This is a genomic window from Asticcacaulis benevestitus DSM 16100 = ATCC BAA-896, from assembly GCF_000376105.1.
GTDB lineage: Bacteria > Pseudomonadota > Alphaproteobacteria > Caulobacterales > Caulobacteraceae > Asticcacaulis > Asticcacaulis benevestitus.
The window spans coordinates 458,618-573,960 of the sequence record NZ_AQWM01000001.1 but is presented as its reverse complement, the minus strand read 5'-3'; the positions used below and the strand labels follow the sequence as shown (position 1 = coordinate 573,960).

General features: G+C 58.7%; 107 protein-coding genes and 5 tRNA genes (2 of these 112 running past the window's edge). 57 read left to right on the top strand and 55 right to left on the bottom strand.

Going from position 1 to position 115,343, the window contains the following annotated elements; genetic code table 11:
- From proS to lpxB, 19 genes are all read left to right on the top strand, one after another.
- Positions 1–600, top strand: partial view of a proline--tRNA ligase gene (proS, locus tag B060_RS0102830; protein WP_018080233.1) — the 3' end only. It extends 714 nt beyond the left edge of the window; 600 of the gene's 1,314 nt are visible here — the last part of the coding sequence; its start codon lies beyond the left edge, outside the window; the stop codon is at positions 598–600.
- Between the two features lie 5 nt (positions 601–605).
- Positions 606–1,889, top strand: coding sequence for a lipoprotein-releasing ABC transporter permease subunit (locus tag B060_RS0102825; protein ID WP_018080232.1), 1,284 nt, complete (start codon positions 606–608; stop codon positions 1,887–1,889).
- Complete coding sequence (locus B060_RS0102820; RefSeq protein ID WP_018080231.1) at positions 1,882–2,583, top strand: ABC transporter ATP-binding protein; 702 nt, start codon at positions 1,882–1,884, stop codon at positions 2,581–2,583. Before B060_RS0102825 ends, B060_RS0102820 begins: the two co-directional genes overlap by 8 nt.
- 291 nt (positions 2,584–2,874) lie before the next feature.
- Positions 2,875–6,324 (top strand): DNA polymerase III subunit alpha, encoded by a 3,450-nt coding sequence (dnaE, locus tag B060_RS0102810; RefSeq protein ID WP_018080229.1) that lies wholly within the window; start codon positions 2,875–2,877, stop codon positions 6,322–6,324.
- A 223-nt stretch (positions 6,325–6,547) separates the two neighbouring features.
- Positions 6,548–7,330 carry a 30S ribosomal protein S2 gene (rpsB, locus tag B060_RS0102805; RefSeq protein WP_018080228.1) on the top strand — a complete coding sequence of 261 codons (783 nt, stop codon included), beginning with the start codon at positions 6,548–6,550 and terminating at the stop codon, positions 7,328–7,330.
- 161 nt (positions 7,331–7,491) lie between these two features.
- A complete protein-coding gene (gene tsf, locus B060_RS0102800; RefSeq protein ID WP_018080227.1) occupies positions 7,492–8,406 on the top strand; it encodes a translation elongation factor Ts in 915 nt (304 codons plus the stop codon).
- Between the two features lie 131 nt (positions 8,407–8,537).
- The gene (pyrH, locus tag B060_RS0102795) at positions 8,538–9,278 is read left to right on the top strand and encodes a UMP kinase (protein ID WP_018080226.1); all 741 of its coding nucleotides are present in this window, start codon (positions 8,538–8,540) and stop codon (positions 9,276–9,278) included.
- Between the two features lie 13 nt (positions 9,279–9,291).
- Positions 9,292–9,849 (top strand): ribosome recycling factor, encoded by a 558-nt coding sequence (gene frr / locus B060_RS0102790; RefSeq protein ID WP_018080225.1) that lies wholly within the window; start codon positions 9,292–9,294, stop codon positions 9,847–9,849.
- Between the two features lie 51 nt (positions 9,850–9,900).
- Positions 9,901–10,704: a polyprenyl diphosphate synthase gene (uppS, locus tag B060_RS0102785; protein ID WP_018080224.1), complete on the top strand. Its 804-nt coding sequence runs from the start codon at positions 9,901–9,903 to the stop codon at positions 10,702–10,704.
- The gene (locus B060_RS0102780; protein WP_023447291.1) at positions 10,685–11,551 is read left to right on the top strand and encodes a phosphatidate cytidylyltransferase; all 867 of its coding nucleotides are present in this window, start codon (positions 10,685–10,687) and stop codon (positions 11,549–11,551) included. Before uppS ends, B060_RS0102780 begins: the two co-directional genes overlap by 20 nt.
- Positions 11,548–12,771, top strand: coding sequence for a 1-deoxy-D-xylulose-5-phosphate reductoisomerase (gene dxr / locus B060_RS0102775; RefSeq protein WP_018080222.1), 1,224 nt, complete (start codon positions 11,548–11,550; stop codon positions 12,769–12,771). The genes B060_RS0102780 and dxr overlap by 4 nt, the downstream gene beginning before the upstream one ends.
- 28 nt (positions 12,772–12,799) lie before the next feature.
- Positions 12,800–14,002 (top strand): M50 family metallopeptidase, encoded by a 1,203-nt coding sequence (locus B060_RS0102770; RefSeq protein ID WP_018080221.1) that lies wholly within the window; start codon positions 12,800–12,802, stop codon positions 14,000–14,002.
- Positions 14,003–14,076: 74 nt separating this feature from the next.
- Positions 14,077–16,464, top strand: a complete 2,388-nt coding sequence (bamA, locus tag B060_RS0102765) for an outer membrane protein assembly factor BamA (protein WP_018080220.1) — start codon at positions 14,077–14,079, stop codon at positions 16,462–16,464.
- A gap of 32 nt (positions 16,465–16,496) precedes the next feature.
- Positions 16,497–17,210 (top strand): OmpH family outer membrane protein, encoded by a 714-nt coding sequence (locus B060_RS0102760; protein WP_157405617.1) that lies wholly within the window; start codon positions 16,497–16,499, stop codon positions 17,208–17,210.
- A 17-nt stretch (positions 17,211–17,227) separates the two neighbouring features.
- Complete coding sequence (lpxD, locus tag B060_RS0102755) at positions 17,228–18,244, top strand: UDP-3-O-(3-hydroxymyristoyl)glucosamine N-acyltransferase (RefSeq protein WP_018080218.1); 1,017 nt, start codon at positions 17,228–17,230, stop codon at positions 18,242–18,244.
- 8 nt (positions 18,245–18,252) lie between these two features.
- Positions 18,253–18,753 carry a 3-hydroxyacyl-ACP dehydratase FabZ gene (gene fabZ / locus B060_RS0102750; protein WP_018080217.1) on the top strand — a complete coding sequence of 167 codons (501 nt, stop codon included), beginning with the start codon at positions 18,253–18,255 and terminating at the stop codon, positions 18,751–18,753.
- On the top strand, positions 18,750–19,544 hold the full coding sequence (gene lpxA, locus B060_RS0102745) for an acyl-ACP--UDP-N-acetylglucosamine O-acyltransferase (protein WP_018080216.1): 795 nt from the start codon (positions 18,750–18,752) through the stop codon (positions 19,542–19,544). The genes fabZ and lpxA overlap by 4 nt, the downstream gene beginning before the upstream one ends.
- A gap of 137 nt (positions 19,545–19,681) precedes the next feature.
- The gene (locus tag B060_RS0102740; RefSeq protein WP_018080215.1) at positions 19,682–20,518 is read left to right on the top strand and encodes an LpxI family protein; all 837 of its coding nucleotides are present in this window, start codon (positions 19,682–19,684) and stop codon (positions 20,516–20,518) included.
- Positions 20,499–21,668: a lipid-A-disaccharide synthase gene (gene lpxB / locus B060_RS0102735; RefSeq protein ID WP_018080214.1), complete on the top strand. Its 1,170-nt coding sequence runs from the start codon at positions 20,499–20,501 to the stop codon at positions 21,666–21,668. Before B060_RS0102740 ends, lpxB begins: the two co-directional genes overlap by 20 nt.
- Before the next feature lie 120 nt (positions 21,669–21,788).
- On the opposite strand, the gene gltA is transcribed toward lpxB, so the two are convergent.
- Positions 21,789–23,078, bottom strand: a complete 1,290-nt coding sequence (gene gltA / locus B060_RS0102730) for a citrate synthase (protein ID WP_018080213.1) — start codon at positions 23,076–23,078, stop codon at positions 21,789–21,791.
- A 93-nt stretch (positions 23,079–23,171) separates the two neighbouring features.
- The gene (gene gltX, locus B060_RS0102725) at positions 23,172–24,581 is read right to left on the bottom strand and encodes a glutamate--tRNA ligase (protein ID WP_035422852.1); all 1,410 of its coding nucleotides are present in this window, start codon (positions 24,579–24,581) and stop codon (positions 23,172–23,174) included.
- 206 nt (positions 24,582–24,787) lie between these two features.
- On the opposite strand from gltX, the gene B060_RS0102720 reads away from it, so the two are divergent.
- Positions 24,788–25,435: a hypothetical protein gene (locus B060_RS0102720; RefSeq protein ID WP_155847529.1), complete on the top strand. Its 648-nt coding sequence runs from the start codon at positions 24,788–24,790 to the stop codon at positions 25,433–25,435.
- On the opposite strand, the gene lexA is transcribed toward B060_RS0102720, so the two are convergent.
- From lexA to B060_RS0102700, 4 genes are all read right to left on the bottom strand, one after another.
- Entirely contained in the window at positions 25,432–26,130 is a 699-nt protein-coding gene (lexA, locus tag B060_RS0102715) for a transcriptional repressor LexA (protein ID WP_018080210.1), read from the bottom strand. The genes B060_RS0102720 and lexA overlap by 4 nt on opposite strands.
- 123 nt (positions 26,131–26,253) lie before the next feature.
- Positions 26,254–27,045: an indole-3-glycerol phosphate synthase TrpC gene (trpC, locus tag B060_RS0102710; protein ID WP_018080209.1), complete on the bottom strand. Its 792-nt coding sequence runs from the start codon at positions 27,043–27,045 to the stop codon at positions 26,254–26,256.
- Positions 27,046–27,127: 82 nt separating this feature from the next.
- Positions 27,128–28,144 (bottom strand): anthranilate phosphoribosyltransferase, encoded by a 1,017-nt coding sequence (gene trpD, locus B060_RS0102705; RefSeq protein WP_018080208.1) that lies wholly within the window; start codon positions 28,142–28,144, stop codon positions 27,128–27,130.
- Positions 28,137–28,730: an anthranilate synthase component II gene (locus B060_RS0102700; RefSeq protein WP_018080207.1), complete on the bottom strand. Its 594-nt coding sequence runs from the start codon at positions 28,728–28,730 to the stop codon at positions 28,137–28,139. Before B060_RS0102700 ends, trpD begins: the two co-directional genes overlap by 8 nt.
- Before the next feature lie 157 nt (positions 28,731–28,887).
- On the opposite strand from B060_RS0102700, the gene B060_RS0102695 reads away from it, so the two are divergent.
- Positions 28,888–29,322, top strand: coding sequence for a hypothetical protein (locus tag B060_RS0102695; protein WP_155847530.1), 435 nt, complete (start codon positions 28,888–28,890; stop codon positions 29,320–29,322).
- A 13-nt stretch (positions 29,323–29,335) separates the two neighbouring features.
- Here B060_RS0102695 and trpE read toward each other — a convergent pair whose 3' ends face one another.
- Both trpE and B060_RS0102685 read right to left on the bottom strand, forming a co-directional pair.
- The gene (trpE, locus tag B060_RS0102690) at positions 29,336–30,853 is read right to left on the bottom strand and encodes an anthranilate synthase component I (RefSeq protein WP_018080205.1); all 1,518 of its coding nucleotides are present in this window, start codon (positions 30,851–30,853) and stop codon (positions 29,336–29,338) included.
- Positions 30,850–32,793, bottom strand: a complete 1,944-nt coding sequence (locus tag B060_RS0102685) for a peptidylprolyl isomerase (RefSeq protein ID WP_018080204.1) — start codon at positions 32,791–32,793, stop codon at positions 30,850–30,852. The genes trpE and B060_RS0102685 overlap by 4 nt, the downstream gene beginning before the upstream one ends.
- A gap of 273 nt (positions 32,794–33,066) precedes the next feature.
- Between B060_RS0102685 and tpiA the strand changes: the two genes are divergently transcribed.
- From tpiA to B060_RS0102650, 7 genes are all read left to right on the top strand, one after another.
- The gene (tpiA, locus tag B060_RS0102680; protein WP_018080203.1) at positions 33,067–33,816 is read left to right on the top strand and encodes a triose-phosphate isomerase; all 750 of its coding nucleotides are present in this window, start codon (positions 33,067–33,069) and stop codon (positions 33,814–33,816) included.
- 236 nt (positions 33,817–34,052) lie between these two features.
- On the top strand, positions 34,053–34,604 hold the full coding sequence (gene secG, locus B060_RS23760) for a preprotein translocase subunit SecG (RefSeq protein WP_018080202.1): 552 nt from the start codon (positions 34,053–34,055) through the stop codon (positions 34,602–34,604).
- 101 nt (positions 34,605–34,705) lie between these two features.
- The gene (locus B060_RS0102670) at positions 34,706–36,340 is read left to right on the top strand and encodes a CTP synthase (protein WP_018080201.1); all 1,635 of its coding nucleotides are present in this window, start codon (positions 34,706–34,708) and stop codon (positions 36,338–36,340) included.
- A gap of 15 nt (positions 36,341–36,355) precedes the next feature.
- Positions 36,356–36,742 (top strand): RidA family protein, encoded by a 387-nt coding sequence (locus B060_RS0102665; RefSeq protein ID WP_018080200.1) that lies wholly within the window; start codon positions 36,356–36,358, stop codon positions 36,740–36,742.
- A 50-nt stretch (positions 36,743–36,792) separates the two neighbouring features.
- A complete protein-coding gene (locus tag B060_RS0102660) occupies positions 36,793–37,317 on the top strand; it encodes a hypothetical protein (protein ID WP_155847531.1) in 525 nt (174 codons plus the stop codon).
- A 153-nt stretch (positions 37,318–37,470) separates the two neighbouring features.
- Positions 37,471–37,653 (top strand): 50S ribosomal protein L32, encoded by a 183-nt coding sequence (rpmF, locus tag B060_RS0102655; protein ID WP_018080198.1) that lies wholly within the window; start codon positions 37,471–37,473, stop codon positions 37,651–37,653.
- A 238-nt stretch (positions 37,654–37,891) separates the two neighbouring features.
- Positions 37,892–38,404 (top strand): hypothetical protein, encoded by a 513-nt coding sequence (locus B060_RS0102650; RefSeq protein ID WP_018080197.1) that lies wholly within the window; start codon positions 37,892–37,894, stop codon positions 38,402–38,404.
- A 73-nt stretch (positions 38,405–38,477) separates the two neighbouring features.
- Here the strand turns inward: B060_RS0102650 and B060_RS0102645 are convergent, their stop codons facing one another.
- Positions 38,478–38,726 carry a hypothetical protein gene (locus B060_RS0102645; protein ID WP_155847532.1) on the bottom strand — a complete coding sequence of 83 codons (249 nt, stop codon included), beginning with the start codon at positions 38,724–38,726 and terminating at the stop codon, positions 38,478–38,480.
- Positions 38,727–38,890: 164 nt separating this feature from the next.
- Between B060_RS0102645 and eno the strand changes: the two genes are divergently transcribed.
- A complete protein-coding gene (eno, locus tag B060_RS0102640; protein WP_018080195.1) occupies positions 38,891–40,168 on the top strand; it encodes a phosphopyruvate hydratase in 1,278 nt (425 codons plus the stop codon).
- A gap of 129 nt (positions 40,169–40,297) precedes the next feature.
- Here eno and B060_RS0102635 read toward each other — a convergent pair whose 3' ends face one another.
- Positions 40,298–41,455: an acyltransferase family protein gene (locus tag B060_RS0102635; RefSeq protein ID WP_018080194.1), complete on the bottom strand. Its 1,158-nt coding sequence runs from the start codon at positions 41,453–41,455 to the stop codon at positions 40,298–40,300.
- Between the two features lie 396 nt (positions 41,456–41,851).
- Here B060_RS0102635 and B060_RS0102630 point away from each other — a divergent pair, with 396 nt between their 5' ends.
- From B060_RS0102630 to lpdA, 5 genes are all read left to right on the top strand, one after another.
- Positions 41,852–42,142, top strand: coding sequence for an FtsB family cell division protein (locus B060_RS0102630; protein WP_018080193.1), 291 nt, complete (start codon positions 41,852–41,854; stop codon positions 42,140–42,142).
- 178 nt (positions 42,143–42,320) lie between these two features.
- Positions 42,321–43,337, top strand: a complete 1,017-nt coding sequence (gene pdhA, locus B060_RS0102620; RefSeq protein ID WP_026172535.1) for a pyruvate dehydrogenase (acetyl-transferring) E1 component subunit alpha — start codon at positions 42,321–42,323, stop codon at positions 43,335–43,337.
- 3 nt (positions 43,338–43,340) lie between these two features.
- Positions 43,341–44,678, top strand: a complete 1,338-nt coding sequence (locus B060_RS0102615; RefSeq protein ID WP_018080190.1) for a pyruvate dehydrogenase complex E1 component subunit beta — start codon at positions 43,341–43,343, stop codon at positions 44,676–44,678.
- 12 nt (positions 44,679–44,690) lie between these two features.
- Entirely contained in the window at positions 44,691–45,977 is a 1,287-nt protein-coding gene (locus tag B060_RS0102610) for a pyruvate dehydrogenase complex dihydrolipoamide acetyltransferase (RefSeq protein WP_018080189.1), read from the top strand.
- A 13-nt stretch (positions 45,978–45,990) separates the two neighbouring features.
- Positions 45,991–47,391, top strand: a complete 1,401-nt coding sequence (gene lpdA, locus B060_RS0102605; RefSeq protein ID WP_018080188.1) for a dihydrolipoyl dehydrogenase — start codon at positions 45,991–45,993, stop codon at positions 47,389–47,391.
- Between the two features lie 72 nt (positions 47,392–47,463).
- Here the strand turns inward: lpdA and B060_RS23755 are convergent, their stop codons facing one another.
- Positions 47,464–48,609 carry an acyltransferase family protein gene (locus tag B060_RS23755; protein ID WP_018080187.1) on the bottom strand — a complete coding sequence of 382 codons (1,146 nt, stop codon included), beginning with the start codon at positions 48,607–48,609 and terminating at the stop codon, positions 47,464–47,466.
- Positions 48,610–48,703: 94 nt separating this feature from the next.
- Between B060_RS23755 and B060_RS27070 the strand changes: the two genes are divergently transcribed.
- Positions 48,704–48,874 carry a DUF6496 domain-containing protein gene (locus B060_RS27070; RefSeq protein ID WP_018080186.1) on the top strand — a complete coding sequence of 57 codons (171 nt, stop codon included), beginning with the start codon at positions 48,704–48,706 and terminating at the stop codon, positions 48,872–48,874.
- A 3-nt stretch (positions 48,875–48,877) separates the two neighbouring features.
- Here the strand turns inward: B060_RS27070 and B060_RS0102590 are convergent, their stop codons facing one another.
- The 8 genes from B060_RS0102590 to B060_RS0102555 all read right to left on the bottom strand — a co-directional run bounded on the left by B060_RS0102590 (position 48,878) and on the right by B060_RS0102555 (position 58,536).
- Entirely contained in the window at positions 48,878–50,221 is a 1,344-nt protein-coding gene (locus B060_RS0102590) for a PepSY-associated TM helix domain-containing protein (RefSeq protein WP_018080185.1), read from the bottom strand.
- A 3-nt stretch (positions 50,222–50,224) separates the two neighbouring features.
- A complete protein-coding gene (locus B060_RS0102585; protein WP_018080184.1) occupies positions 50,225–52,495 on the bottom strand; it encodes a TonB-dependent receptor in 2,271 nt (756 codons plus the stop codon).
- A gap of 68 nt (positions 52,496–52,563) precedes the next feature.
- The gene (locus B060_RS0102580) at positions 52,564–52,983 is read right to left on the bottom strand and encodes a hypothetical protein (RefSeq protein ID WP_018080183.1); all 420 of its coding nucleotides are present in this window, start codon (positions 52,981–52,983) and stop codon (positions 52,564–52,566) included.
- Positions 52,984–53,026: 43 nt separating this feature from the next.
- Entirely contained in the window at positions 53,027–53,353 is a 327-nt protein-coding gene (locus tag B060_RS23750; protein ID WP_018080182.1) for an ArsR/SmtB family transcription factor, read from the bottom strand.
- Between the two features lie 183 nt (positions 53,354–53,536).
- Positions 53,537–55,084: an AMP-binding protein gene (locus tag B060_RS23745; RefSeq protein ID WP_018080181.1), complete on the bottom strand. Its 1,548-nt coding sequence runs from the start codon at positions 55,082–55,084 to the stop codon at positions 53,537–53,539.
- Positions 55,085–55,260: 176 nt separating this feature from the next.
- The gene (locus B060_RS25940) at positions 55,261–57,135 is read right to left on the bottom strand and encodes a M56 family metallopeptidase (RefSeq protein ID WP_023447251.1); all 1,875 of its coding nucleotides are present in this window, start codon (positions 57,133–57,135) and stop codon (positions 55,261–55,263) included.
- On the bottom strand, positions 57,135–57,527 hold the full coding sequence (locus B060_RS0102560) for a BlaI/MecI/CopY family transcriptional regulator (protein ID WP_018080180.1): 393 nt from the start codon (positions 57,525–57,527) through the stop codon (positions 57,135–57,137). Before B060_RS0102560 ends, B060_RS25940 begins: the two co-directional genes overlap by 1 nt.
- 55 nt (positions 57,528–57,582) lie before the next feature.
- The gene (locus B060_RS0102555) at positions 57,583–58,536 is read right to left on the bottom strand and encodes an alpha/beta fold hydrolase domain-containing protein (protein WP_023447252.1); all 954 of its coding nucleotides are present in this window, start codon (positions 58,534–58,536) and stop codon (positions 57,583–57,585) included.
- Positions 58,537–58,685: 149 nt separating this feature from the next.
- Between B060_RS0102555 and lipA the strand changes: the two genes are divergently transcribed.
- Genes lipA through B060_RS0102540 form a run of 3 tightly spaced genes read left to right on the top strand, consistent with a single transcriptional unit; the run spans position 58,686 to position 60,307 of the window.
- A complete protein-coding gene (gene lipA / locus B060_RS0102550; RefSeq protein WP_018080179.1) occupies positions 58,686–59,642 on the top strand; it encodes a lipoyl synthase in 957 nt (318 codons plus the stop codon).
- Between the two features lie 3 nt (positions 59,643–59,645).
- Positions 59,646–60,098 carry a type II toxin-antitoxin system RatA family toxin gene (locus B060_RS0102545; protein ID WP_018080178.1) on the top strand — a complete coding sequence of 151 codons (453 nt, stop codon included), beginning with the start codon at positions 59,646–59,648 and terminating at the stop codon, positions 60,096–60,098.
- Entirely contained in the window at positions 60,095–60,307 is a 213-nt protein-coding gene (locus B060_RS0102540) for a DUF6434 domain-containing protein (RefSeq protein WP_018080177.1), read from the top strand. Before B060_RS0102545 ends, B060_RS0102540 begins: the two co-directional genes overlap by 4 nt.
- Here B060_RS0102540 and B060_RS0102535 read toward each other — a convergent pair whose 3' ends face one another.
- From B060_RS0102535 to B060_RS0102525, 3 genes are all read right to left on the bottom strand, one after another.
- Positions 60,308–60,805, bottom strand: a complete 498-nt coding sequence (locus B060_RS0102535) for a CinA family protein (RefSeq protein ID WP_018080176.1) — start codon at positions 60,803–60,805, stop codon at positions 60,308–60,310.
- A 65-nt stretch (positions 60,806–60,870) separates the two neighbouring features.
- Complete coding sequence (locus tag B060_RS0102530; protein ID WP_018080175.1) at positions 60,871–61,482, bottom strand: superoxide dismutase; 612 nt, start codon at positions 61,480–61,482, stop codon at positions 60,871–60,873.
- A 154-nt stretch (positions 61,483–61,636) separates the two neighbouring features.
- Complete coding sequence (locus B060_RS0102525) at positions 61,637–62,776, bottom strand: bifunctional 2-C-methyl-D-erythritol 4-phosphate cytidylyltransferase/2-C-methyl-D-erythritol 2,4-cyclodiphosphate synthase (RefSeq protein WP_018080174.1); 1,140 nt, start codon at positions 62,774–62,776, stop codon at positions 61,637–61,639.
- A gap of 61 nt (positions 62,777–62,837) precedes the next feature.
- On the opposite strand from B060_RS0102525, the gene dusB reads away from it, so the two are divergent.
- The 8 genes from dusB (at position 62,838) to B060_RS0102485 (ending at position 72,351) form a co-directional block, all read left to right on the top strand.
- Positions 62,838–63,827 (top strand): tRNA dihydrouridine synthase DusB, encoded by a 990-nt coding sequence (dusB, locus tag B060_RS0102520; RefSeq protein ID WP_018080173.1) that lies wholly within the window; start codon positions 62,838–62,840, stop codon positions 63,825–63,827.
- A 96-nt stretch (positions 63,828–63,923) separates the two neighbouring features.
- Positions 63,924–66,233 (top strand): sensor histidine kinase NtrY-like, encoded by a 2,310-nt coding sequence (locus B060_RS0102515; protein ID WP_236621537.1) that lies wholly within the window; start codon positions 63,924–63,926, stop codon positions 66,231–66,233.
- A gap of 7 nt (positions 66,234–66,240) precedes the next feature.
- The gene (gene ntrX / locus B060_RS0102510) at positions 66,241–67,641 is read left to right on the top strand and encodes a nitrogen assimilation response regulator NtrX (protein WP_018080171.1); all 1,401 of its coding nucleotides are present in this window, start codon (positions 66,241–66,243) and stop codon (positions 67,639–67,641) included.
- A 57-nt stretch (positions 67,642–67,698) separates the two neighbouring features.
- A complete protein-coding gene (locus B060_RS0102505) occupies positions 67,699–68,562 on the top strand; it encodes a D-amino-acid transaminase (RefSeq protein WP_018080170.1) in 864 nt (287 codons plus the stop codon).
- 113 nt (positions 68,563–68,675) lie between these two features.
- Positions 68,676–68,924, top strand: a complete 249-nt coding sequence (hfq, locus tag B060_RS0102500; protein WP_018080169.1) for an RNA chaperone Hfq — start codon at positions 68,676–68,678, stop codon at positions 68,922–68,924.
- Between the two features lie 21 nt (positions 68,925–68,945).
- Positions 68,946–70,286, top strand: coding sequence for a GTPase HflX (gene hflX, locus B060_RS0102495; protein ID WP_018080168.1), 1,341 nt, complete (start codon positions 68,946–68,948; stop codon positions 70,284–70,286).
- An 83-nt stretch (positions 70,287–70,369) separates the two neighbouring features.
- Positions 70,370–70,798, top strand: a complete 429-nt coding sequence (locus tag B060_RS0102490; protein WP_018080167.1) for a MarR family winged helix-turn-helix transcriptional regulator — start codon at positions 70,370–70,372, stop codon at positions 70,796–70,798.
- Positions 70,798–72,351 carry a DHA2 family efflux MFS transporter permease subunit gene (locus B060_RS0102485; protein ID WP_018080166.1) on the top strand — a complete coding sequence of 518 codons (1,554 nt, stop codon included), beginning with the start codon at positions 70,798–70,800 and terminating at the stop codon, positions 72,349–72,351. The genes B060_RS0102490 and B060_RS0102485 overlap by 1 nt, the downstream gene beginning before the upstream one ends.
- On the opposite strand, the gene B060_RS0102480 is transcribed toward B060_RS0102485, so the two are convergent.
- From B060_RS0102480 to B060_RS0102460, 5 genes are all read right to left on the bottom strand, one after another.
- The gene (locus B060_RS0102480; protein WP_018080165.1) at positions 72,352–72,906 is read right to left on the bottom strand and encodes a winged helix-turn-helix transcriptional regulator; all 555 of its coding nucleotides are present in this window, start codon (positions 72,904–72,906) and stop codon (positions 72,352–72,354) included.
- Positions 72,907–73,103: 197 nt separating this feature from the next.
- A complete protein-coding gene (locus B060_RS0102475) occupies positions 73,104–73,550 on the bottom strand; it encodes a hypothetical protein (protein ID WP_155847533.1) in 447 nt (148 codons plus the stop codon).
- A gap of 46 nt (positions 73,551–73,596) precedes the next feature.
- The gene (gene mazG, locus B060_RS0102470) at positions 73,597–74,394 is read right to left on the bottom strand and encodes a nucleoside triphosphate pyrophosphohydrolase (protein WP_018080163.1); all 798 of its coding nucleotides are present in this window, start codon (positions 74,392–74,394) and stop codon (positions 73,597–73,599) included.
- On the bottom strand, positions 74,391–75,743 hold the full coding sequence (locus tag B060_RS0102465) for an MFS transporter (RefSeq protein WP_018080162.1): 1,353 nt from the start codon (positions 75,741–75,743) through the stop codon (positions 74,391–74,393). The genes mazG and B060_RS0102465 overlap by 4 nt, the downstream gene beginning before the upstream one ends.
- 69 nt (positions 75,744–75,812) lie before the next feature.
- Entirely contained in the window at positions 75,813–76,556 is a 744-nt protein-coding gene (locus tag B060_RS0102460; protein WP_018080161.1) for a hypothetical protein, read from the bottom strand.
- Positions 76,557–76,834: 278 nt separating this feature from the next.
- Between B060_RS0102460 and B060_RS0102455 the strand changes: the two genes are divergently transcribed.
- A complete protein-coding gene (locus B060_RS0102455) occupies positions 76,835–77,068 on the top strand; it encodes a hypothetical protein (RefSeq protein ID WP_018080160.1) in 234 nt (77 codons plus the stop codon).
- 52 nt (positions 77,069–77,120) lie between these two features.
- Here the strand turns inward: B060_RS0102455 and B060_RS0102450 are convergent, their stop codons facing one another.
- Genes B060_RS0102450 through B060_RS0102430 form a run of 5 tightly spaced genes read right to left on the bottom strand, consistent with a single transcriptional unit; the run spans position 77,121 to position 81,169 of the window.
- Positions 77,121–77,933: an MBL fold metallo-hydrolase gene (locus tag B060_RS0102450; RefSeq protein ID WP_018080159.1), complete on the bottom strand. Its 813-nt coding sequence runs from the start codon at positions 77,931–77,933 to the stop codon at positions 77,121–77,123.
- Positions 77,933–78,721: a TatD family hydrolase gene (locus B060_RS0102445; protein WP_018080158.1), complete on the bottom strand. Its 789-nt coding sequence runs from the start codon at positions 78,719–78,721 to the stop codon at positions 77,933–77,935. The genes B060_RS0102450 and B060_RS0102445 overlap by 1 nt, the downstream gene beginning before the upstream one ends.
- 18 nt (positions 78,722–78,739) lie before the next feature.
- The gene (locus tag B060_RS0102440) at positions 78,740–79,735 is read right to left on the bottom strand and encodes a DNA polymerase III subunit delta' (RefSeq protein ID WP_026172532.1); all 996 of its coding nucleotides are present in this window, start codon (positions 79,733–79,735) and stop codon (positions 78,740–78,742) included.
- The gene (gene tmk, locus B060_RS0102435) at positions 79,732–80,397 is read right to left on the bottom strand and encodes a dTMP kinase (protein WP_018080156.1); all 666 of its coding nucleotides are present in this window, start codon (positions 80,395–80,397) and stop codon (positions 79,732–79,734) included. Before tmk ends, B060_RS0102440 begins: the two co-directional genes overlap by 4 nt.
- Positions 80,398–80,452: 55 nt before the next feature.
- Positions 80,453–81,169 carry a septal ring lytic transglycosylase RlpA family protein gene (locus B060_RS0102430; RefSeq protein WP_018080155.1) on the bottom strand — a complete coding sequence of 239 codons (717 nt, stop codon included), beginning with the start codon at positions 81,167–81,169 and terminating at the stop codon, positions 80,453–80,455.
- Between the two features lie 250 nt (positions 81,170–81,419).
- Here B060_RS0102430 and B060_RS0102425 point away from each other — a divergent pair.
- Positions 81,420–81,509, top strand: a tRNA-Ser gene (locus B060_RS0102425).
- Positions 81,510–82,279: 770 nt separating this feature from the next.
- Here B060_RS0102425 and B060_RS0102415 read toward each other — a convergent pair.
- Positions 82,280–82,735 carry an META domain-containing protein gene (locus tag B060_RS0102415; RefSeq protein ID WP_018080153.1) on the bottom strand — a complete coding sequence of 152 codons (456 nt, stop codon included), beginning with the start codon at positions 82,733–82,735 and terminating at the stop codon, positions 82,280–82,282.
- A gap of 42 nt (positions 82,736–82,777) precedes the next feature.
- Between B060_RS0102415 and B060_RS0102410 the strand changes: the two genes are divergently transcribed.
- The 3 genes from B060_RS0102410 to B060_RS0102400 all read left to right on the top strand — a co-directional run bounded on the left by B060_RS0102410 (position 82,778) and on the right by B060_RS0102400 (position 86,422).
- Positions 82,778–83,668, top strand: coding sequence for a class I SAM-dependent methyltransferase (locus tag B060_RS0102410; protein WP_018080152.1), 891 nt, complete (start codon positions 82,778–82,780; stop codon positions 83,666–83,668).
- 323 nt (positions 83,669–83,991) lie between these two features.
- Positions 83,992–85,347 carry a glycoside hydrolase 5 family protein gene (locus tag B060_RS0102405; RefSeq protein WP_018080151.1) on the top strand — a complete coding sequence of 452 codons (1,356 nt, stop codon included), beginning with the start codon at positions 83,992–83,994 and terminating at the stop codon, positions 85,345–85,347.
- A gap of 169 nt (positions 85,348–85,516) precedes the next feature.
- Complete coding sequence (locus tag B060_RS0102400) at positions 85,517–86,422, top strand: LysR family transcriptional regulator (protein ID WP_018080150.1); 906 nt, start codon at positions 85,517–85,519, stop codon at positions 86,420–86,422.
- Positions 86,423–86,497: 75 nt separating this feature from the next.
- Here B060_RS0102400 and B060_RS0102395 read toward each other — a convergent pair whose 3' ends face one another.
- Positions 86,498–87,199, bottom strand: coding sequence for a hypothetical protein (locus B060_RS0102395; protein WP_155847536.1), 702 nt, complete (start codon positions 87,197–87,199; stop codon positions 86,498–86,500).
- Positions 87,200–87,243: 44 nt separating this feature from the next.
- On the opposite strand from B060_RS0102395, the gene B060_RS0102390 reads away from it, so the two are divergent.
- Together B060_RS0102390 and B060_RS0102385 are read left to right on the top strand one after the other, a co-directional pair.
- The gene (locus B060_RS0102390) at positions 87,244–87,498 is read left to right on the top strand and encodes a sulfurtransferase TusA family protein (protein WP_018080148.1); all 255 of its coding nucleotides are present in this window, start codon (positions 87,244–87,246) and stop codon (positions 87,496–87,498) included.
- Positions 87,499–87,606: 108 nt separating this feature from the next.
- On the top strand, positions 87,607–88,935 hold the full coding sequence (locus B060_RS0102385) for a diguanylate cyclase domain-containing protein (RefSeq protein ID WP_031220180.1): 1,329 nt from the start codon (positions 87,607–87,609) through the stop codon (positions 88,933–88,935).
- Here B060_RS0102385 and mfd read toward each other — a convergent pair.
- Positions 88,932–92,423, bottom strand: coding sequence for a transcription-repair coupling factor (gene mfd / locus B060_RS0102380; RefSeq protein ID WP_018080146.1), 3,492 nt, complete (start codon positions 92,421–92,423; stop codon positions 88,932–88,934). The genes B060_RS0102385 and mfd overlap by 4 nt on opposite strands.
- A 6-nt stretch (positions 92,424–92,429) precedes the next feature.
- A complete protein-coding gene (locus B060_RS0102375) occupies positions 92,430–92,756 on the bottom strand; it encodes an FAD assembly factor SdhE (RefSeq protein WP_018080145.1) in 327 nt (108 codons plus the stop codon).
- Between the two features lie 20 nt (positions 92,757–92,776).
- Here B060_RS0102375 and recG point away from each other — a divergent pair, with 20 nt between their 5' ends.
- Entirely contained in the window at positions 92,777–94,843 is a 2,067-nt protein-coding gene (recG, locus tag B060_RS0102370) for an ATP-dependent DNA helicase RecG (RefSeq protein ID WP_018080144.1), read from the top strand.
- Here the strand turns inward: recG and B060_RS0102365 are convergent.
- From B060_RS0102365 to B060_RS0102355, 3 genes are all read right to left on the bottom strand, one after another.
- Positions 94,840–95,955, bottom strand: coding sequence for a DUF3089 domain-containing protein (locus tag B060_RS0102365; protein ID WP_018080143.1), 1,116 nt, complete (start codon positions 95,953–95,955; stop codon positions 94,840–94,842). The genes recG and B060_RS0102365 overlap by 4 nt on opposite strands.
- 96 nt (positions 95,956–96,051) lie before the next feature.
- Positions 96,052–96,972 carry a lysophospholipid acyltransferase family protein gene (locus B060_RS0102360; protein WP_018080142.1) on the bottom strand — a complete coding sequence of 307 codons (921 nt, stop codon included), beginning with the start codon at positions 96,970–96,972 and terminating at the stop codon, positions 96,052–96,054.
- Positions 96,972–97,754, bottom strand: a complete 783-nt coding sequence (locus B060_RS0102355) for a glycosyltransferase family 2 protein (protein ID WP_081606781.1) — start codon at positions 97,752–97,754, stop codon at positions 96,972–96,974. Before B060_RS0102355 ends, B060_RS0102360 begins: the two co-directional genes overlap by 1 nt.
- Before the next feature lie 53 nt (positions 97,755–97,807).
- Here B060_RS0102355 and B060_RS0102350 point away from each other — a divergent pair, with 53 nt between their 5' ends.
- Both B060_RS0102350 and sseA read left to right on the top strand, forming a co-directional pair.
- On the top strand, positions 97,808–99,298 hold the full coding sequence (locus B060_RS0102350; protein WP_026172528.1) for a cryptochrome/photolyase family protein: 1,491 nt from the start codon (positions 97,808–97,810) through the stop codon (positions 99,296–99,298).
- Positions 99,282–100,133, top strand: a complete 852-nt coding sequence (gene sseA / locus B060_RS0102345) for a 3-mercaptopyruvate sulfurtransferase (protein ID WP_018080139.1) — start codon at positions 99,282–99,284, stop codon at positions 100,131–100,133. The genes B060_RS0102350 and sseA overlap by 17 nt, the downstream gene beginning before the upstream one ends.
- A 49-nt stretch (positions 100,134–100,182) precedes the next feature.
- Here sseA and B060_RS0102340 read toward each other — a convergent pair.
- From B060_RS0102340 to B060_RS0102295, 10 genes are all read right to left on the bottom strand, one after another.
- Positions 100,183–100,259 (bottom strand) — tRNA-Arg (locus B060_RS0102340).
- Between the two features lie 12 nt (positions 100,260–100,271).
- Positions 100,272–100,577 (bottom strand): ETC complex I subunit, encoded by a 306-nt coding sequence (locus B060_RS0102335; protein WP_026172527.1) that lies wholly within the window; start codon positions 100,575–100,577, stop codon positions 100,272–100,274.
- A 166-nt stretch (positions 100,578–100,743) separates the two neighbouring features.
- Positions 100,744–100,820, bottom strand: a tRNA-Pro gene (locus B060_RS0102330).
- Positions 100,821–100,882: 62 nt separating this feature from the next.
- Positions 100,883–100,959: transfer RNA gene (locus B060_RS0102325), tRNA-Pro, on the bottom strand.
- Positions 100,960–101,083: 124 nt separating this feature from the next.
- Positions 101,084–101,626, bottom strand: coding sequence for a DUF192 domain-containing protein (locus B060_RS0102320; protein WP_018080137.1), 543 nt, complete (start codon positions 101,624–101,626; stop codon positions 101,084–101,086).
- Between the two features lie 124 nt (positions 101,627–101,750).
- Positions 101,751–102,317, bottom strand: a complete 567-nt coding sequence (locus B060_RS0102315) for a cold-shock protein (RefSeq protein WP_018080136.1) — start codon at positions 102,315–102,317, stop codon at positions 101,751–101,753.
- 259 nt (positions 102,318–102,576) lie between these two features.
- Positions 102,577–102,651 (bottom strand) — tRNA-Glu (locus tag B060_RS0102310).
- A gap of 125 nt (positions 102,652–102,776) precedes the next feature.
- The gene (gene recJ, locus B060_RS0102305; protein WP_018080135.1) at positions 102,777–104,645 is read right to left on the bottom strand and encodes a single-stranded-DNA-specific exonuclease RecJ; all 1,869 of its coding nucleotides are present in this window, start codon (positions 104,643–104,645) and stop codon (positions 102,777–102,779) included.
- The gene (gene glpX, locus B060_RS0102300) at positions 104,645–105,655 is read right to left on the bottom strand and encodes a class II fructose-bisphosphatase (RefSeq protein WP_018080134.1); all 1,011 of its coding nucleotides are present in this window, start codon (positions 105,653–105,655) and stop codon (positions 104,645–104,647) included. The genes recJ and glpX overlap by 1 nt, the downstream gene beginning before the upstream one ends.
- A gap of 142 nt (positions 105,656–105,797) precedes the next feature.
- Entirely contained in the window at positions 105,798–106,178 is a 381-nt protein-coding gene (locus tag B060_RS0102295; protein WP_018080133.1) for a hypothetical protein, read from the bottom strand.
- A gap of 204 nt (positions 106,179–106,382) precedes the next feature.
- On the opposite strand from B060_RS0102295, the gene phaC reads away from it, so the two are divergent.
- Entirely contained in the window at positions 106,383–108,356 is a 1,974-nt protein-coding gene (gene phaC / locus B060_RS0102290; protein WP_155847538.1) for a class I poly(R)-hydroxyalkanoic acid synthase, read from the top strand.
- A 123-nt stretch (positions 108,357–108,479) separates the two neighbouring features.
- Here the strand turns inward: phaC and B060_RS0102285 are convergent, their stop codons facing one another.
- The 6 genes in view from B060_RS0102285 to nuoL are tightly spaced (at most 23 nt apart) and all read right to left on the bottom strand, a layout consistent with a single transcriptional unit that may run on beyond the window.
- Positions 108,480–110,141 carry a ribonuclease J gene (locus tag B060_RS0102285; RefSeq protein ID WP_018080131.1) on the bottom strand — a complete coding sequence of 554 codons (1,662 nt, stop codon included), beginning with the start codon at positions 110,139–110,141 and terminating at the stop codon, positions 108,480–108,482.
- Between the two features lie 23 nt (positions 110,142–110,164).
- Complete coding sequence (locus B060_RS0102280) at positions 110,165–110,950, bottom strand: type III pantothenate kinase (RefSeq protein WP_035422840.1); 786 nt, start codon at positions 110,948–110,950, stop codon at positions 110,165–110,167.
- Positions 110,931–111,692 (bottom strand): biotin--[acetyl-CoA-carboxylase] ligase, encoded by a 762-nt coding sequence (locus B060_RS0102275; protein WP_155847550.1) that lies wholly within the window; start codon positions 111,690–111,692, stop codon positions 110,931–110,933. The genes B060_RS0102280 and B060_RS0102275 overlap by 20 nt, the downstream gene beginning before the upstream one ends.
- A 6-nt stretch (positions 111,693–111,698) precedes the next feature.
- Complete coding sequence (gene nuoN / locus B060_RS0102270) at positions 111,699–113,126, bottom strand: NADH-quinone oxidoreductase subunit NuoN (protein ID WP_018080128.1); 1,428 nt, start codon at positions 113,124–113,126, stop codon at positions 111,699–111,701.
- 16 nt (positions 113,127–113,142) lie between these two features.
- A complete protein-coding gene (locus tag B060_RS0102265; RefSeq protein WP_031220185.1) occupies positions 113,143–114,645 on the bottom strand; it encodes an NADH-quinone oxidoreductase subunit M in 1,503 nt (500 codons plus the stop codon).
- An 18-nt stretch (positions 114,646–114,663) separates the two neighbouring features.
- Positions 114,664–115,343, bottom strand: partial view of an NADH-quinone oxidoreductase subunit L gene (gene nuoL, locus B060_RS0102260; protein ID WP_026172524.1) — the 3' end only. The gene runs 1,396 nt beyond the window's last position; only the last 680 of its 2,076 coding nucleotides appear in the window; its start codon lies off the right edge, out of view — the gene reads right to left on this strand; it ends in the stop codon at positions 114,664–114,666.

Here is a 115,343-nt window from a genome sequence, read left to right as displayed (position 1 = left end):
TGGGACAATCTCGAAGGCGTGTTTGAAGCGCGCACCTCGCTCTACGCCGCCACCGAAGAAATGCACGATGAGGCGGCCTTCGCTCAGGTGCCCGCCGACAAGCAGCTTTCGGCGCGCGGTATCGAGGTCGGGCACATCTTCTATTTCGGCGAGAAATATTCCAAGCCGATGAAGGCTGTGGTCAACGGCCCCGATGGCGAGATCACCGTCCATATGGGCTCTTACGGCGTCGGTGTTTCGCGTCTGCTGGGCGCCATCATCGAGGCCTCGCATGACGAAGCCGGCATCATCTGGCCGGAAAGCGTCGCACCGTTCGATGTGGCCATCGTCAACCTGCGCCAGGGCGATGAGGCCTGCGATGCCGCCTGCGAAAAGGCCTACAAGGCCCTGACAGCCGCCGGCCGCGATGTGCTCTATCATGACACCGACGAACGCGCCGGCGCCAAGTTCGCCGCCATGGACCTGATCGGTATTCCTGTGCAACTGATCATCGGGCCCAAGGGCCTGGCCGATGGCAATGTCGAGATCAAACACCGCGCCACCGGCGAGCGCCACACCGCCGCCTTTGACGATGTTCTGAACCAACTGACGAAAGCTTAAAACCCATGGGGGCTGTGCTGTCGCTGTTCCGTTTCAAGGCCTGGGAATTTGACCTCGCCATGAAGTATCTGCGTACCAAGCGCAAGGATGGCGGCATCGCCGTTATCGCCATCATCTCGTTTGTCGGGATCATGCTGGCGGTGACGGCGCTGATCAGCGTGCTGTCGGTCATGAACGGTTTCCGCGACGAGATGGTGTCGCGCCTGCTGGCTTTCGGGGGGCATGAATATGTCTCCGGCGCCCCGCTCAATGATTTTGCGCATCGTGACGAAACCCTGAAGCGCCTGCGGGCGGTGCCGGGCGTTACCGAGGTCAGTCCGCATATCGATCAATACGGACTGGTGCAAAGCACGCACGGTGACACCCAGCCTGCCATCATGCGCGGCGTGGCGCCGGATGTGCTCAAGGGGACGACGATTGTCGCCGAGAATATCAAGGCGGGCTCGCTCGACAGTTTCGGCGTAGGTGAGTATGGGGGGGATAATGTGCTGGTCGGCGATGCTTTGGCGCAAAATCTCGGCATCAATACCGGCGATGAAATCACCCTGATGACGCCGGGCGGCTCGACCGCCTTTGGCGCCGCGCCGCGCCGTAAGGCCTATACGGTCGGCGGTATTTTCAGCAGCGGTGTCAGCGATATCGACAAGAATTTTATCTTTATGCCGATCACTCAGGCCCAGCTTTTCTTCGATCGTGAAGACGAATGGGATGTCATCGAACTCAAGGTGAAGAAGCCTTTCGAGATCGAAAAATATCACGATGGCATCGCCGCTGCCGCCGGTCCGGGCGCAGTTGTCTATACCTGGAAAGAGATAAATGCCTCGCTGTGGAGCGCGCTCAAGATCGAGCGCACGGCTATGCGCTTCATTCTGTTCTTCATCGTCATCATCGCCATGCTCAACATCATTTCGGGCATCGTCATGCTGGTGAAAAACAAGACGCGCGACGTCGCCATCCTGCGCACCATGGGCGCGGATCGTTCATCCATCCTGCGCATCTTCTTCATCGCCGGCACCACCATCGGCGCGGCCAGCACCGCCTCTGGCCTGTTGCTCGGCGTGTTGTTCTGCACCTTTATCGGGCCGATCCAGCATTTCCTGGAGTGGGTGTTCCACACCAAGCTGTTCGATCCGAGCGTCTATTTTCTCGATGCTGTGCCGGCCAAGATGGAGCCGACCGAGGTGGCCTTCGTGGTGATCGCGTCCTTCCTGGCGGCTAGTATCTCGACCTTCTTCCCGGCCTTGTGGGCCTCCAAGCTCGAACCCGTGGAGGCGCTGCGCTATGAGTAATTTGCCCCTCAGCCTTAAGGGCTTGCACCGCGATTATACCATCGGTGATGGTCGCAAACTGGCCGTGCTCAAGGGCGTTGACCTTGAGGTGCAACCGGGTGAACTGGTCGGTCTGCTCGGGCCATCCGGCTCCGGCAAGTCGTCTTTGCTCCACGCGGTCGGGCTGCTCGAAGCGGCGCCGAACACGCGCCTGATCATCGATGGCGAGGATTTCGCCGGTGCCAATGACCGTCAGCGCACGGCGGCGCGTCTGAAAAAGATCGGCTTCGTCTATCAGTTCCATCACCTGTTGCCGGAATATACGGCGGTTGGTAATGTGGCTGTGCCGTTGCGTATTCTCGGTCGTCCGCGCAAAGAATCCGAGGCGCGCGCCCGGGAATTGCTGACGGCGCTGGGACTGGGCGAACGTCTCGATCACCAGCCGGCGCAACTTTCGGGTGGCGAACAGCAGCGCGTCGCCATTGCGCGCGCCCTGGCCAACAAGCCGCGCCTGTTGCTGGCCGATGAACCGACCGGCAACCTGGATCCGGAAACCTCTACGCAGGTGTTTGGCGCGTTGAAAACCATCGTCAAGGCGCAAGGGGTAGGGGCGCTGATCGCCACCCATAACCTCGAACTGGCCCGGCATATGGACCGCGTGGTCAAGCTGGTAGATGGCGTGCTTGTGCCTCTGGACGTTCACGCTACCGTTTAATTCACTATCTTATCAACAGCTTGTCATTTTGTTCTCATAGGAGAACAGAATCCGGCTTGCATGTGGAACAAAAGGCGAATATAGAACAAAGCAAGAATTGAGAACATAAGAGAAACAAGCGGTCCCGGAAGGGACATCAAGATAGGATTGTGGAAAAATGGTCAGCGCCCTGCATAACATGTTGTCATTTGTCGCCGTAACGGGTTTTGTCTTCGTTCTATGCCATGTGATGTCGCTGGCGGCGTGAGTCGCGCGGATACCGGGCAGTAAGCCATCCACAGGAGCTGGGCCATGAGCGAAGCCGACATGAGCCGACAGTTTGTCCATCTGCGTGTCAAATCGGCCTATTCGCTCCTGGAGGGCGCCATCAAGGCCTATGATCTGGGCAAGATGGCGCATAAGCTGAACATGCCGGCGGTGGCGATGGCGGATCGCTGCAATCTCTACGGCGCCCTCGAATTTTCCCAATCCTGCAAGGATAGCGGCGTTCAGCCGATCGTGGCCTGTTCCATGCCGGTCAAGGGCATTGGCGGAGTGCCGACAGAGCGCTGGGGCAAGATCCCGACCGTCGCGCTCTATGCCCAGAACGAGCAGGGCTATCTCAACATCACCAAGCTGTCGTCGATCGCCTATGTCGAGGCCAATGCGATAGACGAGCCTCATGTCACGTGGGAGCAGGTGGCGACCTACAGCGAAGGCCTGATCCTGCTGTCTGGCGGTTTCGACGGCCCTGTCGACGTGCTTTATCGCCAGAATCGTGGCGATGAAGCGAAGGTCGCACTTCAAGCCATGAAGGACGTCTTCAAGGATCGTTTATACATTGAGCTGCAGCGCCACGATGGCTCTCCGCAAGGTGGCATCAAGGGCAGCGATACCGAGGCGGGGCTGGTGGAGTTTGCCTACGCCCACGATGTGCCACTGGTGGCGACCAATGATGTGCAGTTCACCTCGCGCGATCTCTACTCAGCCCATGAAGCGCTTCTGTGTATTTCCGATGGCGCCTATATGGGCCAGACCGAACGCCGTAAGGTGACGCCGGAGCACTGGTTCAAGCCGGCGGTCATGATGCGCGAACTGTTCTCCGACCTGCCGGAGGCCTGCGACAACACGCTCGAAATCGCCCGCCGCTGCGCGTTTCTTGTCAACAAACGCGATCCGATCCTGCCGCGTTTCGATACCGGCGCCGGTCGTAACGAAGATGAAGAACTGGCCTATCAGGCCCGCGAAGGCCTGAAGCTGCGCCTGAGCCAGGTCAAGCTGGCCTTTCCGCAGGAAGACTACTGGGCGCGCCTCGAACGTGAAATCGGCATCATCCAGAAGATGGGGTTTCCGGGCTACTTCCTGATCGTTTCGGACTTCATCAAATGGGGCAAGGCGCAAGACATTCCGGTTGGGCCGGGGCGGGGATCGGGTGCCGGCTCGCTGGTGGCGTGGTCGCTGGCCATTACCGATCTCGACCCGCTACGCTTTGGTCTGCTGTTTGAACGCTTCCTTAATCCGGAGCGGGTTTCCATGCCCGACTTCGATATTGACTTCTGCCAGGAGCGCCGCGAAGAGGTCATCTCCTACGTGCAGGAGAAATATGGCCGCGATCGCGTGGCGCAGATCATCACCTTCGGTACGCTCCAGGCACGCGCCGTGCTGCGCGACGTCGGGCGGGTCATGCAATTGCCATTGGGGCAGGTCGATCGCCTGTCGAAGATGGTGCCGAATAACCCGGCCAACCCGACCACTCTGGCGCAGGCGATCGAGATCGAACCGCGTCTGAAAGAAGCGCGCAACGAGGATGAATCGGTCAAGCGCCTGCTCGATACGGCGCTCAAGCTGGAAGGCCTGTATCGCAACGCCTCGACCCACGCCGCCGGTATCGTGATCGGCGATCGCCCGCTTACTGAACTGGTGCCCCTTTACCGCGATCCACGCTCGGATATTCCCGCCACTCAGTTCAACATGAAGTGGGTGGAAAGCGCCGGTCTGGTCAAGTTCGACTTCCTCGGTCTGAAAACTCTGACCACGCTTAAGCGCGCCCAAAACTACCTCAAAAAACGCGGCGTCGAGATCAATTATTCGACCCTGCCGCTTGATGATAGCCCGACCTATGAACTTCTGGCCTCCGGTCAGGCGATCGGCGTGTTCCAGCTTGAAAGTCAGGGTATGCGCGATACCCTGCGCAAGTTACGCTGTGGTTCGCTGGAAGAAATCACCGCTCTGATCTCGCTCTATCGTCCTGGCCCTATGGACAATATCGACACCTATGTCGATCGTAAGTTTGGCCGTGCGGACATCGACATGCTGCATCCGAGCCTTGAGCCTGTGCTTAAGGAAACCTATGGCGTTATCATCTACCAGGAACAGGTGATGCAGATCGCTCAGGTTCTGTCGGGTTACAGCCTCGGTGAAGCCGATCTTCTGCGTCGCGCCATGGGTAAGAAGAAAAAGGAAGAAATGGACCTGCAGAAGGTGCGTTTCATCAGCGGTGCGGCCGAAAAAGGCGTGCCGGAAAAGCAGTCTGATTTCATTTTCGAACTCGTCAACAAGTTCGCTGGCTACGGTTTCAACAAATCGCACGCCGCGGCCTATGCCTTCATTTCCTATCAAACTGGCTATTTGAAAGCGAATTATCCGGTCGAGTTTTTCGCCGCCACGCTCAGCCTCGATATCACCAATACCGATAAGCTTGCCGTCTTCTATCAGGATGCGCGGCGCTTCAATGTCGTCATCCGTCCGCCTGACATCAATCGCTCTATGGCCGATTTCGACGTTGAAGATGGTGAGGTGCTGTATGCGCTCGGCGCCATCCGCAACGTCGGCTTTGAAGCCATGCTCAGTGTTGTCCAGGCGCGTGAGGAGGGCGGCAAGTTCACCGACCTGTTCGATTTCCTGGAACGTATAGACCCCAAGGCGGTCAACAAGCGCGCTCTGGAAAATCTCGCCCGGGCCGGTGCTTTCGATGGCATCCATTCCAACCGCGCCCAGATCGTGGCTGGCGCAGATATCCTGATCGCCTATGCCCAGAGCATCGCTGCCGATCGCGCCGCCTCTCAGGTCAGCCTGTTCGGCTCCAATGAATCCTCGCGGCCGCGCTTGCCAACGGTGCCTATGGTATCAGGGCCGGCGCGTCTCGATGAAGAACTGGCCGCCATCGGTTTCTACCTGTCGGGGCACCCGTTGCAGGACATGCTCGATGTCTTCAAGCGTCGCAATGTGACTCTTTACGCCGATGCGGTATCGCTGGCTTCCGAAGGGCGCGAAGCGTTCCGCATGGCGGGCATTATTCGCCGTAAGCAGGAGCGGGCGGCGCAGGGCTCAGGGGAGAAGTTTGCCTTCGTGACCCTCTCCGATCCAAGTGGCGAATATGAAGTGCTGTTCCCGCCGGAATCGTTGCGCAAGAATCGCGATCATCTTGAAGTCGGTGCGTCCATTGTGCTGAAGGTGCGCAGTAAGGGCCGCGACGGCGAGGTGCGCTTCTTTGGTGACGACGCGGGGCCGATGTCGGCGACGCTGAAAACCGATGATCTGGGCCTCAAGGTACATGTGTCGGCGCAGGTGATCAATCTGGCTGAGCTGCGCGCCCAGCTTGAGGTGGCGCGCTCTGACAAGGGCGGCGAAATCAGTTTGGTTAGCGATCTGGGCTCCGAAGGGCAGATCGAGTTCAAGCTGCCGCAACGTTATAATCTGGATGCTCATGTGCGTGGCGCGCTCAAGCAGATGACCGGTGTTCTTTATTATGAGGATGTTTAGGCACGTTTTTGCGCTTCAATCGTCTTATCCAGCAGAGTTTTCGAATTTTCTTGTCGTGGCGGGTTGATTTTTTTTGAAATTGTGAATAGGTGCACGCCATCTCACACGCAGATGCGCGCCATCTTCCCTAAATCGGGTCGATAGCGTTCCGAGGCGGAAACGGGCATGGGCCCGCCGAAGCTTTTCTATCTGCGGAGGATTATCGGAAGAAGGATACTACATTATGGCTATGCCAGAAATCTCCATGCGCCTCCTGCTCGAAGCCGGCGCTCACTTTGGTCACCAGACTCACCGCTGGAACCCCAAGATGGAACGCTACCTGTTCGGTTCGCGCTCCAACATCCACATCATCGACCTGTCGCAATCCCTGCCGCTGTTCCACCAGGCCCTGTTGAAGGTGCGTGAAGTGGCCGCCGCCGGTGGCCGCGTGCTGTTCGTCGGCACCAAGCGCCAGGCGCAAGGTCCGGTCGCTGCTGCTGCCAAGCGTTCGGCGCAGTATTACGTCAACCACCGCTGGCTCGGCGGCACGCTGACCAACTGGCGCACCATCTCCGGTTCGATCGCCCGTCTGCGCGAACTTGAGCAGGTACTCGACAACAATCCGGCTGGCCGTTCCAAGAAGGAACTACTGACCCTGACCCGCGAACGCGAAAAGCTTGAGCTGTCGCTCGGCGGCATCAAGGACATGGGCGGTATCCCCGACCTGATGTTCGTGATCGACACCAACAAGGAAGGCATCGCCATCCAGGAAGCCCGCAAGCTGAACATTCCTGTGATCGCTATCCTCGATTCGAACTCCGATCCCGACGGCATCACCTTCCCGGTTCCGGGTAACGACGACGCCGCCCGCGCCCTGCAACTGTACTGCGACCTGGTCGCTGATTCGGTTCTGGACGGTCTGGCTGCCGGTCAAGTGGCTTCCGGCCGCGATCTCGGCGCTTCGGTTGATCCGATCGAGCCGGCCCTGGTTGCCGAGGACGCCGCTGAGGCTTCCACCGAAGCCTAAGACTTCCTATATAGGGGCCAACCGCTCGTTGGCCTGACGAGACTTGAAACAGCTTAAGGTCGCCAACTTAATTCTGGCCGGCTTTAAGCTGTTGCTCAATTGACATGATCGCGGCCTACACAGGCTGTGAAACTTTAAACTTTTAGATTCTGGAGGATTTCATGACTGAGATCACAGCCGCCCTGGTGAAAGAACTGCGCGAAAAGTCGGGCGTAGGCATGATGGACTGCAAGAAGGCGCTGACCGAGAATGCCGGCGACATCGACGCATCCCTGGATTGGCTCCGCGCCAAGGGCCTGTCCAAGGCCGCCAAGAAGGCCGACCGCGTCGCCGCCGAAGGCCTCGTTGTCATCGCCACCAAGGTTGAAGGCAAGGGCATGACCGCCGCCGCCGTTGAAGTGAACGCTGAAACAGACTTCGTTGCCCGCAACGACCTGTTCCAGAACGTTGTGCGTCAAGCCGGCCAGGCTGGCCTGGCCGCTGACTCAGTGGAAGGCGTTGCCGAAGCCGTGTCGGGTGACCTGACCAACCTGATCGCCACCATCGGCGAAAACATGGTTGTGCGGCGCTTCGCCAAGCACACCGTTTCGGAAGGCGTTGTCGCTTCCTACATCCACAACGCCATTGCGCCCGATCTCGGCCGCATCGCCGTTCTGGTCGCCATCGAATCAGCCGGTGATCCGGACGTGCTGAAGGACGTGGGCCGCAAGGTCGCCATGCACGTCGCCGCCACGCAGCCGCTGTCGCTGAACGTCGAAGACCTGAACCAGGAACACGTCGAGCGCGAAAAGGCGGTCCTGACCGAACAGGCCAAGGAATCCGGCAAGCCGCTGCAGGTTATCGAAAAGATGATCGAAGGCCGCATCCGCAAGTTCTACGAAGAAGTCGTGCTGCACAAGCAAGCCTTCGTCATGAACCCGGATCAGACCGTCGAGCAACTGATCGAAGAAACTGCCAAGACCCTCGGCACGCCTGTCAAGATCGTGGCCTTCACGCGTCTCGCCCTCGGCGAAGGCGTCGAGAAGCCGGTTGAAGACTTCGCGGCCGAAGTGGCCTCGATGACGGGCGGCGTTTAAGCTACCCACTAAATAAAATGGTTTCAGGGGCGTAGGCATTTGACATGCCTGCGCCCCTTTGACTATTCAAGACGGCGCGAAAGCGCTAAAGCCTTTCTGTAATGACGCCCACCTGATTCCGGAGCCTGCCCATGACCACCCCGATCACCGAAATTCAGGAACCTCTGGCCTACAAGCGCATTCTGCTGAAGGTATCCGGCGAAGTGCTGATGGGCGATCAAGGCTTTGGCATAGATATGAATACGGTCAAGGCCGTCGCCGAAGAAGTGGCTGCGGTGGCCCGTCTGGGCGTTGAATTGTGCCTGGTCATCGGAGGCGGCAATATCTTCCGTGGTCTGTCAAAAGCTGCCGGCGATATGGAGCGTTCGAGCGCCGACTATATGGGCATGCTCGCCACCGTCATGAATGCACTGGCCATGCAGAACGCTCTTGAGCGTCAGGGCATTGATACGCGCGTCCAGTCCGCCATCCAGATGAACGCCGTGTGCGAGCCTTTCGTGCGTCGCCGCGCCATCCGCCACCTTGAAAAAGGCCGCGTTGTGATCTTCGCCGCCGGCACCGGTGCGCCTTATTTTACAACCGATACCGCCGCCGCCCTGCGCGCCGCCGAAATGAACTGCGACGCCCTGTTCAAGGGTACTTCGGTCGATGGCGTCTATACCGCCGACCCGAAAAAGGACGCCACGGCCGAGCGTTATGATAATCTGAGCTATCTTGAGGTTCTGTCGCGCGATCTGCGGGTGATGGACGCCTCCGCCGTCTCGCTGATGCGAGAAAATACAATCCCCATCGTGGTCTTCTCGATCCGCACGCCGGGCGCCCTGAATGAGGTCATTCACGGTCGCGGCACCTACACCGTCATCACACAATAAGAAAGGCATCCTCATGGCCAAGCCTGAACTCAACAAATACAAAGACCGCATGGACAAGGCGGTCGCGGCGCTGAAAGACGATTTCAGCGGTTTGCGCACCGGCCGCGCCTCGGCGTCGCTGCTCGATCAGATCGTCGTCGATGCCTATGGCTCGACCATGGGCATTACGTCGTGCGCCGCCATCAGCGTGCCTGAGCCGCGCATGATCAATGTCAATGTGTGGGACAAGGGTCTTGTGATCGCGGTCGAAAAAGCCATCCGCAATTCCGGCCTGGGCCTCAATCCGATCACCGATGGCACCACCCTGCGCGTGCCGATTCCGGCCCTGACCGAAGAGCGCCGCAAGGATCTGGTCAAGGTGGCCGGCAAGTATGCCGAAACCCAGCGCATCGCCGTGCGCAATGTCCGCCGCGAAGCCATGGACGATCTCAAGAAGGCTGAAAAAGCCTCGGAGATCAGCGAGGACGAAGAGAAGAAGGGCGGCACTGAGGTGCAGGGCTTTACCGATGCCGCCATCAAGCGTATCGACGAAATGCTGAAGAGCAAGGAAGTCGAGATCATGCAGGTCTAGACCTGCTTTGATCGCGCCGCCGCCAGCCCGTTTCTATGTGAGAGTTGCTTCATGCCCCCAGGCCCCACGGATGACCTCATCGTGCCCCCGCTCGCGGGCGCGAAGACTCATGACGTGACGGATCAGGCCGCCAAAGACGCCCTGCATGTCGCCATTATCATGGACGGCAACGGGCGCTGGGCCAAGGCGAGGGGGCAGATCCGCACCTTCGGTCACAAGGCCGGCGTCGATGCCCTCAAGCGCACCATCACGGCGGCGGTTGATCTTGGTATCACCCACCTGACCGTTTTCGCCTTCTCGACCGAGAACTGGCGCCGCCCGGAATCCGAGGTCAGCGATTTGATGGGCCTGTTGCGCGCCTTCATCAAGTCCGATCTGGAGCGTCTGCGCAAGGAAGGCGTTTGCGTGCGCATCGTCGGTCAGGAAGCGGGGCTGCCGGCTGATATCGTCGGCATGGTCAATGACGCGCATGAAAAGACCCGGGACAATTCGCGTTTTTACCTGCAGGTGGCGCTCAATTATGGCGCCCAGGCCGATATCATCGAGGCGGTGAAAACCATCGCCGAACAGGTGAAAGCCGGGACGCTGTCACCGGACGAGATTACCCCGGACAGCTTCGGCGGCTTCCTGTCGACGCGTGGCCTGCCGCCACTCGATCTCCTGATCCGCACCAGCGGTGAGCATCGCCTGTCCAACTTCCTGTTGTGGGAAGTGGCCTATGCCGAATTCGTTTTCCAGGACATCCTGTGGCCGGACTATGGCGCAGGGCCCCTGAAGGCAGCGCTAGAAGTCTTTGCCGGGCGTGACCGCCGCTTCGGCGCTGTGGAAGCGGCCCATGCCAAACACGCCACCTGATAAGGGGGAGGCGGCGCCTGAAGCCGTCGCTGTAAAACCCGTGAGCAAGCGGCGTGAACTGGCCATCCGTGTCGTTTCGGCGCTGGTGCTGATTGCGGTCGTGCTGCTGATCACCGTCCTGCCGGACCATCGTCCTTTTCTGGTTCTGTTGAGCGTTGGCGTGGCGCTTCTGTGCATCGAATGGGGGCTGATGATGGCGCCCAATGTCTCGGCGCGGATCTCCGTGGCCGTGGCTGTGGCGGCGATAGCCGCGCTGTTCGTCGGCTTTCTCGGCCATCCATTGTTGTCGATTCTCGTCCTGTGCTTCGGATCACTGTGCGCCGGGCTTTATGCCTATCGGCTGCATGTCGGCTGGCTGGATGCCGCCTATGGCGTGCTGTATATCGGCTGGCCGGCTATAGTTTTGATGTGGCTCCACCAGACCAATCGCGGGGTCGAGTGGGTTTTCTTCGCCTTCCTGATCGCCTGGGCGGCCGATAGCGCCGCCTTTGCCGCTGGCCGGTTGATCGGCGGACCAAAGCTGTGGCCGCGTTATTCTCCCAACAAAACCTGGGCAGGCTTTGCCGGCGGCCTGATCGCCGGCATGCTGACGGCGGGTGCGCTGTCCGATATCACCGGCCTGTTCAAGCACGATACCTCGGCCTCGGTGGTCGGTCTGCTGGTGGCCCTGGCCACCATGGGCGGCGACCTGTGGGAATCGGCACTCAAGCGACGCTTCGGCGTCAAGGATGCCGGCACGTTGATACCGGGCCATGGCGGTCTGCTGGATCGCGTTGACGGCTTGATGTTCGCCATTATCGCCATCGGGGGCATCCGTTTGCTCGTCATGCTGGGCACCGAAATATGACCACGAAGTCTCCAAGACGCATCTCCATACTGGGTTCGACCGGCTCGATCGGCGTATCGACCCTGCGCCTGCTCGATGAAACGGGCCGGCTGGGCGAAGACTATGTGATTGAAACGCTTGTCGGCGGACGCAATGTGGCTCTGCTGGCTGAGCAGGCGCTGACCTACCGTCCGGCGATCACGGTGCTGGCCGATGAGTCGCAATGGTCGACCTTCAAAGAACTGATCGGCAATTCCGGGCTTGAGATTGCCTGTGGCGAAGCGGCGATCTGTGCGGCGGCGGCGCGCAAGGCCGACTGGGTGATGGCGGCGATCGTCGGTATCGCCGGGCTGAAACCGACCTGGGCGGCGGCCGGCACCGGCGCCATACTGGCCCTGGCCAACAAGGAAAGCCTCGTCGGCTGTGGTCGCGCCCTGATCGAGCGCGTGGAAAGCCATGGTGGCAAGTTGCTGCCGGTCGATTCCGAGCACAACGCCATCTTTCAGGTGCTCGAACCGGCGCAACGCGCGCGCGTCAGCAAACTGGTCCTGACCGCGTCCGGCGGGCCGTTTCTGGGGCGTTCGCGCGATGACCTGAAGGCGGTGACGGTCGAGCAGGCGCTCAAGCACCCCAACTGGAGCATGGGTGCCAAGATCTCCATCGATTCCGCCACCCTGGCCAATAAGGGGCTGGAATTTATCGAGGCCGCCTATCTCTTCGACATGCCGGCCAGCCAGATCGACGTGCTGATGCACCCGCAATCGGTCATTCACTCGATGGTCGAGTATGACGACGGCTCGTCACTGGCGCAGTTGGGCTCGCCGGACATGCGCGTGCCGATCTCCTACTGCCTGGGCTGGCCCGAACGCCTTGCCTGGCAGGCGCCGAAGCTCGATCTGGCGGCGCGCGGCACCCTGACCTTTGCCGAGCCTGACCTGACGGCGTTTCCGATGTTGCGGCTGGCGCGCGAAGCGCTGGAAACGGGGCACGGGATGCCGATTGTCTTCAACGCCGCCAACGAGGTGTGCGTTCAGGCCTTCCTTGACCGCAGGATCGCCTTCCTGCAGATCGCCGAATTCGTGGAAGCTGCCATGATGCGGGCTCAATTGCCATCTATCCCTTTCATGGATCACGCAAGTCGTGATACGAACGACGCTACGGTGACGCGCGTGCTGGAGATCGATTCCGATATCCGGCGGCTGGTGAGCGAGCTTTTCGCCTCTGCCAAGCTGAGCGCCTGACGTCGTGCGCGTGTAGGGGAGACGGCTTTTGTTAGGTTTTATCGCGGGCATCCTGCCTTTCCTGATCATCATTTCCCTGATCGTGACCTTTCACGAACTGGGTCACTTCAGCGTGGCCCGTCTGTTCAAAACCCGCGTCGAGCGTTTTTCGGTCGGCTTCGGCAAGATTCTCCTGCGTAAAAAAGACAAGCACGGCGTCGAATGGTGTCTGAGTGCCCTGCCGCTCGGTGGCTATGTCAAGTTCGCCGGCGACGAGCACATCACCTCGATGATGCCGTCCCTGGAGGATCTGGAGGCGTCGCGCATCTCGATCACCGAACGCGAAGGTGCCGCGGCGGTGAACGACTATTTCCATTTCAAGCCGTTGTGGCAGAGGTTTCTGATCGTTCTGGCCGGTCCGGTCGCCAATTTCGTGCTGGCGATTTTTCTGCTGACCATGATCTTCTGGATTGCTGGGGAAAGCTATGTCCCGGCCAAGGTGGTTCAGGTCATGCCGAACAGTCCGGCCGCGGCGGCGGGCTTCATGGCAGGTGATACCGTGCTGTCGGTCGATGGCAAGGCTGTGGAGAGCAACCGGGATGTGCAGATGCTGGTGATGCTGCGCGCCGACACCCGCACGCATTTCGTCGTGCAGCGCGCGGAAGCCCGGCTTGACCTCTATGCGACGCCGGAGCGTGTTGCGCTCGATCCCAAGGGGCCGAACGCCAATCTCAAGGCCGGCAGGCTGGGAATCGAGATGAGCGGGCCGCTCGTTTCCAGGCCGCTTAACCCCTGGCAGGCTCTGGTCAAGGGCAACAGCCAGACGTGGAAAGCGCTTGATACAAATCTGACCTATATAAGCCGTATTTTCACCGGAAAAGAAAATGGCAACCAGATCGGCGGAATCGTCGGCATGACCAAGACGACCGGTGATATCACGGTCGCCGCGGCTCAGGCCAATGCACCGGCCTGGCAGATCGTCGCTTCCTTGTTGTTCACCTATGTGCAGTTCATGGCCTACATCTCCATCGGCGTCGGTTTTCTCAACCTTCTCCCCATTCCGGCGCTGGATGGCGGGCATCTGGCCTTCTTCCTGTGGCAGGGTGTGACCAAAAAACCTATCTCCGCCGGAATCCAGAATTCCGCCTTCCGGATTGCTATAGCGATGGTATTAGGCTTAATGCTATTCGCTTTCTGGAATGACCTTAACAACAGCGGGTTCACCAAGTTCATCGGGGGGCTATTCTCGTGATACGGATGACGAACCCTTTCGCATATCTCTCCACGGCAGTTCCTGCCGCAAAGTCCACGGTTACAAGAGGCCATATGACCCTTACACGCTCCCTCACTCTCGGCGTCAGCGTACTGGCCCTGACACACCTCGGCCTGATGGCAACGGGCGCGCAGGCGCAGGATGTACCGGCAGCGCCTCCCGTGGAAGCCGCTCCGCAACAGCAGCAGGCCGCGCCGGCACAAACGGCCTATGTCGGCAAGATCGTCGTTTCGGGCAATGAGCGCATCGATTCGCAGACCATCATCTCCTACCTGCCGTTCCAGCCGGGCGTCACGGTTGATGCGCAACTGATCGACTTGGGTGTCAAGACGCTCTATCGCACCGACCTGTTCTCCGACGTCCAGATCGCCATGAACGGCAATGAAATGGTCGTGACGGTCGTGGAAAGCCCGATCATCAATCAGGTGGTCTTTGAGGGCAACCACGCCATGACCAAGGACAAGCTGCGCGAAGAAGTGCAGATCCGTCCGCGCGGCGTCTTCACCAAGGCCAAGGTGCAGGAAGATGTTCAGCGCATCATCGAACTTTACCGCAAGGGCGGCCGTATCTCGGCCACCGTCACGCCAAAGATCGTCGAACTGCCGCAAAAGCGCGTCGACCTGATCTTTGAAATCAATGAGGGCGCCAAGACCGGCGTCTCCACCGTCAACTTTATCGGCAACCACGCCTTTTCGGACAACGATCTGAAATCGGTCGTCGTCACACAGAAGTCGTTGTGGTGGAAGTTCTTCTCGTCGAACGACAACTACGATCCGGACCGTATGGATTACGACCGCGAGCAGTTGCGCAAATTCTACACCAACCGCGGTTACTTCGATTTCCGCGTCCTGTCGGCGGTGGCCGAACTGACGCCGGACCGCAAGGACTTCGCCATTTCCTATACGGTGGACGAAGGCCAGAAGTACAATTTCGGCCGCATCACAATCAAGACCGACAATGACAAGCTGAAGGCCGAGAACCTCCAGCACGCCATTTCGATCCGTCCGGGCCAGCTTTATGAAAGCGACCGCGTCGAAAAGGCGGTCGATGACCTGACGTTCGCCGCCGGTGCGGCCGGTTACGCCTTCGTCGATATCCGCCCGTCGGAAGACGCCGATCCTAACGATCACAACGTCGACCTGACCTTCAACGTGCACGAAGGTGCGCGCGTCTATATCGACAAGATCAACATTGTCGGCAACACCCAGACGCTCGACCGCGTTATCCGCCGCCAGGTTCTGGTGTCGGAAGGCGATGCCTACAACAAGGCGCTGATCGAGCGCTCGAAGATGTATGTGCGCGGCCTGGGCTTCTTCAAGGACGTCAACGTCACCGAGAAGCCTTCGGCGACGCCCGGCAAGACCAATATCGAAGTGGCCGTTGAGGAACAACCGACCGGCGAACTGTCATTCGGCGCCGGCTTCTCGTCGGTGCAGAAGTTCATCATCGACATCAGCATCGCACAGTCGAACTTCCGCGGTACGGGCCAGCAGGTTCGCGCCCGTGTCTCGACCGGTTCGATCCAGAAGAACATCGACTTCTCCTTCACCGAGCCGCGCTTCCTTGGCCGCGATATCCAGGCCGGTTTCGACCTGTTCCAGAGCTCGTATCACTATAGGGGCGTCGATTATTCGACCGACTCCTTCGGCGGTGGCGTGCGTCTTGGCTATAGCCTGAATGGCTTCTCGGTTCTGCGCCTGCGTTACAACCTGCGTAGCGACGATGTGACCTACACCTCGTCGGATGCCTGTAACGGCCTGCTATATAGCTGCGGCAACGGCCTGACCTCTTCGGTCGGTTACTCGCTGTCCTTCGACCTGCGCAACGACTATGTCCAGCCGACGCGCGGCTGGATGTTCACACTGCGCCAGGACTTCGCCGGTCTCGGCGGCGACGTGAAATACGTCTCGTCTGAACTGGAAGGGCACTGGTATCATGGCTTCCGCAAGGACATGATCCTGCACGTCTTCGGTACTGCTGGAGCGATCGTCCCCTGGCAGGGCGACGCCATCCGCATCAACGACCGCTTCTTCAAGGGCGGTGATACGATGCGCGGCTTCGAATATGCCGGCATGGGCCCGCGCGACACCTCAACGGGTTACGCGCTCGGTGGGCAAACCTACGCCATCGGCACCGCCGAACTGGGTATTCCCAACGGCTTGCCCGAGCAGTACGGCCTTAAAACCGCTCTATTTATAGACCTTGGTACACTGGGCGGCGTTGATGACCGCCTCAAGATTAATTCTACGCCAGGTCAGTCTACAACGGGTCAGCGTCTTACGAATATCGTCGATGACTTGTCACTTCGTGCTTCTGCGGGTATCACTATCCGCTGGAAATCGCCCATGGGCCCGGTTCAGTTCGATCTGAGCCAGGTGCTGTCGAAACAGTCCTATGATAAAACAGAATCCTTCCGCTTCTCGCAATCCACGCAGTTCTAACCAAAAAATATCCTGAGATGGACAATACACCGATGAAAAAAGCATCCCTCTTCCTTATCGCCAGCGCTGCCGTGCTGATGTGCGGCGCTGGCCAGGTTATGGCTCAGGCCGCGGCTCCCGCCGCCGCTGCGGCGCCGGCCACCCCGACGCCGCCGACCTTCGGCGCCGCCGTTCCCGGCCAATGCGTGCTTGACGAACAAACCGCCATGTCGACCTCGGCCATGGGCAAGGCCGCTTCGGACCGCCTGATGCAGCTCAAGGCCGCTGTTGACGCCGAACTGGGTGGCGAAGGCCAGGCCATCGAAACCGAATACAAGGCCCTGGCCGCTGGTCAAAAGGCCGCCGAAGCCACGCCTGCCGCCAAGGCCGCCTGGCAGGGCAAGGCCGAAGCCTGGGAAAAGAAGCGTCAGGCTTTCCAGGCCAAGGTGCAGCAACGTAACCAGGAAATGCAGTACACCCAGCAGGAAGTGATGCAGGCCATCTTCCAGAAGATGATCCCAAACATCAACGCTGTCGTCACGCAAAAGAGCTGCGCGACCGTTTTGTCGGCCGACAGCCTGTTGCATTATGACATGACAACGAATACTGCTGGTGCGAACAGCCAAACCAGCTTCCTCTATGCCAACCCGGCGATGAACATCACCACGGCCGTTGTGCAAAAGATGGATTCCACCGGCGAAAAGCTGCCGGCCTTCGATCGCGTCAAGCTTGACCAGCCAGCAGCGGGGGCAGCTCCCGCCAAGTAAAGAGATTTAAACCGACTATGCCTGATCTGCGTTTTTTTGATATAGGTTCAAAAATTGACCTGGATCAGGTGGCGGTTATAACCTCCAGCCGGCTTATCGAGCCGGAAAAGAAGGGGAGCGGGTTCGTAACGGCCTGCGCCCCTTTATCTTTGGGCGGTCCGGGTAAGGCGGCCTATTTCAGCGATCGCCGCTACCTGACCAATCTGCGCCGCACGGAGGCCGAGTTCGTTTTTGTGACGCAGGCCTTTGTCGAGCACGTGCCGCTGGCCAGTGTGGCGCTGGTCACCGCCAGCCCGCAAGCAGCCTGGTCACGGCTGGCGTCGCGTCTCTATACGCCGCGCCGTCATGAGGGGCAGCAGGCCATCCATCCCAGCGTGAAGATGGAAGAGGGCGTGACGCTCGGTATCGGCGTGGTCATTGGCCAGGATGTCGAGATCGGCGCGGGCACGCGAATCGAAGCCTATGCGGTGATCGGCCCAGGCTGCCGGATCGGTCGTCATTGCCGGATCGGCGCCCACACCACGGTGTCGTGCGCCCTGATCGGCGATCGCGTACAGGTTCTGGCCGGCGCCCATATCGGCGAGGCGGGTTTTGGCGTTTCGGGCGATGCGGGCGGGCTGGTCGATGTGCCGCAACTGGGCCGGGTGATCCTCCAGGATGACGTCAGCATCGGTTCAGGCACCTGCATAGACCGCGGCGCCTACGATGACACCACCATCGGGGAAGCAACAAAGATCGACAACATGGTCCAGATCGGCCACAATTGCCAGATCGGGCGCAATTGTATCATTGCCGCCCATTCCGGCATTTCCGGTTCGGTCAAGGTGGGCGATGGCGCCATGTTTGGCGGTCGTGCCGGTGTTATCGATCATATCGAGATCGGTGCGGGGGCCAAGGTCGCGGCCGGCGCCTGTGTGTTTAAGGATGTACCGGCCGCTACCATGGTGTCCGGCTTTCCCGCCAAGCCGTCGCGCCAGTTCCTGCGCGAAATGGTATGGCTGGAGAAAAACGCGATGACAAAGGATAAAGGGTAAGGTTCTCGATGACAACAAACGCTGACGACGCAGACATTCAGGACACGGTGGCCGACGCGGCGCCGGTTTCGGTGGACTATGCCGAAATCCTCAGGCGCATTCCGCACCGCTATCCCTTTCTGCTGATCGATCGCGGCGAGAACTGGGTCAAGAACAAGTCCATGACCGGGATCAAGAATGTGACGTTCAACGAGCCGTTCTTCAATGGTCACTTCCCGGAAAATCCTGTCATGCCTGGCGTTTTGCTGATCGAAGCCATGGGCCAGACCGGCGCGGTTCTGATGTCGAAATCTTTGGACGCAGATGTTGAAGGCAAGACCATCTTCTTTATGTCGGTGGATGGTGTAAAGTTCCGCAGTCCGGTGCGTCCGGGCGACGTGGTACGTATGCCGGTCGAGGTCGTGCGCCATCGTGGCGATATTTTCAAATTCCGCGGCGAGGCCTATGTGAACGACAAGATCGTCTGCGAGGCCGAATTCGCCGCCATGGTGGTTGAGAGCCCTAAATGACAGTCACAATCCACCCGACGGCCATAGTGCATGACGGCGCGCAACTGGGCGCCGATGTTTCGATCGGTCCGTACTGCATCGTCGGGCCGCAGGTGACGCTTAAGGATCGCGTGGTGCTGAAATCGCACGTGGTGATCGACGGGATCACCGAACTGGGGGCTGACGGCGTGGTCCATCCCTTTGCCTGCCTGGGCGGTCCGCCGCAGCATTTGGCGCACAAGGGCGAACCGACCAAGCTGATCGTTGGCGAGCGTGCTCTGGTGCGTGAAAACGTCATTATGCATACGGGGACGGAAAAAGGCGGCGGCGTGACCGTGGCTGGCAATGACTGCATGTTCATGGCCGGTTCGGGCATCGCGCACGATTGCATTCTCGGCAACAATGTCATTCTGGCCAATCAGGCCTCCTGCGGCGGTCATGTGCATGTCGGGGATTTCGTGTTCCTGGGTGGGTCGTGCGCCGTGCACCAGTTCGCGCGTCTGGGCCGTTACAGCTTTATCGGCGGTGGCGCCGTGGTGACCAAGGACGTCATTCCCTATGGTTCGGTGTGGGGCAATCATGCGCGCCTTGAGGGGCTCAATCTGGTGGGCCTCAAGCGTCGTGGCTTCTCGCGGGAACTGATCCTGGCCCTGCGCACGGCTTACCGTATGATGTTCGCGGAGGAAGGCACCTTCCAGGAGCGTCTTGACGACGTGCTGGAGAACTTCTCCGACATCGATCAGGTGGTGGAGATTGTGCGCTTTATTCGTGAGGATTCGACACGGCCGATATGTTTGCCGTCGGATAATTGACGCCATTTAATTATGGGGTGTGGGGTCTGTGACCCCACATTCCTTGTCTTCCTTTTCTTCCCGCCAATCAGACGGGGAAGAAAAGGAAATTAAGACATGGGGCCGCAGGCCCCATACCCCGAAACAAAGGGCGACCCATGTCCAACAACAAACTTGCCCTGATCTCCGGTGGCGGCGCTCTGCCGGTCGAAGTCGCGCGCTACCTGAAACACATCGGTCGCCCCTACACGGTCGTACGCATCGAAGGCCTCTCCGATCCCGAACTCAACGATCATCCGGGGCAGGATTTAAGCCTTGGTGACTTCGCCAGACTCTTTCAGATTCTGGCCAACGAGCAGGTCAAGGCCGTCACCATGTGCGGTTACGTCCAGCGCCCCGATTTCGACACCATGCAAAAGAACCACGGCGCCCAGCACCTGCAAAGCATCCAGTCCGCCGGCCGTGGGGGGGACGACTCCCTGCTGCGTCAGGTCGCGCAGGTCATCGTCAGCCAGGGTTACCATATCGAAGGCGCTCACGAGGCCAATCCGGACCTGCTGATCGGCGTGGACCTGCAAGCCGGGCCAGACCCGTCTCCCGAGGCCATGGAGGACGCTCAGGAGGCCATGCGCGTGGCGGCGGCCATCGGTGCGCTCGATATCGGTCAGGCCGTCGTGGTGGCCGGTCGCATCACCCTGGCGGTCGAGGCGCAGGAGGGCACGCAACACATGCTGAGCCGTATCACCTCGCTCAATCCCGCCTTGCGCGGCACGCCCGACAAACGCAAGGGCGTGCTCGCCAAACTCGCCAAGCCCATTCAGGATCTGCGTCTTGATATGCCGACGATCGGCCTGCAAACGGTCGACGATGTCGCCAGCGCCGGCCTGTGCGGCATCGTGGCGCGTCGACACGCCCTGCTGATTGTCGATAAGGCAGCTGTCTACGCACGCGCAACCGAACTGGGAATTTTTATCTATGGCCACGATGAGCCCTAAACGCATCATGCTGGTGGCCGCCGAGGCCTCCGGCGACGCCCTGGGCGCCGGCCTGATCGCCGAACTGCGCGCACAGGCGCCCGAGGCCGATCTGACCTTCTTCGGCGTCGGCGGCTTCCGCATGGCTGAGCAGGGTGTGGTCAGCCCGTTCGATATCTCCGAACTCTCGATCCTCGGCCTGCTGGAAGGCCTGAAAGCCTATGGCCGTGTGATGAAGCGGGTCCATGAAACGGTCGCCTACGCACAGGCCGAACGCCCGGATGTGGTGATCCTGATCGATTCTTGGGGCTTCACACTGCGCGTGGCCACCGCGATCCGCAAGGTCATGCCGCACGTCAAGCTGATCAAATATGTCGGCCCGCAGGTCTGGGCAGCACGGCCGGGCAGGGCGAAGACTCTGGCGCAATCCGTCGATCTGCTTCTGGCCCTGCATCCGATGGACCCGCCGTTTTTCGAAGCCGCGGGTCTCAAAACCATCGTGGTCGGCAATCCGGCTTTGAGCATCGATTTCAATGACGCCGATCCGGTGACGTTCCGCGCCCGAATCGGCCTCGATAATGCACGGACGCTGCTGGTTTTGCTCGGTAGCCGGCCATCGGAGATCAAACGCCTGTCGCCGGTCTTCGCCGAGACGGTGGCTCGGCTTTCCGCCATCTATCCCGATCTGCGCCTGGTCATGCCGGTGGCCGACACCGTGCGCGAACTGGTCGAACGCCGCATCGCCGAATGGCCGGTCAGGCCGCTGCTGGTCTATGGCGAGGCCGACAAGCATTCGGCCATGCAGGCCGCCACCCTGGCCCTGGCGTGCTCCGGCACCGTCTCGACCGAACTGGCGCTGGCCGGCTGCCCCATGGTAATCGCCTACAAGGTCGAGCCGCTGACCTTCTGGATTTACAAACGCATTTCGACGCTGAAGCACGTCACTATGTTCAACATCATGGCCGACAGGCGCATAGCGCCTGAGTTCATTCAGCATGAAGCGACGGTCGAAAATCTGGTTCAGGCTGTGGATGAGCGACTGACAAATAAAGACATGCGAGACAATCAGGTAGCTGAACAGTTTAAGGCTTTGGATGCCATGGGGCGCGGCCAAAGACCAACCGCAGAAAAAGCCGCAGAGGCGGTGCTGGAATTTCTCAATCCTGAGTGATGGGGTTTGGGGGCAGTGCCCCCATAACCTGACCCCATCAAAGAAAAAGCCCCGCCGAATTGGCGAGGCTTTTTCTTTGAGCAGGAAAGACTTTGGGCCGCAGGCCCCAAACCCCATCACTTAGCCGCGTTGCGAGACCGGAATATAGTCGCGCTGACCGGAGCCGGTGTAGAGCTGGCGCGGACGGCCGATCTTCTGACCTGGATCCTCGATCATTTCCTTCCATTGGGCGATCCAGCCCACGGTGCGCGCCAGGGCGAACAGCACCGTGAACATGGTGGTCGGGAAGCCCATAGCCGACAAGGTGATGCCGGAATAGAAGTCGACGTTCGGATACAGCTTGCGCTCAATGAAGAACTCGTCGTTCAGCGCGATCTGCTCCAGCTCCTTGGCGACCTGGAACAAAGGATCGTTTGGATCGCCGACAGCGGCCAGCACTTCGTCAGCCGATTGCTTCATGACCGTCGCGCGCGGATCGTAGTTCTTGTACACGCGGTGACCGAAGCCCATCAGCTTGTACTTGCGGGCCTTGACGCCTTCGATGAACTCAGGAATGCGCTCAGGCGAGCCGATTTCCTTGAGCATGTTGAGCGCTTCTTCGTTAGCACCACCGTGCGACGGGCCCCAAAGGCAGGCGATGCCGGCGGCGATACAGGCGAACGGGTTGGCGCCCGACGAACCGGCCAGACGGACGGTCGAGGTCGAAGCGTTTTGCTCGTGGTCGGCGTGCAGGATGAAAATGCGGTCCATGGCCTTGGCCAGAACCGGGTTCACCACATACTCTTCGGCCGGCACGGCGAAGCACATGCGCAGGAAGTTTTCCGAATAGCTGAGCTTGTTCAGCGGATGCACAAAGGGCTGGCCGACGCTGTACTTGAAGGCGCGGGCGGCGATGGTCGGCATCTTGGCGATCAGACGGTGGGCCGAGATTTCGCGCTGCTTCAGATCGTGGATATCCAGGCTGTCGTGATAGAAGGCCGACAGGGCGCCGACAGCGCCGGTCATGATGGCCATCGGGTGGGCATCGCGGCGGAAGCCGGAGAAGAAACGGTCGAACTGCTCGTGCAGCATGGTGTGACGGGTGATCGTCGTCTCGAACTCCTCCGATTGCGCGGCAGTCGGCAGTTCGCCGTGCAGCAGCAGATAGCAGGTTTCTAGGAAGCTGGACTTTTCAGCCAGTTGTCCAATCGGATAACCGCGGTGCAGCAAAACGCCTTTGTCGCCATCGATAAAGGTGATCTTGCTTTCGCACGAGGCCGTGGAGGTGAAGCCCGGATCGTAGGTAAAGGCGTCGGTTTCGGCATACAGCTTGCGGATGTCGATGACGTCCGGTCCGAGCGTGCCCTTCATCACGGGGAGATCGACGGCCTTGCCTTCGAAATTGATTTGGGCTGGGTTAGTCTGGCTCATATTACGCTACCTCAGATAAGGTTTCGACCCTTGGCGGGGCCTGTGTGCGGCGCACCTAAAATCGGCGTCGCGCTTGCTATATAAACACTCCTTCTAAATGAAAAGCCCCCCTTTTAAGCGAAGGAGGCTCTCTTCGCGGCCAATAGAGGCCAAAAGTCTGGAAATATCCGGTGCGGGGTGTCCGGCAGAGAGAATTCCACGCAGTACAGGGCCGATCTTTCCGAAGCCAACACCTTCATTTTCAACGAAATTTTTCAATTGTCCGTCAATATAATCGGCATCCCAGTTGTCCCATAGCAACACATTTTCGTGAAGACGCTTGAGGCGAGAAATTGTTTCTTCTGTCAGCAGATTTTTTGTCTTTTCATCAAGCGGAACCGGCCCTTTCACCAACGCAAAATGCGCAGCCTGCGCCAATTGCACGATGGTCTGCGCGCGCTCCTTGACGAGGGGCAGGGTGCGGGTGAGGATTTCGCGTGTGTCCGGGGCTTCCTTGTGGCCGGTGCCGATCAACTCCGCCATGACCAGATTGACAAGGCGCGCATCATCAGCCACGCGAATCCAGTGGGCATTGACCGAGCCCAACTTGGCGAAATCGAGGCGCGCCGGCGCCTTGTTGATACCGCTGACATCGAACCATTCAATCGCCTGGGCGTCGTCGAAAATCTCGTCATCGCCATGCGACCAGCCAAGGCGTGTCAGGTAGTTGCGCATGGCTTCGGGCAGATAGCCCAGGCTCTGGTAATCGCCAACCGCCTGCGCCCCATGGCGTTTGGAGAGCTTGGCTCCATCGGGGCCATGGATCAGCGGAATATGTGCGAAGGTCGGCAGCTCCCAGCCAAAGGCCATATAGATCAGGCTCTGGCGCGCGGCATTGTTCAGGTGATCGTCGCCACGAATGACGTGGGTGATGCCCATATCATGATCATCGACCACGACAGCGAGGTTATAGGTCGGGTTGCCATCGGAGCGCAGCAGGATCAGGTCGTCCATGTCCTTGGTGTTGAAGGTGACGTCGCCCTGCACCGCATCGGGCACCACCAGGGCGTCGCCGAGCGGCCCCTTGAAGCGGATAACATGCGCTTGCTCCAGTTCGGCCCCAGTCGGCGTGCGGTCGCGCCATGGCGAGCGCAGGGCATGACCGGCCTCACGGGCGTCCTCGCGCGCCATTTCGGTTTCTTCCTGCGTCATGAAGCAGGCATAGGCCCGGCCCTTGGCCACCAGCTCGGCGACGGCCTGCTTGTGGCGCTTTTCGCGCGCATGCTGGAAGACCACGGTGTCGTCAGGCTTCAGCCCCAGCCAGTCGAGACCCTCAAAAATGGCGTCGACAGCCGCTACAGTTGAGCGTTCGCGGTCGGTGTCCTCGACGCGAATCAGGAACTTGCCGCCGGTATGTTTCGCATAAAGCCAGTTGAACAGGGCCGTGCGGGCGCCGCCGATATGCAGGTAGCCGGTCGGCGAGGGGGCGAAACGGGTGACGACTTGCGATTTTAGTTGGGTCATGGTCATTTATGGTCAGGGGGGAAGGTTTGTGAAGGTCTTATAGCTCTCTTTGCCGCGAACCCAAGGTCTTTCATCTTATTTTTGGGCACTTTGGGGCGATGTGCGTTTGAAATCCGCGATTATTTTCATCAAAAATCGCACGGTGGACGCGCTGAGCCTGCAGGCCGGGCGGCTGTTTTTGTGGCTGCCGGTCGCCATGGGGGGCGGTGCGGCCGCCTATCTCAGCCTGCTGTTCGAGCCGTCAGGGCTATGGGTGGGCCATCGAGTTTATCGGGCTGTTGTGGTTTTGTCTGGTGCGCGACAAGGCCCGATGGGCCGGTCTGCTGGCGATATGCGCTATCCTGTGGTGGCCGCGCGTGACGCCGCCGGATATCTGGATCGACCCTGAGGGCGGTAATGCGGCGATCCGCGCATCCGCTGGCGCACATGTGATGCGTGAGCGCGTGCGTCAGTATGGCTTAGAGCAATGGCGTGAGCACTATGGCCTGAGGTCTCAGGCTATCAGCGCGCGCGACGCCGACTATATCTGCAAGGGCTACGGCTGCACGCCTAAGTCTGAGGCCGCTATGAAGGTCGGCTTCTGGTTCAGGAACAAGCCGCCCAAGCCAGAGCGCTTGACGGAGCTATGTCAGATCAGCGATCTGGTGATCCTGCGCAGTCCGGTGGGTGACTGGCTGGATGAATGCGCTGGCGTCAACCGTATCAGCGCCGTTGACTTCCGCACGCTTGGCGCCATTGAACTAACGCGCCAGACGGATACGCAAAAGGGCTGGGAGATCAAGGCTGCCCAGCCCCTACGTGGTCATCGCTACTGGTCAAGCCCCTCGCAAGCCGAGGGCGATGCGGCCTATTAGTGATAGCGTCGCATCAGGCCGACCAGACGGCCCTGAACCTTGACTTGTCCATCGTTATAAATCTTGGTCTTGTAGTCAGGATTGGCGGCTTCAAGGGCAATCGAGCCGCCCTTCTTGCGCAGACGTTTCAGTGTGGCGGTGTCTTCATCGACCAGGGCCACAACGATTTCACCGGACTGTGCGGTATCGGTCTTCTTGATGACGACGAAATCGCCATTCAGAATGCCGGCATTGATCATCGAATCGCCTTCGATTTCGAGGATATAATGCTCACCGGCGCCGAGCAGGGCTTCGGGCACATGTATGCGGTCGCGTTCCTGCCCCATGGCTTCGATCGGCACACCGGCGGCGATTTTGCCCAGCAGCGGCAACTCGCGGGTGTCGTCATTGACGGGGGCGGAGCTTTCAAGCGGACGTGAGCCTTCAACCACTTGCGGCACAAAGGCCTGACGACCGCGCGGCGGTGCCGAGGCTGTGGCCTGATCGGGCATCTTGATGACTTCGAGCGCCCGGGCGCGGTGCGCCAGGCGGCGGATAAAGCCGCGTTCTTCCAGCGCCGTGATGAGGCGGTGGATACCTGATTTCGACGCCAGATCGAGCGCCTCTTTCATTTCATCGAACGATGGCGAGACGCCGCTTTCCTTGATGCGTTCGTGAATGAACATCAGGAGTTCGCGTTGTTTGGTCGTCAGCATAGAACACCTATTTCGCAATGCCTGTCTGCGTATTCGCAGAACAAGTCATGAACCTATAGCCGATGTTCTATATGTGTTCTTGTTAATGTCAAGCTAACGCCGCAAAAATTACCGCATTTTTGCTTAAATCGACAACAGGGTCCGCGTCGCTTCGGTGACATCGCCTTGGCGCATAAGGCTTTCGCCCACCAACATGGCGGTGGCGCCGGTGCGGGCCAGACGCTTGACGTCAAACGGCGTGAAGATACCGCTTTCAGCGACCAGAATATGCTCGGGCGTGACCATATGGGCCAGCTCTTCGGTCACGGCCAGGTCGACATGAAAATTTCTAAGATTACGGTTATTTACGCCAATCAGCTTTGATTTCAGTGTAAGCGCGCGGCGCATTTCTTCTGCGTCGTGAACCTCGACCAGAGCGTCCATGCCGTAGTGATGCGCGGTATCGATCAGATCGGCGGCGAGCGAATCATCAATCATCGCCATGATGACCAGGATGGCGTCGGCGCCCAGGCTGCGCGATTCGGTCACCTGCCAGGTATCGACGAGGAATTCCTTGCGGATACAGGGCAGGGACACCGCCCCGCGCGCCGACTGGAAGTGCGATTCGTGGCCCATGAAGCTTGGGTTATCGGTCAGGATCGACAGGCAACTCGCGCCACCGGCCTCATAACATTGCGCCAAGTAGTTCGGATCGAAATCTTCGCGAATCAAACCCTTGGAGGGGCTGGCCTTCTTGATCTCGGCGATCAGCGACAGCCCGCCCGGTTGCTGGTTGGCGACAAGGGCGCGGGCAAAGCCGCGCGTGGGGCCTGCAGCTTCTATCGCGGATTCGAGATCGTTCAGCGTCGTGTTGACGCGGCGCACGGCCACATCCTCACGCTTGTACGTGGCAATCTTCTCCAGAATATCCTGCATATCGTCTCCTTTGGCGGGTGTGGCGACACTATCATGTCGCGCCACGCCTTAGCCACTCAACACTTATGTTATAGGGGGGGCGTTATAGGGGCGGCGTCGTCCGGATCAGGGTGTCGAGCGCGGCTTTCGCCTTGCCGTCATCGATCACGGCCATGGCCAGGTCAACCCCTTCACGCAGCGTCTCGACCTTGTCGGCCACCAGGAAAGCGGCGGCGGCATTGAGGAGGACGATATCGCGGTAGGCGCTCTTTTTGCCATTGAGCAAGGCCAGAAGCTCCGCCGCATTATGCTCCGGTGCGCCGCCGGTGATATCGGCCAGCGCTGCGCGCGGCAGGCCCACGGCCTCCGGGGTGATCTTGAACAGGCGGACAAAGCCGTCACGCCATTCGGCCACGTCGGTTTCGCCGGTTGTGGTCAGTTCATCGAGGCCGGAACCATGCACCGACCACGCCTTCACGGCGCCAAGCTGGCCAAGCGCCTGCGCGATGGGTTCAACAAAGCGCGGCGAGGGTACGCCGACCACCTGACGTTTGGCGCCGGCCGGATTGCTGAGCGGACCCAGCAGGTTGAAAATGGTGCGGAAACCCAGCTGCTGCCGGATTGGCGAGACATGCTTCATGGCGCCGTGGTGCGACTGGGCGAACATGAAGCAGATGCCGGCCTCATCGAGCGCCGTGCGCTGTTGCTCCAGCGTCGCTTCAATATTGACGCCGATCGCCGCTAGCACATCGGCTGTACCGGACTTCGAGGTGATGGCGCGGTTGCCGTGCTTGGCCACTTTCAGCCCGCCACCGGCCGCCACGAAACCGACGGCGGTTGAAATATTCAGCGTGTGCAAGCCATCGCCGCCGGTGCCGCACACATCTATCACTTCGTAGGGATGGTCCAGATGGATGGCGGCCTTGCGCATGGCGCGGGCGCAGGCGGCGATTTCGCCGACCGTTTCGCCACGAATACGGATCGCGGTCACAGCCGCGGCCACCTGAGCCGGGGTTGGTTCGCCGCGCAGGCAGGCCGAGAAGAAGGACTCGGCGTCTTCTTCGTTCAGGGTGGTGCCGTCAGCCAGTTTCGACAGCAGGGGCTTGAAGGCGTCAGACATAGAGGTTGTGGTTCTCGATACCGGCGAGGTCGAGGAAGTTCGACAGCAACTGGTGACCGCCTTCGGTGGCGATCGATTCAGGGTGGAACTGGACGCCGTGGATCGGGCGCGTCTTGTGCTGCACGCCCATGATCTCGCCGTCTTCGGTCCAGGCGGTCACCTCCAGATCATCGGGCAGGGTTTCGCGCTTCACCGCCAGCGAGTGATAACGTGTCGCTGTAAATGGATTGGGCAAGTCCTTGAAAATGCCCTTGTTATTATGGTGTATCTGGCTGGTCTTGCCGTGCATCAAGGTCTTGGCGCGGATAACGTCGCCACCATAGGCCTGACCGATCGACTGGTGACCGAGGCAGACGCCCAGAACCGGCATGTCTTCGGGGGCGGCGCGCAGCAGCGGCAGGCAGATGCCGGCCTGATCGGGGGCGCAAGGGCCCGGCGACAGCAGGATGGCTTTCGGCGCCAGCGCCAGGGCGTCCTGAACGCTCAGTGCGTCGTTACGATAAACCTGCGTCTCCGCGCCAAGCTCGGCCAGATAATGGACGAGGTTGTAAGTGAAACTATCATAATTATCGATAACCAAGATCATTAAGGCCTCCGTAAGCGCAGTCTGGTAAGGTGTCTGTCACCCACTAACAACAGCGCGCCCACACATTCAGCATGTATCTAAGCAATTGCATCCGCCTTTCCAAGCCTAAACATCACAAGACTTTTGTGTCGTGGCAAATATCCGTAAGGTGCGGCGCATGACATCGATTCGTAACGGATTAGCGGACGCACAAACAACCGACCTGAGCGACGAGCGCCTTTACGAAGCCATGATGCTGCTCAACAGGCCGATGAAGAAGCGCGCCCCAGGTTATGTGCCGATCATTGCCTTGCTGGGTGTTGTCAGCGCCGGCATGTTTTTTACCTATACCATGACCCGTATGCCGATGAACGGCGCGGTCAATGCGGTCAAGGTGGCGTCGCTGAACTCTGACCGTCCAACGGACGGTGGGGCGATGCTGTCGGGGCTATCTGTGCCGCAAGGCCAGTCTCGTGCCGTAGATTTCCAGCTTTCGAGCGCTAAGCCGCCAGCAACCACCGAACAAACCGCCGGTATCGACCAGAACGAATTTGTCCGCGCCAAGATGGCCCTGGAGTCAGCGCCCCAGGAAACCATCAATCTAGATAATTAGTCTGGCTCGACAATTAGTTCTGGCTGTAGACGTAACGCCAGGCGTCCTGCGCGGCCTTGATGAGCGCGCCGGCCTTGTGGCAGGTTTCCTCATACTCGGTTTGCGGCACGCTGTCGGCCACCACGCCGGCGCCGGCCTGCACATAGATCATGCGATCCCTGAACAGGGCTGTGCGCAGCACGATGCAGACATCGACGCTGCCGCCGCTTGAAATATAGCCCGCACCACCGCCGTAAAGCACGCCGCGCTTGACGGATTCCAGTTCGTCGATGATCTCCATGGCGCGCACCTTGGGCGCACCAGAGAGCGTGCCGGCGGGCAGGGCGGCCAGGAGGGCATCGACCGCATCCAGATCATCCGGCGCATCGCCTTCGACATTGGAGACGATGTGCATGACGTGGCTGTAGCGCTCGATGACGAACTTTTCAGTGACACGCACAGACGCCGGCTTGGCCACGCGGCCGACATCGTTGCGACCCAGATCGAGCAGCATCAGGTGTTCGGAAAGCTCCTTCGGATCGGCCAGCAGTTCCAGTTCCAGCGCCTTGTCCTCGGCCGGCGTCTTGCCGCGGCGACGGGTGCCGGCGATCGGGCGGATCGTCAGCTTGCCGTCACGGATACGGACCAGAATTTCAGGCGACGAGCCGGCCAGCTGGAAATCGCCGAAGTTCAGATAGAACAGGTAGGGCGAAGGGTTGTGGCGACGGACGCTGCGATAGAAGGCGAACGGATCAAGGTTGAACGGCGCCTCGAAGCGATGGCTCGGCACGACCTGGAAGATATCACCGGCGGCGATATAGTCCTTGGCGCGCTCGACCATGCTGCCATAGCCCTGTGCCGAGGTCGGTGACGACAACGGTTCCTGATGGTGATCGGTGGCGGCGGGCTGGGCAGCCAGCGGCACGCGCAGGTCGGATTCCACAGCGTCAAGACGTGCGAGGGCACTGCTATAGGCATCCCGAGACGTCCGGCCGTCCGGCCAGACCGGGCTGGCGAGCAGGATCTCGTGCGCGACGTTATCGAAGACGCAGATCACCGACGGACGCACCAGACAGGCGTCGGGCAGGTTCAACGGATCGGGATTGCCGGCGCCGAGCGGTTCCATCAGGCGGATCAGGTCGTAGCCGAAGACGCCAAACAGGCCGGAGACCATGGGCGGCAGCCCTTCGGGGATATCCATCTTGTTGGCGGCCACAAGCGCGCGCAACGAATCGAGCGTCGGCTTGTCGTCCGGCGTGTAGATGCCCCGGGCGATGTCGCCGCCGATGGCCAGTTCGGCCTTGTCGCCGAAACAGCGCCACACCAGGTCAGGCGACAGGGTAAGGATCGAATAACGGCCGGAGAGCGCACCGCCCTCAACCGACTCGAACAGGAAGCTGAACGGGCGGTTGCACGACAGTTTCAGATAGGCCGAAACCGGGGTTTCCAGGTCATCGATCAGCTTGCGGCTGACGATATAGGGTTTGCCGGTGTCATACGCCTGGGTGAAGACGTCTTGGTTGGCGGTCAGGGAAGCGGCCTCGGCGATCACGGCTTGGCCTTTTCTGCGGGCTTCTTGTCATCCTTCTTGTCGGCCTTCGGATCGGCGGGCGTGATGCCCAGCGCCAGTTCGGCCGTGTTCGGATAGGTGGCGGTCTTGACCAGGGTGCGGGCTTCGGTGCGGTTGGTCGTGGCGATATCCTGCTGCACGCTCTGGGTCATTTGCGCGCGGACGGCGGTCGACATCATGTTGGCGCTGGAGACATCAGCCTGATGAACGGCGTCGATGCGACCAATGGCGATGTTCATCTGGTTAATTGGCGCATTGAAGGTTTCGCCCGCCTTGCCGGCGAAGACGCGACCGAGCACAGGGTTCGGCAGGCCGGATTGCTGTGCCGTGGCGCGGCTTAAGCCCGGGAACTGACGGACCGGCGCTTTCAGGCTGGCGGCGACGGCAGCGAAGGACTCACCTTTGTTGAGACGGGCCGAGGCTTCAGACGCCTTGGTCTGAATGGCGGCACCGACCTTTTCGGCCATCCAGTACTGTGCCAGTTCGTTTTTGATCTGGGCGAAAGGCGGGGCACCGGCGGGCTTCACGGCATCAAGGCGGACGGCGAAATACTGGCCTTCGCCGAGTTCTTCAACGTCCGAGGCCGAACCGGCCGACGGCAGGTCGTAGATCGCCTTCACCAGGGTGGTGTAATTGCCATAGTTGGCGCGCGGATTGTTGGTCTGGCCATCGGCGGTCATCGGCTCAAGCTTGACGACGGTCAGGCCCAGTTCCTTGGCGGTGGCGTCGAAATTCTTGCCGGCGCGGATGGCATCAGAGAAAGCGTTCGAATCTTTGTTGACGCGGTTGGCTGCCTCTTCCTTGAGGTAGTCCTGAACCAGTTGGGCATGTACGCTGTCATAAGATGGGGTCGAACCGGTCTTGATCTCGCCCATCTTGATGACGGCGTAGCCGAGTTCGCCCTGAATGGCGCCGGAAACATCACCGGTCTTGAGCGCGAAGGCGGCATTGCCGATCTTGGCGTCGGGCACGGCGGTCTTGGGCTTCAGGTCATAGGTGATGACCTGACCCTTGTTGGCCTTGGCGGCGTCTTCAGGCGTCTTGCCGGCTTTCAGGGCGCTGGCGATGGCGTTGGCGTCGCCGGCGTTCTGGGCGGTCACTTGCACGAAGCTGCGGGTTTCCGGCGCGGCCAGGGTGGCGAGGCGGGCATCATAGAGCTTGCGGACGGCGGCTTCGTCAACCTTGATGTCCTTGTAGTTGTCGACGGCGAAACGGACCACCGAGGCCTGACGCAGTTCAGGCATCTGCAATTGCGGCAGGCGCGCGGTGTAGAAGGCGTTCAGATCGGCTTCTGTCGGCGGGGCGGGCAGGATGATGTTCGACTGATTGACCACGAACAGGCTGGCGTCGCGGTTTTGCAGGGTCACTGCGGCTTCGGCGGCGGCATAGATACGCGGCGCCTTGAAGCCGGCGACGGCGGCGGACAGATACTGCTGACCGGCGATTTCGTCCGACATATTCTCCTCGAACGACTTTTCAGTCATGTTGTTGCGCGCCAGCAACTGACGATAGGTGTCCTTGTCGAAACGGCCGGTGACGCTGTTGAAGAAGGCGGGGATCTTGCCGATTTCAGCGACGATCATCTTGGCCGATGGTTTGATGCCAAGCGAATCAAGCCAGGCGGCAAACGCCGTCTCGTCGGCCATCTGGTTCAGCAGGCGAATATGGGCGCCGGCGGCGACATATTCTTCGTTGGTGAAGGTCTGTCCCTTGTTTTCCTTGGGATAGTTTTCCTTGATAATTTCAAATCGGCTCTTGAAATCGTTGGAGCTGATCTCGCGCTTGCCGGCGGTGACAACATCGTTGCCGCCCATTTTGTTGAAGGCGTCGCGCAGGCCGAAAACGGCGAACGACGCAATCAAAAGCACCATCAGGCCTTTAAAGAACCATGACTTGGTAAATTCGCGGAAGGCGGTGATCATCGCTTTATGTATCCTGTAGACGCAAAAGTAGCCGGCACGCTTTTTTGGCGCACGCGCGCAGATATGGTGGTGTCTTACGGCACGAATAAGGCTGTTACAAAGGGAAATTGTGACTTTCAAGGATTTTCTTGGCAAGTTTTCCTTGGCTTGGCTGCCAGCCTCAGTCTATGTTTTCTACGCTGCGAACACACCGCCGGCGCAACAGGGCCTCACCAGAAGGCGCGTGCGCTGACCGGACGCAGACCTGAAATGCCAGCCCCAAAAAGAATGATAATGCCACAAACCCACCTGATCGCGGCCAATTGGAAGATGAACGGCGTCAAGGCGTCGCTCCCGATCGCCCGCACCATTGCCGAACAAAGCCGCGGGCTCCAGGCGCGCGTCGCCCTGTTTCCGCCGGCCACCTTGTTGCCGCTGATGGCCGATGTCCTGCAAGGTACGGACATTGTCCTGGGTGGGCAGGATTGCCACCACGCCGATTCAGGCGCCTATACTGGTGATATCTCGGCTCCCATGCTGAAAGACGCCGGCGCTTCCATGGTTATTCTGGGGCATTCCGAGCGCCGCCATGGTCATCTGGAGCCGTGTGCCCTGGTGGCGCGCAAGTCGCTGGCGGCTTTGCGCGCCGGGCTGGAACCGATCATCTGCATCGGCGAAACCCTTGACCAGCGTCAGGCCGGCCTGACGATTCCCGTGCTGTCGCGCCAATTGGCGGATAGTGTGACGAGCGACCTGAAAGGTCAGGCGTTTCATGTGTCGTATGAGCCGGTCTGGGCCATCGGCACCGGGCTTGTGGCGTCGGACGCGCAGATTCTTGAAGCCTTCGCCCTGATCCGGGAGCATCTCGACAAGCATTTCGGCACGAATGCGCCGCAGGTTCTTTATGGCGGCTCGGTCAAGGCTTCCAATGCGGCGCACCTGCTGGCGCTGGAAGGCGTTGGCGGCGCGCTGGTCGGCGGTGCGTCCCTGACGGTCGAGGACTTTATGCCGATCATTAGGGCCGCCGATACGGCACCGGTGTAATAAAGCAGAGATGACGAGAACCTTGAACGGCTTTTGCCCTCAAACCGATGAAGCGGCAGGGCATAAAAAATGCGCCCCCTTGTAATCGTCCGCCTGCATCATATTTCTGTTGTGCAATCCAAGACCCCTATGGCCATTCGCGCCGGAGGATGCTAAGGGCGTGCGACTTCTCATCCGAGCGACCGGTAACGGGCGCTTTCCGCGAAAAAGATTATAGAAGAACCTAAAGACCCGACATGCTGTTTTATATACTTTTGACCGTCCAAATCATCGTCAGCGTCTCCATGGCGGGCCTGATTCTCATCCAGCGCTCCGAAGGCGGCGCGCTCGGCATGGGCGGCGGACCTTCGGGCTTCATGTCGGCCCGCGGCGCAGGCAATCTTCTGACCAAGGCGACCGCGATCCTGGCTTTTATCTTCTTCGCCAATTCCATTGGCCTGACCATTGTCGGCAACTATTCACAAAAGACGACCTCGGCCGTCGATAAGGTGGATACGACCGGCCTGACGATCGACAAGTCGGCACAACCGGCAGCGCCCGCCGCCGCGCAAACCAGCTCGGCCGCGCCTTCGCTGAGCGATCTGCCCCTGGCCGGTGCTCCGGCGCCTGCAACGGCCACGCCGCAACAACAGACACAACCCTCCGCTTCCAAGCCCGCAGCCCTGCCGGCACCGCTCAAGCTGCCGGCCAATCCGGCGGCTTCGTCAGCGGCGTCCTCGAAGCAGGTCGAGAAGGCCAAGGAAGGCATCTGGCAGTCTTCGGCGGCTTCGTCATCGGCTTCGCGTTAAGCGTTTTTTTTGGGCTCACGCCCACACTAATACACACTGTTTTCGGCCCATGGAGTGCTAAGCTCCGTGGGTCATCTCTAATTTTATGGTAAGAGTCTGATATGGCCCGTTTCGTTTTCATCACTGGCGGGGTGGTTTCCTCGCTTGGCAAGGGCTTGGCGTCGGCGGCTCTGGGGGCATTGCTCCAGGCCCGGGGCTTCAAGGTGCGACTCCGCAAGCTGGACCCCTATCTGAACGTCGATCCGGGCACGATGTCGCCTTATCAGCACGGCGAAGTCTTCGTCACCGACGATGGCGCCGAAACCGACCTTGACCTCGGCCACTATGAGCGCTTTACCGGCGTCAACGCCCGCAAGACCGACAACATCACTACCGGCCGCATCTATTCCAACATCATCGAGAAAGAACGCCGTGGCGATTATCTCGGCGCGACCGTGCAGGTGGTGCCGCACGTCACCGACCAGATCAAACAGTTCGTGGTGTCCGATCAGGGCGACGCCGACTTTATCCTTGTCGAAATCGGCGGTACGGTCGGCGATATCGAAGGCCTGCCGTTCTTTGAAGCCATCCGCCAGCTTGGCCAGGAACTGCCGCGCCGCCAGTGCTGCTTCATCCATCTGACTTTGTTGCCGTTCGTCAAGACGGCCGGCGAGATGAAGACCAAGCCGACCCAGCACTCGGTGAAAGAACTACGCTCGATCGGCATTCAGCCTGATATCCTGCTGTGCCGCTGCGAACAGGAAATCCCCGCCGAAGAACGCCGCAAGATCGGCCTGTTCTGTAATGTCCGCGAAACCGCCGTCATTCAGGCGATGGATTCCGACAATATCTACGCCGTGCCGATCGATTACCACAAGCAGGGCCTTGATACCGAAGTGCTGAGCGTGTTCGGTATCGAAGACGCCAAGGCGCCGGATCTCGCCATGTGGAAGGACATCACCCAGCGCTATGCCTATCCGGACGGGGAAGTCTCCATCGCCGTAGTCGGCAAGTACACCGTGCTCAAGGACGCCTACAAGTCGCTGATCGAAGCGCTCTATCACGGCGGCATGGCCAACAATGTGCGCGTCCGCATCGACTGGGTTGAATCGGAGACCTTTGAAGGTGCGCCGGATGCGGTGATCGAACGCCTTGAGAACGTCCATGCCATTCTGGTGCCCGGCGGCTTCGGTGAACGCGGCGCACTTGGCAAGATTGAAGCGGCGCGATTTGCCCGAGAGAACAATGTGCCCTATTTCGGCATCTGTTTCGGTATGCAGATGGCGGTGCTGGAAACGGCGCGCCACCTGGCCGGCATCAAGGAAGCCTCATCGACCGAATTTGGCCTCACCACCGAGCCGGTGGTCGGCCTGATGACCGAATGGCTGAACGGTAACGAACTGACCCAGCGCGCCGCCGGAGGCAATCTCGGCGGCACGATGCGTCTGGGCGCTTTCGAGGCCAAGCTCAAGGAAGGCTCCAAGGTCGCGGAAATCTATGGCGGCGTCGACGTATCCGAGCGTCACCGTCACCGTTACGAAGTCAACCGCGACTATATCGAGCGTCTGGAAGACTGCGGTCTTCGCTTCTCCGGCATGTCGCCCGATGGCCTCCTGCCGGAAATCGTCGAGCGCCCGGAGCATCCGTGGTTTATCGGCGTGCAGTATCACCCGGAACTCAAAAGCCGCCCCTTCGCGCCGCACCCGTTGTTCCAGAGTTTCATCGCCGCCGCCAAGGTGCGCTCGCGTCTCGTCTAAACTGAGGATTTACACATGACCCGCCAATTGATCACGTCCGGTTCGCCTTTCGAGGGCGAAATCGGTTTCTCCCGCGCCGTTCGTTCGGGTAACCGCATCGAAGTGTCGGGCACAGCGCCGGTTGTAGACGGCCAGACTGCCGGTGTCGGTGACTGCTACGCCCAGACCAAGGCCGCACTTGGCATCATCGTCAAGGCGGTGGAAGACGCCGGCGGCAAGGCCTCCGACATCATCCGCACCCGCATCTTCCTGACCGACATGTCGCTGTGGAAAGATGCCGCCAGGGCGCACGGGGAAATCTTCGGCGAGATTCGTCCGGCCTCCAGCTTCATCGGCACAAGCGGCCTGATCAATCCGGAATGGCTGGTCGAGATCGAAGCCTCGGCCCAGATCGAAGGCTAGACATGACAAATCTGCCCTTTGCGCTATATTGGCGCAAAAGGGTGGGTATCATGACACTGAAGGACGAGCTTGGGCTGTTGCCGCGCTTCCTCTATATACTGGTTGGCGTCATGCTGGCCGCGGCGGCTATTGCCAGTGATTATAGCGACTGGGCGCTGATCGAAGCCGGCAAGATGCCGCCGTTCGGCTTTATCCTGATGAATATGATCGCCCTGCCGCTGGCACTCGGCATTGTCCTGTGGGCCTGTGTCGGGCGCCACCGTGAATGGCATATCGGCGATGGCCATATCCGCATACGTCTGCTCAGTCTGACCTCGTGGCGCAAAACCCATCATATCATGGCGGAGGATATCCGCGACGTCGCGCAGCATAGTTATGACCATGAGCGCAAGGGCAGCCGTGTGACGCATGGTCTGATCGTGACCCTGAAAGACGGCCGCCGGCTGATCTCGCCGAAAAGCCATGACGAAAAACGGCTGGAAATGGCTCGCTTGCATATCGAAAGCGTTATGCGAAGTCCGTTGCCGGATAACGATCCACTAGCGCAGGCCATGAACGCCAATGGCCTTTCCTGACTATGACGGACCAAAAAGTGCAATTGGTGCTTGATCAGGCGGGGAACATGAGGCATAAGGCGCGCCTTCTGACTCACTTCGTGTGCGTCGCCACCCTATTTTGTGCCTGATTGCCTTTCTGGTTCGGGCCCTTGACTTGAGAGAGACACGGAAATGGCCGTTCCTAAGCGTAAAGTTTCGCCCTCACGCCGCAATATGCGTCGTTCGCATGATGCGCTGGGCCCCAATGCCTATACCGAAGACAAGGACACCGGCGAACTGCGCCGTCCTCACCATGTCGATCTGAAGACCGGCATGTATAAGGGCCGTCAGGTTATTACGCCGAAGAAGGACTAAGCTGTATCAGCTTAGCTCAAGCCGTTTAATAAAAATGGCGGCAAAATAAAAAGCAGAAATTTGAACGCGGTTTCGGAAACGGAACCGCGTTTTTTCGTGCGCCTTAAGCCGGTATGACTTCGCTTGAAACGATCGCAGGGGCCATGGTTTCGCCAAAAAGGTCGATCAGGACTGTTAGCCCTGAGTTGATGATCTGGCAGCAAACCTGATTGAGCCAAGGCTGCCGATAGGAGTTTACATGTTTGTTGCTATGCTCACGGCCGCGGCCTTAAGCGCTTCGGCCTATCCCGATCCGATCGCCCCCGCGGCCAGGGGCCAGATGCAGTGCTATTCGCCCAATACGGCGGCGAAGTCGTGCAAGTCGCTGGCGATCTACACGGCGAAGGGTAACGGCACCTTCGCCAATACCGTCATCGTGCTGGTAAAGGCATCGCCTGTGACTCTTCTCGAGACGGTCGCCGATGTCACTATGCGCGATGGTGCTGTCTGCGGCGCCATTACCGAAGCCAATATCCGTACCGCCAAACTGAGCGCCAACGCGCAGGCCGTACCGCCCGAACAGGCCGCGCCGTTTATGGAACAACTGGTGACAGCGCTCACGCCTGTGCTAGATCGTGACATCTGCACGCGCTACGAAGGTCCAGGCCCGCTGCTGACCGCCAAGGCGACGATGGACGGTGTGCCACAGCCCGACGATGACCAGACCGTCCTGTGGGTCAGCGCCAGCGATGGTTATGCGGTGAAGCCTTAAGGCTCATCGGGCTCGATCCAGACCGGCGCGTGGTAGCAGGGTGGTATTGATGCCGTTGACGCTGAAGGTGGCGTCACACGCCGGTTGAAATGGCTGCCGCCGCATCCGGCACCTTTTCCAGTTCGCCGCGCGGCACATTGCCGACCGGAAAGCGGTCATCATCCCACACGACATAGACGGTCTGCGGTGTATCCTTGCGGGCCTCCTTGTCGGACACAACAATATCGTCGTCTTGCGGATTAATGTTGACGGTACCGAGGCCCTTTTCGGTATGGCTGACGCGGTCGCCGTCCTTTAGATACTCAGTGGTTTCTTCGGTCATGTCCGTCTCCATAAAGGATTGTCAAGTCAGTCTGGAGGGCGGCCTGTAAGGATTCAATTCGCCGCCATGCCGAGATGGTTTCAGGCCGCGCTTGTCATCGGCGGCGCACCTCGCTATAGCAGCCCTGCAAAATCCTATGATCGTCTCATATAGCAGGACTCCCCATGCCCGAAATCATTGACATCGTCGCCCGCGAAATCCTCGACTCCCGTGGCAATCCCACGGTTGAAGTCGATGTCACCCTCGATGATGGCTCGTTCGGCCGCGCCGCCGTGCCCTCCGGCGCCTCGACCGGTGCCCACGAAGCCACCGAGCTGCGCGACGGTGACATGAAGCGTTACGGCGGTAAGGGCGTCCGCAAGGCGGTTGATGCCGTCAACGGCGAAATCTTTGAAGCCATCGCCGGCTTTGAAGCGCTCGACCAGCGCCGTCTCGATCAGGCCCTGATCAATCTCGATGGCACGCCCAACAAGTCGCGCCTCGGCGCCAATGCCATCCTCGGCGTATCGCTGGCCGTCGCCCGCGCCGCCGCTCAGGCCTCAGGCCTGTCGCTCTACAAGTACGTCGGCGGCCTCGGCGCCCGCGTGCTGCCGGTGCCGCTGATGAACATCATCAATGGCGGCGCGCACGCTGACAACCCCATCGACATCCAGGAATTCATGATCGTGCCGGCCGGCGCCGAATCGTTCTCGGAAGCCCTGCGCATGGGCGCGGAAATCTTCCACGCGCTGAAGAAGGGCCTGAAGGCCGCTGGTCACAACACCAATGTCGGCGATGAGGGCGGTTTCGCCCCGAACCTCGCTTCGGCCGAAGATGCGCTCACTTTCATTATGAAAGCGGGCGAACAGGCGGGCTACAAGGCCGGTTCGGACTTCTGGCTGGCGCTCGACGTCGCCTCGACCGAGTTCTTCAAGGATGGCAAGTATCATCTGGAAGGTGAGGGCAAGGTTCTGACGCCGGTCGAGATGGTTGATTACCTGGAAAACCTGGCCAACAAGTTCCCGATCTGCTCGATCGAAGACGGCATGTCGGAAGACGATTACGAAGGCTGGAAGGAACTGACCGAGCGCCTCGGCGATCGCATCCAACTGGTCGGCGACGATCTCTTCGTCACCAATCCTGATCGTCTGGAAACCGGCATTGTCGAGGGCATGGCCAACTCGATCCTTGTCAAGGTCAACCAAATCGGCACGCTTTCGGAAACCATGGACGCCGTCGATATGGCGCACCGTGCCGGTTACACCTCGGTGATGTCGCACCGTTCGGGCGAAACCGAGGATTCGACCATCGCCGACCTGGCCGTGGCCATGAACTGCGGTCAGATCAAGACCGGTTCGCTGGCCCGTTCGGACCGCACCGCCAAGTACAACCAGCTTCTGCGCATCGAAGCGCAACTCGATGACGAAGCGGTTTACGCCGGCGTGTCGGTTATCCGCTGTTAAGTTATGGGGTTTGGGGCCCGTGGCCCCAAGTCTTCATCTCTTTCAAAAGAAAAGCCCGGTCTTTTGGACCGGGCTTTTCTTTTGAATAAGGCAAGGTTTGTGGGGTCGCAGACCCCACGCCCCATAACCCTACAGGCGCAGGAACCACCGCTTGCGATAGCAGATCCACAGGATGACGAACACAACCGCCAGATAGGCGCAACTGAACAGCAGTGAGGCCAGATAGAGGTCGATGACGCCTTTGGCGGTCAACTGACTGGCGAACGGCAAGCCGATGCGGCCAAACTCGGCCGAGGGTATCCAGTTCATGTTCACCAGCGGCGCGCACAGGAAGCATATCAGATAGGCCAGCAGCGGGTTGGCGCCGAAGACCTTTACCGGGAACAGGAAACGTCCGATATCCAGACGCTCAACGGCTGCCATTAACACCCCCAGGACCACCAGAGCATAGCCGCCGCTGAGCAGGATAAAGGTCGGCGTCCAGATATTCTTGATGATCGGACAAACACCGCTCAGGCCGTAGGCCAGGAGCATCATAAGGCTGCCCGCCGCGCCCGCCGTTAAGATTGGGCGTCGTAAACCGCTTTTGTAAGTGAGTCCCGTCAGTACGCCCAGCAGCATGGTGGCGCAAACCGGCCAGGTGCTCAGCAGGCCATCCGGATCGAAGACCACCTTGCCATCGACCGGCCACCACACAAACATATGCGGCACGCCAAAGACGCTGCGGTCTATATAGGAGGGCCAGCTACCTACAGGGTCGAAACGCGGTGCGCCGAAACCCGGCACCGGAACAAACTGGAGCAGCGCCCAGTAAGGCAACATCACGAACGCAACAGCGCCGACCACGGCCTTGAGCGAAAACTCTGCGCCCTGAGCGCCACGCCGCGTTGTCAGCAGCACGAACAGGCCGACAACCGCAAACGCGATGCCGATCCGCTGCAGCACGCCGGGCAGGCGCATATGCGCGAAATCGAAGGTGGGGTAGGCATTCAGAAACAGGCCCAGCGCGATCAGGGCCAGGGCGCGCCATAAGATATGCCGCGCTATCGCGCCCTTGGTTTCGCCCTTGATAAACCGGCTTTGCAGCGAAAAGGGCAGGGCGGCGCCGATACAGAACAGAAAGGCCGGCGCCACCATATCGATCGGTTGCCAGCCCTCCCATTTGGCATGAACCAGCCAGCTATACTGCTTATCCCATGCGCCGGGCACCAGGTTGAGCAACATGCCCATGATGCTGAGGCCCCGCAGGAGATCGAGCGATTCCCAGCGATGGGTTTGTGATGACATAGCGATTCCCCCCTCTCTCGGCTATCAGGCATTGTAACCGATTACATTTTGGTAGGTTAGACCCAAACAGCTTTATCGGGCAAGCCGCTAATTTCGTCCGTTATGGTGAGTGTTGGTTAACCGTTTTGATCTAAAAGCAGGAGCAAGGCAGCGGTATGGAATCGGTCTCCGGCGGGACTCCTGGCTTCCAGCCCTGTGTCATCCTTCAAGTTTTGACAACAATGATAAAAACGCCGTGATAAATCAGTCTTTTGCGAACGCTGTTTCGATAAATTCTTCTGTGTGCGCCGACATGTTTGGTAACACTATGTTAACTGCGAGGGCCCAAAAATGGCCTTCACGTGTTACCGCAGTCCAGAAAGGGCTCAAATAGTGTTGTTCCGATTGAGGCCTTATTTGCCCACCGCTATTATCACACTCGTGCTCACCTATGTATGCGTTCAGTATCTGACCGGCGACAAGGGGTTCTTTTCTCAGGAATCGCGTGATCGCGACCTGGTCGTCAAGGAGCAGCAGCTCGCACAACTCAAAACCGAACGTGCTGATCTGGAAGCGCGCGCCAAATACTTGCGCACTGACAACCTCTCCAAGGATTTACTTGAAGAGCGTGCGCGCGTGCTTTTGGGCCTTTCCGAGCCCAAGGCCTACGTTATTCGTGGCCCTATCGTCCAGAACGCTAACTCCTGATCAGTCTTTAGCTCTTTACGCGAAGGCAGGCTTCTCATAAAGGAAGTGTGCCTTTGATTTGCGATGTGCGCGCACCATGTAAGGCCCGGGCGACAGAACCCAGCGCGCCACCGCTAAAAGTGCCGCCATTTTTAAGCCGGCGATACACCGGCCATAGTTTTTGTAATGGGAGATGTCCATGGCGCGTGCCGCCCAGAAAGACAGCAAGACCGATAGTGGCAAAAAGCTGAGCAATGTCTCCAGGGACGACCTGCTGAAATATTATCGCCAGATGGTGCTGATCCGCCGCTTTGAAGAGCGTGCCGGCCAGCTCTACGGCATGGGCCTGATCGGTGGTTTCTGCCACCTCTATATCGGCCAGGAAGCTGTCGCTGTTGGCATGGAAGCCGCCTCGAAGGACGGCGATCAGGTGATCACCGGCTATCGTGACCACGGCCACATGCTGGCCGCCGGCATGGACCCCAACGCCGTCATGGCCGAACTGACCGGACGTTCCGGCGGTTCGTCGAAAGGCAAGGGCGGTTCGATGCACATGTTCGACATCGAGACCGGCTTCTTCGGCGGTCACGGCATCGTCGGTGCGCAGGTATCCCTCGGCACCGGTCTGGCCTTCGCCGACTTCTACAAGCAAAACGGCAATGTCTCCTTCACCTACTTCGGTGACGGCGCCGCCAACCAGGGCCAGGTTTACGAGAGCTTCAACATGGCCCAGCTTTGGAAGCTGCCGGTCGTGTATGTGATCGAAAACAACGAATACGCTATGGGCACCGCGCTGGCCCGCGCTTCGGCCACGGTCAACCTGTCGCAACGCGGCTCGTCCTTCGGCATCCCCGGTGAAACGGTCGATGGTATGGACGTGTTCGCCGTCAAGGAAGCCGCCGAACGCGCCGCCGAGCACGCCCGTTCCGGCAAGGGCCCCTACATCTTAGAGATGAAGACCTACCGTTATCGCGGTCACTCGATGTCCGATCCGGCCAAGTACCGTTCCAAGGAAGAGGTCGACGAGGTCAAGACGACGCGCGACCCGATTGATCACGTCAAGACCATGCTGCAACAAGCCGGCGTGAGCGAAGACGACATCAAGACCATCGACAACGAGATCAAGGCCATCGTGCTGGAGGCGGTTGAGTTCGCCCAGACCAGCCCTGAGCCCGATCCGTCCGAACTGTACACCGACGTCTATCTGGAAGCCTGATCCATGACCGATATTCTTATGCCCGCGCTCTCGCCGACCATGGAAGAGGGCACCCTGTCCAAATGGCTCGTCAAGGTTGGCGATACCGTAGCCGCCGGCGATGTGATCGCTGAAATTGAAACCGACAAGGCGACGATGGAAGTCGAAGCCGTCGATGAAGGCAAGATCGAAGCCCTGCTGATTGAAGCCGGCACCGAAGGCGTCAAGGTCAATTCGGTGATCGCCCGCCTTGAAGGTGGTACATCATCGGCTGCACCGGCGCCTGCCGCCGCTCCGGCGGAAGCAAAAGCCGAAGCACCTGCCGCTGCACCGGTCGCTGCCAAGCCGCAAAACGACCCGGAAATCCCCGAAGGCACGCCGACCGTCAGGATTACCGTGCGCGACGCCCTGCGCGACGCCATGGCTGAAGAAATGCGCCGCGACGACAAGGTCTTCCTGATGGGTGAAGAAGTCGCCCAATATCAAGGCGCCTACAAGGTGTCGCGCGGTCTGCTCGAAGAGTTCGGCGAACGCCGGGTCATCGATACGCCGATCACCGAAATGGGCTTTGCCGGTATCGGCGCTGGCGCCGCCATGACCGGCCTCAAGCCGATCATCGAATTCATGACGTTTAACTTCGCCATGCAAGCCATTGATCACATTCTCAATTCGTCCGCCAAGACACTTTATATGTCCGGCGGCCAGATCAAGTCGTCGATCGTTTATCGCGGTCCGAACGGCGCGGCTGCCCGCGTCGGCGCCCAGCACAGCCAGGACTACAGCGCCTGGTACGCCCAGATCCCTGGTCTCAAGGTCATCGCCCCTTACGATGCCGCCGACGCCAAGGGCCTGCTGAAAGCCGCCATCCGCGATCCGAACCCGGTCGTGTTCCTTGAGCACGAAATGATGTACGGCCTCGAATTCGACATCCCTGATGTTGAGGATTTCGTCCTGCCGATCGGCAAGGCCAAGATCCAGCGCACCGGCGCGGACGTCACCATCGTCGCCCACTCGCGTATGGTTGGTTTCGCCCTGAAAGCCGCCGAGCAACTGGCCGCCGAAGGCATTGATGCCGAAGTCGTCAACCTGCGCACCCTGCGTCCGCTCGACACCGACACAGTCATCGCTTCGGTGAAGAAGACCAACCGTCTGGTCACCGTAGAAGAAGGCTGGGGCCCGATGGGCGTTGGCGCTGAAATCGCCGCGCGCGTCACCGCCGAGGCCTTCGATGATCTCGATGCCCCGCCGGCCCGCGTCCACCAGGAAGACGTGCCGATGCCTTACGCCGCCAACCTCGAAGCTCTGACCGTGCCCAGCGTTGAGAAGATCATCGCCGCCGTCAAGCAAGTCACGTACAAGTAAGGGAAGACCCGCATGACTGATATTTTAATGCCGGCCCTTTCGCCTACGATGGAAGAGGGCATTCTGGCCAAGTGGCACGTCAAGGTGGGCGATACCGTCGCCGCCGGTGACGTGATCGCGGAAATCGAAACCGACAAGGCGACGATGGAAGTCGAAGCCGTCGATGAAGGCACGATCGAGGCCATCCTCGTCGAAGCCGGCACCGAAGGCGTGAAGGTCAATACGCCGATCGCTCGCCTAAAAAGTGAAGGAATGGCTGGCGGCGATGCCAAGCCCGCTCCGAAGGCCGCACCAGTTGCTGAGACGCCTAAGGCCGCCGCTGCACCTGCGCCGGTTGCCTCGGCACCGGTAGCTGCTACCCCGCCCGCCGCACCTGCTGCTTCTGGCGCACGCGTCGCGGCGTCTCCGCTGGCCCGTCGTCTGGCCGAGATCAACAAGCTCGATCTGAAGGCTATTCCGGGCTCCGGTCCGCATGGCCGCGTGATCAAGCGCGATATCGAAGCCGCTCTGGCTTCCGGCACCGGCAAGGCGGCGCCTGCCGCTTCGGCTGGCACGGCTGCTGCCGAGCCCCGCAAGGTGCAATCGCTGGAGCAGATGGGCATTCCCGCCGGTTCCTACGACCTCGTGCCGCTCAACAATATGCGCAAGGTCATCGCCCGCCGCCTGACCGAGAGCTTCCGCGATATCCCGCACTTCCCGCTGACCGTCGATATCGAACTCGACAACCTGCTGGCGGCACGCACCAAGATCAACACCGCGCTGGAATCGCAGGGCGTCAAGGTCTCGGTCAATGATATCGTCATCAAGGCGGTTGCCCTGGCGCTCAAGATCGTGCCGGAAGCCAATGCCTCCTTCACATCCGAAGGCATCGCCCTGCACCACAATGCTGACGTCGCCATGGCCGTGGCCATCGATGGCGGCCTGATCACCCCGATCATCCGCAAGGCCGAAACCAAGTCCCTGTCGCAGATCGCCAAAGAGACCAAGGATCTGGCGGCACGCGCCCGTGATATGAAGCTGAAGCCGGAAGAATTCCAGGGCGGCACCTTCTCGGTGTCCAACCTCGGTATGTTCGGTATCAAGCAGTTTGCCTCGATCATCAACGAACCGCAGGGCTGCATCCTGTCGGTCGGCGCTGGCGAACAGCGCCCGGTCGTCAGATCCGGTGCGCTGGCTGTGGCCACGGTCATGACCGTGACCCTGACCTGCGATCACCGCGTCGTCGACGGTTCCATTGGCGCCAAATACATCACGGCGCTGAAGAACCTGCTCGAAGATCCGATTAAGATGCTGGCGTAAAGGACTGATTTCCATGACTTATGATCTCGTTGTTATCGGTTCCGGCCCCGGCGGTTATGAAGGCGCTATCCGTGCGTCGCAAAACGGCCTCAAGGTCGCCATTGTCGAGCGTGAACTCTTAGGCGGCATCTGCCTGAACTGGGGCTGTATCCCTACCAAGGCGCTGCTGAAATCGGCCGAAGTGTTCGACAAAATCAACCACCTGTCCGATTACGGTCTGACCGGTGAAAAGCCTGCCTACGATTTTGAGAAGGTCATCAAGCGTTCGCGTGATGTGGCCAAGCAGCTCAACAGCGGCGTCGGCTACCTGATGAAGAAGAACAAGATCGATGTGATCGAAGGCTTCGCCACGCTTTCCCCCGGCAAGGACGCACCGAAAGTCACCGTCAGGCTTAACAAGGGCGGTGAGCAGGTCGTCGAGGCCAAGAATGTGATGCTGGCCGTCGGTGCACGCGCCCGTGAGATCCCCGCCATTGGCGCGGTGTCTGACGGCGATCGCATCTGGACCTACCGCAACGCCCTGACGCCCAACCGTATGCCGAAGTCGCTCGTCGTCATCGGCTCCGGCGCCATCGGCATCGAGTTCGCCTCCTTCTACCGCTCGCTCGGCGCGGAGGTGACCGTGGTCGAAGCGCTCGATCGCATCCTGCCGGTCGAGGACAAGGAAGTCTCCGCTGAGGCCCAGAAAGCCTTTGAAAAGCGTGGCTTCAAGTTCCGCATTGGCGCCAAGGTGACCAAGGTTGAAAAATCCGCTTCCAGCGTCAAGGTCTCGGTCGAGGTCGGTGGCAAGTCGGAAGTTCTCGAAGCCGAAGGCTGCATCGTCGCCGTCGGTATCGTCGCCAACACCGAAAACCTCGGCCTTGAGGCCCTGGGTGTCGAAATGGACCGCGGCCACCTGAAAAACGACAGCCATGGCAAGACCAACGTCAAAGGCCTGTACGCCATCGGCGACTGCGCCGGACCGCCCTGGCTGGCCCACAAGGCAAGCCATGAAGCCGTTCACGCTGCTGACTATATCGCCGGCAAGAAGCTGTCGAACCTCAATCCGCCGATCCCCGGCTGCACCTACGCCACGCCGGAAGTCGCAAGCGTCGGCATCACCGAGCAGGGCGCCAAGGAAAAGGGTCTTGACGTCAAGATCGGCCGCTTCCCGTTCAAGGCCAACGGCAAGGCGATTGCCGCCGGCGAACCGGGCGGCTTCGTGAAGGTGATCTTCGACAAGAAGACCGGCGCGCTTCTGGGCGCTCACCTGATCGGCGCCAACGTCACGGAAATGGTGCAGGGCTTCTGCCTCGCCATCACCATGGAAGCGACTGAAGAAGACCTGCAAGGCACCGTCTTCCCGCACCCGACCATGTCGGAAGCCATCCTCGAAGCGTCGCTCGACGCCGATGGTCGCATGATTAACCTGTAAAGAGCCGCCATCCTGCATGATTGCAGGATGGCAAGGCCGACTGGCCGCCCGAGCTTACGCGAGGCGATTAAGCTAATTGTCAGAAGCGATTGATTTAAAAGCCGTCTCAGTATTCTGAGGCGGCTTTTTCATGCGCGCCAGCAGGCGATTACGCATCTGCATAAAGGTGCGCTCGACAGCGAAGTACAGGAGACTGGCAACAGCGATGCTGGTGACATAATAGATGGCGATCTGGATCCAGCCGGTCATCCAGGCCTTTGGCATAAACAGGTCGTCGAGATGGAAGACGATCTTGTGCGACAAATAGAGGCTATAGGAGATCGCCGCGATATAACTTAAAGCCGTCCAGCGCGCCGGCTGGATATGTCGCTCTGCAGCCAGCAAACTGGCCAGCAGGCTGGCAACGCCTAGGCTGAACAACGGATAGAAGACGAGACTGCCGGTTTCGCTGAGGATCACGCCGTTGATCTGGTTCATATAGCCGGTAACGCCCAGGCACAGCATGGCGAGCGGCAGGGTGAAGCGCGGTCTGGCGAACTGCGTCCACAAGATAGGGTAAAACAGGCGCAAGCCCGCCATACACACCCCGATCAAAAGGCCATCCAACCGGGTATAGCTCGGGTAATAGAACCAGGTGAAGAATTTGACGCCATCACCTCCAGCGGCGTGCCAGAGTGACCAGATATGGTGGCGCAGTATCATGCCGCCAATCAGAAGGGTGGCGACAGCAGCTATGGCCGGCCAGGGCGTTTTGAAACGCCGCAGGATCAGAACCATGGCCGGTAAGATGAGATAGAAGTGTTCTTCGACGCACAGTGACCAGGCGTGGGTAAAGGTGCCGAAGGTTTTTGCATCCAGACCGAAATTGAGCGTGAAGGTCAGGTAGCGCCACAGCGGCGACATGGCCTCGCGTTCGCGTAAAGTTGGGAAGAGGGCGTAAATCGTGACCATCAACCAGAAAACCGGCAGGATACGAAAGGCGCGTTTCAGATAGAAGACACGCAGATCCGGCGTCTGTCCGGCGTGTACAGGCTTGAGTAACTCGGTGCCGATCAGGAAGCCGCTGAGCACGAAGAAGACATCGACGCCCAGCCAGCCGAAATCCTTGATGTGCTGGAAGAACGGCGGGTAATCGACCCACGGCATATGCCAGCTCATCACCAGAAGTATGGCCAAGCCGCGCAAAATATCCGGCCCGATGGCCCGCTTTTCGATCATGTCCGACTCACCCCTGAAGCCCCAAGCCTAGCCTTACGTATAGAAATTTTCTCTGTCAGGTCACACTCTTTTTGTGGGGCGAAAAGGGAGATGCATGATGCCCAAATCCGGCGAAAGCAAAGACGATACGGTCGAGCGCGTTATGCACGCCCATAAGGAAGGCGACCTGAAAAGCAGCCATGGGGACAAGGTGAAGAGTCGCAAACAAGCGGTAGCCATTGCCCTTAGCGAGTCAAGGCAATCGAAAAGCAAGGACAAGACATAGGCGCTACGCCTTTTTCAGGCCCAGCCAGTCACGAACGCGCGGGATACGGCGCAGCACAAGCCACTCGATCAAGCCAATAGCGATCAGGCTGATGCCCAGTACCGGCAGGAAAATGCCCAGCACAATGATGATAAGGGCCAAGCCTGGCGCCAGACGTTCATCGGGCAGGATTTGCGGGGCGCCAAGCGTGTCAGACGGCCGGCGCTGCCACCACATGACGACGGCGCTTATGCACAGGGTCATCAGTCCCAGCGCTGTGAGAACGCCCAAGGCCTGATTAATCGGCCCGAACAACTGCCCTTCATGCGCGGCGATACCGTAACCAACCACCTGATCGAGCGCTTTCTTGTCATGGAAATCCTCACGGCTGATCACCTCCAGCATCATTGGGTCGATCATCAGGGTGACGCGCTGCGGACGGTTGCCGGTGTCGGATTGCAGTTTCCAAAGCGTTGCGCCCTTGGCAGGCGCCGCCAGTGTGACCGGCGCGGGCAGGTCGAGCGCGCGTGACGTATCGAGCAGGGCATCGAGGCGGCTGAGATCGGTCTTTGCCACGCCTTCAGCTTTCAGGGCCGTCTTTTCCTCGGCGCGACCCTGGCTCCAGCTCTGCGATACCGGCGCCGGACTGGCCATGGCGCGGACCGACTTGAAGGCGTTGCCCCAGACGATGGTCCAGGGCAGGCCGGTCAGCAGCAGGAACAGCGCCAGGGCGGAAATATAGAGTCCGGTCACCGCATGGATATCGCGCCAGAAGATGCGCTTGCCCATATCAAGGCGCGGATAGAGCAGGCCGGCGATGCCTTTGGCTTCGCTTTTTGGGTTTCGGGGCCACCACAGATAAAGCCCGGTCAGGATCATCACGATGGCCCAGCAGGCGGCCAGTTCGACGATGACCTCGCCGAAACGGCCGGCGAATAGCTCGCCGTGGATAGTCTTGACGACCTCCATAAAGCGCGCCTCTTCAGGGACTTGTTTCAGTATCCTCAGGTTTTGCGGATGGATATAGAGGCGGATTTTCTCGTTGTTCTTCACCACCGTGATGCGCGCGGCGTCGTGCGTATCGGGCCGTACCTCAATGGTCTTGAAGCGCGAGCCGGGCACGGCCGCCGTGGCGGCCTTCACCATCGCCTCGGCCGATTGCGGCGCGCCGCTAAAGGCCAGGTGATCGTATCTGGCGTCAATGAAGGCTTCTATCTGCGGCTTAAAGAGGTAGATCGGGCCTGTGATCGACAGGATAATGATAAAGGGAAGGCATACCAGGCCGGCATAGAAATGCCAGCGCCAGAACATGCGGTAATCGATGATCTTTCGTGCGGCGTCTTTGATCGTGCCGGCCTGATGTTTCATGGTCTAGTTCCGATACTTGATTTCGAGCATGAAGCTGCGCTGGGGCATGGGGTGTGACACATAGGCCTGATCATTATTGAGATTATCAATGCCGAGGCTGATTTGCGTCGCCTTGGTCAGATCATAGCTGATGCGCGTGTCGAGGAAAAAGTATTCCGTCTGGAAGCCATAGGCATCGCCACGCACCAGACCGAACAGGTCGGAATTAGGCCGTGAGCCATACCGCCAGCCGAGCGAGGCTTTCAGCTTCGGCGTAAAGGCATAACGCAGATTGCCATTGCTGCGCCATTTCGGAATCCGCGGAAACTGCACGCCTTCGGCTGTCGGCGCCGACGTGTTTGTCTCCGTGCGGGCGTCCATCCACGACACGCTCGATTCCACCGTCAGGCCTTCGAGCAGCAGATCGTGCGACTCGAAGATCAGTTCGACGCCGGACTGGTTCATGCGCTCGATATTCTGATAGCGGTTGACGACTGTGCCATCCTCCAGCAGGCCCTGATAGCTATAGACAGCATCATCGATCGACTGGTCGAACAGGCTGGCGGTCAGGGTGATGCGGTCAAAGCGTCGCCGCGCGATCAGGCTGATATCGTGCGAGATCTCCGGCTTGAGGTTCGGATCGAAACTGGTGGGGTCGATCTCCGTCTGGCCGGCATTGATCTTGCCCTGGAACAGCTCGCCGACCGTGGGGAAGCGTGTGGCCGTCCCTAGGCTCAGTTGCAGATTATAGGCGCCGATATCGCCCTGCAGGCTGGCCTTGGGCGAAAAAGCGGTGTCGTGACGCTTGGCGTAAGCGCGCGTTATGGTGCCGGTGGTTGTTCCGCCATCGAAGGCGCGCCAGTCATCGAAGCGTGCGCCCAGCGTCAGGACGGCGCGGCCGAGGTCTATCTCATCCTCGGCGAAGACGCCGGCGATCGCCGTCTTGCCGAAAACCTGCGAGGCCAGGCTAGGGTTGGCGGCTGTGCGCCATTGTTTTGTGTTCCAGGTCGTGGCGCTGGTCTCATACTGGTTGGCGCTAACACCAAAGGCGAGGGCATGACGTCCGAAGGCCTGTTCAAGAGTGCCGTCGAAGGTCCACCAGCCCGGGTGATCGTAGAGCGTCTGCTGGCCGGCCGTGTTGACCATATCGAGCGAGGTGCGGTTGTCCCACTTGCCGATATCGTAATGCGACAGATTGCCGGTGATGTCCCAGCCCTGCCAGTTGCCGGACAGGCGCAGGCCCATCAGGCTTTCGGTACGGTCCATGGTCGAATAGGTCACGCCCTTGGCCGTGTAGTTGACGCCATTAAAACGGACCTTGGTGCCGGCTGTGGTCGGCAGGACGGTATTGCCGCTGGCATCGACAAGCCATGAGCGCGGATCGTTCAGATCCTGCGCGGTCTGCCACAGCATGATGAGGGCGTCGGCCTTCCAGCCATTATCCCAAGCATAGCCAACGCGCAGGCGCGCCTGATCCTGGACGACATCGACCGGCGAAGCGGTGCCGAAGACCGGGGTGGCCAGACGATCATCGACATAGGCACCGGTGACCGGCGTATAGGTGCCAGAGGCTGACGACTTGGTCAGCAGATTATAGGTCATCGACTGGCCGGTGTTCTCGAAATGGCGGAACGAAGCACGTGCCGACCAGCCTGACTCCTTGGCCTTGTAATTCAGGCCGCCTTCGACCGAATAGCCACTGAGGCTCTCATCGAAGCCGTATTCCTTGAACGGCATGGTGAAGGCCTGAACGGAGCCGTACATATCATTCTTTTTCGGCGCTTCCGTAGTGATCGAGACGACACCGCCCATCGAATTGCCGCCGTAGCGTGCCGAATAGGGGCCATAGACGATATCGAACTGGCGCACCTCGGCGGGCCCGACGACGTTCCATTTGGGGGCATAGTCGTAGCGGTTGCCGAGGAAGTTCGAGACGACATAGCCATCGACCAGAACAAGCGTGCGGGCGCTCTGGACGGTGTTGGCGCCGCGCAGGGCGACTACGGCATTATCATCGCCGACGAAGCGTTTACGCACGTAAAAATTCGGCGCGTACTTCATCAGGTCTTCGACATTGACGGCGTTGATCGCGTCGAACTGATCATGGCCGAGCGAGACCGAAAGACCGCGCGGCACGACGGTGATCGGGGTGTTTTTTTGTCCGACGACGATCACCTCTTTTGGCGCGTCGGAAGCCTCCGGCGTTTCAGCTAAAGTTTCAGCATGGGCAATAAAGGGAAGGGTGGAGGCCGTGCAGAGCAGCGCGGCAACAAGCGCGCAGGTTGTGTTCTTCATTTTCAAAGATCCGTTCAGATAAGCAGAAATAGCGCAGACGGTCATGCCGTTTGCGCGGGGTTATCAGCTTAGATCTGGGACGGAGGGCCGCAGGAATGCGGACGCGGCGGTGCGCGCGCCTTGATCGGAGAGCGGCGGGTGGCCGGTGTAAAATCGGCGTGGCAGACGGTATAGATGGCCGGCTGGAAGACCGGCTCCGGCGTGGTGATGCCGGTCACCGAAGCCAGAACGCACTGGGCGCATTTCAGGCCGGCGAGGCCGGGCTTTTTCGGCGCGGACTTGAGGATGAGCGTCGTGGTCTCGACGATCGGCTGGCTATCCATACCCGCCGAACACAGCACCATCTTGACGCCATGGCTCGAGGGCATGGCCATGACCTGCGGTGGAAACAGCACCTGAGAGACCAGGGCAAAGACCACGGCGAAGCAGGCCCAGAAGTTGACTTCCGAGTTGCGTGGCGTCCTTAAGATGGAATCTGCCTTGGCCATAGTATTGTCTAATGACAGAATGGTTGTGACTGTCAAGACACCGTTATGACCCGGATGTGGCGCGGCGTGCCAGGGTCTCCATCTGACGCGTCCATCGCTCTTCATTGTTTGTGACCCAGGTTTTGAGGTCGGCCATCGGCTGTGGCCGCAGAGCATAGGCGCGCAGGCGGGCATCGCTGTAAAGCGGCACTTCGGCGATCATGCCGATAGATTTCAACACGCGCAGATGGCGGCTGAGCGCGGCCGGAGAGAGGCCGATTTCACGCGCAAGTTCGCCGGCTGTATAGGGCTGGTCACACAGCAATTCGATCACCCGTCGACGGTTGGGATCGGCAAGCGCCGCCAGGGTCTGTTCGAGGATTTCGTTCACGATATCGTCCAGATTTTAATTTCTCATTTTTAGGAATCATTTAAGGTATTGATAAATATACGCCTTTAGAGTTCTCAAAATCACATAATTAACGAAAGGCGCAATAATTAACTATATAATTAAATATTATATCGCCGTCAAATACCTTCCTAATTGCGTGAAGTGTTTGGCAAAATTTGAACTTTAAGCGGCGCGCGTTTCGACGTCGGCGAGTTTCTGCAAGGTGACGTAATCCGTCTTGCCAGAGCCCAGCACCGGCACGACCTCGACCTTCAGAATCTTCTTCGGGATGGCCAGAACGGGCGCGCCGTTTTCCTTCGCCCACAGTGTGAGACGCGATACGTCGGCGTCGTCCTTGTCGGTGATCAGCACGAGGCGCTCGCCTTTTTTGTCGTCCGAAACGGCGACGACGGCATGGCGATTATCGGGCCACACTTCTTCGGCGATGCGCTCCACCGCGGTCAGCGACACCATCTCGCCGGCGATCTTGGCGAAGCGTTTGGCGCGGCCGAGGATCTTGATGAAGCCTTCGCCATCGATATCAACGATGTCGCCAGTGTCGTGCCAGCCGTCCTTCGGCGCCTCAATGACATCGGGGGCGTCGCTGTTGATATAGCCGCCCATGACGTTCGGTCCCCTGACCCAGAGACGGCCGCCGACCGGGATGCCTTCGACCGGTTCCAGCCGCGCTTCCATTTCGGGCAGCATGGCGCCGACCGTGCCGTGGTGGTTGTTGTCAGGGAAGTTGACGGCTACCACGGGCGAACATTCGGTGACGCCGTAGCCTTCCAGAATGGGGGTGCCACTGAACAGATTGTGTGTCTCTTCGCGGACCTTTTCAGCGCCGCAAACGACGAATTCGAGCGTCCTGAAATCTTCGGGCTCACCGGAGCGGGCGTACTGATTGATGAAGGTATCGGTCGAGAACAGCAGCGACGCCTTCGTTTCTTTCAGCAGGCCAGGGATTACTTTTACGTGTAGAGGCGACGGGTACTGGAAGCTGCGCAGACCTGCCAGCAGGGGCAGGATGACGCCGCCCGTGAGCCCCAAAGAATGGAAAATCGGCATCGGGTTGAAGGCGATCCATTCCGGTTTCAGCTCGATATGGGCTTCGATCTGGCGGGTGTTGGAGACCAGGTTCGATTGCATCAGGACCACGCCGCGCGGGCTGCCGAAGCTGCCGGAGGTGAAGAGGATGACGCCGATATCGGAGGCCTTCGTCTTTTTGGCGAAGAGCCTCGGCAACTTCGAGGCGGCCAGCGCATAGAGCTTGTCCGTCGTCGAGATTTCCTTGCGGATATCATCGAGATAGATGATGCGTACATAGGCCGACATGGCCTCGACCAGATCTTCCAGCTTGGCGTTTTCAATAAAGCGGCGTGAGGTCAGCACGCTTTTGATCTGCGCGGTCTGGGCGGCGGCTCTGACATTGGCCTGACCGGCGGTGAAATTGATCATCACCGGCACCTTGCCCAGCGCGTGCAGGGCGAAGAAGGAAACGGCGCCGCCGGCTGAGGTCGGCAACATCATGCCGACGCGGCCCTCATCGCCGACATGGCGGTTAAGCAGGCGCGACAGGGCGAACACGCCCGCAATGAACATGCCGTAGGACAGCGGCTTCCTGTCCTGATCTTCGATAATGATCTTATTGGCCCCGAAACGGCCTTGCGCTTCGATCAGTGCATCAAACAGCGACGTGGTCGTATCGCTGGCCTTAAACGCGCGCTTCATGCACGAACGCTCCCCTCGGAACTGCCGGTCACCTCGCCAACACGGGTGATCCTGATCGGTCCAAAATATGACGCTGCGTCACCCACGGGCCCGCGCAGCAAGAGGTGCCATGATAGCTGATCTGTTTGTGAGGTCAAAGCGGAAGTTGGACGGCGTACCCTCTGAGGGTGGCAGGCTTACTTGACGGCGACTTGAACCGTCACGGTGTCCTTGCGGTCGACATTGATAACGACATCGGTCATGGCGTTCGGTGAGGGGATGGTGACAGCGGTTGCGTGGGGCAGGCGGTCGAGCCGGACCACGGGAGACGGCGTAGCGACAGAGCGAGGTTCCACAATAGCGGCGGAGAGGGGCGTCGTAATCTTCACATTGCCTGGCATAAAGGTCATGGGCGGCGCATGAGGGGCGGGCGGGGCTTCGGGCGCGGCCAGTTGGGCTGGCACTTCATCGGGGTACATATCCGCTGCCGCAGCAGGCGCAACGGGTGCTTTCGGAGCCTTAGGGGCCTTGGGCGCTTTGGGGGCCTTGATCTTGCTGAATACGCGCTGCGCCTTTAAGGCGGCCTGTTGTTGCGCCTGGGCCTGCATGGCGCCGGCGCGGGCCTCCGCGGCAATCCGGTCGGGGTCGATGTCAGCGATGGCCAGTTGTGCGACATTCGCCTTGGCAGCCTCGGCATCGGCACGCGCCTGGGCGACAATGGCCTCAACGTCGATGCGATCCTTGATGCCGTTACGCTCCATTTCGGCCTTGGCCTGCAGGGCGGACGCGCGGGCTTCGGCAGCGATCTGCTCGGGGTTGATGTCCGTCAGTTTGGCGCGGGCGATTTCAGCGCGGGCGGCGAGTGCATCGGCGCGCGCCTGGGCAGCAATGGCGTTCGGATCGATGTCGTCGGCTTCCACGGCCGCATATTCCGGCGCTTCGTGCTCGTAGTCGGCGACGTCGAGATCATTTCTTGCCACCTGGGCGTCCTCGCTCTGAACCTTCAGATCCTTGGCGCCGGTCACCACGTCTTCGAGATGGGCGAGGGCGTCGGTCGCGGCTTGCGGGCAAATCTTGGCGGCGGCGTCACGGACGGGGGCGGCAGCAAACGCCGTCAGGGTCAGGAGCATCAATGGCAGCAGGACGAAGGCGACCGGACGGGCCTTGAGGCGTGGCTCGGCATTCTCACCAAGAATGCGCGAAATGCGGGCCAGCAGATCGTTCTTGCCGTGACCGTTTAGCGCCATTGTCAGGTTCGGGGCCATAACCGGCACCCTGCGGCGCTGTTCTTCCAGGCTGAGCAGGGCGGTGGCGTAGGTGATCGGGTCATCGCAGCTTCGGATGGCGGCGTCGTCACAGCACAGTTCGCGCTGTTCGCGGAGTTTGGCGCCGATCCACCAGACGGCGGGATGATAGAAGAACAGGATCTCAACCGCGCTCTGGATCAGGTTCCACGCATAGTCGGCGCGGCGGATATGTTCCAGTTCGTGCGACAGGACCGTATCGAGTTGTTCAGGCGTCAGGGCGGTGACCGCTGATAGCGGCAGATAGACCACGGAGCGCAGGGCGCCGACGACGAAGGGGCCGTTGATGGCCGGATGAAGGCGGATGCGGACCTTGTTGGTCAGGCCGAAACGACGCAGTGCGAGGGCGAAGCGGTGCGCGATCTGGGCCGGTACGGGCTGCGCGTGCTTCTTGAGGCTATGTATGTACCACAGGCCCGACAACATGCGGAAGGAGAGGGTGGCGACGCCGATCAGCCAGAAAGCATCGAGCCAGGGCAGCAGGGCGGAGAGCTTAAGCTCCTGCGTGATCTGTGCGCCGAGCGCCGGGATCACCACGCCGGTGAAATCAACCGCGGCGGCCTGGGTGATGCGCAGATCTTCATAGATAAAGGTGATAACGGCGGCGGCGAACATCGCCAGCAGGGCCGTCAGGCTGAGCATATAGCGCCCCTGCGCCCGCAATCGCGGCAGACACAGATCGGCCAGCTTATAGAACGCGGCGATCAGGGCTGCCTGCCAGCAGAAATGGACGAGGGTATAACCGAGAGCTTCCATATGGGGACTCATCACGCACCTCTTTTGCGCTCGATCAGCGCTTTGATCAGTTGGATTTCTTCGTCGCTGGCCGGTTGCATGGAAAGGGCGTGCATGGCCAGCAAGGCAGGCGAGCCCGAAAACAGCTTGTCACTCAGGTCTTGCAGGAGTTGTCCCTGCATGTCTTCTTCACGCATGGCCGCAGCATAGATATGCGCCTTGCCGGCTTCGGTACGCGACACCAAGCCCTTTTCCAGCATGATCTGCATGGTCTTGAGCACCGTGGTGTAACCCATTGGGCGCTCCTGGGAGAGCACGTCATAAACATCGCGTACGGTGGCAGAGCCCTTGCTCCACAGCGCACGCAGGATTTCCAGCTCAGCTTCGGTGGGTTTTTTGAGGGCGGGGGTATCTTGGTGCGTCATGCGCAATATATACGAAAGGCTTCGTATGGAGTCAACGAAAATCTTCGTAGACGATTTAGGGATGTACCGGCTGTTGTGCCTTTATAAAGCTCAGAATATCCTGGCTGAGGCTTTGCGGGCCGTCGGTTGGCTCCATCCGGCAGCGCGGCAGATGCGAACACAGGCCACGGGCGGAAGCGCCAGCCTTGGGTGCGATCACCAGCACCTGCGCGCCCGCTTTCAGCGACATCACCGGCAGGTGCAAACCGTTCAGTTCGGCATAGGCTTTCTGCGTCTGCTTTTGCCAGCCATCGCTTTTCTGACGCATGCGCAGATCGGGGTTCGACATCTGCCAACTCTGCGCGATGCCGCCCCAATAGCCGGGCTGCGGCGCGTCTCGGTGCCACGCTTCGCCCTTGCCGATCGGCCCGCCGAGATAGGGATCATAACCGATAAAGCCCTTTATGGAGTCGTCCTTCAGCAGGGTGGAGAGCGACAGGGCGTTGATGGCGCTGTAGCCCGTACCAATGACGAACAAGTGCTTCTGCGCCGAGGGCTTGACGATGTCGCGGATGAAATCGCGCGCCGTGATCTGGGCGTCGTGATAGCTGGGCGCGAAGATACTGTCGTTCTGCAGCAGATAATGACCCGCACCGCCCTGACCCGGCGCCTCCATCAGCCAGACGCCATAGCCTTCATCGATCAGGTGACGCATCAGTTCGAAATAGACCTCGGCGGGATAGTCGGCATCGGCCAGGATCAGAACCTGCGCCTTCGGATTGATCGGCGGCGAGGCCACGCCGTAGCGCGCCTCGGGCAGGGAGCCGGCGCGATAGGCGCCCCAGACAAAGCCTTCGGGCGGATAATATTGCGGCGAAAGCCCCGCCGGAATGCGGCTATCGAGGAAGGCCTGGCCCGGCTGCATCTCTTTTGCCGCGTCCTTGAGCTTGGAACAGGCGACAAGGCTCGCTCCCAGCAGGAGAGCAAGTGACGCCACGATCACGGATTTACGAAAGGGAAACGCCCACATTCAGCAAGCTATACTTGAGATTCCGTGAAGCGGCTATGACATTTGCAACGCACTATTAGCAGGAATTGACTTGATATTATGACGTGAAAAGACCAATTAGGGCCTCTGTATACTCGTGAAGCCCCCAATTGAGTCAAGCTGAGCCCTCCATGGTCACTCTGATAAATCGTGTTGATTCCAGCCCGCGTGAACTGCGTCACCCGGAAAAGCAGAACAAACCCGATTCGCCGATCCTGAAAAAACCAGACTGGCTGCGCGTCAAGGCGCCCGGCTCGACCGGCTATAACGAGACGCGCGGCATCGTGCGCGACGCCAAGCTGGTGACTGTCTGCGAAGAAGCCGCCTGCCCGAACATCGGCGAGTGCTGGTCGAAAAACCACGCCACCATCATGATCATGGGCGACACCTGCACACGCGCCTGCGCCTTCTGCAACGTCAAGACCGGCCTGCCGCAACCGCTCGATACCGACGAGCCAAGGCGCGTGGGCGAAACCGTCGCCCTGATGAAGCTTTCGCACGTGGTTATCACGTCGGTGGACCGCGACGATCTGAAAGACGGCGGCGCGGCGCACTTCGCCGAGGTCATCCGCCAGATTCGCACGCAATCGCCCAAGACGACCATCGAGATCCTGACGCCGGACTTCCTGCGCAAGGAAGGCGCTGCCGAGATCGTCATCGACGCCAAGCCGGACGTGTTCAACCACAATCTCGAAACTGTGCCGCGCAACTATCTCAAGATCCGCCCCGGCGCGCGCTATTTCCATAGCTTGCGCCTTCTGGAGCGCGTCAAGGAACGCGATCCGCAGCAGTTCACCAAGTCCGGCATCATGGTGGGGCTCGGCGAAACGCGCGAAGAGGTCATGCAGGTCATGGACGACATGCGCTCGGCCGGTATCGATTTCATCACCATCGGCCAGTATCTCCAGCCAACCCGCAAGCACGCCGCCATCGATCGCTTCGTGACGCCGGATGAGTTCAAGGCCTATGAAGCCATCGCCCGCGCCAAGGGTTTCCTGATGGTGTCGTCGTCGCCGCTGACGCGTTCGTCGCACCACGCCGGCGAGGATTTCGAGCGTCTGCGCGCTGCCAGAGCTGCGAAAAAGTAGTCCATGACGCAATTTCGTCTTGAGCGCGTCCTGCCTTATGACGCTGCGCAACTGTATGAGCTGGTCAGCGATGTCGAACGCTATCCGGACTTTATCCAGTGGATCACCAAGCTGCGCGCCTATAACCGCGAGACCTTGCCGGATGGCGTCAGCCGCTTCGATGCCGACGTCAATGTCGGTTTCAAGATGCTGTCCGAGAAGTTCTCGACGCGTGTGACGCGCCATCCTTCAAATAGGACGGTCGATTTCGCGCTGATCCGCGGGCCTTTTCGCAAACTGGCCGGCCGCTGGTCGTTCGTCGTCGTTGACGGCGGCACGCAGGTGGCCTTCGATATGGATGTCGAGATCAAGAACCCGATCCTCGATGCCGTTTTCAAAGCCAATTTCAAACTGGCAGTCTCGAAACTGCTGGCGATTTTTGAAGCCCGCGCCGCCAGCCTGTATCCCAAGCTATGAGCACATTTGACTGGCATAGCGAAGCGCTGACCCGCGAAACGCCGCTGAATGCCAGCTATAAAATGACGCAGAACGTGCGACGCTTCATGATTGGTGAATGTGGCGATGACTTTGCCTTCGATCGGGCGTTTATGGCCTGGATGAAAAGCGGCGTACCCCAGACCCTGGGCGATCTTGTCGATGAATGGCGCAAACGCCACAATCGCTGATCACGCCTGAAGCGTCTCGATCGCCCAGCTTAAGGCATGAATGACGCTGGCTTCGCGCACCTGGTCACGACCGATAGCGCCGAACTGCATTTCCTGCGTCAGGGTCGTGATCCGCTTTTCCGGATCGATATAGCTGAGGCCAAAGCACACCATGCCGACCGGCTTTTCCGCGCTGCCGCCGGTTGGGCCGGCAATCCCGGTGACGCTTAAGCCCATGTGCGCGCCGGCTGTTTTCAAGGCGCCTTCCGCCATGGCCGCCGCGACCTCGACACTGACCGCGCCGTAGGTCTGCAACAGCGCTTCCGGTACACCGACCAGAGCCGTTTTGGCGGCGTTGGAATAGGTGACGAAACCGGTTTCAAACACCTCGGATGAGCCCGAAACGCCTGTGATGGCGCCCGAAATCAGTCCGCCCGTGCAGCTTTCCACCGTGGTGACGGTCTTACGCTGTGCTTTCAGCAGGTCGATCAGGTGCGCGGCGAGTTTTGGCTGGGTCATGGTTCACATCAAAGAAAAAGGCGACCCGCCAGGATCGCCTTTTACCATCAAATAACAAGAAGAAATTAGACGCCGGCGTGCAGATTGGCGTCCAGATTGGCGTTGGCGAAGTCCCAGTTGACCAGCGAGGTCAGGTAGGTTTCGATGAACTTCGGACGCAGGTTCTGATAGTCGAGGTAGTAGGCGTGCTCCCAGACGTCGAGGGTCAGCAGCGGCTTGTCACCCTTGGTGAAGGGCGTTTCGGCGTTGCCGGTCTTGACGACTTTGAGCTTGCCGTCGGTGCCGAGCACGAGCCACGCCCAACCGGAGCCGAACTGCGTGGCGCCAGCGGTTTTGAACTGCTCGACGAAGGCGTCGAACGAACCGAAATCGGCGTCAATCTTGGCGGCAATCGCGCCGGTGGCTGCACCGCCGCCGTTCGGCTTCATCGAGTGCCAGAAGAAGGTGTGATTCCACACCTGGGCGGAGTTGTTGAACACGCCGGGGTTCTTGCCTTCCGACGCCTTGACGATCTCGACCAGCGACAGATCAGCGAATTCGGTGCCTTCGATCAGCTTGTTGAGATTGTCGACATAGGCCTTGTGGTGCTTCGCATGGTGGAAGCTGAAGGTGTTGGCCGACATGTACGGTTCCAACGCATCGGTGGCGTAGGGAAGGGCTGGCAATTCGAAGGGCATGGGAGGACCTCGGTGTGGGGGTTATGAAAAACGCGAACCCCCGTCATATATTCGGGGCGGAATCTCTTTTCAATACCTAGCGACCATGAGAATGCTTCGCAATAAAACCCATAACAATTCAATGGGTTTGATCAATTTCCTCAACACCCTGTTTTTACAGCTCGATCGCGCAAATTGCTTGTGCGGCAAGGCCTTCTTCGCGGCCGGTAAAGCCCATGCCCTCGGTTGTCGTTGCCTTCACACTGACGCGATCGATAGTAATATTGAGAATTTCGGCGATGCGGGCGCGCATGGCTTCGCGGTGCGGCTTGATCTTCGGCCGTTCGCAGATCAGCGTGACATCGACATTGACGATCTCGGCCCCGACACCGCGCACCAGGTCGGCGGCGTGCCGAAGAAACTGATCGGAGGCCGCGCCCTTCCACTGTGGATCGGTCGGCGGGAAATGATCGCCGATGTCACCGAGACCTGCGGCGCCCAGAAGAGCGTCGGTGAGGGCGTGCAGGCCGGCATCGGCGTCGCTGTGCCCGATCAGGGTCTGGGTGTGCGTGATCTCGACGCCGCAAAGCCAGACGCTGTCACCACCCCCCCAGCGATGGGCATCAAAACCCTGACCAATTCTAATCTGTTTCAAAGGCTTATCCTTGGAAATTAAAGCTTCAAGCAGGACGAAATCAGCGGGATAGGTCAGTTTGTGCAGGCTCATATCGCCTTCGACCAGGGTAACATTGATGCCGGAATGGCTGGCGACCATGGCTTCATCAGTCGGCGTCTGGTCGGCGGGCCAACGTTCATAAGCGCGCAGGATATCACCCAGTCGAAAAGCCTGCGGAGTCTGGGCGCGCCACAGATGCTCACGCGACGGCGCCTCGACAATGCGGTTGTTCTCCCCGCGCTTGAGCGAATCGGTGACCGCAAGCGCCAGAATCGCTGCCGGCTTTGTCTCAAGTTCTCTCAACAGGACATTGATATGATGGGCTTTAAGCAAGGGGCGCGCGGCGTCATGGATCAGCACGACTTCGTCCTTGCCGGTGTTTACGGCGTGAAGGCCATTGACCACGGAATCGGCCCGTTGCGCGCCGCCGGCCGCGATTGTGGCGCGCTCCCCATAGACAATTTCGGCCTGTGTCACGTCTTCCGGCGGCACGACAATGACGATTCCGGCTGCGCCTGCCTCTTCAAAGGCCGAGACGGACCAGTCAAGGACGGAGCGGCCGCCGAGCAGCATCCACTGTTTTTTGCCGCCCGAGCGGCTGCCGGACCCGCCGGCGACGATGATCGCATGAAATGTCATGGGACCGTATTAGCGCGATACAGGCGTGGCGCAAGAGGCTTGAAGTGTGTATGTGAGCCTTATGACGGCACAGAGTTTGAAAATTGGTGATGTGGATATCAAGGGCAGGGTGCTGATCGCGCCCATGACCGGCGTGTCCGACCTGCCGTTTCGCCATATGGCGCATAAGCTCGGTGCGCCCTATGCCGCCACGGAGATGGTGGCGTGCGCGGAGATGGAAAGTGGCCGCCCCGATATCGTGCGCAAGGCGCAACTGGGCGAGCATGAAGGCCTCAAGATCATCCAGCTTATCGGGCGCGATCCGGCGCATATCGCCCGTGGCGCGCACCTGGCCGAAGAGGCGGGTGCCCACATTGTCGATCTCAATTTTGGCTGCCCGGCCAAGGAAGTGACCGGTGTTTTGTGTGGCTCGGCCCTGATGCGCGATCTCGATCAGGCCGAACGGATCATGACGGCGGCGCTGCAAGCCACATCGCGCCCGGTGACGGTCAAGATGCGGCTGGGCTGGGACGACAATCACAATGCCGCCGAACTGGCGCAGCGCGCTGAAAAGCTCGGCATTGCTGCCCTGACCGTGCACGGCCGTACCCGCCAACAGTTTTACAAAGGTGAGGCCAACTGGCGTGCCGTGGCCGAGGTCAAGGCAGCGGTGAGCGTGCCTGTCGTCGTCAACGGGGACATTATCGATCTCAATTCAGCCCAGGCAGCGCTGGAACAATCCGGCGCGGATGGCGTCATGATCGGTCGGGGAATCTATGGAAGGCCCTGGTTTGCGCGTGATCTCGATCAGGCTTTAAATGACGATAAGCCGATGCAAGTCATTGAGTTATCGCAAAGGGCTAATCTGCTGATTGAGCACATGCAGGCCTCCATGCGTTTTTATGGTGACGTTTTGGGTCTGCGCATGTTCAAGAAACACCTCGGCGCCTATATTGAGGCGTCGACACATCATTCCGATCCGCACGTGCGCCGTCAAGACAAGGCGCACGTGTGCCGCATGGAGAATGCGGTTCAGATCGAAGCCGCCGTCCGGGATTTGATGACCCCCTGACCGCGGCAACAATCTCGTGAAATATGCAACATTCCTGTTGATATTCGGACACAGTAGTGCGCAAATGTCACTAGTTTGGTCATCAGTGGTTCACCCTTGAAAGACGCTACAGCACGACGACGCTGGCTGCCGCAATTGCGACGCAGCCTGAAATCGCTCCGCACGGCTGGCCTTGGCAAGCTTGGCCTAGCGGTGGGTTATGGCGCGTCCATGCTGACCACAGCCTTTATCGTCTGGCTTATCGTCGCCACGCCTGGCACCGGCCTGACCATCAAGGGGCCCGTCGGCAACACCGCCGACTATCTTCTCATCCTCGTTTTTCTCAATCTGGCCCTGTTGCTGGGTCTGGTTTTCGTCGTCGTCCGGCGCGTCATCACGATTGCGCGCAGCCGTGGCGCCGATGCCGGGGCGCGTTTGCACCTGCGCTTCGTCTTCCTGTTTTCGCTGGCGGCGGTCACTCCGGCCATCATCGTGGCCCTGTCCTTCACCTTTCTCAATCGAGGCATCGACACCTGGTTCTCTGACAGGGTCAAGGCCTCGGTCGAGAACGGTTATGATTTCGCCGGCGTTTACCTGACCAGCGCCATTGATGCCTCGACCATCGCCATGAAGGATATCCAGACACGCGCGCAGAGCGAGAATGGTCGTAAGCTGTTTCCCGATCGGCTGGCCTTCGCCATGGGCTTGCAAAAAGCACTGGAAGAGCAACGCGGAGAACTGACGGCCATCTATGTCATCGACCGGACCGGACAGGTTTTGGCACGCGCCGAGGGCAAGGGTTCGCCTCTATATATGGCGCCGCCACCGGAAGCGATTCAGGATGTGGCCTCAACTGGCCCTAAGGCCTACCCCTATGGCGATCCCGACGCCATCCGTCTGATCTATCCACTCAGCAACTATAACGGCGCTATGCTTTATGGCATCAAACTTCTGCCAACGGGCATCTACGCCAAGATCCAGACCGCGACCCAGGCGATCAACGACTACCGCGAGACCACCAACAAGAAGATCCGGGCTCAGGGCATCTTCTTCATGGCCTATGTCGAGGCCGTGCTTCTGGTGTTGATCGGTGCCATCTGGGGCGGTACCTCAGCGGCGGAAAGCATCGCTGTGCCGGTGGCCCGACTTGTGCAAGCCGCTGACAAGGTGGCTGGTGGGGATCTCAACGCGCGCGTCATGACGGTCAAGCAATCCGAAGATATCGCTGTGTTGTCACGCGCGTTCAACCGCATGACCTCCGACCTGCAAAGTCAGCAGGCGGCGCTTAAATCTGCCGGTGAGGAAGCGGAAAGCCGGCGGCGCTTTATCGAAACCGTGCTGTCCGAAATCAGCGCCGGCATCGTTGGGCTTGATGTTCTGGAGCATGTTTCGGCCATCAATCGTCATGCCGCCAACTTTCTGAGCATCGCTTCCGAGGATGCGCTAGGTGTGAACATACGCGAATTAGCACCTGAAATTACTGAACTTCTCGACAAGGTGTCGGTGCATCGCGTCGAAGAGGTCGAGGTCGATCTGGTGCGCAAGGGTGAAACCCGCCGTATGCGCGTGCGGGCGTCCGGTCTGGAGACCGGCGGCGCGGTTTTGACCTTCGATGACATGACGCGCCTGATCGCGGCCCAGCGTAATGCCGCCTGGAAAGACGTGGCGCGTCGCATCGCGCACGAGATCAAGAACCCGCTGACGCCGATCCAGCTTTCGGCCGAACGCCTGCGCAAGAAATACCGCGGTCAGATTAATACGGATGTCGAGATCTTCGACCGCTTGACCGACACCATTGTGAGACAGGTCGGCGATATTGGCCGCATGGTCGATGAGTTCTCGTCGTTCGCCCGTATGCCGGCGCCGAATTTCTCTGAGGAAGACGCACCGGAAATGGTGCGCGCCGCCGTCTTCGCGCAGCGTGTGGCGAGGCCGGATATTTCTATCGAGATTGTCGAGCCCATGCCGGACATCAAGGTGATCTGCGATGGCCGGATGCTTAGCCAGGCGCTTGGTAACGTTCTCAAAAACGGCGGCGAGGCGATTTCTTCGCGCCTGATGCGTGATCGCGGCAGCGATGAAGTCCAGCCGAATGATGGCATTCTTGGCCATCTGCGCGTCGAAATGCTGATCAAAGATGGCGAACTTGTCATTGAGGTCGAAGACGACGGTATCGGCCTGCCGGAAAAAGATCGTGACCGATTGACCGAGCCCTATGTCACCACGCGTGAAAAGGGCACGGGCCTCGGTCTGGCTATTGTAAAGCGTATTCTCGAAGACCACGGTGGTGAGTTCTACCTCAACGACGCGGTCCAATTAAGCGGCGCGCGGGCTGTCCTGCGTTTGCCGCGTATGCAGATCGGGCAAATTCCGGTAGCGGCAAGAGAAGGTCAGAGCGGCCCGAAACTTGTGAGCCAAAATATATGAGGATGTGATGAAAGTATCGTCTGGCGTTGATATTCTGGTTGTGGATGACGAGGCGGATATCCGCGAGTTGATCGCGGGTATTCTGGAAGACGAAGGCTATTCGGTGCGAACCGCGGCCGATTCCAACGCCGCCTTGCGGGCAATAAAGGCGCGCAAGCCCAGCCTCTGCGTGCTCGATATCTGGATGCAGGGCGGGGGCCTCGATGGCATCGAGCTGCTGAGCGTGATCCACGAGCTCGATCCGGATATTCCGGCCATCATGATTTCCGGTCACGGCACGATTGAAACCGCCGTCACCGCCATCAAAAAGGGTGCCTTTGATTTTATCGAAAAGCCCTTCAAAACAGAGCGCCTGATCATGGTTGTTCAGAGAGCGCTTGAACTGACCAGTCTGCGCCGAGAAAACAAGCGCCTGCGCAGCCAAGCCGTCGTGCCGGACGGACTGATCGGCAATTCAGCGGCGGCGCAACTGTTGCGGTCGACCATAGCCAAGGTGGCGCCGGCCAATTCGCGCATCATGATTTCCGGGCCAGCCGGTTCCGGCAAGGAACTGGTGGCCCGCATGATCCACGAGGTCAGCCCGCGCGCCAAGTGCGAATTTGTGCCAATTTCGGCCGCGGGCATGACGCCGGAACGGCTCGATGTCGAACTGTTCGGCGAAGAAGGCGAGAGCGGGCGTCCGCGCAAGATCGGGGTGTTCGAACGCGCCCATGGCGGCACCCTGTTTCTCGATGAAGTGGCCGACATGCCGCCGGAAAGTCAGAGCCGCATTCTGCGCGTGCTCGTCGAGCAGCGCTTCACGCGCGTCGGCGGCGCCCAGGATGTGCAGGTCGATGTGCGGGTCATTTCCTCAACCTCGAAAGACCTCTCGACCGAGATCGCGGCGGGCCGCTTCCGCGAAGACCTGTTCCACCGTCTCAATGTTGTGCCCGTGCGCGTGCCCGGGCTGTCGGAGCGTCGTGGCGATATCGCCGAACTGGTGCAGTATTTCATCGACCGCATCGCGGCGGCGCAAGGCCTGCCCAAGCGCATCCTGTCAGAGGACGCCATGGCCACCTTGCAGGTGCACGAGTGGCCGGGCAATGTCCGCCAACTTCGCAACAACATCGAACGCCTGCTGATCCTGGCGACCGGGAGTCCGAGCGAGCCGATCACAGCGCATATGCTGCCGTCGGAAGTGGTGGAATCGGCGACCGCCGGCGCTATTCGTCCGGAGCGCATCATCGCCCTGCCTTTGCGCGATGCCCGTGAGGTGTTCGAGCGCGAATATCTGTCGTCGCAGATCGTACGTTTCGGCGGCAATATTTCGCGCACCGCCAACTTCATCGGCATGGAGCGCTCGGCGCTGCACCGCAAGCTGAAGAGCCTGGGACTGGCCCATATCCGTAGCGATGAAGACGACATCTAGTTTGCGCAAGCCGGTTTTAGAAGCTATTCAGACGCATCTGTCAGCCAAGAGTGAGTCATGCCCAGAATAGCCTATGTCAACGGCGTCTACGAACGCGCCAGCGAAGCCGCCGTCTCCATCGAGGATCGCGGTTACCAGTTCGCCGACGCGGTCTATGAGGTGTGGTCGGTGTTCGATGGCCGGCTGGCCGATCTTGACGGCCACATGAACCGCCTTGAGCGTTCCTTGCGTGAATTGCAGATCACCATGCCGATGCCGAGCCGTTCTTTGCTGGTGGTGCTGAACGAGGTGGTCAGGCGAAATCGCATCCGCGAAGGCATGATCTACCTCCAGATCAGCCGTGGCGTGGCGCCACGTGACCACGTTTTTCCGGCCAATGCCCGCGCTTCGGTCGTCATCACCGCCAAGCCCGTCGATCGTGACGCGGCTGAGAAGAAGGCGGCCGTCGGCATCAAAGCCATCAGCGCGCCGGATATCCGCTGGGGCCGCTGCGATATCAAGACGGTTGGTCTGCTGCCCAATGTACTGGCCAAACAAAAGGCGAAAGAGCAGGGCGCCGGAGAGGTCATTTTCGTAGACCAAGATGGCTGTGTGACTGAGGGCGGCTCGACCAATGTCTATATCGTCTCGGCCGAAGGCGTTATCCGCACGCGCAGTCTGAGCGCCAACATATTAGCGGGCGTCACGCGCCTGAACGTGCTGCCGCTGATCCGTGAAAGCGGGCTCGAACTTCGCGAGGAAAGCTTTACCCTGGAAGAGGCCAAGGCGTCCGCTGAGGTTTTTATCACCGCCGCCACCAGCCTGGTCATGCCGATTGTCGCCATCGACGATCACGTTATCGGCGACGGCAAACCGGGACCAATCGCTTGTGCGCTAAGGGAAGCCTATATCGATCATGCGCGCCGCACCGCGGGTGTGTAAAATAAATTTACTTAAGCGCAGTTGAATTCAAAGAGATTCTTTGCCAAATATGAGGCTTATTGTCTGTGTGGGGGGTATTGTGCCCCTCAAATTTTAAACGAGAAGGGCCGACAATGTCCCACGATAAGAAACAAAACCTGCAAGACACGTTTCTCAACAGTGTGCGCAAAACAAAAACACCCCTCACCATCTTCCTGATCAATGGCGTCAAGCTTCAGGGCATCGTGAGCTGGTTTGACAACTTCTGTGTCCTTCTGCGCCGCGACGGTCAATCGCAACTGGTTTACAAGCACGCGATTTCGACCATCATGCCGGCCGCACCCGTCCAGCTTTACGAGCAAGAAGAAGATCTTGACGACTAAATCCCTTCAAGGCTTTTTAGTTTGACCGATCGTTTCCATGACAACGCGCCGGAGATCGTGCGCGCTGTCGTCGTTGACCCCGACATAGATGTCCATGTCTCCGCCCGCCACAGCGGAGATACGGCTGTCGCCCGCAAGTACGACGACTCACGGCTTGAAGAAGCCGTGGGCCTCGCCATGGCTCTAGACCTTGAGATCACCGGCACGCTGTCCGTGCGTGTACGCAAGCTCAATCCGGCCACGCTTTTCGGCGAGGGTAAGGTCAATGAAATCAAAGCGCTGTGTGAAGAAGCTGAAGCGTCGTTGTGTGTCGTCAATGGATCGCTTTCGCCTATTCAGCAACGCAATCTGGAAAAAGCCCTCGATGTTAAGGTGGTCGATCGCACCGGCCTGATCCTGGAAATTTTCGGGCGCCGCGCCCGTACGGGTGAAGGCAAGCTGCAGGTTGAACTGGCGCGTCTTGAGTATGAACGCTCACGCCTGGTTCGCACCTGGACCCACCTCGAGCGTCAGCGCGCCACCGGCACGACCGGCGGGCCAGGGGAAACCCAGATCGAACTCGATCGCCGTATGATCGCCGACAAGATCAAGCAACTTAAATCCGAGCTGGAAGAGGTGAGGCGCACGCGCGGTCTGCATCGCAATCAACGCAAGAAGGTGCCTTATCCTATCGTGGCGCTGGTCGGTTATACCAATGCCGGCAAGTCGACCCTGTTCAATAACCTGACCAAGTCCGAGGTCTTTGCCAAGGATCTGTTGTTCGCCACGCTCGACACCACCTTGCGTTCACTCAAGCTGCCGAACGGCCGCTCGGCGATTCTGTCCGATACGGTGGGTTTCATTTCTGACCTCCCTCACGAGCTGGTAGCAGCTTTTCGTGCAACACTCGAAGAGGTCGAACAAGCCGATTTGATCCTGCATGTGCGCGATGTCTCCAATCCGGAAACGGAGGCGCAGAAATCGGACGTCGAGCAGGTCATGGCGCATATTTTGCCCGACCTCGACCGCTCGCGCATGGTCGAAGTGTGGAATAAGATTGACCTGTTAGACGATGAATCCAAAGACATTTTGTATTCACGCGCCATTACCGACCGCGCCGGCAACAAGCCCTTGCTTGTCTCGGCGATTACCGGAGAAGGCGTCGCTAATCTGCTGCAGCAGATCGCACTTCTGGTCGATGCCGCCGGCGAAGAAATGGATATTACACTGGAACCGCATCAGGGCGATGTGGTCGCTTTCCTCTATCAGCATGGCCGCGTTCTGGGTCGTCATGAGGATGAGGACGGCCGCACCCATCTGCGCGTTAAACTCAGCGATCAGGCCTATGGCCGCTATGAACGAATGTTGACCGGCAAATCCTGATTCTTAAATTTTAACGCACACGGCTCTTGCCATGACGATGACACGGGCGTAAATGGTTAGACTTCTAAGTATTAGATGTAAACATGTCCGTCGAAGATCGCTTTTCCGCCGCCCTGCATAATACCGCCCGTATGTGGCGTCTGGCCCTTGATCGCCGCCTGAGAGACCTGGGTGTCAGTCAGGCCGGCTGGGTCAGCATCGCCTATATCGCCAAGACCCAAGGCCCTTTGTCGCAAGGCGAGCTGGCCAATCTGGTCCAGGTAGAAGCCGCCACCATGGTCTCGACCATCGATCGTCTGGAAAAAGCCGGTCTGGTTTTACGCGTCGCCTCGGAAAGCGATCGCCGCGTTAAACACGTGGTGCTGACGCCGGCCGGCGAGGTGCTTTATGGCAAGGTGCGCGCCCGTGCCGACGAGATGCGGCGCGATATATTAGGCCATATCGAGCCCGAAAAACTGGCCATGACCGCCGATATCCTTGAAAATATACAAGCACTTATAGAGACACCCTGATGAGTGGTACAGCAACAGCCCCTGCGGGCGGCTTAGCCATCAATCGTGGCATGATCACGGTTTCGATCATGCTGGCAACGATTATCCAGGCCATCGACGGCACCATCGCCAATGTGGCCCTGCCGCATATGCAGGGCAGCCTCAACGCCTCGTCGGACCAGATCACCTGGGTGCTGACGTCTTTCATCGTCGCCGCCGCCATTGCCACGCCCTTGACCGGCTGGCTATCGGATCGCTTCGGTTTGAAGAACGTCTTCCTCGTTTCCATCGCCGGTTTCACCGTCGCTTCGATGTTGTGCGGCATTGCCAGCAATCTATCGGAAATCGTCATTGCGCGTTTGTTGCAAGGCCTGTTCGGCGCCGCGCTCGTGCCGCTGTCGCAATCGACCCTGCTCGACATCAACCCCAAGGAAAAGCACGGTTCGGCCATGGCGGTCTGGGGCATGGGCGTCATGGTGGGGCCGATCCTCGGGCCGACGCTCGGCGGCTGGCTGACCGATGCCTATGACTGGCGTTGGTGCTTTTTCATCAATGTGCCGATCGGCGCAGCGGCCTTTTTCGGCATCTGGAAATATATTCCGCGCACCATCGCCAAACGCAGTATTCGCTTCGATGTCTTCGGTTTCGCCATGCTCAGCCTGGCCATCGGATCGTTGCAGATGCTGCTCGATCGCGGACAATCGAACGACTGGTTTTCGTCATCGGAAACCTGGATCGAGGCGATCATCGTGTTCGTCAGCCTGGGCTATTTCATCATCCACACGGCCACGCGGCCGGCCGGCGCCACATTCCTTGATTACAGGCTGCTGTATAATCGCAATTTCGTGACCGGCCTGTTGTTCATCTTCATCGTCGGGATGGTGCTTTTCGCCACGCGCGCGCTTATGCCCTCCATGCTGCAAGGCCTGATGCATTATTCCGCCATGGCCGCCGGTGTGGTGACGGCGCCGAGCGGACTGGGCACCATGCTGGCCATGCTGGTGGTCGGGCGGATGGTCGGGAAGGTCGATTTACGCCTGATCCTTGCGGCCGGTTTCGGCCTGACGGCGGTTTCGCTGGCCTGGATGTGCACCTATACGATCGTGTTGTCACAACCTGATATCATCTGGCCGGGTATCGTTCAGGGCATCGGCATGGGGCTGGTGTTCGTGCCGCTGAGCGCCGCGTCCTTTGCCACTCTGCCGGCAAACTTGCGCCCGGAAGGCACCGCCATCTATAGTCTGATGCGCAATATCGGCTCCAGTATCGGCATCGCCATGGTGCAGGCGCTTCAGGTCGGCAACACGCAGGCCGCGCACGCCGGGATTGTCGAACGTATGACGGAGACCAATTCGGCGCTGATGAGCAGCAGTTACGCTCAAACCCAAGCCGGGCTTGAAGGCCTGAACAATGAGATCAATCGCCAGGCCAGCATGATTGCCTATGTCGATAATTTCTGGCTGATGCTGATCCTGTGCCTGCTCTCCATGCCTCTGTTGCTTTTGATCGCCGCGCCGAAAAAGAAAAAGTCGGCGGAAGAGATGGAACACGATCAGCTTGCGGCGATGGAATAGCTAGAACAGGCTCAGGGTCTCATCTACCGGATCGATTTCGGCTTTTTTGCTCGCGGGTTTTGAACGGGTTTTGGGCGTGAAGTTGCGGGTCAGGCGGGTGGCGAAAACCTGCTTGTTCTTCTGCATGTCCATGATGACCTCCTTGGCCATATCGACGCGCGGCTCGTATTTCAGACTGTAGAGTGTGAGTTCGACCAGCACGGGCGCGAGATCGGCACCGCGTTCGGTCAGAGCATAGATAAACTTGCGCTTGTCGGTGGCGTCAGCCGTCTTGGTAATCAGGCCGTTCTGTTCCAGCTTGAGCAGACGATCGGCCAGAATGTTGGTGGCGATCTTTTCCTCTGAGCGCAGAAAACCCTGATAGCTGTTATGACCGCGCAACATCAGATCCCGCACAATCAGCATCGACCAGCTATCGCCGATAGCCTCCAGCGCCAGATTGATCGGGCATAGCGATCGGTGCGTCTTCGGCAGTGCGCTCTGCTTCGTCTTGGCGGGCTTTGCACCTTGCACCAGCTTTGAGCGGGCAGGGGAGGGTTTGGCAGGCTTTTTCATACGCGGGCACCAGAAACATCTTACATGGCAGTTCGCAAGTGATGCGCGTTAATCTTTTGATTCGCAAGACAGCTTTCAATGGCTTGCTAAATAAAAGTCCGATTGCAACTAAGTTGCCATTCGCAATCAGGTTAAAATTCCAATTGCGTACAGCAAGTAAAATGCGACTTTCATTTCAATATGAAAGCAACCTGATATCAGGAAGGGCGCCGCGCGACCTTAACGGCATAATCGCGCAAGGTGTTTTTATCGCCGGCCAAAACGCGACGGAAGCGTGTGGTGATATCCAGCGCTTCCACCGGCTTGCTTAGCTCTGGCGCGGTTGTCGCGCAATCATGCCGGATCGCCACTTTCTGATGATCGGCATTGAGCGTCAGTTGGCAATCGCCTCTATAGTCCGTGATACGACGCTCAAAAAAGCGCGCCTGCTGAAAGGCACGCAGAATGCGTTTTACGGCGAATTTGGAAATCTTGTAGCGATAGACCCGCGTCATATCGCTGAGAACCACATGCCCTTCGGCATCGACATCAAGCCTGACAGATCCCGGCGCTTCATAGCTGATATGGGCATCCGCGGGCAGGGGCTGATTTTGCGTCGTGGCGTGGTAGGCCATAATCAGGCCGGCGCAAAACAGCGTACTCATCAGCGTATTGCGCAAACGCTTCGGGAGCGGCTTAATCTTCAGCACATCACTGGGTTTCGCGCTCGGCGTGCTTGGCGGCATTCCACAGCGCGTCCATTTCCGCCAGGTCGGATTGATCAGGCGTCTTGCCAAGCTTGAAAAGTTCCGCTTCGATCGTTTCAAAGCGCCGGACAAACTTCGCGTTGGTCATGCGTAGAGCGTTTTCCGGTTCGACATCGAGCTTGCGCGCCAGATTGGCCAGCACGAACAGGACGTCGCCCAGTTCCTCATGCGATTTTTGCACATCGCCGCTGGCGATCTCGACTTTTAATTCCTCGATTTCTTCATCGAGCTTATCGAGCACCTCATGGACGCTTGGCCAGTCGAAGCCGACCCGCGCCGCGCGCTTGGTCAGTTTGGCGGCGCGGGTGAGGGCGGGTAAACCGACCGGCACATCATCGAGCAGGCCGTGCTTTTCCTTGGCCTTGCGCTCCTGCACCTTGATGATTTCCCATTCGGTATTTTGCTCTTCGGCCGTGCGAGCACCGGCATCGCCGAAAACATGCGGATGCCGGCGGATCAGTTTTTCGCTCATGCCGGCGGCCACGTCGTTGAAATCGAACAGACCCTGTTCTTCGGCGATACGCGCGTGGAACACCACCTGAAACAGCAGGTCACCCAGTTCTTCCTTCAGATCGCGCATATCCTTGCGCTGGATGGCATCGGCCACCTCATAGGATTCCTCAACTGTATAGGGCGCAATGGTATCGAAGGTTTGTTCTTTGTCCCACGGACAGCCGGTTTCCGGATCGCGCAAACGGCGCATGACGTCCAGAAGACCGTCGATGGATTTCGGATCGCTCACACGATGTCCTTTGCTTTCAGTTGCGCCATAATCTGTTCGTGCCGTTCAGGCGTCAGATCGTAGGCCTTCATAGCGAGTGCGCCAAGAATAAGGAAGATCACCGGCAGGCCGATAAAGAAAATTTCTACCCACACCAGAGCATCGGCCGGGCTTTGGGCCGGCGCCTTGACGTTGAAATGCAGCAGGCCCAGGATCGTGATGGTCAGGGCGGAAATGGCATAGCCGATCTTCGTGGTAGCGGAAAGGATCGCCATCAGCGTGCCCTTGTGATCATGGCCGGTTTCCAGCATGACCTCATCGCCGATATCGGCCATGAGCGCACGGGTCAGCAAAAGCGAGGCGGCGTAAGGGATTCCATTGGCAAATGTCATGGCGGCGCAGACAATAAAATTGCCCTTGGGCGCGAAGTACATGGCGGCATAAAGCACGGCAAAGATCAGACTGGAAAGGATCAAAACCTTGTGCTTGCTCATGCGCTTAGAGGCGATCGTCCAGATCGGCGCGCCCACAATGCCCGCCACGAAATAGAGCAGCATGGCGATATTGCACTCCATGCGCGTCAGCCCCTTGGTCTCTTCAAAGAAATAGAAGAAGAGGGCGGCCATCACGCCCGGCGCCAACCCCATGAAGAGATCTGCCCACAGAATGCAGCGCACGTTTTTGCGCTTCCACATATCGAAATAGTGGCTGAGTTTGAGATCATGCGTGGAGGTGTTCGAGACTTTTTCCGGTACCACCCACAGCGCGATGGCGATGCTGATCGGCAGGCTTAGCATAATGAAGGCGCCCATGATCTGAACGCCGAGACTATAGCTGTAGCCAAGACTTTGAATAATCACGGGAATAAGCGCCGCCGCCAGAATGCCGATGATATTGCCAACCTGCCACCACGCGAAGATGCGCGAACGCTCATTGTAATCGGTGGAGAGCACGGTGCCCCAACTGGCCTGGCTGAGCGCCGCAATCGAGAAACCGACATAAAGCACAAACAGCCAAAGGCCGAGATAGATCGGCCCGACGCCTTTTTGCGCCATGAAGATAAAGCCGCTGCTGACGAAAAGGATGGGCAGGCAGATCAGCATCCACAGCTTGAAGCGGCCAAGCTTTGTCCGCGTGCGATCCATCCAGTGTCCCAATACCGGATCTATCAGGATATCGAAGCAACGAACGATGAAGAAAATAGCGCCGACCATGGCGCCCAACTGAAGCTGGGTGCCGTAATATTCCGGCAGGGTGGCGACCAGCGGCAAACCCAAGGCGGCAAAGGGAACGCAGGGCGCTATGAAGGCGAGCATACGGCCCATGCCGACCTTATCGCTGGCTGGCTGTGTGCTGGTTTGTGACGCCACGATTTCCCCCGATTTTGCGAGTCTCTTGAGGCCACGATAGGGCACCACGGCGCGTTTGCCAACGGGCCATCACATGACATAGACGTAAAGCTGTGTCTGCCGGTGATCGTCCACCGATACAATGCGGTCGGGTTCATGATCCGGCACAGGAAAACTGTTGCTGATCAAGAGCGTACCGGCGCGCATCTCGGCCTTGGCTTTATCGAACATACGCGGCATGGGCACCGGCGACAAAAAGCAATAGACGACGTCGTAGTCCGCAAGATCGGCGTGCCATATGTTTTTGTAGATCACCTTGGCGTTGGCAGATGCTGCGAACAGCATGTAGATTTTCGAACCAAGATAGACGAGCGGTGCGGTTTCAAAACCAAAGGCTTTCAGGTTGGGATGCGCGCTGGAAACGAAAGCCACGACGCCGCCCATGCCGCTGCCGAGATCGACAAAGCTGGTGGCTTCACCCGTGAGATCGCTGATGGCCTGCCAGGTTTTACGATTGGTCATATAGAAGGGCACCTGTTCGGAGGCGCTGTTCCAGTAGATAAGACCGCAGAGAACAAAAGCGACCAGATAGGCCCAGGCGGGTACGGCGGCATTAAACGCCACGGCCAGCGGCAGCAGAACCTGGATCGGTATCCAAAACCAAGACAAGCCCATAAACCTGCCGATGACAGCCGCCACAAAACCTAGCAACACAAGGCGCAACAATCCGTGCACGGGAATCTTGTCGCCAAGGAACCAAAGCGCCGCAATCACAAGGGCTTGTGAGAGAAGGACCTTGATCCAGGGGAGGGCTTGCTGGCTAAGACGGTTCATCGGCTGCGTTGTGTGGCGGGAATCATCATGATGAGAAGACGTTTTCACAGTCTCAAGGTCAAGTCCGCAGAGTGGCACAGGGCTACACATCATTGTCGCATAATAAATATTATGGGAAATACTGCATCAATGTGGCGAGTTTCGCTTCAGCAAACGCCCTTATAGCTTACTTATGCGCCGTAACAGCGTTCGACACATACCCCTTATGGCAAACCACGTAGCTTGATTTAAATGCAAAGATTTTGCGCACAGATTGCACGTCCGTTAGGAGTTCCGCCATGGCTACCACGACCGCCGAACATTTTGAACCAACGACCGATACTTTTGGCCAACTGACGCTTCACGCGCGTCACAAAGTTCGCGCCTTGCCGATCAATCTGCTCATCGCCTTGGCCTTCCTGAGCGCTATCATTCTGGCGATCACCGGGATTGTCATGGCGGACAGCGCCATGTTCACCCATTACCACGCGCAAACGGTCTATTACGGTGGCGTGCCATTGGACTATGACTGAACTGGATCACCTATTACATCAAGGCCGCCTCTTAACCTATTGACGCGGCAGCCTAAAGGTTAATTTCAAAACCTATCTGATCATAAGCAGGCTCGACACCCTCAGGGAGTTGAGCCTGTAGCGTTTTATAGTCCAGATCCTGGTGCAAATTCGTTAAAATGGCGCGTTCGGGTCGCACGCGCCGGATCCATTCCAGTGTTTTTTCCAAATGCGAATGGGTCGGATGCGGCTTATAACGCAGGCAATCGACAATCCACACCTTCAAATTCCGCAAGGCTGCAAAGCTGTCTTCCGGCATATTCGATATGTCACTCGAATAGGCCACATCACCGATACGATAACCTACCGAGCGTATGGGGCCATGCTCCTGATCGAAGGTCACGATCGGCAGGGCGCCCCCCTCACCTGCGACGCTCCATGGCTGCCCATGTGGCGGTATAAGATGGGGTTCGCAGACAGGTGGATAGCCCAAATTCCCTTTAAAAACATAGCCGAAGCGCCTTGCCAGGGTGTCCATGGTCGCCTGATCTGCATAGCCATCGATTGGCGTGTCGCGTTTGAAGGTAAAGGCGCGCATATCGTCAAGGCCGTGAGTCTGGTCGGCATGATCGTGCGTCCATAACACAGCATCAATATTCGTGACCTTGGCGCGGATCATCTGGTCACGGAAATCGGGTGACGTATCGATCACAACCGAGGTCATGCTTTCAGGCCTTGCCTGATCATAAAGTCCGAACCACGCCGAGCAGCGTGAGCGTCGGTTTTTAGGGTTCTCCGGATCACACGCGCCCCAATAGCCGTCGATGCGCGGCACGCCGGTTGAGCAACCGGACCCGAGAATCTTGACCTGAAGCACCTGCGCCATCAGCGGGGTATCCTGTCAAAAAGCTTGAAGAAGGCGTCATGGGTCTTCGCCCTGACGTCATCGAGGCTCCAGCCACGAATGTTGCCCAGCTTGTCATAGACATGGCGCACGAAAGACGGTTCATTGCGCCGCCCGCGCATTGGAATTGGCGCAAGATAAGGGCAATCGGTCTCTATGATGATCTTGTCGGCCGGCATATCGACGATGATATCGCGGACATCCTGCGCCGCCTTGAAGGTGGCGATGCCCGAAACCGAAAACCAGGCGCCCATTTCCGCACAGGTTTTAGCGAGTTCCGCGCCGCTCGTATAGCAATGCAGCAGTAACTTGAAGGCGCCCCTGGCGTGTTCTTCACTGAGGATTTGCCCCATCCAGTCATCGGCTTCGCGCGTATGAACGACAAGGGGCAAGCCGCTTTCACGCGCGGCGATGATATGCTGGCGGAAAACCTGCGCCTGGATATCGCGCGGACTGAAATCATAATGGAAATCAAGACCGCACTCACCGATGCCGACCACCTTGGGCTTTTGTGCCAGATCCAGTAAGGTTTGGGCGGTCAGGTTGGGATTTTCACGCGCCTCGTGCGGATGCGTACCGACGGTGGCCCAGATATCGTCATGATCCTGCGCTATCTGATACACAGCATCGAAATTTGACACCTTATCGCAGATGTTGACCATCAGCCCGACACCCGAGGCACGGGCGCGCTCGATCACTTCGGCGCGGTCCTCGTCAAATTGCGGGGCGTGCAGGTTGACGTGGGAATCAATATATTGGCAATCAACCATAACTTCTCACATCACACCTTAAGATAAGCTGGCCAATTCGTTGTAAATAGACCAAAAATAGTCTCCGCGGTCAAGATTGACGGATTCGACCTCTCCGACCGATAAAATCAGCCTGGACCACAGTTGCGAATAAATTTGCCCGTTTTGTGACGTCTCCGCGCTCAGCGAACGCTCATGAAGACGGTCTGTCAGGCAGGCCATAAAGGTGGCGAACTTGCGGGCGCCATCGTTTTTAGCGGACGATGATTTGAACGTGGCCGCTATTTGCATCAGCTCTGCGCGCGGTGGCAAGGGCTTCTCAAGCAGTCGTCCGGCGAAGCTATCCATCTCCAGAGCGCCTTCTTCCATAAGGCTTAGCGCCTTGCCTGGCGCGCCATGGGCCAATCTGACCAGTCGCGTGAGCGTCTCTTCATCGACGTCAAGGCGCTTGCGCGCGAAGGCGCTAACAGCCTGATCCGTCCAGGGCACAAAGGTGAGCCTCCGGCAGCGCGAACGGATGGTGGGCAGCAATCGGCCCGGCGAATGGGAAATCAGGAAGATGATGCCCTTATGAGGTGGTTCCTCAAGAATTTTCAACAAGGCATTGGCAGAATTGATATTTAGGTCATCAACGGAATCGATGATACAGACGCGATAAGGCGAACGCGACGGTGCCTTGGAGAAAAATTCGCCGATCTCACGCACGGCGTCGACGCTGATGTTCTTCTTCAGCTTGCTCTCACCCATTTCGCGTTCCAGCACCAACAGATCGGGGTGCGAACCGGCGGTGATCAGGCGGACATCGGCGTCTTCCGGCGACATGCCCAATCCACCGAAGGCCGTATCCCGATCACGCCCCATCAGGAAACGCGCGCACCGGAAGGCGAAACTGGCCTTGCCCAGCCCTTGCGGTCCGCACAACAACCACGCGTGATGAAGACGGTTTTTGTCATAGGCCGACAGAAAGGCCTGATCCGCTGCTTCACCCTGCTCAAAGATGAAGTTTTCGCGTGGCGTGGTCAGCGCATCCATCATGCGCCTCGCAAGACAGGAAAGGCCGAAAGGACCATCGACCAGATTTCGGCCGTGATCGGCTCGATCGGCTGATCGGCGTCGATAAGGCGATAGCGCTCAGGATGCGCAGCGGCGCGCGCGATGAAGCCGGCGCGAAGACGTTCGTGGAAAGCCGCGCCCTTCGATTCAAAACGATTCTCGATATCGCCACGGTCATACGCGCGCTTGAGGCCGACCTCGACCGGCATGTCCATCACCAGCACCAGGTCTGGCTGAGTCCTACCCACCACAACCTGATCGACCTGCTCGATAAAGGCCGGCGCCACCCCGCCGCCGGCGCCCTGATAGGCGCGTGAGGAATCCGCAAAGCGATCGCAGATCACCCAGGCGCCGCGCGCCAGTGCCGGACGAATTACTTTTTCCAGATGGTCGGCGCGGGCGGCATACATCATCAGGAGTTCGCTGACCGCCGACCAGCGCGTGGCGTCGCCCTGCACCAGCAGATCGCGCAGAGCCTCGGCGCCGGGAGAGCCGCCCGGTTCGCGCGTCTGGACAACTTCGAGCCCCTGCGCGCGCAAACGCGCCACCAGCGCCTTGACCTGGGTGGATTTTCCCGCCCCCTCGCCGCCCTCAAAGGTAATGAAGCGTCCTGTTTCGGATGTATGTTCGGATGATGTGTTCACGCAGCGAGATAGACCGGTTTTCGCAGCAATTCTCAAGCCCTAATCGGCAAAAATTTCAATCGCTGCGCACGAGGATGGCGCCGCTAAAGCCGGCGTCGATGGCATCCTGCCGATGGGTTTCGGCCGCGGCCGCACCCTTATAGGGGCCGATAAAAACAATATAGAGACCGCCGCGCCGATCGATGCGGGCATCCTCCAGTCGGTCTTGCGCCGCCTCAGCATTGGCTTCTTGCCCGAAGGCGCCCAGTTGCACAATATAGCGCCGCTCATCGCCCGATGAAGCGGCGTAGGTCGGACCGGCATAGACCGGCGCGCCCCCTTCAGCGGGCCCCAGGAAGGTAATCTTCACGCGCGCCGTGCCGGTTTGGTAGACGCCCAGCGCCTTGGCTGCGCCGCGCGACAGATCCACGATCCGCCCTTGTACGAAGGGGCCGCGATCATTGACGCGCAGCCGGATGGTCTTGCCGTTGTCAAGATTGGTGATTTCGGCCACACTCGGCAAGGGGAAGGTCTTGTGCGCCGCGGAGATGTCGTCGGCCATGAAGACCTCGCCATTCGCGGTATGGGGGTTGGGCGATTCCTCGCTGTACCAGGACGCCGTGCCGGTCTCGCTGTAGCCGACGGAAGGAATCTTGGGGTAATAGGTGGTGCCGCGCACTGTATAGGAACGTAAGGTGCCCGAATTATAGTGCGGATCGCGCGCCACCTTCGCCCCGCGCCCGCTGCCCAGATCCTCGCTCTGTCGCGTCGTGGCGCAACCTGTCAAAACCATTAAGGAAACAAGGCCTAAGAGCCTCATTATCGATGTGATCTGTGAGCTGTGTGGCGCGCGCATGATCGCGGTCTTCTTTCTGAAAGACGCATGAATTGAGCCTTCAGTTTGCGCGCAATATGCAAAACTTTGGTTAAGGACGGTTAAGCCTGTTCGTCCGGGTCGACATTTTCCGGAAAAACGCGGACTTGCCACAAAACAGGGCTTGGCACGCAGGCGGACGCACGCTACAAGCGCCCTTCCCTCGCGCGGACAGGTGGTCGAGTGGTTTAAGGCAGCGGTCTTGAAAACCGCCGTAGGTGGAAGCCTACCGTGGGTTCGAATCCCACCCTGTCCGCCAGTTTCCCTTACTTTACAGCCTGATAGCGATAGCGGCGGCTTTGACGGCCTAGGCATAAGTTGCCTCGCCAAACACCACTTCAAGCAAACATCAAGCGGATCGCTGAAGCATTCAAAACCTCTTTTCTAAAACAGAATTTGCTATAGCCAGTTCATGTTTTGGTTTCCACAATCGGAACCCGCCAATCGCTGCGAATAAACAGGCTGTCACGAAACTCACAGCAGAGGTAAAAGCTGAGACCATTAAGAACCTCCCGGCTTCTTCTATAACATCAAAATGATCCGGATAAATAACACCTTTTGACCGATCAACTGATAGTCGCCCCGTGCCAAATACGCACAAAGGCCAGTCGATAACACCAATGCCAAGGCTATGGATGTGCCTAAAAAGAGCACATTATTCCTTTTCACCTGAAACAGCCTAGCTATTCCGACTGTTCTTAAAAGAACTGCCAGCAACCAAATGAGACCTGGGATGTAAAGAACGTTTTGCAGTCCGCCGAGCAATGGATCTATAGTGCCTGGAAGAAAAATTGTAGCCCCGATGAAACTTAACGGCCAAAGTGCTGGGACAACTAAAATGGCTAGAACTGCTTGTGCTATCTCAATTGCTTTTGCACTGCCTGACTTCAGGTGATGGCCCTTTTCATCCCCACATCATCGCAATGATAATTACAGTTTTGCGGCAAGCCAATGGTTTTATTTTGCCTCCTGCCGCCACTCCGATTGCGCAGATGGCGCCTACCCATGCCGCCTGTGGTCGCGATCAAATTACTGCATATATACCGCCTCAAAGCGTGCCAGCGGCGCCATGCGGGCCTTATTGAGCACCAGCCTGTCACCCTTGACGTCATAGCTATCGACGTTATTGAGCACGTCCAGAAACTGCGTTTCGGTCTCCATGCCCTGCGTACACGCCATTTCCGTGCTGACGATCTGCGAGAAGCGCACCCAGTTCATGGCGCCCAGCGTGTAAGTTCCGCCCAGGCGGTTGCAGCCCCCCGACCCGATAAGCCGTTGACCATCCCGTTTGAGCGTTATGTAAGTGTCGTTCGGCCCCGGTTCGACGGGATGGCCGTTTAGCTCCACCAGCTTCCAGTATTTTTCGGTAATGACAGCCTCATGAGACGTCATCGCGCCTGATCCCGGACGTGGCGCTTGATCCGTGGCGCATCCCGTGATGATGATGGCTGACAGCGCAAGGCCTGCGAAAAGCAGCGACTTCATAATTGGCTCCCTGATGTGAGCCCATGATACGGGAAACAGACTGTGAGCGAAACCATTGACCACGTGTCCGATACCGCTTTTTGGGTAGCCTATTATCGCTGGATGGAAACGCAGCGGCCTGATGCGCTGTTTCATGATCCTCTGGCCGGCAAGCTGGTTGGCGATCGTGGGGAGAAGCTGGCGCGGCATATGGGTATCCAACGCGCCATGGCCTGGTCGATGGCGCTGCGCACCTACACGATCGATCGCTATATTCTTGAGGCGATTGAGGGTGGCGTCGATTGTGTGGTCAATCTGGGCGCCGGCCTCGATACGCGCCCCTATCGGCTGGATCTGAAACCCAATTTCCCGTGGATCGAAGTCGATTTTCCGCACATGATCGATTTCAAGACCGATGCCCTGAAAGGTGAAACACCGGTCTGTCGGCTTGAGCGGATCGCCTGCGATCTGTCGCAGGACGCGGCGCGGGAAGACTTGCTGAAAGCGCTGAATATGCGAGGGCAATCGATACTGGTGCTGACCGAAGGCGTGGTGCCGTATCTGACCAATGCCGCTGTGGCCGAACTGGCGCGCAATCTAAATGAACAAAGCCATGTAACCTATTGGCTAAGTGACTATTTTTCTCCGCTGTTTAATCAAGTTTCTGCGCGCGGAAAAATGATGAGACAGTTGGCGAAGAACGCGCCATTTCAATTCAATCCCGGTGAAGCCCCGGACGACTGGCCGCGCTTTTTCGCGGATCTGGGCTGGCAAATTGATCAGGTGCGGTTTCTCGGCGAGATCGGTCGGGATCTGGGGCGAGACCTGCCCGCCAACTGGTTCATACGTATGTTCATGCGCTTTGCCAAGGAAGAGCATTTACGTCCTTACCGGCGCATGAATGGTTATGTCCTGCTGAAAAAGGGCCACGAGATCGTTGCGATCAACACTTAACAGGTGCTGCAAAGCCGTTGGTTTTCTGGAAAGAAACACCCGTCAGCGTTTACCTTTGATTAGGGCGATTGCCTTATCCTCACCTTTTACATGTACTCGCTTCGCGTCTATGCGATTGCGGTATGGCCTGTACTTTTAAAGCCATACCTTAAGTATGGCCAGCCATACCCGATACCAATTCCATGCCTATTTGTGATATTTTCAGCGCCAACGCAGATTAATGATTTCAAATTTCTTTAATCTGCGATAGCTTCCGGGCGTCGCCCGTTCCGGTCTTCGACTGATAATGAGAAACGGGCATCAAAATCAGGAAGGATCATGGAATGTCACACGTTTCACGCCGTCGTTTGATGGGAACAGGCCTTGGCGCCTTAGGCATGGCGCTGGCCGGCTGCGCACTGGCCAAGCCAGATGTCAAAACGGACGCCAAATCATCGGATTTTGTCACGGTTGAGGGCATTCACTTCAAGCTCAAGGGCGAGACCTATCGCTATGTCGGCGCCAATATCTGGTATGGCGCCTATCTGGGCTCGGCCGCCAGCTTTGGCGATCGCACCCGCCTGATCAAGGAACTGGACGATCTGAAGGCGCTGGGCGTGATCAATCTGCGCGTTCTCGCCTCGTCGGAACTGTCGCCGCTGATCAATTCGCTCGATCCCGCCTTCTCCAACAAGCCTGGTGATTACAACAGTGACCTGTTGACCGGCCTCGATTTCCTGCTGGCCGAAATGCACAAGCGCGACATGAAGGCGGTGCTCTATCTGACCAATTTCTGGGAGTGGTCGGGCGGCATGGTGACCTATCAATACTGGACCAATGGCGGCCAGTATATCAATGCCGGTGATCCGGCGCATCCATGGCCCGCATTCGCCGATTTCTCGTCGCAGTTCTATGCCAGCGGCGCTGCCAGGCAGGCCTATTACGACTATATCAAGATGCTGCTGGCCCGCACCAATTCGATTAGCGGCACGCCGTATAAGAATGAGACGGCCATCATGGCCTGGCAACTCTCCAATGAGCCGCGTCCGGGTGGCAGCGCGGCCTCGGTCAAGAAGAATGTCGCGGACTATTACGGCTGGATCAAGGACAGTGCGGCCCTGATCCGTTCACTGGCGCCCAACCATCTGGTATCCCTTGGTCATGAAGGCCTGATGGGCGCCAACAACAGCGAAGAGATCGTGATCAAGGCGCACGAGCATATCGATTACCTGACGGCGCATATTTGGCCGCAGAACTGGAGCTGGGTAGATGGCAAGAACCTGAAAGGCACGTTTGGTGCCGGCGCGGCCAAGGTTCAGACCTATATCGACGCCCATATCGCCATCGCCAAGACGATCAACAAGCCGCTGGTCTTTGAAGAGTTCGGCTTCCCGCGCGATGATGTGGCCTACGAGCCAGGCACGCCGACCACCTATAAGGACAAGTTCTACGGCCTGATTTACAAGGCCGTGGAGGACGCCATCGCCCACAATACGCCCGTCGCCGGTTCCAACTTCTGGGCCTGGGGTGGCGCGGGCCGCGCTCTGCACAGTGATTATCATATGCTGCGCGGCGAAACGGCCTATGTCGGTGATCCGCCGCATGAGCCGCAGGGCTGGTACAGCGTTTTCAATACCGACACCTCGACCCAGGCGCTGATAAAGACGCATGGCCAGCACCTGATCAATATCAAGAGCTAGAGATAATAGGCTGAATAAAAAGAAAAAAAGCCGCGTCACGAACAACAAGCGTGACGCGGCTCAAGGTTTATCAGAAGAGGCCGTTCTGATAATCTAAATCCACCCCGCGCCTTACGTGGTTTGCGTTGTTGTCAGAAGACAAGATTCATGCACAATGGTGTTGCATAAAATGGAACACGCTCGATTAGACTTTGATGATTTGCAGGCTTTCTTCCTAGTGGCGGAAACCGGCAGCTTTGCGCGCGCGGCGCAACGCATGGAGTCATCGAAATCCATCATATCGCGTCGCGTCGCGCGGCTTGAGGCCACCTTGGTCACCAAATTGCTGCAAAGGACGGCGCGTGGCACGCATCTGACCGAGGCCGGCGCCAGCTATTATGAACAGGCACGCCAAGCCATAACCCAACTCGAGTGCGCCGCCGAGAACCTGATCGAAACAACAGCCGACCTCGCAGGGCCTATCCGTTTTACCGGCCCGGTCTCTTTCGGATACCACTATCTCGCACCTGTCCTGGCGGCCTTCGCGCAGCAATATCCGCGTATCGAACTGGACATCGAGTTCAGCGACGAGACAACAGATCTGATCGGTGGCGGGTTCGATATGGCGGTGCGTGTGGGTGAGCTTGGCGATTCAAGCCTTACCGTCCGGCGCCTTTGCCACTCCGGCCGTGTTGTGGTCGCCAGCCCGGACTATCTGGCAAGTCACCCGCCTATTGTGACCCCGGCCGATCTCAATCAGCACGTTCTGCTGCATTATAACGGCAGTCAGACGCAGGATTTATGGCGTTACAGCTATCAGGGCGAAACCCATTCGCTGAAGATCAAGCCGCATATGCGCTCAAACAGTGCCGCGATGCTGATGTCGGCCGTAAAGGCGGGCGTCGGGGTCATGGTGATGCCGGTCTATATTACGGATGCAGCCCTTCAGTCCGGAGAAGTCCAGGTTGTGTTGCCGGACTACGATTGGGGGGTGGCGGAGATCAGTCTGATCCTGCCGCAAGGACGCAATGCCACCAAGCGCGTGCGCAGCCTCGTCGATTTTCTGGTACAGAAATTCCATAAAAAATTCGGCTGACGCGAGCCCTCTCGTTGTTGATCCGGAAGTTAAGACTGCTGCACCAGCGAAATTGAGGGCTTCGGGTACGGGAAACTAAGGTCTGATACCCGGCGCCGCCTTCGGTTTTACGACTGGAGGCGGCATGGGTTGTTCGATCAGACCGCCGCTACCCGAAGCGGAAGCGCCGCCAATGCCCGGCACCACGGCAACCTGATACTCCGGCGGCACGCGAAACCATTTCGCCTCCTGCCGCCCCACGGTGAGCTCAATCACCTGAAACAAGGGCTCACGCCTGCCCTGCTTGGTCATTTGCAGGATGATGTTGTCCGGACTGACGCAAATGATCCCGGACTGGTTGAGATAGCCGGAAAATTCCATAACACGACACGGGCGCCCGCCCACGATCGAGGCGCCAACCGGCTTGACGGTCGCCTGTCGCACCAGGACCGGCAGTTCGAGCGGCAAGGGAATAACGCCCTCCGCGTGATCGAGCGGGAAAACCAGCGCCATGCGGTTCTGGCCGGTGGCGGTCATGCTGATCAGCACACCCTTGTCACGATCGCCGATATAGGTTTGCAAAACGCCGCCGGACGTCACATCAACGCGGGTTTTCTGGCCGGATTGGCGCAGATCGACGGGCGCAGCGAAGCCAGCCACCTTGACGCGCGCATAGAGGTCAGCGTGCACGACCGGGCCAGAAAGATCGTCAATGTCTTGCGCCTCGGCAACTGGCGTACATATCAGACCAAGCGCGAGCACCGTTGCTGAAACCGTCTGCCATACAGACACAGCCATATTTTCGACTCCCAAGTTCATGCCGCTTATGGCAAGATTCGGCGATGAAACCTACCGCCCTGCCGCAGAGCTTGCCCGTGAAAGAGGGCTTTGTTGTGATCGACGCCCGTGGTCACCGCTGCCCCGTCCCGACCCTCAAGCTACGGCGACACATGCAGCATAATACGCAGGTCATGCTCTATGCCGACGATCCCATGGCACAGATTGATGTGCCGCATTTTTGCAACCAAAACAATTTCTTGCTGCTTGAAACGGAGACGATGGATGATGTGTGGATATTCACCATCCGGCGCACATGACGGTAGCCTGATGTGTTACAATAATGTTTACTGTTCCTCTTTAAGAATCGCGTACCCGTTTATGACCAGAATCACTTGCCCCAAACCTGCTCACGAGGAGCTGCCGTCTTGACCCTTCAGGCACGTTTGTTGATTCTGAGCCGCGATGATGCGTGGCTACAGGGTATGGGTGAAAATCTTGATCGTCTGGGCTTGCGCACCATCAGCGCCTATGAGCCCGATGCCGGCTGCGCCGCCCTGGCTGATCTGCCGATTGAAGCCGTTCTGGTCAATGAAACCTGTCAGCGCGAATGGCCCGATATCGTGGCGCAGTTGCGCGCCGCCTGCTGGCCGCGTCGTATTCCCGTTATTCTGATGCGTCTGGATGATCAGCACCAGATTCCCGAAGACTGGGACATGGTGTTTACACGCGATGCGCACGCCCAGCAGATCGTTGTCAGCGTCGAGCATCTGGTGCGCGCCTGTATTGCCGAAGAAGAATATGACACGCGCCGAGAAACCTTTAACGCCGGCCTGCAAGACCTTGATAGCCTTCTGGAAAACCAGCCCATCCTCAACATCCTGTCGATCGGCAAGCCGGATCCGGAATATCTCGCTATGACCCACGCCTTGCGTGAAAAGGGCGTAGAGGTGACGGCCGCGTTGTCGAGTTACAGCGCTTTCGATTATCTGCACGACAAGACGTTCGATGCCGTGCTGCTGTGGGGTGGTGCGCAGCCCTCCGAATCGCTCGCCATAGCGGCTGGCATGCGTCGCAACACGCGCCTTTATCATACACCTGTGCTGCTGCGTCTCAGCAAACTGGTTGAGGTTGACATCGGCGATGCCTTTTTGCGTGGCGTCAATGATATCGCTAACCCCAAGGCGACCGTCCCTGAAATTTCTGATCGCCTGGTACGTCTGGCGCGGACGCACCGCCGTCAAGTCACGATACGCAAAACCCTGGAAACCATGCGTCACCGGCCTGAGATGGACAAGGGCACGGGGCTGTTCGGCCGCGATCTCTTCGCCGCCCATCTGGCACGCCTGTCGAACGCCGCCAGCGAACGCCACCGCACACTCAGCATCTGCGTGCTGAAGATCGCCGAAACGCCCGAAGTCACCCGCGCCCGCAGCCGCAAGATGCTCGATAAGGCCGTGCCGCAGATCGGCTCGATGGTGGCGCGCCTCGTGCGTGCCGAGGATTCCGCCGGCCGCCTCTCGAACGATGTCTTTGCCCTCGCCCTGCCCGCCACGTCGGTCGAGGCCGCGCGCAGCGTAGGTGAGCGTATCTCCGCCGTCGTGAGTTGCACGGCGTTTGATTCCGGCGAAGGCAAGACGCCCTATGTCGTTGAATTCATCGTCGGCGCGGCGGAAATTCGGGATGGCGAGCCTGCTGCCACCGCTTTGATGCGCGCCGCCACGGCCGTCGGCAATCCGGACAGAGAAGCGGTTTAGGCGGTCTCCGCCGCCAGCTTCGCCAGTTCCTTCATGATGCGTTCGGCAGCCGCCAGACGCTGTGCGGCGTCCGGCCATTCGCCCTTGACCAGCAGCTTCTGATCCGGACGGAGTTTCCAGTCGTTCGGTCGACCCTGGATCAGTTTGATCAGGCCCATGGGATTGTTGAAGCTGTCATTACGGAAAGTGATGACCGCGCCCTTGGGGCCAATGTCCAGCTTGGCGACATTAGATTCACGGCACAAGCCCTTGATTCCGACCACTTTCAGAAGTTGTTCAGCCTCTTCGGGAATAGGGCCGAAACGATCGATCAGTTCAGACGCCAGCGCTTCGCGATCGGCCAGTTTTTCGGCTTCCGATACGCGGCGATACAGCGAAAGGCGAATATTGAGATCGGGAATATAGCTTTCCGGGATCATGACGGCGGCGCCAGCATTGATCTGCGGTGACCAGCTTCTCGCATCGGCCAGCGACTGATCGCCCTTCTGACGCAGTTCCGCCACGGCGTCTTCCAGCATCTGCTGATAGAGCTCCACGCCGATTTCGCGGATGTGACCGGACTGTTCGTTGCCCAACAGATTGCCGCCGCCCCGAATATCAAGATCGTGGCTGGCAAGCTGGAAACCTGCACCAAGATTATCCAGGGATTGCAGCACCTTAAGACGCTTTTCTGAAGCGACACTCAAGGTTTTGTGCTGCGGAGTCGTCAGATAGGCATAGGCTCGCGTCTTGGAGCGCCCGACACGACCGCGGATCTGATAAAGCTGCGCCAGACCAAACATATCGGCGCGGTGCACGATCAGGGTGTTGGCTGTCGGCACATCCAGGCCCGACTCGACGATGGTGGTCGAAAGGAGCACATCATACTGCCCCTCGTAGAAGGCGTTCATGACATCTTCCAGCGCGGTCGGCGTCAATTGACCATGGCCAACGACGAACTTGATCTCCGGCACCTGCACACGCAGGAAGTCAGCGACATCGGCAATATCACTCAGGCGCGGCACGACATAATAGGCCTGGCCGCCGCGATACTTCTCGCGCAACAGCGCCTCGCGCAAAGCGACCGGATCATAGGGCAGCACATAGGTGCGTACGGCGATGCGGTCGACCGGCGGCGTGGCGATGATCGACATGTCGCGGATACCCGACAGCGCCATTTGTAGGGTACGCGGGATGGGCGTCGCCGAAAGCGCCAGCATGTGCACGTCGGCGCGGAAGGTCTTCAGCTTTTCCTTGTGCTTGACGCCAAAGTGCTGCTCTTCATCAACAATAACAATGCCTAAATCTCTAAAGCTCACCTGCTCTGATAAAAGCGCATGGGTGCCGATAACGACCTCGATCTCGCCCTTTTTCAGACCATCGCGCGTCTCATCGGCTTCCTTCTTGGTGACCAGACGCGACAATTGGCGCACGCGGATCGGCCACCCCTGGAAGCGCTGGGTAAAGGTCTTGAAATGCTGCCGCGCTAGCAGCGTGGTCGGGCAAATGATGGCCACCTGCTGGCCGGACATGGCGACCACGAAGGCTGCGCGCAATGCCACCTCGGTCTTGCCGAAACCGACATCGCCGCAGATGAGCCGATCCATCGGCTGCCCCTTGGCGAGGTCTTCCAGCACATCGGCGATGGCGTTGAGCTGGTCGTCGGTTTCTTCATAGGGGAACTGGGCGCAGAATTCATCGTAAAGCCCGGCCGGCGGATCGATGGTCTGGCCCTGCTTCATGGCGCGGGCGGCGGCCAACTGGATCAGGCCATCGGCCATATCGCGCAGGCGTTCCTTGGCCTTGGCCTTGCGCGCCTGCCAACTGGCGGAGCCAAGCCGGTCGAGTTGGGCGCTGTCGCTATCGGCGCCATAGCGTGTTAGCAGGTCGATATTCTCAACCGGCAGATAGAGCTTGGCGTCGTTGGCATATTGCAGATCCAGACAATCGTGCGGTGCGCCGGCAACATCGAGGGTTTTCAGACCGTCATAACGACCAATCCCGTGTTCGATGTGCACGACCAGATCGCCGGGTGATAGCGCGGACGCTTCGGCCAAAAAGTTCTGCGCTCTCCGGCGTTTACGCGGACGGGCTAACCTGTCGCCTAAGATATCGGTCTCGGAAATAACCGCCAGGCTTTCGGTTTCGAAGCCGTGATCGAGCGGCAGAACCGCGCGCTGGATCGGCTTGACCTTGGTGCCGGCTACGCCGAACGACAAGGCCTCGCTCCAGCTTGGCGCCAGGCGCAAGCTGGTGAGGCCGTGATCGGCCAGCATGACGCCCAGGCGATCGGAAGAGCCGTCGGTCCACGACGCGAACAGCACGCGCTTGCCCTGCTTAGCCAAAGCCTTGGCGTGGTCGGTGACCGCCGCGAACAGATTGGTCGAATCGAGCAGGCGTTCCTGCGAAAAATTACGCCCCAGCCGTCCGCCGAGGTCGATAATATCGCCACCTTCGCGTTCAAAGGGCTCGAAGCGGCGCAAGCGGTGCGCGCTCAGGGCCGTATTCCAGTGCGCGTCATCAAGATAGAGCTGGGGCGGCGGCAGGGCGCGATAAGCCGAACCGCCCTTCTCTTTCGCCGCTTCCGCGCGCAGTTCGTAGGCGTCCTGCACGGTCGCGGCGCGTTCGGCAAAGGCGTTGTCCGCTAAGGCATCAAGCATCAGCAGGCTATTGCGGGGCAGGTAGTCAAAAACGCCGTCGAGGCCATCATAGAACAGCGGCAACAGGTGTTCGATCCCCTGACGACGGATGCCCGCCGACAGCGCCGTATAGAGCGGATCATCGCCGGCGGCGCCAAAGCTTTCAAGATAGTGCTGACGAAAGCGCTTGATACTCGCCTCGTCCATGCGGATTTCCGCCACGGCGGTGAAATCGAGACTTGTGATCTGCTTGAGCGAACGCTGCGTTTCCGTATCGAAGCTGCGAATTGATTCCAGGCTGTCCCCAAAGAAATCGAGGCGCACCGGCTCGTCAAAACTCGGCGAAAAGACGTCAAGCAAGCCGCCGCGCACGGCAAATTCGCCCTTTTCCGCCACGGTCGAGACGCGCGTATAGCCGTGCTTGAGGAAATACCCCTCCAGGACACGGATATCGATGGTCTGGCCCGGTTTGAGCGACAGACGGTCTTCGTTGATCACGCTGAGCGGCGGCACCTTCTGCATCATGGCCGCCGCGGTCGTCAGCAACAGCAGCGGCGTCGATGGTTTTTGCGTCTTGAGCGCCGCCAGCCGCGACAGGGCGAACATGCGCTGCGCCACGATACCGGCCGTGGGACTCATCCGATCATAGGGCAGGCAATCCCACGCCGGGAAGCTCAAGATTTCCAGTTCCGGCGCAAAGAACTTCAAGGCCTCCGCCACCGCGTTCATGCGGGCGAAATCGCGAGCCACAAAGACACTCAGCCCCTCGCTGCGCGCCAGATCGGCGGCCATGAGGCTTTCAAAGCCTTCCGGGCAGCCACTCAAGGTCAGGGGCTGGCTGGAACGGGCAATCTGGGAGAGGTCGGACATGCAGTCTTAGATCTTCGTATAGGCGATTTTATAATACTGATTGAGCTGATCCATGATCACCGAGCGGAAGTCTTCGGGTGTCGGATCACGCTGAATGATCCAGCCGTAGAGATCCTGATCGGGCACTTCGAGCAGGATTTCAAAAATATCCAGTTCCTCAGGTGTCATCTCTGGCAGCCGATCATCGGCAAAGTTTCCGAGGATGATATCGGCCTCCTTGAAGCCTCGACGCCATGCCCGGAAGGACAGCTTTTTCAGGCGCGCCTCACGCATCTCTTTTTCTGTCACAGCTTTGAACTCCGGAAAACCAATCTGGCCCTTCTCATAAAGCATTTTTGGTGCTTGATAAGCCCATGCGACCAGAAATTTTGTTTCCCTACTATTCTCCGGTGACCAGCCTGAAAGGCGTCGGCCCCAAGATAGCGCCTTCCTTAAGCGCCCATGTGGGGACGCATGTGCGGGATCTGGCCTTCTTCCTGCCGTCGGGGATCATAAAAAGGCCGCTGGTAACACTCGCCACGGCACGAATCGGCGAGGTTCAGACGGTCGAGGTGACCATCGGCGGCTATCCATCTTCCGCGCCTAAGGCGCCCCAGCGCATAGAGGTGTTTGACGATACCGGCCGAATGCAACTGGTCTATTTCCACCGTATCCGCAGCTTCGAGATTCAGCATCCGGTTGGTGAGAAGCGGCTGATCAGCGGCAAGATCGAAAAGTTCGGCTCATATCTTCAGATGACGCATCCGGACTATGTGGTCGATGTGGCGCAGGCTGGTGAAATCCCGGCATGCGAACCTGTTTATCCGGCGACCTACGACCTGTCGTCTCGCCTGATCCGCAAGTTCGCGCAGACCGCCCTGGCCACCCTGCTCGATTTACCGGAATGGCAGGATAAAGCTATATTGGACAAATACATATGGCCATCCTTTAATGCAGCGCTGAAGACCATCCATGCGCCGCAAGGCGAGTTTGATTTGTCGCCCGATGCACCGTCGCGTCAGCGTCTGGCCTATGATGAAGCGCTGGCGCACCAACTGGCGCTTAAAAGCCGGAAACAGCACCGACAAAGCACGAGCGCCCGTGTGGTTGATTATCGCGCCTGGTCAGATCTGGCGCTGGCCAGTCTGCCTTTCGGGCTGACAGGCGCGCAGGTTCGGGCGCTGGAAGATGTGCGCGGCGATCTGCGCTCTGGCCATCGTATGAACCGGCTGATCCAGGGCGATGTCGGCGCTGGCAAGACGCTTGTGGCGCTATTGGCTATGATCGATCTGGCAGAGGGCGGCTATCAGAGCGTGATGATGGCGCCTACGGAAATTCTGGCACGACAGCACTATGAGAAATGTCAGTCTATTCTGCAGCCTCTGGGTATCACTGCAACCATCATGACCGGACGCGACAAGGGCAAGGCCCGCGAAGAAAAACGCGCTGCCGTGGCCAATGGCGAGGTCATGATCATCTTTGGCACCCACGCCGTCTTTCAGGATGGCGTCGATTTCAAGAGCCTGCAACTGGCCGTCATCGACGAGCAGCACCGCTTCGGTGTCGGTCAGCGCCAGCGCCTGTTTTCCAAGGGCGATGCCGTTCATTATCTGTCAATGTCGGCGACGCCGATCCCGCGCACCCTGGCCCTGACGCAGTATGGCGAGGCCGATCTCAGTATCCTCGATGAAAAGCCGCCCGGCCGCCAGCCGATCCATACGGCGGTTTTACCGCGCCAGAGGCTGCCTGATGTGATCGCGCGCCTGAAAGCGGCGCTGGCCAGTGGTTCCCAAGCCTACTGGATCTGCCCTCTGGTCGAAGATACCGCGGAATCCGACCTGATCGCGGTCGAACGGCGTCATCGTGAGCTTCAGGAGGCCATGGGGATAGAGATCGGCCTTGTGCATGGTCGCATGGCGTCGGAAGACAAGGACGCGGTTATCGGCCGGTTTGCCGCCGGTGAAATACGCATCCTGTGCGCCACAACCGTTGTTGAGGTCGGGATCGATGTGCCGACCGCGTCGATCATCATCATCGAGCAGGCGGAACGCTTTGGCCTGGCGCAACTGCATCAGCTTCGCGGACGTGTCGGGCGCGGACGCGATAAGAGCGCCTGCATCCTGCTTTACGATACGCCTCTGTCTAAGAACGCGCAGGCGCGTCTGGAGCTTTTGCGTGACACCGAGGACGGCTTCAAGATCGCTGAGATGGATTGGAAACTGCGCGGCGAAGGTGACATTCTGGGAGCCAAGCAATCCGGCTTCCCCGACTATCGTTTCGTCGATCCGGTTGCGCACACCAGCCTGATCGCGATGGCGGCGCGCGATGCCGTCTATATTCTGCAACACGGGGACGCCTTGCCAGCGCCGCGCCGCAAGGCCATCGAGGTGCTCAAGCAGCTTTTTGACTGGCGACCTGACCTGGCGGACAAGCAGGATTAGGGCTGCGCCGGCACAGGCAGGGCTTGATAAGCCTGCCAGCGCGCCTGAATATCTGCTTGAAGATCACCGTAGAACAGATTGTAAGGATTGACCTTTCTTTGCCCCTCCCAAGTGCCGTCATCGCGCAAGGACGGCGAATTCGGCTTATCGACAAACAACAACCCCCGCAGGCAATGCGCTGACACCTTGCGCGGACTCAACGGCGGTTCTGTGCCCCATTCCAACCCGGTGGCGTTGGTGGCGCCTAAAGAATGCCTGGCCGCGACCTCTTCGTTTGACGCCGCGCCCAGCAAGGGATTGACGCAAACCCCCTTGGCCGATCCCAGCCCTGCCAATTCATCACCTTCCCAATAAACGGCTTTTTGCAGCACCTGAAGCGCTATATCGGGACGGCCGGAATTGATGGAGACATAGCTGACGAGACAATGTGTTTGCTGACGTGACATACAGGCCGGCAGCCACGGGCTTTGCGGCCCGAACTGACTTTCCGGCACAAGGGTTTCCAGCAAGTAAGCCGCCACCAGTTGCTGCTTGAGGTCGGGATCAGGCGCCACGATATCGCGGATCAGGCGTTCTGCGAGCACCCCGCCCTGTTCGATCCCCACGATCACGAAACCGCGTCCCCCTTGGCGCTTTTTCAGGAAAACACGGAAAGCGGCCTCTACATCGCGGTAAGCGAATTGCCGGGCTTCACGGGCATCTTCGCGCAGCGTCAGTTGGGTATAGAGGCTGGCCTGACGATACTTGGGAGCATAGATATTCCCCATGATACCAAAGGGCGCGGCATAGTTGGGCAACTGAATGCGATGCACATCTTCCTGCGCAGCATTGCTGCCGGTTGCCCCCAACCACGACTTACCGCCGTTGAAGCTGGTGGCATGAATGAAGAAAACATCGACCTTTCGCGGATCAGCATAGAACTTCGCCAGAGCCGGATTGAGATGCCAGGCGTCCATTTTGGCGTAATCCGGCGCCGGTGGCGGCTGATAGACCGGGAACGGTATCTTGGGATCGAGAAGATCTCGATGGATGTCGTTTTGCAGATACAACAAGGCGAGCGCCACAAAAGTAGCTATAGCCCCGCCAATCACCAGACCACGCCGGCGTTTCATTACATTCTGTATCCACATGTCGGGCCAAGCTTAAGAGCGTGCCATCCTAAAGCAAGGTCTTCAGGGTTCACTTTTTGTGACCCTTGATAACAGGCCTTAGTCCTGCAACGCCTTATAAACGTCATTGGGCCAGCGCTTATGGACCCAGAACCATTCTTCAGGGTTATCGCGTACCGCCTGTTCAATGAAAGCACTGATCTTGCAAACTGTGCTCTCGATGTCCCTGGCCTTCTGGCCGGTATCATCAACCTCGATCGGATCGTGTACCGTCACGCGGAAGCGCGCCTTATGCAAACGGCGAATCGTCAAGGGCTGCAGCACGGTGCCAAAGCGCTGCGCCAGTTTGGTCGGTCCCGGTGCCGTTTCTGCAATATGACCAAAAAACGGAGTCGGCACACCGCGATTGAACTTCTGGTCGTTCATCAGCCCGACCGACTCGCCTTTTTGCAACGCGATCAGAAGTTCCTTGGCGCCATCGCCGCCTTTTGGTGCGAACATCGTCACACCGTAAGCCGCGCGACCGGCGCGGATACGGGCATCGACATAAGGATTATTCGCGGCGCGATAGGTGATCATATAGGGCACCTTCGCCGCCAGTATGGCCGCGTTCATGATCTCCCAGTTCGACAGGTGGCCGGAAATGAAGATGACCGGCTTGCCGCTGCTGGCGATGGCCTCCAGCTTTTCGAAGCCTTCGATATCAAAGCGGCTGCGATCCTTCACGATTCGATCCATCACCGGAAACTCCCCGGCCATGGCGCGGCCGGTATTTTCCCACTGCTTGGTGATCAAAAGATCGCGCTCGTCAGCCGGCATGCCAGGAAAGGCCAGTTTCAGATTGCGCCGCACGGTTTTTTGAACCCCGGTCATGGGGCCGAAGGTTCGGAAGATCCAGCCGCCCAGGTCTGACGCGGTATCAACGGGCAAGGCGCGCATCACCGCGACAAAGCTGTCATAGAGCAGAGCCTCCAATCGCCAGGCCAGTTTCTGCATGAAGGTAGGATGACCCGCTGACATTAGCCTTGCGCTTTCTTCGCTGCTTTTTGCGCCATCAATATTTTCCACAGGCGCTTAAGGCGCGCTTCGGCAGCCAGGTGGCTACTGTATAGGCCATCCCATCCACCGGTAAAATGGCAACGGAAGAAGAAATAGCGTATAAACACGAAGGGATATTCAAACGGCAGCCTCAAGAAGATGGCCCACGCCGGTTTCTTCAACACCTTGGCTTGCAGGTTGGTATAGGAATCGAGTTTGGCGCGGATATGGGCGTAGGACCGCGACGAGAAGTGCATGACCGGGCCCTTTAGCTGGCCGACCGTCTCCTGTCTGGTGTCCACCGTGTCGTGCACCTGACTTTCGCGAAAACGGACGACCCGGCGATCATATAGCCGCACATAATTATGATAGTCAGCCCAAAGCCTGGGCTTGGTTTTGCGCGGATAGACATTGCGGATGCGGAACCGGTAGGCCTTCAGCGGTGGTGTCGTTTGCAGCAAAGCCTTGATCTCGGCAGCGAGTTCGGGTGTCACCACCTCGTCCGCATCGAGATTGAGAATCCAGTCATGCGTGGCGCAATCTTCACTGTAGCGCTTCTGCGGGCCGTAGCCTGGCCAGGCATGATATAGGACACGAGCGCCCAAACCTTCCGCAACCGCGACCGTGTCATCGCTGGAGCCACTGTCGATGACCAGCACTTCGTCCACAAGCCCCTGGATGCCGCGAATGCAGTCACCTATCCGATCCGCCTCATTATGAGCGATTATACAGCAGCTTAAGGGTGTCCGATTGATTTGGTCCATGCTAGCCTTTGTGCCCAAGACGCTCCTAACAGGCAAGCTTCCATTTAGGCTCCATGACAGAAAACCCCTTACATGCCGCGCCGGTCATCCTGTGGTTTCGCAGTGATTTGCGGCTTCAGGATCAGGCTTGTGTTCAAGCGGCAGTAAAAACGGGTCAACCGATTATTCCTCTCTATATATGGGAGGAAACCCTTGCTACACGCCCTTTAGGCGCGGCTTCGAAATGGTGGCTGTACCATTCTCTTAAAGCTTTGGGTGAGGATTTGCGTTCGTTTGGGTCAAGATTGATTATTGAGCGCGGCGCTGCTCAGGTCACTCTGGAGTCTCTGGCAAACAAATATAGAGTAAAAACAATAATTTGTTCGCATACATTTGACCCTGCCTATGAAGAACATGACCTGCACCTTCAAAATGAATTGAAGGCTTCAGGCCTCACGCTTAACCGCCTGAATACGAGTCTTCTGACGGAACCCAACCAGGTCAAAACCGGGGAAGGTAAACCGTTTCGCGTCTTCACCCCCTATTTCAAGGCGCTTCAGGCATCGGGCGCCTGTGACGTTGATCGTTTGCCGGAAAAACCATCAACTGATTCGTGGGCTGCACCGGCTAAATGGCCGTCATCCCTGTCCATCGAAGCTCTGGGCCTTGCGCCGAAGCTGACACCAAGCGGAAAAGACTGGTCTAAAGGCTTTGGGGCCCGCTTCAAGCCAGGCGAACGAGGGGCGCGAGCGGCGCTGCGCGGCTTTCTGCAGCATCATCTGCGCGATTATGACTCCGGACGCGATAGGCCCGATCTCGACCTGACCTCGCATCTTTCGCCCCACCTGCGCTTTGGTGAAATCAGCCCGCAGCGTATCCTGCTTGAAACCGACAAGGCCGTACGAGCCGATAACAGCCTGAGCATGGGCGCCGCCAAGTTCCGCGCTGAACTGGCATGGCGCGACTTCTCCTACGGCTTGCTCGGCCAACAACCCAGGCTGCACGAGGTCAATTTCAGGCGTGATTTCCACACGTTTAAATGGCGGCAGGATGATGCCGGTTTCAAGGCCTGGTGCCGGGGCGAAACCGGCTATGAACTGGTCGACGCCGGTATGCGCGAGTTGTGGCAGACCGGCTATATGCACAATCGCGTCCGCATGGTCGCCGCGTCCTTCCTGATCAAGCACCTCATGATCGACTGGCGACGTGGCGAACAATGGTTCTGGGATTGCCTTGTGGATGCCGATCCGGCCAATAATCCGGCCAGTTGGCAGTGGGTGGCGGGCTGCGGCGCCGACGCCGCCCCCTATTTCCGCGTTTTTAACCCTATAACCCAAGCGGAAAAATTCGATCCGCAAGGCATTTACCGCGCGCGCTATATACAGGGTTATACACATCCCTCCACAGGTGGAATCCACAAGACAGTGCAAAAAGATCTGTTTGGCTCAGGCGACACGTCGATGCCCTCCACCGCCTATCCAAAGCCTATCGTCGACCACGCCTTCGCCCGCCAGCGCGCGCTGGAAGCTTACAAACAACGAGGACAAGATGACCACGCAGATTGAACCCGGCTGCCTGAACGCCCTTATCGAAAAACAGGCTGTCAAATTACTCGATGGCAGTTGGGCGCTTGATGGCACGGACATGCACGCGCTCTTTCGGCAGGACCACATTCCATCGGCCCGGTTTTTTGATCTGGAAGCCATCAGCGATCATACCTCGGCCCTACCACATATGGCGCCGTCCGCCCGGCAATTCGCTGAGGCCATTGGCGCGATGGGCATTTCCGAAAGCGATCATGTCGTGATCTATGATCGGCAGGGGCTCTTCTCCGCGGCGCGCGTGTGGTGGACGTTCAAGCTTATGGGCCACGACAAGGTGCAAATCTTGCGCGGTGGCTTGCCGGCGTGGAAGGCCGCCGGCTTGCCGGTTTCGGCCGATATTATAACGCCCGTGCCCACAATCTATTCACCGCAACGACGCGATGAAAAGGCGATGAATTTGAGCGAATTGTATAACCATCTTAATGAAACAGGTTACACAATTCTGGATGCCAGACCTAAGGCGCGTTTCGATGGCAGCGCACCTGAGCCGCGCGCCGGCTTGCGCTCTGGCCATATGCCGGGAAGCCGCAGCCTGCCCTTTGCCGAACTGATACGCGAGGGCGCCCTGAAGCCTAAGGCAGAACTGTCCAAGATACTGCAGGCGCATGGCGTGCACGACACCGATACCGTTATCACCACCTGTGGCTCAGGCGTGACCGCCGCCATCATCAGCCTGGCGCTCCACGAAACCGGCCATACCTCGGCCCTACTCTATGACGGCTCATGGGCGGAATGGGGGCAGGAAATATTGGATACACCGGTCGTCAAAACCGAATCAGAACGCCCAGACCTTTGAGTCTGTGCCTCCAACCTCACTAAGAGGTTAAAGGCAATATGTGGATGAGTGGCGACTCCGACAGGGCTCGAACCTGTAACCGTCCGCTTAGAAGGCGGATGCTCTATCCAGTTGAGCTACGGAGCCAATGAGGCCCGTTTAGTGGGTCCAGCTTTGGCGACGGCCGTAAGCGAAATTGTCAGCATAGGCCTTGATGATTTTCGGCGGCGCTTCCGGTTCGATCAGACGGAAAGGAATGCCGTGGTGTTCAGCGAAAGCCATGGCCTGATCCTTGGTCTCGAAGGTCAGGCGCACCTGCGCGTCGGTATCTGACGATGATGACCAGCCCATCAGGGGATCGGGTGTGCGGGCGGACTTGGGTTCAAACTCAAGGATCCAGTCATGGGTCTTGCCGCGGCCGGATTGCATGGCGGTTTTGGCAGGTTTGAAAATACGCGCAAACATCGATGTCTCCTTGAGCGGCATGGATTCGTCAGAGCCCAGGCTTCCTCAGTCTGTTACTACCAAAAGCAGGGTTGGGTAAAGAGGAAAGCTAAGCCTTGTCGCCGCTTTGCACCCACTTTCAGACATTAAAAAAACCGGCCTCTCAATGAGGCCGGCTTTTTTTAAATGGTCGGGGCGAGAGGATTCGAACCTCCGGCCTCCTGCTCCCGAAGCAGGCGCGCTACCAGGCTGCGCTACGCCCCGACTGATCTATAATTGCCAAACACCGATGTCTGAAACCTATGAAGGTCCTTCCAACGATGAGATGGTCGGGGCGAAAGGATTCGAACCTTCGACCTGCTGCACCCAAAACAGCTGCGCTACCAGGCTGCGCTACACCCCGAACTCAATCATCGAACCGTGCGGCCCAACAATGAAGAGGCGCGCTTCATGCCATTTTAGATTGACCTCCGCAAGCCCCGTCATCGCTAAAAATCAACAAGTGGCTGACTTTTCTCGCTTCTGGCTCAAGGCTTATGGAAAAAGGGGTGGATAACGATGTCGCCGGCCTTCAGACCCAGCTTATCGCTGAGCCCGGCCTGGACCTCCAGCACACCGCTGGCAGCGCCATAGGATGGCAAAGGTGTACGATCGAGCGGCCTGGCATTCTTTTGAATCGAAACGATTCGGCCATCCGGCGCGATATAGATGATGTCGAGACCGATCAGCGTGTTCTTCATCCAGAAGCTCCGGTCAGACACGTCCTGGAACTCGAACAACATACCCTGATCCGCCGCCAATTGCTGGCGGCACATCAACCCCTGCTCGCGCGTGCCGTCATTATCGGCGATTTCGACCGAGAAAGACGTCGTGACCTTGGCACCAGAAGACCCAGCATGGATGACCGCCAGCTTTTCAGGCGTCGTATAAGGAGAAATGTCGATATTGAGGCATTGCGCCGGTATAGCCGGCGCATTGTCCTGGGCCACACCGGAAGATGAGTAACCGAGCGATACCAGCCCTGTTGCGATCACCGCCGCCCAAACCGACTTCACATATGTCTTCGTCATGCACATCATCCCTGCCTGTACTCAATTGCCAGACCATGACCGCTGCGCATGGCGATTTCAAGACAAAAAGAAACGCGGACAGCCTGAGCCACCCGCGCTGAATATCTCTTGTGATGGATGATGCTTACACGAGGGCTTTGGGCTGAACCTCGGTGACCACCAGCCCCTTTGGACCTTCGCCAAAGCGAACCATGATAACATCCCCTTGCTGCACGTCTTCGAGACCATAGCGACGGAGCGTCTCAATGTGTATGAAGATATCGGTAGGGTCATCGCCGCGAACCACAAAACCATAGCCCTTGGTCCGGTTGAACCACTTAATGGTGGCAGCTTCGAGATCACCAACGCGCACACTGTCCGAGACGGCGCGCGAAGCACGCGGGGCCTGAACATCCGAGCGGGCAAGACCTTGCCCCGCCGCAACCACTTCCAGATCATCTATCTCGATAACCTGCCAACCCTTGGCGCGTTTGGCGATCTTGCAAGAAATTTTCGCGCCTTCTTGGGCGCAATCACGTCCCAGATCACGAAGACTCGAAACATGAAGCAGGACATCACGCATGCTTGTCAGCGTGGAGTCCTGGGGAACGATAAAGCCGTAACCCTTCGCCGTGTCAAACCACTTAACATGACCTGAGATCGTTACTAACTCTTCGGCTTCTGTTTTGTTATTATAATCAAACAAACTCATTTATCCTCACCCATGTCGCCATGAACTATCAAGTGACACTCATTACCATAACACAGATATCTCAATTTGGGATATAAAAAGAGAAATATTCGCATGAATTGCGAAAATACGCCAAAAAATCGCTTTAGGCGAGTATTATTGTGATCACGCCAGCGCTTTTGAGCCGTTCAGATAACAAAAATGGTTAATTTTCTGTGGATAAGTGCGCGACTATAGCATCAAGCGCAAAAGATAAAAAAGCAATATGGGAGAAGGTTCTTGGCAGTCCCTAGCGGAGTCGAACCGCTCTTTTCAGGATGAAAACCTGACGTCCTAACCGATAGACGAAGGGACCACATTCAAGAGCGCGCTTGGTAACCGTTCTGTTTTCGGGATGCAAGCGCTTTTTTGACTTTTCCCACAAGCCGCGTCACTTTTGTACCTGTTTGCGAAAGATCAGTGTTTTGCGCAGCTTGACCGCTAATCCGTCGCGAGCGCTATGTCTTCGATTTCAAGCTGCACGCCATCTCTTCCCTTATAGTCGTCTGCTTTGAGACGACCTAAAACGTGGACAAAACCGGTTGGACGCAACAAGGCGTCACCGATGGCGGTGCCTTCCGCTCGCCAGACAATACCCTTCAGCTTGCCACCTGAATCGTCACTCAGCTCAAAGCGCACATGACCGCCCTTCATGACCTGGGAATAGCCGATACGCACGCGGGCAAAGGCCAGCAAGGGTTCGGGATTGCCCTGCCCATACGGCGCCAGCAGAGCGAACTTGTCATACATGGCGCGCGATGCAGCACGCACGCTCAGAATGGCGTCGACCTCGACGGACCCGATCTGATCGGCTTCGGACACATGCGACGTCACATAGTCATTAATGAAGGTCCGTAAATTACCGATGCGGTCTTTTTCGACACTCAAGCCGGCCGCCATGGCGTGACCGCCGCCCGAGAGCAAAATACCGGCCTCGAAAGCGGCGCCAATCGCCTCCCCCAGATTGACGCCGGCCTGCGAACGTCCCGAGCCCTTGCCCATGCCGCTGACCGGATCAATGCCAATGATGACGACAGGTTTGTGCCAGCGCTCGCGCAGACGCCCGGCCACGATGCCGATGACGCCGGGATGCCAGTCGTCACGCGCCACGACAATGACGGGATCCTCGCTCGGCCAAAGCCCTTGCGCTTCCGCGGTCTGCATAGCCTGTTCGAGCACATCCGCCTCGATATCGCGGCGGGTGCGGTTCAGTTCATCCAGTTCCTGAGCCAGCGCAGCCGCTTCGTCCGCATCGTCGGTAGAGAGCAGGCGCACGCCGAGATCGGAGCGCCCCACCCGGCCGCCAGCATTAATACGTGGGCCAATCACGAAGCCGGAATGGAACGTGCTCATCAGATTGACGGCAGCGCTTTTATCGCCGGCAACCTCCATCAGCGCCTTGATACCGGCATTCTTGCGTTGTGACATAATCTTGAGACCCTGAGCCGCCAGGGCGCGATTGAAACCGGTCAACGCGGTGACATCGCAGATGGCACCCAGCGCCGACAGATCAAGCCATTGACGTAGATCGGGTTTTTCACGATCGGCGAACAGGCCACGCTTTTCAGCGTCGCGGTTCAGCGCCGCCAGCACGACGAACACAACGCCGGCGGCCGCCAGATTGCCCTGCGCCGAAGTGCAGCCGGGACGATTCGGGTTGACCACGGCCAGGGCGTGAGGCGGCTCTTCCCGCATCAGGTGGTGGTCGATAACCACCACATCGAGCCCGATACTTGCGGCATAATCAAGTGCCTTATGGGCCATGGCACCGCAATCGACCGTGATGACCAGATCGGCACCCTGACGTTTCAAGCTGTTGAAAGCGGCATTGGATGGGCCATACCCCTCGGTGACACGATCCGGCACATAGACCGTCAGTTCGTGGCCCATATAGCGGAACCAGCGCACGAGTTGCGCCGCACTGGTGGCACCATCGACATCATAATCGGCGAAGACGCAAACCTTCGCCTTGCGCTCCAGGGCATCGAGAATGGCGGTGACTGCCTTGTCCATATCCATAAAGGACGAGGGTTCGGGAAATAGCGCCTTCAGGGTCGGGAAGATAAAGTCCTGCAGGCCTTCGGGTGTCACGCCGCGTCCTGCAATAAAGCGCGCGAGAGGCTCGATAAAATCAGGTTCGGCGACATTCATCAGGCCAAGGCGATGCGTAATATCGCGCAGGGTCTCCGGTGTAACGCCAATGGACGCCATACGCTCACGCCACCCCCGGCCGCTTAAGGAAGATGTCACACCCAGGTAAGGCGGGATATCGCGGGCGGGTGTCAGCTTGGCGGCGGCGTCCATAGGCATTATGATTTTACCAACGGGCGGCGCATCGAAAGTTTGCGCACGGTATGGGTTTTGGAAATCATCACCAGGCTTTCCGTCGTGACGAAGACCTCGCCGCGCGCCGTGGTTTCCTTCTGCACGCCACGCAGCAGCGCACCATGGGTAACGCCGGTGGCGATAAATACGGCATCGGAACTGACCAGATCATCGAGCATATATTTGCGATCGAAGTCGCTCAGGCCCAGCCTTTCAGCGCGTCGCTTTTCATCAGCATTACGGAAGACCAGACGTCCCTGGAACTGCCCCCCAACGCATTTCAGCGCGGCACACGCCAGCACGCCTTCAGGCGCGCCGCCCTGCCCCAGGTAAATGTCGATCCCCGTTTCCGGCTGGGCGGTATGAATGACACCGGCGACATCACCATCTGTAATCAGGTGCACGCGCGCCCCGGCCTTGCGCAGGGACGTGATGATCGAATCGTGGCGCGGGCGATCGAGCACGCATGCTACGATTTCCGATACGTCGACCCCCTTGGCCTTGGCGAGCGAGCGCACATTTTCTTCCGGTGACCAGTCAAGGTCGACCACGCCCTGAGCGTAACCAGGACCGATGGCTAGCTTGTCCATATAGGTGTCGGGCGCGTGCAGCATGCCGCCGCGTGGCGCAAACGCGATCACCGCCAGCGCGTTGGCCATGGCCTTGGCGGCCAGCGTCGTGCCTTCAAGCGGATCCAGCGCTATATCGATCGCGGGTCCTTTGCCGGTACCGACCTTTTCGCCAATATAAAGCATGGGGGCCTCATCGCGCTCGCCCTCACCGATCACGATCCGACCGTCCATATCGATAGCGTTGAGCGCGGTGCGCATGGCGTCGACGGCGGCCTGATCGGCGGCTTTTTCATCGCCGCCACCGATTTCGGCGTAACAGGCGATGGCGGCCTCTTCAGCGACTCGCACGATATCGAGGCTCAGGTCGAAATCACGGATGGCCGCTTGCTGGCTATCCTTCGTCAAAACAGATGTTTCCTGCATTTTATTATTTTCTGGCTTTAAGTTTTCTTGAAGCGGCGGTTAGCTTTTACGCCGTATTTTACGCTTAAGGACATGTGGCAGCCTCTATCGCGCGCGCCCTCTTAGCAGAGAAAACCTGCCAGAAACAGCCTGGACTTGAGGGCTAGTTGACGACCGGCGGCGGTGCTGCCTTACGGCGCAGTTCGGCGGCAAGCGCCTCGATTTCAACGACGGAATAGGTGGCCTCGACAGGGCCGGACAGCGCTGGATTGATCTTATCGCGCGCCGTTTGGGCAAAAACGTTGGGGTCGCTTTCATCCCAGACCAACGCACGAACCTCTGTGCGCAACAGGCGGCGCTGGTTTTGCGTTTCGGTGACCTTGGCCAGGAGTTCGGCGGGCGTCGGCACCTTTTCCGGCGGCAGAGGAAACTCCGACCATTTGGGCATGCTGTTGATGTTGGCGGCGGGAGCGTCCTGCGCATGGCCCGAAAGCGCCACACCCGCCAACGCCATAAAGCTGACGGGCAGGATCAAATGTTTCATTGTGCAGCGTATCGGCAAGGGACGTTTCTCCACTCAGGAGCCTCAGGACAACAGATATTGGCAACGCCATTCTGACGTCGTTGAATCTCTGCCGTAAAATACGGTTATGACGACAGGCAAGACAAGAGAAATATAAATTTAGTTGGCGCGATAGGCGGCGCGCGCTCTATATATTGTTATAGAGTTATGATCGAGGAGGCGCGTATGACCCGAGCACCAAAGACGACGACGACCAAGACCGGGCCCGTAAAGACCTCCGCTAAAAGATCACCTAAAAAAGCGCCGGCTAAAACCGAGAAAGCCGCCCCCAAGGCCAAGCCCGCAGCTAAACTCCATATCGAGCAGCCTGCCCCACAGCCGCAGATTACACCACGTCCGGATTTCACGCCGACCAAGGCGCCAGGCTTCGACAATGAAACCGTGCGCAAGATGGAGGAACTGTCGGTCAATATCGCCAAAGCGGCGATGACAGCGCAAAGCGCCCTGGCCAAAACCGTCTTCAAGCAACCCGACTCCACCGGCGGATCCTCTCCCGATCCGTTTCAGGTCGGCCCGGCCATGACCGAAATTATGGGATCGCTGGCTGCCAAGCCGGACAAGCTGGTCGAAGCGCAAAGCGAACTTTTGACCGGCTATATGGAGCTTTGGGGCAAGATGACACGCCGTGCGCTCGGCACTGAAGCACCCGAAAACGGCAAACCGGCCGATAAGCGCTTCGCCGATCCGCGCTGGCAGGAAAACCAGATGTTCGACATGATGAAGCAGTCCTATCTGTTGTCCTCGAACTGGATCAACAAGCTGATTTCCAGCGCCGAGGGCGTCGACCCCATGGTCAAACGCCGCGCTGAATTCTTCACCAAGCTGATGACCGACGCCATGTCGCCGTCGAACTTCCTGATGTCCAATCCGGCAGCCTTGCAGGCCCTGATCGATTCTCAGGGTGAAAGTCTGGTCAAGGGTATGGAGCGTTTCGCCGACGATATGGCACGCGGTGATGGCAAGCTGATGATTTCGCAGGCCGATTACAGCCGCTTCACGGTAGGCGAAAATGTCGCCACCACGCCGGGCAAGGTCGTGTATCGCGGCCCGTATTTCGAGCTTTTGCAATACAGCCCGACCACGCAACAGGTACGCGAGATACCGCTGTTGATCTTCCCTCCGTGGATCAACAAGTTCTATATTCTCGACCTGCAAGCCAAGAACTCGATGATCAAATGGCTGGTCGGTCAGGGCTTCACCGTTTTCCTCGTCGCCTGGGTCAATCCTGATACGTCTATGAAGGACACGACCTTCGAGGACTATATGTTCGGCGGCATCTACGAAGCGACGCAGAAAGTGCTTGAACAGACGGGCGCCAAGAGCGTCAATGCGGTCGGCTATTGCATCGGCGGCACCCTGCTCGGTTGCGCGCTGGCCCACATGGCGGCCAAGGGCGACACCTCGATTTCGGCGGCTACCTTCTTCACCGCCCAGCATGACTTTTCCGAAGCCGGAGATCTCTTGCTGTTTACAAGCGAAAACTGGCTGAAGGAACTGGAACGCCAGATGGACGCGGCCGGCGGTGTCCTGCCCGGTTCCGCCATGGCCGATACATTCAACAGCCTGCGCGCCAATGATCTGATCTGGTCGTTCTTCGTCAACAACTACCTGATGGGCAAAGACTTAACGCCATTCGACCTGTTGTGCTGGAACGCTGACCAGACGCGAATGCCCAAGGCTCTGCACCTATTTTATTTACGCAAATTCTACGGTGAAAACGCCCTGGTCAACCACAAGCTGGTTCTGGCCGGCGTCGAGATTGATCTGAAAAAAGTGACCATTCCAATCTACGAACAAGCCGGACGCGAAGACCACATCGCGCCGCCGGGTTCGGTCTATAAGGGCTCGAAACTGTTCGGCGGCCCTGTCACCTTCATGCTGGCGGGCTCAGGGCACATCGCCGGTGTGGTCAATCACCCGGACGCGAAGAAATACATGCACTGGCTGAACGATAGTCATCCCGACACGCTCCAACAATGGATCGACACCGCGGTCGAGCATCCCGGTTCGTGGTGGCCGCATTGGGCCGGTTGGTTACATGAACATGCCGGCAAGATGGTGCCGGCGCGCGATCCGGCCAAGGGCAAGCTGAAAGCGCTGATGGATGCGCCCGGCGCCTATGTCATGGTGAAGTCATAATAAAAAAAACGGCCCGCTGAACAAGCGGGCCGTTTGAATTCTCCAAGGTGCTCTCAAAAGCGCCTTGGTATCGGCAACGCACGTCCAAGCCTTTGCGAGGAGCCATGCGGCGTTTGAGCTGAATTATATCCTAAGGATGATGGTCTCTACAATCGGCCGGCGCCCCCAGATAGACTGCGCCGCCTTCTTGACAACACGCGCCACGACGATTTCAACACTTTCGTCTTCATCTCGCGCTTCGTTTGGCATGGCCTTGATCGCCTTTTCGACGCTCTGGCAGATCGCCTCCAATTGATCGGAGATAATGTCATCATCCTCGTAAGCGAGCCCAAGCCCCCTCACCTCAACGATCGAGGCCAGACGGTTCTTGCTGTCGAGGGCGAACGACACGAACATCATACCGTTATGGGCAGCATGTCGGCGTTCGCGCAGCGCATCGGAGGCTTCCGGCACCAGATGTCCGCCATCGACGAACAGACGACCGGAGGGCACCTCGTCAATAATTTCGGCGCGACCCGGCGCCAGACGCACCATATCGCCGTTGCGTGGCGTGATCTGTTCTTCAATGCCCACTTCCGCCGCCAGAGCGGCGTGTTTCAGGAGGTGGCGGCGTTCACCGTGCGTCGGGACCGAGATGCGCGGACGGGCCAGCGCGTACATTTCCTTTAGCTCGTCGCGGCAAGGATGGCCGGAGACGTGAATGCCTGGATGATCGCGTTCGGTATGGATGGCGACACCGAGATCCGACAGGCGGTTTTGCAAGGAGCGGATCGAGATCTCATTGCCGGGAATGACGCGCGAAGAGAAGACGCAGGCGTCGCCTTCCTTGAGCTTGACGAGCGGATGGTTGCCGTCAGCGATGCGTGACAGAGCCGCTCGCGGCTCGCCTTGCGAACCCGTGCAAAGATAAAGCACTTCGTTGGCCTTGAGGTGCTGGGCCTCGCCTTCGCTCACCGGATCGGGAATGCCGGCCAGCAAACCGACGTGACGGGCGGCGGCGGTGATACGGTGCATTGAACGGCCGACCAGACAAACCTTGCGGCCGGCTTCCATGGCGGCGCGCATCACCGAATCGACGCGCGCGACGTTGGAGGCGAAACAGGCGACGGCGACGCGCTTTTTCAAGCTCTTGATGACCTGGGTCAGTTCTACGCGCACATCCTCTTCCGAGCCGGCGCGGCCTTCAACGAACACATTGGTCGAATCACAAACCATGGCCAGAAGGCCTTCGTCGCCCAGCTTGCGAATAGCGGGTATATCGGTCGGAGCGCCGGTGATAGGCGCCTCGTCAAACTTCCAGTCACCCGTATGGAAAATCGTACCCAGTTCGGTACGGATAGCTAGACCATTGGGCTCCGCGATCGAGTGCGTAAGTGTAATATAATCAATATCAAACGGCCCAAGCTTGACATTGCCGTTCAGCGGCACTTCGGTCAGGTCGCAATCATCGACGCCCGCTTCACGCAGCTTTTCACGCACCAGGAAAGCGGTGAACGGCGTGGCAAAAACCGGCGCCTTGATCTTGTCCCACAGCCAGCCGAGCGCACCGATATGGTCTTCATGCGCGTGTGTCAAAATGATCCCAAGGATATTTTCGCCGATCAGGAATTCCGGATCGGGCACGATCACCTCGATGCCCGGCGTGGTCAGATCGCCGAACGTGACGCCCACATCAGCGATGATCCACTGACGGTCATCCGCAGGCCCGAACCCATACAGGTTCAGGTTCATGCCGATTTCATTGGACCCGCCCAGCGGCAGGAACACCAGTTCGTTTGACTTCATTTTCATTTTTATTCGTATGCCAATCAGGACGCGGCTGACGTCGCCAGCGTTCGCTTATAAATTTCGAGAAGTCCGCGCAAGGTCAGATCGTGGTCGAAATAATCGATCTTGTCTGTAGCACCTTCAAAGAGAGAAACCACCCCTCCCGTGGCGATGACGGTCATCTTTTGTCCGTATTCGCCCTGGATGGAGGCCACTAGATATTCGATCAGGCCGACATAACCCCAGAAGATACCGGTCTGCATGGCGCTGACCGTATCCTTGCCAATCTTACGGTTGGGCTTTTCGATAGCGATGCGCGGCAGTTTGGCCGCTGCTTGATGCAGCGCCTGCATCGAAAGATTGATGCCGGGTGCAATGGCGCCGCCTTCGTAACCGCCATCCGCCGCCACCACATCAAACGTAGTGGCCGTGCCGGAATCGATGATGATCAGCGGACCGTCATATTTGATATGGCCGCCGATGGCATTGACCAGGCGATCCGCACCGGCTTCGCGTGGCTTGTCGATGCGGATATCGATGCCAAGGTGGGTGTTTTCGCCGATGACAAAGGGTTGGCGGTCGAAATAGCGTTGGCAGAGCTTGCGCAGATTGAACAGCGATTGCGGCACGACCGACGATATGATGCAGTCATCAATGACCTTGAAATCAAGACCATTCATATGCATTAACTGATAAAGCCAGGCAGCGTACTCATCAGCGGTACGTGTCGTTTCGGTTGCCACCCGCCACTGGGCGACCCACGCCTTGCCATCATGAATGGCGAACAGCGTGTTGGTATTGCCTTGCTCAATGGCCAGCAGCATCAATCAATTCTCCGTAGGTGATCTCGCCGCCGGTGACAGTGTATATCTGTCTGTCCGTCGCTTCGATTTGAAGCCCGCCAAATTCATCCAGACCTTTTATATGGCCGGAAACCGTTCTGCCTTCGTGCGTGACGTTCAAGGTGCGATCACGACCATAGGCGCGCTTGAGCCAGGCCTTGGCGATGTCACTGAAATCCTTGCTGCGCCAAAGATCAATCACGCCATCGAGATGGCCATTGAGCTTGTGCAGCAGGGCGACAGGATCAAGGCTTTTCGCTTGCGGACTGATATCGCGCAGGGAAACGGTCAGGTAGTTTTCCAGGATCGGGGCGGCGCGCATATTGATGCCGACACCTATGACAATGCCAAGATGGCCGGGCTTTTGGGAAGCCTCCGTCTGGACGATGATGCCGCACAGCTTGCGCCCGCGATGCAGAACGTCGTTTGGCCACTTGATACGCATCGCTTGTTCGGTATCGGGCACCAAGGGGCGCAGCATCTCATAGACGGCCAGGGCCACGATGAAGGATAACTGCGGCACCAGGCGGACATCTATTTCCATGATCTCCCAGCGGGAGGCCATGAAATTACCCTTAGTGCCGACCCAGGCCTTGCCGTGCCGCCCAATGCCCTTGGTCTGTTCCTTCGTCAGAATCCAGCCTGAGCCGGGCCGCCCTGCCCGCACCCGCGCCAGCCCAAGATCCTGGGTCGATGAGAGCGTGTCGAAGATTTCAAAATCGGCCACAGCCAATTAGTGTCCGAAACCCTGAGCCGCGGATTGCGCCAGCGGGTAGGCATAGATCAGGAAAATGATCACGCCAGGGAACGAGAAGGCAGCTGCCGCATAGGCAATCCACCTGGTCTCGGCCGGAGACTTATCGACTTCGCCCACCGGCGCATCGAACCACATCAGCTTGATAATGCGCAGGTAGTAGAAGGCGGCGACAACCGAGGCGACAAGACCCGCAGCGGCGAACCACCAAAGACCGGCAGAAATGGCGGCGCCAAATACGAAGTATTTTGCCCAGAAGCCACCGAAAGGCGGCATGCCCAGAACCGAAAGCGCAAGTATGGTGATGACCACGGTCAGCGGCATGTTGCTCTTGGCCAGACCGGCGAGTTGGTCGATGCGGGTAACCGGCTCGCCCTTACGGCTCAGCGCCATCTGGACGGTGAACAGGCCAAGCGTATCGACCATGTAGAGGACAAAGAACAGCAGCAGAGCCGGAATACCGACCGCACCCGCGGCGATGGCCAGAAGCGCATAGCCCATGTTGGAGATCGACGAATAGGCCAGCAATCGCTTGATATCCTTTTGCATCAGCCCCCCGAGGGCGCCGACGACGAAGGACAAGACAGCCAGAACCAGAATGACCTGGCGCCACTGTTCGACCTGGGACTCAAAGCCAGTTTGCAGAACACGGGCGAACAGCACCATGGCGGCAAACTTGGGCGCACCGGCGAAGAAGGCGACGACCGGGGTCGGGGCGCCTTCGTAAACATCAGGCGTCCACATATGGAAGGGCGCGGCCGACACCTTGAAGGCCAGGCCACAGATCAGGAAGACCAGACCGAAGATCAGGCCGACATTGAGGTTGGTGCTGGCGGAAAGCGCGATGGCGTGGAAGTTCATCGAACCGGCGAAACCATAGATCAGCGACGCGCCATAAAGAAGCAAGCCAGACGACAGAGCGCCAAGGACGAAATACTTCAGCCCGGCTTCGGACGACTTGGCGTCATCGCGGCGGAAAGCTGCCAGTACGTAGAGCGCCAGCGATTGCAGTTCGAGACCGACATAGAGCGAGATCAGATCACCGGCCGACACCATCATGCTCATGCCGAGTGTGGCCAGCAGGATCAAAATCGGGAATTCGAAACGACGGGCGCCGAGACGATCGAAATAACCCTGCCCCAGCACGATGATAAAGAGGGCGGCGATATAGATGGCGACCTTGGCGAACTGTGCCACGCCATCCAGAACAAAGGCACCGGAAAAGGCCGTGCCGGGTTGGGCAAAGGCCGCAGCGAAGGCAGCGGCGATCAGGGCCACGCCGCACAGGGCGCTGATCGAAACCATGCCCTTATCGCCGCGGAAAGCGCCGAACACAAGGATAAGCAGGGAACTGACCGCTATGATCGTTTCCGGCAGAGCCAAACTGAGAGCGAGATGATAGTCCATAATGCTTGCTCGTCCTTTATCCGCCGATGACGGCCTGATAGGTCGCAACGACCGTATCAACGCTGGCAGTGGTAATGTCAAAAACGAAGGCCGGATAGATGCCCAGCACAATCGTGCCCACGATCAGCGGTACGAAGATGATGATCTCGCGCACCGACAGGTCAGGGTATTTCTTAAGGTCCTGGTTGGTCACTTCACCGAACATGACGCGCTTGAACAGGGTCAGGGCATAGACGGCGGAGAAGATGACGCCGGAGGTCGCCACGAAGGCCACCCAGGTGCCCCACTTGTACGAACCCACCAGGGTGGTGATTTCACCGATGAAGCCGGAGGTGCCGGGCAGACCGACATTCGCCATGGTGAACAGCAGGAAGACGAAGGCATAGTGCGGCATCAGCTTGGTGAGGCCGCCGTAAAAGGCGATCTCGCGAGTATGCCAGCGATCATAGACCACGCCAACGCAAAGGAAGAGCGCACCCGAGATGACGCCGTGGCTGATCATCTGGAAAACCGCGCCCTGAACGCCAATGACGTTGCCGGCGAAGATGCCCATGGTCACGAAACCCATGTGGGCGACGGATGAATAGGCGATCAGCTTCTTGATGTCCGTCTGGCGGAAGGCGATCAGCGAGGTCACGACGATAGCGATGACCGACAGGCCCATGACCAGAGGTGCGAACATTTCCGACGCATAGGGGAACATCGGCAGGTTGAAGCGAATGAAACCGTAGCCGCCGAGCTTGAGCAGGATACCGGCCAGCATGACCGAACCGGCGGTCGGCGCCTGAACGTGCGCGTCGGGCAGCCAGGTGTGGACCGGCCACATCGGCATCTTCACGGCGAACGAAGCGAAGAAGGCGAACCAAAGGAAGGGCTGAACCTCACGCGCGAAGGCGAACTTGGTCAGGAGCGGTATATCGGCGGTGCCGGCGATGTTGACCATGTACAACATGGCCGCCAGCATCAGAACGGATCCCAGCAGGGTGTAGAGGAAGAACTTATACGAAGCGTAGATACGATCCTTGCCACCCCAGATCCCGATGATCAGGAACATCGGCACCAGTCCGCCTTCAAAGAAGATGTAAAAGAGGAACAGGTCGAGTGAGGTGAAGACGCCGATGACGAGCGTTTCCAGCATCAAGAAGCAGATCATGTATTCGGTGACACGGTCCTTGATCGAGTCCCACGACGCCAGAATACACAAAGGCATCAGGAAAGCGGTCAGGAGGACGAACAGGATCGAAATGCCGTCAACACCCATATGATAGGAGAGCGGGCCGAACCACTTATAGTGTTCTTCGAACTGGTAACCGGGATTGCTGTGATTAAAGCCGGCGATCATGACCACAGACAGGGCCAGCGTGATCAGGGTCGTCCACAGGCTGATCCATTTGGCGTTCTTGGCGATGATAGCTTCATCGTCCTTACGCGCCATGAGGCGCAGCACGCCGATCACGGCCGCGCCGAAAAGCGGCGCGAAGGTGATGATGCTCAGCAGATTGGGGATAGCGGGTATCATTTTAAAATCCATCTCCCCTTAGTGAACCAGCCAGAAGACATAGGTCAGAAGACCCACGACACCGAGGAACATAGCGAAAGCGTAGTGATAAACATAACCGGTCTGGGTCTTGACCAGATTCTTGGCCGACTTCAATGCCGCCCAGGCCGCACCATTCGGGCCCAGGTTATCGATGATCTTGATATCGAGCACCTTCCAGAAGACATCACCGAGGAACCTGGTTAGCCTAACGAAGGTAGCCTGATAGATCTCATCGAAGAACCACTTGTTGTAGAGGAAGGTGTAGACAGGCCCGTTGTTGGCGGCCATCTTCTTCGGCAGGTTCGGCTTGAGGATATAGAAGTACCAGGCCATGACCATACCGATCAGGGTGACGGTCAGAGGCAGAAGTTTGACCCAGACTTCCTTGATGTGGTGGGCTTCGTGCATGATCTCGTTGGACGGCGCCGTGAAGATGGCGTGGCCCCAGAACGCATGGGCGTGCTCGCCAATGAAGTAAGGCGCGAAGATAAAGCCGGCAAAGATAGCACCGAATGACAACAGGATGATCGGCACCAGCATGACCCACGGGCTTTCGTGCGGCTTGTGGTCGTGGTCGTGACCATGGCCATGATCGTCATGTGCGTGATCATCGTGCGCGTGGGCATCGGGCTCACCGGTCGAATGACCGTCGATGACCTCGGCATGATGGTCGTCAT

Excerpts from the sequence above, each read along its gene's own strand:
- B060_RS0102825 (WP_018080232.1), top strand. The coding sequence starts at position 606 with ATGGGGGCTGTGCTGTCGCTGTTCCGTTTCAAGGCCTGGGAATTTGAC.
- B060_RS0102820 (WP_018080231.1), top strand. The coding sequence starts at position 1,882 with ATGAGTAATTTGCCCCTCAGCCTTAAGGGCTTGCACCGCGATTATACC.
- dnaE (WP_018080229.1), top strand. The coding sequence starts at position 2,875 with ATGAGCGAAGCCGACATGAGCCGACAGTTTGTCCATCTGCGTGTCAAA.
- rpsB (WP_018080228.1), top strand. The coding sequence starts at position 6,548 with ATGGCTATGCCAGAAATCTCCATGCGCCTCCTGCTCGAAGCCGGCGCT.
- tsf (WP_018080227.1), top strand. The coding sequence starts at position 7,492 with ATGACTGAGATCACAGCCGCCCTGGTGAAAGAACTGCGCGAAAAGTCG.
- pyrH (WP_018080226.1), top strand. The coding sequence starts at position 8,538 with ATGACCACCCCGATCACCGAAATTCAGGAACCTCTGGCCTACAAGCGC.
- frr (WP_018080225.1), top strand. The coding sequence starts at position 9,292 with ATGGCCAAGCCTGAACTCAACAAATACAAAGACCGCATGGACAAGGCG.
- uppS (WP_018080224.1), top strand. The coding sequence starts at position 9,901 with ATGCCCCCAGGCCCCACGGATGACCTCATCGTGCCCCCGCTCGCGGGC.
- B060_RS0102780 (WP_023447291.1), top strand. The coding sequence starts at position 10,685 with ATGCCAAACACGCCACCTGATAAGGGGGAGGCGGCGCCTGAAGCCGTC.
- dxr (WP_018080222.1), top strand. The coding sequence starts at position 11,548 with ATGACCACGAAGTCTCCAAGACGCATCTCCATACTGGGTTCGACCGGC.
- bamA (WP_018080220.1), top strand. The coding sequence starts at position 14,077 with ATGACCCTTACACGCTCCCTCACTCTCGGCGTCAGCGTACTGGCCCTG.
- B060_RS0102760 (WP_157405617.1), top strand. The coding sequence starts at position 16,497 with ATGAAAAAAGCATCCCTCTTCCTTATCGCCAGCGCTGCCGTGCTGATG.
- lpxD (WP_018080218.1), top strand. The coding sequence starts at position 17,228 with ATGCCTGATCTGCGTTTTTTTGATATAGGTTCAAAAATTGACCTGGAT.
- fabZ (WP_018080217.1), top strand. The coding sequence starts at position 18,253 with ATGACAACAAACGCTGACGACGCAGACATTCAGGACACGGTGGCCGAC.
- lpxA (WP_018080216.1), top strand. The coding sequence starts at position 18,750 with ATGACAGTCACAATCCACCCGACGGCCATAGTGCATGACGGCGCGCAA.
- B060_RS0102740 (WP_018080215.1), top strand. The coding sequence starts at position 19,682 with ATGTCCAACAACAAACTTGCCCTGATCTCCGGTGGCGGCGCTCTGCCG.
- lpxB (WP_018080214.1), top strand. The coding sequence starts at position 20,499 with ATGGCCACGATGAGCCCTAAACGCATCATGCTGGTGGCCGCCGAGGCC.
- gltA (WP_018080213.1), bottom strand. The coding sequence starts at position 23,078 with ATGAGCCAGACTAACCCAGCCCAAATCAATTTCGAAGGCAAGGCCGTC.
- gltX (WP_035422852.1), bottom strand. The coding sequence starts at position 24,581 with ATGACCCAACTAAAATCGCAAGTCGTCACCCGTTTCGCCCCCTCGCCG.
- lexA (WP_018080210.1), bottom strand. The coding sequence starts at position 26,130 with ATGCTGACGACCAAACAACGCGAACTCCTGATGTTCATTCACGAACGC.
- trpC (WP_018080209.1), bottom strand. The coding sequence starts at position 27,045 with ATGCAGGATATTCTGGAGAAGATTGCCACGTACAAGCGTGAGGATGTG.
- trpD (WP_018080208.1), bottom strand. The coding sequence starts at position 28,144 with ATGTCTGACGCCTTCAAGCCCCTGCTGTCGAAACTGGCTGACGGCACC.
- B060_RS0102700 (WP_018080207.1), bottom strand. The coding sequence starts at position 28,730 with ATGATCTTGGTTATCGATAATTATGATAGTTTCACTTACAACCTCGTC.
- B060_RS0102695 (WP_155847530.1), top strand. The coding sequence starts at position 28,888 with ATGACATCGATTCGTAACGGATTAGCGGACGCACAAACAACCGACCTG.
- B060_RS0102685 (WP_018080204.1), bottom strand. The coding sequence starts at position 32,793 with ATGATCACCGCCTTCCGCGAATTTACCAAGTCATGGTTCTTTAAAGGC.
- tpiA (WP_018080203.1), top strand. The coding sequence starts at position 33,067 with ATGCCACAAACCCACCTGATCGCGGCCAATTGGAAGATGAACGGCGTC.
- secG (WP_018080202.1), top strand. The coding sequence starts at position 34,053 with ATGCTGTTTTATATACTTTTGACCGTCCAAATCATCGTCAGCGTCTCC.
- B060_RS0102670 (WP_018080201.1), top strand. The coding sequence starts at position 34,706 with ATGGCCCGTTTCGTTTTCATCACTGGCGGGGTGGTTTCCTCGCTTGGC.
- B060_RS0102665 (WP_018080200.1), top strand. The coding sequence starts at position 36,356 with ATGACCCGCCAATTGATCACGTCCGGTTCGCCTTTCGAGGGCGAAATC.
- B060_RS0102660 (WP_155847531.1), top strand. The coding sequence starts at position 36,793 with ATGACACTGAAGGACGAGCTTGGGCTGTTGCCGCGCTTCCTCTATATA.
- rpmF (WP_018080198.1), top strand. The coding sequence starts at position 37,471 with ATGGCCGTTCCTAAGCGTAAAGTTTCGCCCTCACGCCGCAATATGCGT.
- B060_RS0102650 (WP_018080197.1), top strand. The coding sequence starts at position 37,892 with ATGTTTGTTGCTATGCTCACGGCCGCGGCCTTAAGCGCTTCGGCCTAT.
- B060_RS0102645 (WP_155847532.1), bottom strand. The coding sequence starts at position 38,726 with ATGACCGAAGAAACCACTGAGTATCTAAAGGACGGCGACCGCGTCAGC.
- eno (WP_018080195.1), top strand. The coding sequence starts at position 38,891 with ATGCCCGAAATCATTGACATCGTCGCCCGCGAAATCCTCGACTCCCGT.
- B060_RS0102635 (WP_018080194.1), bottom strand. The coding sequence starts at position 41,455 with ATGTCATCACAAACCCATCGCTGGGAATCGCTCGATCTCCTGCGGGGC.
- pdhA (WP_026172535.1), top strand. The coding sequence starts at position 42,321 with ATGGCGCGTGCCGCCCAGAAAGACAGCAAGACCGATAGTGGCAAAAAG.
- B060_RS0102615 (WP_018080190.1), top strand. The coding sequence starts at position 43,341 with ATGACCGATATTCTTATGCCCGCGCTCTCGCCGACCATGGAAGAGGGC.
- B060_RS0102610 (WP_018080189.1), top strand. The coding sequence starts at position 44,691 with ATGACTGATATTTTAATGCCGGCCCTTTCGCCTACGATGGAAGAGGGC.
- lpdA (WP_018080188.1), top strand. The coding sequence starts at position 45,991 with ATGACTTATGATCTCGTTGTTATCGGTTCCGGCCCCGGCGGTTATGAA.
- B060_RS23755 (WP_018080187.1), bottom strand. The coding sequence starts at position 48,609 with ATGATCGAAAAGCGGGCCATCGGGCCGGATATTTTGCGCGGCTTGGCC.
- B060_RS27070 (WP_018080186.1), top strand. The coding sequence starts at position 48,704 with ATGATGCCCAAATCCGGCGAAAGCAAAGACGATACGGTCGAGCGCGTT.
- B060_RS0102590 (WP_018080185.1), bottom strand. The coding sequence starts at position 50,221 with ATGAAACATCAGGCCGGCACGATCAAAGACGCCGCACGAAAGATCATC.
- B060_RS0102585 (WP_018080184.1), bottom strand. The coding sequence starts at position 52,495 with ATGAAGAACACAACCTGCGCGCTTGTTGCCGCGCTGCTCTGCACGGCC.
- B060_RS0102580 (WP_018080183.1), bottom strand. The coding sequence starts at position 52,983 with ATGGCCAAGGCAGATTCCATCTTAAGGACGCCACGCAACTCGGAAGTC.
- B060_RS23745 (WP_018080181.1), bottom strand. The coding sequence starts at position 55,084 with ATGAAGCGCGCGTTTAAGGCCAGCGATACGACCACGTCGCTGTTTGAT.
- B060_RS25940 (WP_023447251.1), bottom strand. The coding sequence starts at position 57,135 with ATGAGTCCCCATATGGAAGCTCTCGGTTATACCCTCGTCCATTTCTGC.
- B060_RS0102560 (WP_018080180.1), bottom strand. The coding sequence starts at position 57,527 with ATGACGCACCAAGATACCCCCGCCCTCAAAAAACCCACCGAAGCTGAG.
- B060_RS0102555 (WP_023447252.1), bottom strand. The coding sequence starts at position 58,536 with ATGTGGGCGTTTCCCTTTCGTAAATCCGTGATCGTGGCGTCACTTGCT.
- lipA (WP_018080179.1), top strand. The coding sequence starts at position 58,686 with ATGGTCACTCTGATAAATCGTGTTGATTCCAGCCCGCGTGAACTGCGT.
- B060_RS0102545 (WP_018080178.1), top strand. The coding sequence starts at position 59,646 with ATGACGCAATTTCGTCTTGAGCGCGTCCTGCCTTATGACGCTGCGCAA.
- B060_RS0102540 (WP_018080177.1), top strand. The coding sequence starts at position 60,095 with ATGAGCACATTTGACTGGCATAGCGAAGCGCTGACCCGCGAAACGCCG.
- B060_RS0102535 (WP_018080176.1), bottom strand. The coding sequence starts at position 60,805 with ATGACCCAGCCAAAACTCGCCGCGCACCTGATCGACCTGCTGAAAGCA.
- B060_RS0102530 (WP_018080175.1), bottom strand. The coding sequence starts at position 61,482 with ATGCCCTTCGAATTGCCAGCCCTTCCCTACGCCACCGATGCGTTGGAA.
- B060_RS0102525 (WP_018080174.1), bottom strand. The coding sequence starts at position 62,776 with ATGACATTTCATGCGATCATCGTCGCCGGCGGGTCCGGCAGCCGCTCG.
- dusB (WP_018080173.1), top strand. The coding sequence starts at position 62,838 with ATGACGGCACAGAGTTTGAAAATTGGTGATGTGGATATCAAGGGCAGG.
- ntrX (WP_018080171.1), top strand. The coding sequence starts at position 66,241 with ATGAAAGTATCGTCTGGCGTTGATATTCTGGTTGTGGATGACGAGGCG.
- B060_RS0102505 (WP_018080170.1), top strand. The coding sequence starts at position 67,699 with ATGCCCAGAATAGCCTATGTCAACGGCGTCTACGAACGCGCCAGCGAA.
- hfq (WP_018080169.1), top strand. The coding sequence starts at position 68,676 with ATGTCCCACGATAAGAAACAAAACCTGCAAGACACGTTTCTCAACAGT.
- B060_RS0102490 (WP_018080167.1), top strand. The coding sequence starts at position 70,370 with ATGTCCGTCGAAGATCGCTTTTCCGCCGCCCTGCATAATACCGCCCGT.
- B060_RS0102485 (WP_018080166.1), top strand. The coding sequence starts at position 70,798 with ATGAGTGGTACAGCAACAGCCCCTGCGGGCGGCTTAGCCATCAATCGT.
- B060_RS0102480 (WP_018080165.1), bottom strand. The coding sequence starts at position 72,906 with ATGAAAAAGCCTGCCAAACCCTCCCCTGCCCGCTCAAAGCTGGTGCAA.
- B060_RS0102475 (WP_155847533.1), bottom strand. The coding sequence starts at position 73,550 with ATGAGTACGCTGTTTTGCGCCGGCCTGATTATGGCCTACCACGCCACG.
- B060_RS0102460 (WP_018080161.1), bottom strand. The coding sequence starts at position 76,556 with ATGAACCGTCTTAGCCAGCAAGCCCTCCCCTGGATCAAGGTCCTTCTC.
- B060_RS0102455 (WP_018080160.1), top strand. The coding sequence starts at position 76,835 with ATGGCTACCACGACCGCCGAACATTTTGAACCAACGACCGATACTTTT.
- B060_RS0102450 (WP_018080159.1), bottom strand. The coding sequence starts at position 77,933 with ATGGCGCAGGTGCTTCAGGTCAAGATTCTCGGGTCCGGTTGCTCAACC.
- B060_RS0102445 (WP_018080158.1), bottom strand. The coding sequence starts at position 78,721 with ATGGTTGATTGCCAATATATTGATTCCCACGTCAACCTGCACGCCCCG.
- B060_RS0102440 (WP_026172532.1), bottom strand. The coding sequence starts at position 79,735 with ATGATGGATGCGCTGACCACGCCACGCGAAAACTTCATCTTTGAGCAG.
- B060_RS0102430 (WP_018080155.1), bottom strand. The coding sequence starts at position 81,169 with ATGGTTTTGACAGGTTGCGCCACGACGCGACAGAGCGAGGATCTGGGC.
- B060_RS0102415 (WP_018080153.1), bottom strand. The coding sequence starts at position 82,735 with ATGAAGTCGCTGCTTTTCGCAGGCCTTGCGCTGTCAGCCATCATCATC.
- B060_RS0102405 (WP_018080151.1), top strand. The coding sequence starts at position 83,992 with ATGTCACACGTTTCACGCCGTCGTTTGATGGGAACAGGCCTTGGCGCC.
- B060_RS0102400 (WP_018080150.1), top strand. The coding sequence starts at position 85,517 with ATGGAACACGCTCGATTAGACTTTGATGATTTGCAGGCTTTCTTCCTA.
- B060_RS0102395 (WP_155847536.1), bottom strand. The coding sequence starts at position 87,199 with ATGGCTGTGTCTGTATGGCAGACGGTTTCAGCAACGGTGCTCGCGCTT.
- B060_RS0102390 (WP_018080148.1), top strand. The coding sequence starts at position 87,244 with ATGAAACCTACCGCCCTGCCGCAGAGCTTGCCCGTGAAAGAGGGCTTT.
- mfd (WP_018080146.1), bottom strand. The coding sequence starts at position 92,423 with ATGTCCGACCTCTCCCAGATTGCCCGTTCCAGCCAGCCCCTGACCTTG.
- B060_RS0102375 (WP_018080145.1), bottom strand. The coding sequence starts at position 92,756 with ATGCTTTATGAGAAGGGCCAGATTGGTTTTCCGGAGTTCAAAGCTGTG.
- recG (WP_018080144.1), top strand. The coding sequence starts at position 92,777 with ATGCGACCAGAAATTTTGTTTCCCTACTATTCTCCGGTGACCAGCCTG.
- B060_RS0102365 (WP_018080143.1), bottom strand. The coding sequence starts at position 95,955 with ATGAAACGCCGGCGTGGTCTGGTGATTGGCGGGGCTATAGCTACTTTT.
- B060_RS0102360 (WP_018080142.1), bottom strand. The coding sequence starts at position 96,972 with ATGTCAGCGGGTCATCCTACCTTCATGCAGAAACTGGCCTGGCGATTG.
- B060_RS0102355 (WP_081606781.1), bottom strand. The coding sequence starts at position 97,754 with ATGGACCAAATCAATCGGACACCCTTAAGCTGCTGTATAATCGCTCAT.
- B060_RS0102350 (WP_026172528.1), top strand. The coding sequence starts at position 97,808 with ATGACAGAAAACCCCTTACATGCCGCGCCGGTCATCCTGTGGTTTCGC.
- sseA (WP_018080139.1), top strand. The coding sequence starts at position 99,282 with ATGACCACGCAGATTGAACCCGGCTGCCTGAACGCCCTTATCGAAAAA.
- B060_RS0102335 (WP_026172527.1), bottom strand. The coding sequence starts at position 100,577 with ATGTTTGCGCGTATTTTCAAACCTGCCAAAACCGCCATGCAATCCGGC.
- B060_RS0102320 (WP_018080137.1), bottom strand. The coding sequence starts at position 101,626 with ATGACGAAGACATATGTGAAGTCGGTTTGGGCGGCGGTGATCGCAACA.
- B060_RS0102315 (WP_018080136.1), bottom strand. The coding sequence starts at position 102,317 with ATGAGTTTGTTTGATTATAATAACAAAACAGAAGCCGAAGAGTTAGTA.
- recJ (WP_018080135.1), bottom strand. The coding sequence starts at position 104,645 with ATGCCTATGGACGCCGCCGCCAAGCTGACACCCGCCCGCGATATCCCG.
- glpX (WP_018080134.1), bottom strand. The coding sequence starts at position 105,655 with ATGCAGGAAACATCTGTTTTGACGAAGGATAGCCAGCAAGCGGCCATC.
- B060_RS0102295 (WP_018080133.1), bottom strand. The coding sequence starts at position 106,178 with ATGAAACATTTGATCCTGCCCGTCAGCTTTATGGCGTTGGCGGGTGTG.
- phaC (WP_155847538.1), top strand. The coding sequence starts at position 106,383 with ATGACCCGAGCACCAAAGACGACGACGACCAAGACCGGGCCCGTAAAG.
- B060_RS0102285 (WP_018080131.1), bottom strand. The coding sequence starts at position 110,141 with ATGAAGTCAAACGAACTGGTGTTCCTGCCGCTGGGCGGGTCCAATGAA.
- nuoN (WP_018080128.1), bottom strand. The coding sequence starts at position 113,126 with ATGGACTATCATCTCGCTCTCAGTTTGGCTCTGCCGGAAACGATCATA.
- B060_RS0102265 (WP_031220185.1), bottom strand. The coding sequence starts at position 114,645 with ATGATACCCGCTATCCCCAATCTGCTGAGCATCATCACCTTCGCGCCG.